Source organism: Ferruginibacter profundus, from assembly GCF_054783275.1.
Genome location: NZ_BAAGQW010000002.1, coordinates 57,672 through 173,014, shown reverse-complemented (window position 1 = coordinate 173,014; position 115,343 = coordinate 57,672). Strand labels below are relative to the sequence as shown.

The 115,343-nt window shown below is 39.4% G+C and carries 98 protein-coding genes (2 of these 98 cut by a window edge); 42 read left to right on the top strand and 56 right to left on the bottom strand.

Translation table 11 applies throughout. The features are described 5' to 3' along the window. The 4 genes in view from ACYVM0_RS10860 to ACYVM0_RS10845 are tightly spaced (at most 6 nt apart) and all read right to left on the bottom strand, a layout consistent with a single transcriptional unit that may run on beyond the window. Positions 1–415 carry the start of a hypothetical protein gene (locus ACYVM0_RS10860; RefSeq protein WP_460556793.1) on the bottom strand. 950 nt of this gene lie to the left of the window's left edge, so only the first 415 of its 1,365 coding nucleotides appear in the window; it begins with the start codon at positions 413–415; its stop codon lies beyond the left edge, outside the window. Positions 416–421: 6 nt separating this feature from the next. Then, the gene (locus ACYVM0_RS10855) at positions 422–895 is read right to left on the bottom strand and encodes a hypothetical protein (protein ID WP_460556790.1); all 474 of its coding nucleotides are present in this window, start codon (positions 893–895) and stop codon (positions 422–424) included. Then, positions 882–1,358 (bottom strand): DUF7665 family protein, encoded by a 477-nt coding sequence (locus tag ACYVM0_RS10850; RefSeq protein ID WP_460556787.1) that lies wholly within the window; start codon positions 1,356–1,358, stop codon positions 882–884. The genes ACYVM0_RS10855 and ACYVM0_RS10850 overlap by 14 nt, the downstream gene beginning before the upstream one ends. Further along, positions 1,355–1,849 carry a hypothetical protein gene (locus ACYVM0_RS10845; RefSeq protein WP_460556784.1) on the bottom strand — a complete coding sequence of 165 codons (495 nt, stop codon included), beginning with the start codon at positions 1,847–1,849 and terminating at the stop codon, positions 1,355–1,357. The genes ACYVM0_RS10850 and ACYVM0_RS10845 overlap by 4 nt, the downstream gene beginning before the upstream one ends. A 105-nt stretch (positions 1,850–1,954) precedes the next feature. On the opposite strand from ACYVM0_RS10845, the gene ACYVM0_RS10840 reads away from it, so the two are divergent. From ACYVM0_RS10840 to ACYVM0_RS10815, 6 genes are read left to right on the top strand one after another with little or no spacing between them, the layout of a single operon-like run. Then, on the top strand, positions 1,955–2,542 hold the full coding sequence (locus tag ACYVM0_RS10840) for a hypothetical protein (RefSeq protein ID WP_460556781.1): 588 nt from the start codon (positions 1,955–1,957) through the stop codon (positions 2,540–2,542). Between the two features lie 9 nt (positions 2,543–2,551). After that, on the top strand, positions 2,552–2,950 hold the full coding sequence (locus ACYVM0_RS10835; RefSeq protein ID WP_460556778.1) for a hypothetical protein: 399 nt from the start codon (positions 2,552–2,554) through the stop codon (positions 2,948–2,950). Beyond that, positions 2,947–3,720, top strand: a complete 774-nt coding sequence (locus ACYVM0_RS10830) for an ImmA/IrrE family metallo-endopeptidase (protein ID WP_460556775.1) — start codon at positions 2,947–2,949, stop codon at positions 3,718–3,720. The genes ACYVM0_RS10835 and ACYVM0_RS10830 overlap by 4 nt, the downstream gene beginning before the upstream one ends. Positions 3,721–3,728: 8 nt before the next feature. Beyond that, positions 3,729–4,403 carry a hypothetical protein gene (locus ACYVM0_RS10825; RefSeq protein ID WP_460556773.1) on the top strand — a complete coding sequence of 225 codons (675 nt, stop codon included), beginning with the start codon at positions 3,729–3,731 and terminating at the stop codon, positions 4,401–4,403. Next, entirely contained in the window at positions 4,404–4,898 is a 495-nt protein-coding gene (locus ACYVM0_RS10820) for a hypothetical protein (protein WP_460556770.1), read from the top strand. Between the two features lie 3 nt (positions 4,899–4,901). Then, on the top strand, positions 4,902–5,444 hold the full coding sequence (locus tag ACYVM0_RS10815; RefSeq protein ID WP_460556767.1) for a hypothetical protein: 543 nt from the start codon (positions 4,902–4,904) through the stop codon (positions 5,442–5,444). Positions 5,445–5,477: 33 nt separating this feature from the next. Here ACYVM0_RS10815 and ACYVM0_RS10810 read toward each other — a convergent pair whose 3' ends face one another. Beyond that, a complete protein-coding gene (locus ACYVM0_RS10810) occupies positions 5,478–6,560 on the bottom strand; it encodes a PDDEXK nuclease domain-containing protein (protein ID WP_460556765.1) in 1,083 nt (360 codons plus the stop codon). Between the two features lie 306 nt (positions 6,561–6,866). Here ACYVM0_RS10810 and ACYVM0_RS10805 point away from each other — a divergent pair, with 306 nt between their 5' ends. Beyond that, on the top strand, positions 6,867–9,035 hold the full coding sequence (locus ACYVM0_RS10805) for a carboxy terminal-processing peptidase (protein ID WP_460556763.1): 2,169 nt from the start codon (positions 6,867–6,869) through the stop codon (positions 9,033–9,035). A gap of 62 nt (positions 9,036–9,097) precedes the next feature. Here the strand turns inward: ACYVM0_RS10805 and ACYVM0_RS10800 are convergent, their stop codons facing one another. The 11 genes from ACYVM0_RS10800 to panC form a co-directional block, all read right to left on the bottom strand. Beyond that, positions 9,098–9,607, bottom strand: a complete 510-nt coding sequence (locus ACYVM0_RS10800) for a DinB family protein (protein WP_460556761.1) — start codon at positions 9,605–9,607, stop codon at positions 9,098–9,100. 171 nt (positions 9,608–9,778) lie between these two features. Next, positions 9,779–11,458, bottom strand: coding sequence for a S8 family peptidase (locus ACYVM0_RS10795; RefSeq protein ID WP_460556759.1), 1,680 nt, complete (start codon positions 11,456–11,458; stop codon positions 9,779–9,781). A gap of 85 nt (positions 11,459–11,543) precedes the next feature. Next, a complete protein-coding gene (locus ACYVM0_RS10790; RefSeq protein WP_460556757.1) occupies positions 11,544–12,899 on the bottom strand; it encodes an OmpA family protein in 1,356 nt (451 codons plus the stop codon). 100 nt (positions 12,900–12,999) lie between these two features. Continuing rightward, entirely contained in the window at positions 13,000–14,523 is a 1,524-nt protein-coding gene (gene amaB, locus ACYVM0_RS10785) for an L-piperidine-6-carboxylate dehydrogenase (RefSeq protein WP_460556754.1), read from the bottom strand. An 86-nt stretch (positions 14,524–14,609) separates the two neighbouring features. Next, positions 14,610–15,428 (bottom strand): 3-methyl-2-oxobutanoate hydroxymethyltransferase, encoded by an 819-nt coding sequence (panB, locus tag ACYVM0_RS10780; protein WP_460556752.1) that lies wholly within the window; start codon positions 15,426–15,428, stop codon positions 14,610–14,612. Between the two features lie 168 nt (positions 15,429–15,596). After that, complete coding sequence (locus ACYVM0_RS10775) at positions 15,597–16,700, bottom strand: hypothetical protein (protein ID WP_460556749.1); 1,104 nt, start codon at positions 16,698–16,700, stop codon at positions 15,597–15,599. Between the two features lie 75 nt (positions 16,701–16,775). Beyond that, positions 16,776–17,654, bottom strand: a complete 879-nt coding sequence (locus tag ACYVM0_RS10770; protein ID WP_460556746.1) for a Ppx/GppA phosphatase family protein — start codon at positions 17,652–17,654, stop codon at positions 16,776–16,778. Positions 17,655–17,760: 106 nt separating this feature from the next. Beyond that, positions 17,761–19,827: a polyphosphate kinase gene (gene ppk1 / locus ACYVM0_RS10765; RefSeq protein WP_460556743.1), complete on the bottom strand. Its 2,067-nt coding sequence runs from the start codon at positions 19,825–19,827 to the stop codon at positions 17,761–17,763. A gap of 96 nt (positions 19,828–19,923) precedes the next feature. Then, entirely contained in the window at positions 19,924–20,415 is a 492-nt protein-coding gene (gene rfaE2, locus ACYVM0_RS10760) for a nucleotidyl transferase family protein (protein ID WP_460556739.1), read from the bottom strand. Next, on the bottom strand, positions 20,387–21,412 hold the full coding sequence (locus tag ACYVM0_RS10755) for a lysylphosphatidylglycerol synthase transmembrane domain-containing protein (RefSeq protein WP_460556736.1): 1,026 nt from the start codon (positions 21,410–21,412) through the stop codon (positions 20,387–20,389). The genes rfaE2 and ACYVM0_RS10755 overlap by 29 nt, the downstream gene beginning before the upstream one ends. Before the next feature lie 65 nt (positions 21,413–21,477). Further along, positions 21,478–22,323, bottom strand: a complete 846-nt coding sequence (panC, locus tag ACYVM0_RS10750; RefSeq protein WP_460556733.1) for a 4-phosphopantoate--beta-alanine ligase — start codon at positions 22,321–22,323, stop codon at positions 21,478–21,480. 108 nt (positions 22,324–22,431) lie between these two features. On the opposite strand from panC, the gene ACYVM0_RS10745 reads away from it, so the two are divergent. The 4 genes from ACYVM0_RS10745 (at position 22,432) to rlmB (ending at position 26,976) form a co-directional block, all read left to right on the top strand. After that, positions 22,432–23,244, top strand: coding sequence for a glycogen/starch synthase (locus ACYVM0_RS10745; RefSeq protein ID WP_460556730.1), 813 nt, complete (start codon positions 22,432–22,434; stop codon positions 23,242–23,244). A gap of 32 nt (positions 23,245–23,276) precedes the next feature. Further along, positions 23,277–24,764, top strand: a complete 1,488-nt coding sequence (locus tag ACYVM0_RS10740) for a DUF4270 family protein (protein WP_460556727.1) — start codon at positions 23,277–23,279, stop codon at positions 24,762–24,764. 101 nt (positions 24,765–24,865) lie between these two features. After that, a complete protein-coding gene (metK, locus tag ACYVM0_RS10735) occupies positions 24,866–26,119 on the top strand; it encodes a methionine adenosyltransferase (RefSeq protein ID WP_460556724.1) in 1,254 nt (417 codons plus the stop codon). Between the two features lie 89 nt (positions 26,120–26,208). Next, positions 26,209–26,976: a TrmH family RNA methyltransferase gene (rlmB, locus tag ACYVM0_RS10730; protein ID WP_460556721.1), complete on the top strand. Its 768-nt coding sequence runs from the start codon at positions 26,209–26,211 to the stop codon at positions 26,974–26,976. Positions 26,977–27,132: 156 nt separating this feature from the next. Here the strand turns inward: rlmB and ACYVM0_RS10725 are convergent, their stop codons facing one another. Further along, a complete protein-coding gene (locus tag ACYVM0_RS10725) occupies positions 27,133–27,975 on the bottom strand; it encodes a hypothetical protein (protein ID WP_460556718.1) in 843 nt (280 codons plus the stop codon). Between the two features lie 222 nt (positions 27,976–28,197). Here ACYVM0_RS10725 and ACYVM0_RS10720 point away from each other — a divergent pair, with 222 nt between their 5' ends. From ACYVM0_RS10720 to ACYVM0_RS10710, 3 genes are all read left to right on the top strand, one after another. Further along, entirely contained in the window at positions 28,198–29,190 is a 993-nt protein-coding gene (locus ACYVM0_RS10720; protein ID WP_460556716.1) for a helix-turn-helix domain-containing protein, read from the top strand. After that, positions 29,178–30,044 (top strand): hydroxymethylglutaryl-CoA lyase, encoded by an 867-nt coding sequence (locus ACYVM0_RS10715; RefSeq protein WP_460556713.1) that lies wholly within the window; start codon positions 29,178–29,180, stop codon positions 30,042–30,044. The genes ACYVM0_RS10720 and ACYVM0_RS10715 overlap by 13 nt, the downstream gene beginning before the upstream one ends. A 66-nt stretch (positions 30,045–30,110) precedes the next feature. Next, on the top strand, positions 30,111–31,112 hold the full coding sequence (locus ACYVM0_RS10710) for a GSCFA domain-containing protein (RefSeq protein WP_460556710.1): 1,002 nt from the start codon (positions 30,111–30,113) through the stop codon (positions 31,110–31,112). A 25-nt stretch (positions 31,113–31,137) separates the two neighbouring features. Here the strand turns inward: ACYVM0_RS10710 and ACYVM0_RS10705 are convergent, their stop codons facing one another. Further along, positions 31,138–31,749 (bottom strand): MiaE family protein, encoded by a 612-nt coding sequence (locus ACYVM0_RS10705; protein ID WP_460556707.1) that lies wholly within the window; start codon positions 31,747–31,749, stop codon positions 31,138–31,140. A 346-nt stretch (positions 31,750–32,095) separates the two neighbouring features. Between ACYVM0_RS10705 and ACYVM0_RS10700 the strand changes: the two genes are divergently transcribed. The 6 genes from ACYVM0_RS10700 (at position 32,096) to ACYVM0_RS10675 (ending at position 40,581) form a co-directional block, all read left to right on the top strand. Next, positions 32,096–34,543 (top strand): penicillin acylase family protein, encoded by a 2,448-nt coding sequence (locus tag ACYVM0_RS10700; RefSeq protein WP_460556703.1) that lies wholly within the window; start codon positions 32,096–32,098, stop codon positions 34,541–34,543. Positions 34,544–34,605: 62 nt separating this feature from the next. Further along, a complete protein-coding gene (locus ACYVM0_RS10695; RefSeq protein WP_460556700.1) occupies positions 34,606–34,950 on the top strand; it encodes a hypothetical protein in 345 nt (114 codons plus the stop codon). Positions 34,951–34,959: 9 nt separating this feature from the next. After that, entirely contained in the window at positions 34,960–35,529 is a 570-nt protein-coding gene (locus ACYVM0_RS10690; RefSeq protein ID WP_460556697.1) for a hypothetical protein, read from the top strand. A 67-nt stretch (positions 35,530–35,596) separates the two neighbouring features. Next, the gene (locus tag ACYVM0_RS10685; RefSeq protein ID WP_460556694.1) at positions 35,597–38,161 is read left to right on the top strand and encodes a DUF5686 and carboxypeptidase regulatory-like domain-containing protein; all 2,565 of its coding nucleotides are present in this window, start codon (positions 35,597–35,599) and stop codon (positions 38,159–38,161) included. Positions 38,162–38,324: 163 nt separating this feature from the next. After that, the gene (trhO, locus tag ACYVM0_RS10680; RefSeq protein WP_460556690.1) at positions 38,325–39,371 is read left to right on the top strand and encodes an oxygen-dependent tRNA uridine(34) hydroxylase TrhO; all 1,047 of its coding nucleotides are present in this window, start codon (positions 38,325–38,327) and stop codon (positions 39,369–39,371) included. Positions 39,372–39,639: 268 nt separating this feature from the next. Beyond that, positions 39,640–40,581 carry a hypothetical protein gene (locus tag ACYVM0_RS10675; protein WP_460556687.1) on the top strand — a complete coding sequence of 314 codons (942 nt, stop codon included), beginning with the start codon at positions 39,640–39,642 and terminating at the stop codon, positions 40,579–40,581. A gap of 74 nt (positions 40,582–40,655) precedes the next feature. On the opposite strand, the gene ACYVM0_RS10670 is transcribed toward ACYVM0_RS10675, so the two are convergent. The 5 genes from ACYVM0_RS10670 to ACYVM0_RS10650 are packed head-to-tail and all read right to left on the bottom strand — an operon-like array spanning position 40,656 to position 44,660. Next, complete coding sequence (locus ACYVM0_RS10670; RefSeq protein ID WP_460556684.1) at positions 40,656–41,132, bottom strand: hypothetical protein; 477 nt, start codon at positions 41,130–41,132, stop codon at positions 40,656–40,658. After that, the gene (locus ACYVM0_RS10665) at positions 41,119–41,274 is read right to left on the bottom strand and encodes a hypothetical protein (RefSeq protein ID WP_460556681.1); all 156 of its coding nucleotides are present in this window, start codon (positions 41,272–41,274) and stop codon (positions 41,119–41,121) included. Before ACYVM0_RS10665 ends, ACYVM0_RS10670 begins: the two co-directional genes overlap by 14 nt. Before the next feature lies 1 nt (position 41,275). After that, entirely contained in the window at positions 41,276–42,394 is a 1,119-nt protein-coding gene (locus ACYVM0_RS10660) for a lactonase family protein (protein ID WP_460556678.1), read from the bottom strand. A gap of 36 nt (positions 42,395–42,430) precedes the next feature. After that, the gene (locus tag ACYVM0_RS10655) at positions 42,431–43,690 is read right to left on the bottom strand and encodes an NRAMP family divalent metal transporter (RefSeq protein WP_460556675.1); all 1,260 of its coding nucleotides are present in this window, start codon (positions 43,688–43,690) and stop codon (positions 42,431–42,433) included. A 43-nt stretch (positions 43,691–43,733) separates the two neighbouring features. Continuing rightward, positions 43,734–44,660: a phosphoribosylaminoimidazolesuccinocarboxamide synthase gene (locus ACYVM0_RS10650; protein ID WP_460556672.1), complete on the bottom strand. Its 927-nt coding sequence runs from the start codon at positions 44,658–44,660 to the stop codon at positions 43,734–43,736. Between the two features lie 137 nt (positions 44,661–44,797). On the opposite strand from ACYVM0_RS10650, the gene ACYVM0_RS10645 reads away from it, so the two are divergent. The 3 genes from ACYVM0_RS10645 (at position 44,798) to ACYVM0_RS10635 (ending at position 49,214) form a co-directional block, all read left to right on the top strand. Next, entirely contained in the window at positions 44,798–47,572 is a 2,775-nt protein-coding gene (locus tag ACYVM0_RS10645) for a TonB-dependent receptor (RefSeq protein WP_460556669.1), read from the top strand. Positions 47,573–47,614: 42 nt separating this feature from the next. Next, on the top strand, positions 47,615–48,892 hold the full coding sequence (locus tag ACYVM0_RS10640) for a hypothetical protein (RefSeq protein ID WP_460556666.1): 1,278 nt from the start codon (positions 47,615–47,617) through the stop codon (positions 48,890–48,892). 166 nt (positions 48,893–49,058) lie between these two features. Then, positions 49,059–49,214, top strand: a complete 156-nt coding sequence (locus ACYVM0_RS10635) for a hypothetical protein (RefSeq protein ID WP_460556663.1) — start codon at positions 49,059–49,061, stop codon at positions 49,212–49,214. A gap of 277 nt (positions 49,215–49,491) precedes the next feature. Here ACYVM0_RS10635 and ychF read toward each other — a convergent pair whose 3' ends face one another. Next, positions 49,492–50,589: a redox-regulated ATPase YchF gene (gene ychF / locus ACYVM0_RS10630; RefSeq protein ID WP_460556660.1), complete on the bottom strand. Its 1,098-nt coding sequence runs from the start codon at positions 50,587–50,589 to the stop codon at positions 49,492–49,494. Positions 50,590–50,830: 241 nt separating this feature from the next. On the opposite strand from ychF, the gene ACYVM0_RS10625 reads away from it, so the two are divergent. After that, complete coding sequence (locus tag ACYVM0_RS10625; protein WP_460556657.1) at positions 50,831–52,231, top strand: nucleoside recognition domain-containing protein; 1,401 nt, start codon at positions 50,831–50,833, stop codon at positions 52,229–52,231. On the opposite strand, the gene ACYVM0_RS10620 is transcribed toward ACYVM0_RS10625, so the two are convergent. From ACYVM0_RS10620 to ACYVM0_RS10585, 8 genes are all read right to left on the bottom strand, one after another. Then, a complete protein-coding gene (locus ACYVM0_RS10620) occupies positions 52,203–52,310 on the bottom strand; it encodes a hypothetical protein (RefSeq protein ID WP_460559873.1) in 108 nt (35 codons plus the stop codon). The two genes, ACYVM0_RS10625 and ACYVM0_RS10620, sit on opposite strands and share 29 nt — an antisense overlap. Before the next feature lie 425 nt (positions 52,311–52,735). Further along, positions 52,736–55,150 carry a hypothetical protein gene (locus tag ACYVM0_RS10615; RefSeq protein ID WP_460556654.1) on the bottom strand — a complete coding sequence of 805 codons (2,415 nt, stop codon included), beginning with the start codon at positions 55,148–55,150 and terminating at the stop codon, positions 52,736–52,738. A gap of 83 nt (positions 55,151–55,233) precedes the next feature. Further along, a complete protein-coding gene (locus ACYVM0_RS10610; RefSeq protein ID WP_460556651.1) occupies positions 55,234–56,181 on the bottom strand; it encodes a fasciclin domain-containing protein in 948 nt (315 codons plus the stop codon). A 10-nt stretch (positions 56,182–56,191) separates the two neighbouring features. Next, complete coding sequence (locus ACYVM0_RS10605; protein WP_460556648.1) at positions 56,192–56,953, bottom strand: DUF4397 domain-containing protein; 762 nt, start codon at positions 56,951–56,953, stop codon at positions 56,192–56,194. A gap of 30 nt (positions 56,954–56,983) precedes the next feature. Then, a complete protein-coding gene (locus ACYVM0_RS10600) occupies positions 56,984–58,633 on the bottom strand; it encodes a SusD/RagB family nutrient-binding outer membrane lipoprotein (RefSeq protein WP_460556645.1) in 1,650 nt (549 codons plus the stop codon). Positions 58,634–58,656: 23 nt separating this feature from the next. Next, positions 58,657–61,794, bottom strand: a complete 3,138-nt coding sequence (locus ACYVM0_RS10595) for a SusC/RagA family TonB-linked outer membrane protein (RefSeq protein ID WP_460556642.1) — start codon at positions 61,792–61,794, stop codon at positions 58,657–58,659. A gap of 106 nt (positions 61,795–61,900) precedes the next feature. Further along, entirely contained in the window at positions 61,901–62,650 is a 750-nt protein-coding gene (locus ACYVM0_RS10590) for a DeoR/GlpR family DNA-binding transcription regulator (RefSeq protein WP_460556639.1), read from the bottom strand. 178 nt (positions 62,651–62,828) lie between these two features. Continuing rightward, positions 62,829–64,193: a serine hydrolase domain-containing protein gene (locus tag ACYVM0_RS10585; protein ID WP_460556636.1), complete on the bottom strand. Its 1,365-nt coding sequence runs from the start codon at positions 64,191–64,193 to the stop codon at positions 62,829–62,831. Positions 64,194–64,247: 54 nt separating this feature from the next. Between ACYVM0_RS10585 and serA the strand changes: the two genes are divergently transcribed. Next, positions 64,248–65,486 carry a phosphoglycerate dehydrogenase gene (gene serA, locus ACYVM0_RS10580; protein WP_460556632.1) on the top strand — a complete coding sequence of 413 codons (1,239 nt, stop codon included), beginning with the start codon at positions 64,248–64,250 and terminating at the stop codon, positions 65,484–65,486. A 139-nt stretch (positions 65,487–65,625) separates the two neighbouring features. Here the strand turns inward: serA and ACYVM0_RS10575 are convergent, their stop codons facing one another. From ACYVM0_RS10575 to ACYVM0_RS10565, 3 genes are all read right to left on the bottom strand, one after another. Beyond that, positions 65,626–68,676, bottom strand: coding sequence for a sensor histidine kinase (locus ACYVM0_RS10575; RefSeq protein ID WP_460556629.1), 3,051 nt, complete (start codon positions 68,674–68,676; stop codon positions 65,626–65,628). Between the two features lie 96 nt (positions 68,677–68,772). Further along, a complete protein-coding gene (locus tag ACYVM0_RS10570; RefSeq protein ID WP_460556626.1) occupies positions 68,773–69,384 on the bottom strand; it encodes a response regulator in 612 nt (203 codons plus the stop codon). A gap of 69 nt (positions 69,385–69,453) precedes the next feature. Further along, positions 69,454–72,468, bottom strand: a complete 3,015-nt coding sequence (locus ACYVM0_RS10565; RefSeq protein ID WP_460556623.1) for a PKD domain-containing protein — start codon at positions 72,466–72,468, stop codon at positions 69,454–69,456. Between the two features lie 164 nt (positions 72,469–72,632). On the opposite strand from ACYVM0_RS10565, the gene ACYVM0_RS10560 reads away from it, so the two are divergent. Both ACYVM0_RS10560 and ACYVM0_RS10555 read left to right on the top strand, forming a co-directional pair. Continuing rightward, positions 72,633–75,899 carry a YCF48-related protein gene (locus ACYVM0_RS10560; RefSeq protein WP_460556620.1) on the top strand — a complete coding sequence of 1,089 codons (3,267 nt, stop codon included), beginning with the start codon at positions 72,633–72,635 and terminating at the stop codon, positions 75,897–75,899. A 19-nt stretch (positions 75,900–75,918) separates the two neighbouring features. Beyond that, positions 75,919–76,815, top strand: a complete 897-nt coding sequence (locus ACYVM0_RS10555) for a PorP/SprF family type IX secretion system membrane protein (RefSeq protein WP_460556617.1) — start codon at positions 75,919–75,921, stop codon at positions 76,813–76,815. A gap of 94 nt (positions 76,816–76,909) precedes the next feature. Here ACYVM0_RS10555 and ACYVM0_RS10550 read toward each other — a convergent pair whose 3' ends face one another. Further along, positions 76,910–78,421, bottom strand: coding sequence for a c-type cytochrome (locus ACYVM0_RS10550; RefSeq protein WP_460556614.1), 1,512 nt, complete (start codon positions 78,419–78,421; stop codon positions 76,910–76,912). Positions 78,422–78,575: 154 nt separating this feature from the next. Between ACYVM0_RS10550 and ACYVM0_RS10545 the strand changes: the two genes are divergently transcribed. Further along, positions 78,576–79,847 (top strand): NAD(P)/FAD-dependent oxidoreductase, encoded by a 1,272-nt coding sequence (locus ACYVM0_RS10545; protein ID WP_460556611.1) that lies wholly within the window; start codon positions 78,576–78,578, stop codon positions 79,845–79,847. A 34-nt stretch (positions 79,848–79,881) separates the two neighbouring features. Continuing rightward, positions 79,882–80,595, top strand: a complete 714-nt coding sequence (locus ACYVM0_RS10540) for a YqjF family protein (protein ID WP_460556608.1) — start codon at positions 79,882–79,884, stop codon at positions 80,593–80,595. 20 nt (positions 80,596–80,615) lie between these two features. Here the strand turns inward: ACYVM0_RS10540 and ACYVM0_RS10535 are convergent, their stop codons facing one another. The 4 genes from ACYVM0_RS10535 to ACYVM0_RS10520 form a co-directional block, all read right to left on the bottom strand. Beyond that, complete coding sequence (locus ACYVM0_RS10535; protein WP_460556605.1) at positions 80,616–83,264, bottom strand: PKD domain-containing protein; 2,649 nt, start codon at positions 83,262–83,264, stop codon at positions 80,616–80,618. 65 nt (positions 83,265–83,329) lie between these two features. Beyond that, positions 83,330–83,860 carry a hypothetical protein gene (locus ACYVM0_RS10530; RefSeq protein WP_460556602.1) on the bottom strand — a complete coding sequence of 177 codons (531 nt, stop codon included), beginning with the start codon at positions 83,858–83,860 and terminating at the stop codon, positions 83,330–83,332. Positions 83,861–83,931: 71 nt separating this feature from the next. Beyond that, positions 83,932–85,020 (bottom strand): DUF2279 domain-containing protein, encoded by a 1,089-nt coding sequence (locus ACYVM0_RS10525; RefSeq protein WP_460556599.1) that lies wholly within the window; start codon positions 85,018–85,020, stop codon positions 83,932–83,934. 82 nt (positions 85,021–85,102) lie between these two features. Then, on the bottom strand, positions 85,103–85,486 hold the full coding sequence (locus ACYVM0_RS10520) for a hypothetical protein (protein WP_460556596.1): 384 nt from the start codon (positions 85,484–85,486) through the stop codon (positions 85,103–85,105). A 71-nt stretch (positions 85,487–85,557) separates the two neighbouring features. Between ACYVM0_RS10520 and ACYVM0_RS10515 the strand changes: the two genes are divergently transcribed. From ACYVM0_RS10515 to ACYVM0_RS10485, 7 genes are all read left to right on the top strand, one after another. Then, positions 85,558–87,282 carry a phospho-sugar mutase gene (locus ACYVM0_RS10515; protein WP_460556594.1) on the top strand — a complete coding sequence of 575 codons (1,725 nt, stop codon included), beginning with the start codon at positions 85,558–85,560 and terminating at the stop codon, positions 87,280–87,282. A 59-nt stretch (positions 87,283–87,341) separates the two neighbouring features. Beyond that, positions 87,342–89,426, top strand: a complete 2,085-nt coding sequence (locus ACYVM0_RS10510) for a carboxy terminal-processing peptidase (RefSeq protein WP_460556590.1) — start codon at positions 87,342–87,344, stop codon at positions 89,424–89,426. Positions 89,427–89,551: 125 nt separating this feature from the next. Further along, positions 89,552–90,580 (top strand): LIC11966 family surface protein, encoded by a 1,029-nt coding sequence (locus tag ACYVM0_RS10505; protein ID WP_460556587.1) that lies wholly within the window; start codon positions 89,552–89,554, stop codon positions 90,578–90,580. Between the two features lie 29 nt (positions 90,581–90,609). Beyond that, a complete protein-coding gene (locus ACYVM0_RS10500) occupies positions 90,610–91,329 on the top strand; it encodes a hypothetical protein (RefSeq protein WP_460556584.1) in 720 nt (239 codons plus the stop codon). Positions 91,330–91,423: 94 nt separating this feature from the next. Further along, the gene (locus tag ACYVM0_RS10495) at positions 91,424–92,080 is read left to right on the top strand and encodes a protein-L-isoaspartate O-methyltransferase family protein (RefSeq protein ID WP_460556581.1); all 657 of its coding nucleotides are present in this window, start codon (positions 91,424–91,426) and stop codon (positions 92,078–92,080) included. A gap of 34 nt (positions 92,081–92,114) precedes the next feature. Then, the gene (locus ACYVM0_RS10490) at positions 92,115–92,417 is read left to right on the top strand and encodes a hypothetical protein (protein ID WP_460556578.1); all 303 of its coding nucleotides are present in this window, start codon (positions 92,115–92,117) and stop codon (positions 92,415–92,417) included. A 3-nt stretch (positions 92,418–92,420) separates the two neighbouring features. Beyond that, a complete protein-coding gene (locus ACYVM0_RS10485; protein ID WP_460556575.1) occupies positions 92,421–93,203 on the top strand; it encodes a VUT family protein in 783 nt (260 codons plus the stop codon). Positions 93,204–93,265: 62 nt separating this feature from the next. On the opposite strand, the gene ACYVM0_RS10480 is transcribed toward ACYVM0_RS10485, so the two are convergent. After that, the gene (locus ACYVM0_RS10480; protein WP_460556572.1) at positions 93,266–93,835 is read right to left on the bottom strand and encodes a DNA alkylation repair protein; all 570 of its coding nucleotides are present in this window, start codon (positions 93,833–93,835) and stop codon (positions 93,266–93,268) included. Positions 93,836–94,039: 204 nt separating this feature from the next. Here ACYVM0_RS10480 and ACYVM0_RS10475 point away from each other — a divergent pair, with 204 nt between their 5' ends. Next, on the top strand, positions 94,040–97,009 hold the full coding sequence (locus ACYVM0_RS10475; protein WP_460556569.1) for a PKD domain-containing protein: 2,970 nt from the start codon (positions 94,040–94,042) through the stop codon (positions 97,007–97,009). A 52-nt stretch (positions 97,010–97,061) separates the two neighbouring features. Here the strand turns inward: ACYVM0_RS10475 and ACYVM0_RS10470 are convergent, their stop codons facing one another. Together ACYVM0_RS10470 and ACYVM0_RS10465 are read right to left on the bottom strand one after the other, a co-directional pair. Continuing rightward, positions 97,062–97,832, bottom strand: a complete 771-nt coding sequence (locus ACYVM0_RS10470) for a sulfite exporter TauE/SafE family protein (RefSeq protein WP_460556566.1) — start codon at positions 97,830–97,832, stop codon at positions 97,062–97,064. Beyond that, entirely contained in the window at positions 97,832–98,521 is a 690-nt protein-coding gene (locus ACYVM0_RS10465; RefSeq protein ID WP_460556564.1) for a YggS family pyridoxal phosphate enzyme, read from the bottom strand. The genes ACYVM0_RS10470 and ACYVM0_RS10465 overlap by 1 nt, the downstream gene beginning before the upstream one ends. A gap of 82 nt (positions 98,522–98,603) precedes the next feature. Between ACYVM0_RS10465 and ACYVM0_RS10460 the strand changes: the two genes are divergently transcribed. Continuing rightward, on the top strand, positions 98,604–99,272 hold the full coding sequence (locus ACYVM0_RS10460) for a hypothetical protein (RefSeq protein ID WP_460556561.1): 669 nt from the start codon (positions 98,604–98,606) through the stop codon (positions 99,270–99,272). A gap of 29 nt (positions 99,273–99,301) precedes the next feature. Here ACYVM0_RS10460 and ACYVM0_RS10455 read toward each other — a convergent pair whose 3' ends face one another. Beyond that, entirely contained in the window at positions 99,302–100,456 is a 1,155-nt protein-coding gene (locus ACYVM0_RS10455; RefSeq protein ID WP_460556558.1) for an acyl-CoA dehydrogenase family protein, read from the bottom strand. Between the two features lie 234 nt (positions 100,457–100,690). Here ACYVM0_RS10455 and ACYVM0_RS10450 point away from each other — a divergent pair, with 234 nt between their 5' ends. Next, positions 100,691–101,686, top strand: a complete 996-nt coding sequence (locus ACYVM0_RS10450; protein WP_460556555.1) for a cation diffusion facilitator family transporter — start codon at positions 100,691–100,693, stop codon at positions 101,684–101,686. Between the two features lie 81 nt (positions 101,687–101,767). Here the strand turns inward: ACYVM0_RS10450 and ACYVM0_RS10445 are convergent, their stop codons facing one another. The 3 genes from ACYVM0_RS10445 to rocD all read right to left on the bottom strand — a co-directional run bounded on the left by ACYVM0_RS10445 (position 101,768) and on the right by rocD (position 106,668). Continuing rightward, entirely contained in the window at positions 101,768–103,933 is a 2,166-nt protein-coding gene (locus tag ACYVM0_RS10445) for a right-handed parallel beta-helix repeat-containing protein (protein ID WP_460556552.1), read from the bottom strand. A gap of 762 nt (positions 103,934–104,695) precedes the next feature. Beyond that, positions 104,696–105,403: a VIT1/CCC1 transporter family protein gene (locus ACYVM0_RS10440; protein WP_460556549.1), complete on the bottom strand. Its 708-nt coding sequence runs from the start codon at positions 105,401–105,403 to the stop codon at positions 104,696–104,698. 29 nt (positions 105,404–105,432) lie between these two features. Continuing rightward, on the bottom strand, positions 105,433–106,668 hold the full coding sequence (rocD, locus tag ACYVM0_RS10435; RefSeq protein ID WP_460556546.1) for an ornithine aminotransferase: 1,236 nt from the start codon (positions 106,666–106,668) through the stop codon (positions 105,433–105,435). 208 nt (positions 106,669–106,876) lie between these two features. Here rocD and ACYVM0_RS10430 point away from each other — a divergent pair, with 208 nt between their 5' ends. Beyond that, complete coding sequence (locus ACYVM0_RS10430) at positions 106,877–107,362, top strand: VOC family protein (protein ID WP_460556543.1); 486 nt, start codon at positions 106,877–106,879, stop codon at positions 107,360–107,362. On the opposite strand, the gene ispE is transcribed toward ACYVM0_RS10430, so the two are convergent. The 7 genes from ispE to ACYVM0_RS10395 all read right to left on the bottom strand — a co-directional run bounded on the left by ispE (position 107,359) and on the right by ACYVM0_RS10395 (position 112,900). Further along, positions 107,359–108,180: a 4-(cytidine 5'-diphospho)-2-C-methyl-D-erythritol kinase gene (gene ispE / locus ACYVM0_RS10425; RefSeq protein WP_460556540.1), complete on the bottom strand. Its 822-nt coding sequence runs from the start codon at positions 108,178–108,180 to the stop codon at positions 107,359–107,361. The genes ACYVM0_RS10430 and ispE overlap by 4 nt on opposite strands. Before the next feature lie 134 nt (positions 108,181–108,314). Further along, positions 108,315–108,899, bottom strand: a complete 585-nt coding sequence (locus ACYVM0_RS10420; protein WP_430990719.1) for a bifunctional nuclease domain-containing protein — start codon at positions 108,897–108,899, stop codon at positions 108,315–108,317. 91 nt (positions 108,900–108,990) lie between these two features. Further along, a complete protein-coding gene (locus tag ACYVM0_RS10415; RefSeq protein ID WP_460556537.1) occupies positions 108,991–109,812 on the bottom strand; it encodes a hypothetical protein in 822 nt (273 codons plus the stop codon). Between the two features lie 36 nt (positions 109,813–109,848). Further along, positions 109,849–110,661 carry a hypothetical protein gene (locus tag ACYVM0_RS10410; RefSeq protein ID WP_460556534.1) on the bottom strand — a complete coding sequence of 271 codons (813 nt, stop codon included), beginning with the start codon at positions 110,659–110,661 and terminating at the stop codon, positions 109,849–109,851. Positions 110,662–110,743: 82 nt separating this feature from the next. After that, positions 110,744–111,703, bottom strand: coding sequence for an electron transfer flavoprotein subunit alpha/FixB family protein (locus ACYVM0_RS10405; RefSeq protein WP_460556531.1), 960 nt, complete (start codon positions 111,701–111,703; stop codon positions 110,744–110,746). A 104-nt stretch (positions 111,704–111,807) separates the two neighbouring features. Further along, entirely contained in the window at positions 111,808–112,026 is a 219-nt protein-coding gene (locus ACYVM0_RS10400) for a four helix bundle protein (protein ID WP_460559871.1), read from the bottom strand. A 130-nt stretch (positions 112,027–112,156) separates the two neighbouring features. Beyond that, a complete protein-coding gene (locus tag ACYVM0_RS10395; protein WP_460556528.1) occupies positions 112,157–112,900 on the bottom strand; it encodes an electron transfer flavoprotein subunit beta/FixA family protein in 744 nt (247 codons plus the stop codon). A 121-nt stretch (positions 112,901–113,021) separates the two neighbouring features. Here ACYVM0_RS10395 and ACYVM0_RS10390 point away from each other — a divergent pair, with 121 nt between their 5' ends. Continuing rightward, positions 113,022–113,333 (top strand): tetratricopeptide repeat protein, encoded by a 312-nt coding sequence (locus ACYVM0_RS10390; RefSeq protein ID WP_430990724.1) that lies wholly within the window; start codon positions 113,022–113,024, stop codon positions 113,331–113,333. Positions 113,334–113,400: 67 nt separating this feature from the next. On the opposite strand, the gene ACYVM0_RS10385 is transcribed toward ACYVM0_RS10390, so the two are convergent. Next, positions 113,401–113,691, bottom strand: a complete 291-nt coding sequence (locus ACYVM0_RS10385; protein WP_460556524.1) for a hypothetical protein — start codon at positions 113,689–113,691, stop codon at positions 113,401–113,403. Positions 113,692–113,705: 14 nt separating this feature from the next. Here ACYVM0_RS10385 and tilS point away from each other — a divergent pair, with 14 nt between their 5' ends. After that, positions 113,706–115,043 (top strand): tRNA lysidine(34) synthetase, encoded by a 1,338-nt coding sequence (gene tilS, locus ACYVM0_RS10380; protein ID WP_460556521.1) that lies wholly within the window; start codon positions 113,706–113,708, stop codon positions 115,041–115,043. On the opposite strand, the gene ACYVM0_RS10375 is transcribed toward tilS, so the two are convergent. Continuing rightward, a protein-coding gene (locus ACYVM0_RS10375) for a rhomboid family intramembrane serine protease (RefSeq protein ID WP_460556518.1) crosses the window boundary here: on the bottom strand, positions 115,024–115,343 show its 3' portion. Its footprint extends 301 nt past the window's final position; only the last 320 of its 621 coding nucleotides appear in the window; the start codon falls outside the window, past its right edge; the stop codon is at positions 115,024–115,026. The genes tilS and ACYVM0_RS10375 overlap by 20 nt on opposite strands.

Genomic DNA, 115,343 nt, shown 5'->3' with positions numbered 1-115,343 from the left:
TATTTTCAGTAAGTACTCCCGCTTGCCAATTATTGCATACTATTTGTAAAGATTTATCATCATTATCTACTGGTAGCCCAAACATTATTTTAAAACAATCTTGGGGAGTTTTCTCCGTTATAATTGCTCCTGCATTTAATAAAATCTCATTAAAAGTTTGGGCTTGCGGCCAGGGTAAAAGACATGGAGTGTCAGAAGGCATTTGAATATACACACCACCGAGAAAGGCTCTTTTACCTGTATTGACGGATGTAATTAATGCTGCCTGTAGTGGTAGCGAAGATTTTATTTTATCACTACAAACAAGATAGATGCTAAGCGATTCTAATTTTTGCATCGCATCTTCTGGCGAACAGTTTTGCTTCTCAATAATGCCAAGCGATAAACGGTTGAATGTATCTTCAGACAATTTCATTTTCTATTATTTATCTGTTATTTTAAATTTTTCGTAGCCGATGCCCCATGTCTTCCATTCTTTATCTCCGAGATATTCGTGGATACCTACATTTCTTAATAGCTGACCTCTTTTGGTTGCTAAATTTGGTACTATCAATGCAAGATGCCCGGCCTGGGCAATCATCGGGTGTTTTTGATCAGCCCCACTTTGGCCTGTCCAATTGCCCGGGTGAGTATGAACATCTGCCAGCACCTGCAATTCCTTTTCCCTGCATATTTTCCATAATGGCAAATAACCGTCTCCTTCAAAAACTATGATTCCTGAATCTAAAGAATGTGGGTCCAGGTCATCATAACATATAAATTCAGTTATCTTTCTTTCTGTAGAATTGCCAAGAAGAAATGCACCGCTTTCACGAATACCTTTTCCTCTCAATTTTAATTCTTTGATTAGCTTTTTCCACAGAGTTTTACTAATAGACAAATCAGTAGTTAACATAGTCGGCTGAATTTAATAAACGGTGTAAAAAATGTAGGTAGACCTGAATCTTAAAAGTAGGCTTCCACCAAAGCTCAGGAAACACAGCTTGCCATCCCTCATGTCCTGCCATAGCAAGCCTGTCGCAAGGCGCATAAAGTGCATTTGGATTCCATGCCGGATTAAAAGTGTTAGAAACAAACTTGGTTCCTTTTGGCCATTTTTCATTTGGTAGCCTTCCCTGTAGTTCAACTTCCCAGGGGCAGGCTGTAGGAGCCTGAGAAGGATAACCTGATAGGTCAAACCTAAAGTGATACTTATCCGGGTGATTATCCTTTGGTGCTGCCTGTACCCAAATAATTACTAAAGGCCAGTTGGGATATTCTGGATCTTCGTCCGCAATACCCCACATATCACTGTCAACGCCAGTTTGAAAGCCGGCCTCTGAAACATGCTGTTTAAACTGAAGCAAATCTGGTTTCATCCCTGCACTTGTTTATTGGCTGTTAGTGATAGGCTGATGCTACAGTGAGGAAATGCTACAAAAGAACCGATGTGGTCGCCTGGTTGTAAAACATTGCCATCACTAAGTTTTAAGAGCAGGTCAGCTGCATCACCTTCGCTGATGTTAAACTTTTTGGCCGCTTGTTTTAGAATCTTTTTGGCAGTGGTAGATGGCGGTACGTTCAGCGTAATAGTTTGGCCGTTGTACTCAACTGCCAAACTCACCTTTTTGCAGCGATGGCAGTGAATGTGAACTTTCCTTTTAATTCCCCCTTTTTCACCAGTTTCCTCCTTGGGTCTTTGTTCATCTTCATCTTCAACAAAGAATTCCACATCCTCTGAGCTACCGGAATTGGGAAATTCCTGCAGATACTTGTTAATTACATCTTTTACTGAGGCTTCATCTGAAACCTCTACCAGTTTGGGGTCACGATTGTTTTCCCCGTGTACGTAAATTTGAATTGTTTTCATAATTAAATTGTTTATACTTGTGTATGCTCCAAAAAGGTTCTTTTTTGCCAATGGCTAAAAAAGATAATTGAGGAGCATAGTATTAGAAACACCATATCAATTTTAATGGCAGTAATTGACCCACAAACTTTTGAGCAGCTAAAACTGATTTCTGATAAGGAATGGGGACATATTTTCAAAGAATTGGTTATTTACTGTGAATTACGTTTAACAAAGATTGGATTTGAGCCAAGAACAGAGAAAGATGTAAAAAATGGCGAGGATTTTGCGAATGACGCAATTGAAAAGCTATTTAATGGCGACAGAGCCTGGGATTTTATTAGATTCCCTAGTATATTAATCCATTTAAAAGGTGTGGCAAAAAGCCTGATTTGGAGTCATATTAAATCATCATCAAGGTCAACCGTCAAAAAAGAATTTACTTCTATAGTCTTAGACGACTCTGAAGACTTTGAATCCTATGGCGATATTGCTGACAAAGAAGACCCTGAAACCATTATTATTTCAGATGAAAATTGGAAAGATATTGAAAATCATTTCGGAGAGGACTCAGACGGCTTCATAATTTTCTGTGATTGGATTGATGAGGTCTCGCCAAGAGAGATAGCTAAAGAATATAATGTTGATGTAACTGCTGTTTATAATACAATTAAGAAAGGTAAAAGGATTATTACAAAAATATTTACCATCTAAAAAACGTTCATGCCGTCCAAAAAAATAAATATTGACCGTCTAATTGATTCTTATCTGGATGGTTCGTCAAATAACCCTGGCTCTTTGGATGATATGCTAAAGGAACATGGTTATGACCCTCAAAGAGTAGAAAAAAACGGTGTTAATAATATTAAGAAACTGATGTTTCAGCAACAAGTAGCTATCAATAGAGAAAAGTTATTGGGCTTATATTCTAAAGCATTGTTAATGGTACAGATTGCAACAACAGATACCAAACAAGCCATTTTTACTTTGCTTAAACAAAAATCGCCCAGTCTTCAGTTTAGGAATCTTGAAAACCTTGATGAAGAAAATCTACGTCAGATTTTAACGGAAACAGAAATTCTTGATTTTATTGAAAAATTGGAAAATGGAGAAGCTAAATGATTTCTAAAGCCGTTTTGAAAGCAAGAGAGGTATTTGGTTACTGCGGTATTGAAGACCCGACAGCTATTTCTTTACCTGATTTAATTATCTATTATAACGGTATCGTAAACGAAACACCATTGAATAATTGTGATGGAAGAATGGTAATGAAAAATGGACGGTCAATAGTTTCTTTGAATTCCAATATTGAATTTCCGCAAAAGAAGCGATTCGTACTGGCGCATGAACTAGGGCATATTTTGCTTCATAGCAATAACGAAGCTACATTTTCAGACGACTATTCGACGCTGGAAGCATATAAACATGGCTCACAAGAAAAAGAAGCAAATGACTTTGCAACCGAGCTTTTAATGCCAGAATTACTTTTTAAAAATGCTTGCTTTAAACAAAAATTTTCTCCCGACTTAATAAGGCAGCTATCGGAAAAATTTAATACAAGTCTTACATCCACTATTTACAGATTTATTGATTTGGGAAACCATCCAATTTGTATTTTTTTTAGTAAAGATGGCAAAATCTTATACCATAAAAAGTCACCACAACTGTACTGTAAAATTCCAGAGAGGAATAAACTTAGTGTACCGTCGGATTCAGTTGCTAATGAATATTATTCCCAAAATAGAATTTATAGAAAAGAGGATTCTGCTCAACAAATTTCTAAATCAACATGGTTTGAACTCGGCGATTATGACAAAGACACTCCTATGTTTGAATTTTGTGTAATAACACCAAGATACAATACAGTTGTAAGTGTTATTTGGGAAAAATAGATTTACCAATGAATGCAAATGATATTCTAATAATACCTTGTTGCTACTGCGGTACCAGAGAGGCTACTACAAGGGACCATGTGCCCCCGAAAGCAATCTTTAACAAACCTCGGCCAGATGATTTAATTACTGTGCCTTGTTGTTTTGAATGTAATAATCAGGCATCATCATTTGATGAAAAGTTTAAAGCTTACCTGGGTATGCACATAGCCAGACAAGGCGGCGAGGCTGAAAGACTTTTCAAGGAAGGAGTTCTGCCAACTGCAAAACATAATCACAAACTCCGCAGGAATATTTTCAACTCAATGTATCCGGTAAACATTGCGACTAAAGCAGGGATTATAACTGGCAAAGGCATAGCAGTTCCCTGGGATAATGAGGCTCATGATATAACAATCGAGAGAATTATTAGAGGTTTGTTTTTCCATCATTATGGTAAAATAATTGGTGATAATGCAAGAGTTAATACTTATTGGTTTAAAGAGCCACAAAGTATTTTGGATGATAAATTATATGAAACTTCAATTGCAAATGGAAACTTCAAATATCAATATAATAAAGTGGACGAAGCTGAATTTGATTCAGTTTGGCTTTTCAACTTTTACAATGGGCATTTTGCCGGAGGGATGGTTTTGACTTCCCAGATAAAGGTTTATCATAATCAATTACCTAATTCTGAATAAATGAATAACCACTGGAACTTACCAGATATTCCTCATAAAGGTTGGCGGCTGCTGGATGTTATTGACATTCGTGAAGATGGTCAATCGGTAGAAGATACAGAATATGAAACCTGCATGATGTGTGGTAATGACAGAATTAGATTTGTACATATTGTTGAGCATGATGAGATGCATGAAGAATTCAAGGTTGGTTGTGATTGTGCTGAGAAAATGACTAATGATTATGTTAATCCTGGAAAGCTTGAAAGGAATTTAAGAAACAGGGCTGTTCGGCGCTCCAAATGGATTTCAAAAGAGTGGCATGTGAATGAAAAAGGAAATCAGTATTTGAAAAAAGACTATCATTTTTTCTTGATTTTTAAAGATAAAAAATCAGGAAAGTTTAAGTGTAAAATTGATGACATCTGGGGCGAAAATTTTTTCAATACTGTAGAAGAAGCGAAAGCTGCAACCTTCAATGGAATTGATTACTTGAAAGAAAAAGAAAAATGGTAAATTATGTTTTCTCAAGACTATTATAAAAACATGTTTATTTCAAAATATGATGAAATAGAAAGGTGTCATAATAACCTTACAAATTTTTCATTGATTAATGTTACACCGGCTCTACGCTTTATGCTTTTTGATTCTCAGCCCTTGCTTGATATTTTAAATAGGGATAAGCACTTGCCAATTATTTTTTATGTAAACAATGCGATTAATTTTGATGAGACAGAGATAGCAACGTCTATGATGTTGTGGAAAGAGGTAAGTTTTAACCCACTAGACGAATATAAATTATTAAAGAAAGATGCATTTTTAAAATGGCCCTGTGTCTATTATATTGGCCAATCAATAACTATATTAGATGTAATCAAGTTCTATGCCTACGTAAGAGGTGGCATACATCTTGACAAAGGCGAAGCAGAATACCAGTTGCTACGTGAAGCTTTTGAAATCATAAAAATTGATCAGTTATCCACACTTGATCATACAATGCGTGGGATACTGCAAGTTATTTATAAAACTCTTTCTGTGAATAAGGAAAAGTTACTCAGCTGATAAACTTGTGATTCGTTGTTTACTGACAAACAATTATTCCAACAACTTCCCCAATTCATCCGCATCAGGCAATATCCCTTTCATTTGAATAGGTGTTTGTTTAGATGTTTTATAAGTAGCAACTCCCATAGCCTTATCAAAACTTTTAATTGCAAACTCAACCACTGTGTTATTTTTCTCTTTGCAAAGAACAATACCGATACTGGAATTTTCCTGTTGCAATTTTACCTTTTCATCTAATATGTTCAGATAAAAATTAAGTTGCCCGGCATCCGCAGGCTTAAATTTACCTTTCTTCAATTCAAAAGCTACCAGGCATTGTAAATGGCGGTTAAAAAATAGCAGGTCAATGAAAAATTCATCGCCATCTACTTCAATTCGATATTGATTACCGATAAAACAAAAGCCTTTGCCCATTTGCAGTATAAAATTTCGAATGTTTAAGACTACCTGTTGTTCAATATGTCGTTCATCTTCCAATTCGTCACCTGCAATAAAATCAAGTAAGTATTCGTCCTTAAATACCTTTAGAACCGAAGGCTTTAAAGATTCTCTTATTGTACTCTTGAAATTATTGGGCAACTTGCCTTGCTTCTGAAACAGGTTGGCATCAATCTGATGCTCCATAACACTAACTGACCAAAACTGCGTTGCCGAGTTTTCAATATAAAAGAGCCTTTCTTCTGTTTTTTTGCACCGGTTTAGTAGCAGGACATGATGAGTAAAACTGATGCTGTAAAATGCTTCTAATTGGATCGTTGGCAACGGCCCAATTGCATTAGCCTTATCATCTAAATTGGGGTCTTCGATTTGGACCGTCGCTGACGGCCCGATTTCCAAATTGGGATAAGCTTCATAAAACTGCCTCATCTTTTTAAGGTTTGTAAAAGAGAAACCTTTTAATCCAGGTAGGTTACTTTGTAAGTCTGTTGCTATCTGCTCCAGTACCTTGGTGCCCCATTTTTGGGCTTTAACCTTTTCTGAAAGCATTCTTCCAGTCTTGAAATATAATAACAATTGCTCTCTATTGGCAAGCCTTGCAGCTTGGTATCGGCTTTTTATGATCTCTTGCTTTAATGAGCTTATAAATGCCAGATAGTTTTTATCAGTAATCATAATTATAGTATTGTAATTGGCTATATATCATTTTGTTAGAAAGGAAATTCTTAGAGGTTAGGCAGTCAAAAGATTGGCCAGACTTTTTAAATCTTTAATAAATTGGTTCGAAAAATGTACGGTAGGTAACCCCAAAAAAAGATTTCTGCAGTAAAACGCAGAAGTCTTTTTTGTTTTTTGGCAAAACCATGACAAAAACCAACCATTCATCCGCATATTTTTCCAAAAAAAGCCTTTAACAAAACATTATTCACGTAAGTTCGTTAACTACAAATAAAAACAATCGTTTTACGTTATTTTTACATCATGCAAAAAATTGCAAGCTTTATGATGAGTAAAAAATTTATTCCGGTTATACTGGTGCTTACCGGGGCAAGCCTTTTTGTGGCCTTTAAATCGCAGGGAAGATCAGGGAATGATGACAATCCCCGGTCTAAATATGCGAAAGTATTGCGCTATGTAGGTATGTACCTGGAAGAAGCTCACTTCAGCCCTAAAAAAATAGACGATAATTTTTCGCAGGTGGTATTCAAAAAATTTACTACCGACCTGGATGACGAAAAAAGCATCTTCCTGAAATCTGATATTGATTCGCTGGCGAAAAAATATGACGGTAAAATTGATGATGAAATTCACGGGAGTGAATTGCAATCTTTCTTTGCTATTAATGAGGTGTATCTGAAAAGACGTGATGAAGGATTTGCATTGGCCAATGAATTTTTAGCAAAGCCGTTTGATTTTACAAAGGACGAATCTGTACAGTTTGACAGGGATAAACTTGATTTTCCTAAAACCGAAGCAGACCGCAGGGAAGTGTGGAGAAAGACCATTAAGTACAGTGTATTAAGCAGGTTTGTGGAATTACAGGAAGACAGGGAAAAAAATAAAGGCAAAAAAGATTTTGTACAGAAGGCAGACAGCACTTTAGAAAGAGAAGCCAGGGAATTTGTGAAGAAAAGAATGGACCGGATGATGGCGACCAAAAAAACACATGAAACGGCCGATGAAAATTTCAGCACGTTTGTAAATGCCATTACTTTAAGTATGGACCCTCATACTGATTATTTCCCTCCTGTAGATAAACGTTCTTTTGATGAGAGCATGAGTGGAAAATTCTATGGTATTGGGGCACAACTGAAAGATGATGATGGTAAAATAAAAATTGCCACGCTTATTTTAGGAATGCCTGCAAAACTCAGCAACAATATTGCAGTAGATGATGAGATTTTGAAGATAGGTGAAGGCAAAGCAGAACCTGTTGATGTTACCGGTTATGCAGTTACTGATGCGGTAAAACTGATCAGGGGCGCAGAAAAAGGGTCGGAAGTAAGATTGACGATCAGGAAAGTGGACGGTACAATTAAAGTGGTTTCTTTATTGAGAGACGAAATAAAACTGGAAGACACATTTGCAAAAAGTGCAGTAATAAACGGGGAGCATAAAGTTGGGTATATCTGGTTGCCTGAATTTTACCAGGATTTCCAGAATCCTAATGGCGCAAGATGTTCTAATGATGTGGCTAAAGAAGTAGAAAAATTAAAAGCAGAAAATGTAGAAGGGATTATTCTTGACCTGAGAGGAAATGGTGGCGGATCATTATCTGAAGTAGTTAAAATGGCTGGTTTGTTTATAGAAGACGGACCAATTGTGCAGGTAAAAGGCAGAGATGAAAAAGCTTCTGTTTTAAGAGATAAAGATAAAAATGTGTTATACACAGGGCCGCTCACTGTAATGGTAGATGAAATGAGTGCATCAGCATCTGAAATTTTTGCCGCAGCTATCCAGGATTATAAAAGAGGTATTATTATCGGCAGCACTTCTACCTATGGTAAAGGTACTGTACAGCGTAATATTGCTTTATCGCCGGAAAGCGAAAATCCTTTACTGGCCAGCAAAAACACCGAAGATCTTGGGGCATTAAAATTAACACTGCAGAAATTCTATCGTATCAATGGTGGAGCTACACAGTTAAAAGGCGTGGTGCCGGATATTGTGTTACCCGACAGGTACGAATATCTGAAATTCCGTGAAAAAGATAATGCCTCTGCATTGCCATGGGATACCATTGCCAGGGCCGATTACCAGCCATGGACCAGCACAGTAAGCAACGACGCAGTAGTTTCTATGTCTTACGACCAGATCAATAAAGGTTCTGTATTCAGTAAAATAAAAACCAATATTGAATGGTTAGGTACTAACAGCGAAAAGGAATATTCTTTGAATATTGTAAAGTATAAAGAAGAACAGGCCGAACTGAAAGCAACCTACAAACAACTGGAGGAATTAAATAAATTACCTAAAGAGCTGGTGGTAAAAAATATTGCTGCCGATACTGTAAACATCAATGCAGCTAAAGATAAAGTAGAAAAAAACAAGCAGTGGCTTAAAAGGATTGGTGGAGATATTTATGTTGATGAATCTATGAAAGTGATCAACAACATGATCATGCAAAAAGCAACAGCAAAGAATAATTAAGCAATTCCCAGATACAAATAAAAAATCCCGTCACTTTATAAGTAGACGGGATTTTTTATAGCCTATAAATATCTTTCTTTTAAAACCGCCATATGATGGTACACATGCCCGATAGCTGTAAAGCCCATACTGAGGGCAGAAGTGGGATTATTGTTGGCGATACCAGTATTGTTTAATGCTTCTTCTGTAAAACTGTGGAATAAAATTTCAGTTGATTTTCTTACTAATAAAAATTCATCAGCCAGGTCTTTCCAATGGCGGCCATTGGCATTGCTGTTGGCTGCATATTCATTTTCATCAAAACCGGGTAAAGAACTCTGGTCTTTACGGGCAAAACATAGTGCCCTGTAGCTGAATATCCTTTCTGTATCTATCATGTGCTGTATCAATTCCTTAATGGTCCATTTGCCCGGAGCATAGGAGTGGTTTGACTTTTCTTCGTTGATACTGTAGAGGAATTTGGTAAGCAGTAATGACTGGTGGCGGAAAGCAGCTGTAAGGTCTTCCTCCGGTACCAGGTCGATATATTTTTGAAAATAGGAGGGGTGAGTAGCGGGCGATGGTTTTGGCATTAGCAATAGATTTAAACGTTAATTTTTTAAGGGATGAAATTACAATAAAAATTACGGATGTGTACACGGATTTTTCTTTGGGTTAATGATGAATAAGGAAAGGCGGTGAAGTGCAGCATAAAAAAGTCCCGGGGCAGCAGCTCCGGGACTCTCTGGTATTATTAAAAGATTTTATCCTTTTTTTGATTTTACCAATTTTGGTTTAGGTAAAACTTCTTTTGTAATTTTTCTTTCTCCCTTTAAAGTAGCGGCCAGTTTTAATGCGGCATAAGCATTAACAATGCCACCACTTTTACTGATATCTGAAAGATTCACCATTTCATCGGTACCGGGTTTGCTTACTTTAAAATCAGGTTTTTGAGTTGAATTCTCAATAACATATTTTAACTGCTTTGCAGAAAGGTTAGGAAAGTATTCCAGCGTTAAGGCTGCAATGCCGGCCACCAGCGGGCAAGCCATACTGGTACCCTGTAAATTACCATACGTGTTGCCTCCTGGCAGCGTAGCGTAAATTTTTACACCGGGAGAAAATACGTCCACTTCCTTTTTACCGTAATTGCTGAAAGAAGCAGTCAACCCGCCATTTTTAGGATCGCCGCTGGCACCAACTGTAATTACATTGCCGGCCCGGCCTTTTCCATTAATGTAAAGCGGGCTGGGAAAATTATCTTCTGTGTCAACATCCTTGGCATCATTACCTGCGGCATGTACCAGCAATACGTTTTTACTCTCTGCATAGCGGAAAGCATCATCCACCCATTGTTTTTGCGGACTAAAATCTTTACCAAAGCTCATGCTGATCACCTGTGCACCATTGTCAACGGCATATCGGATAGCGTTCGCAATATCCTTATCATGTTCGTCTCCATCAGGTACTGCACGTACCATCATGATACGTACATTATCTGCAATACCGTCCATACCCTTGCCATTGTTGCGCACTGCGGCAATAATGCCTGAGCAGTGGGTGCCGTGCATTGGTGTGCTGGCCATAATATCATTGTTACCATAAAAACGGTCGTTGATATTGGTCTCATCATCTTTTACAATTTCGGCCCGGTAAGCTTTGGGGGGAGTATTTTTCGATTCTTCTTTTTTATCTTCTCCTGCCACGTATTCTGCAAAGCCTTCCATAAATTCTTTATTGGTAGCATCCAGCTGGTTATTGGCCTTCATTAAACCCAGTAAAGCATTTTTAGATGTTTTTTGAGCGGGCTCAGTAGGAATAAAAGAATTTAATTCTGTTCCTGTAAACACTTCTTTTGCCATAGCAACTTTTAAAGTACTGTCGCTTTTTTGCATGTTGGACAATAGCCTTTTCAGTATTACAATATCAACACCGGCATCTTCTTTTCCTTCGCCTGTAATATTGGCTTTGGCTTTTTGCCACATGGTAAATTCAGCCAGGTCTTTAGGGGCAATATCTTCTTTTTCCTTGCCTTCGTATTTTGATTTAAGGCCGTGGTATACCCTGGCAGCTTCGTAGCTGTCTTCCTTTACATTGCGGCCATCTTTGCCACCTAAAAAATTCCAGCCATGTACATCGTCGATATATCCATTATGGTCATCATCGATACCGTTGCCGGGTATTTCTTTGGAGTTGGTCCATAAAATGGGTTTCAGGTCTTCGTGCAGTGTATCAATACCGCTATCAATTACAGCAACAATAACCGTTTTGCTTTTAAGATTTTTTGATTTTAAAAAACTGTAAGCTTTGCCGGCACTAACACCATAATAACCGGTACTGTCTTTATCCATCAGGTGCCATCCATTGGGAGTGGTTTCTTTCTGGGCGTGGCTGATTGAAAAACTAAGGGTACTGATCACAAATACAATTAGGAATTTATGCATATATTATATTACTTTTTTTCAAAGTTAATGAAGAAAATTATACGGCATCTAAATACTACGTTAAATGGTAAGTGCGGTAAAAAAGCTATTTGGTTGCTTCAAATACGCAAATTTCAACCCTCCTGTTTTTCCATTGTACCAATGGGTCGTTCAGGTCGGCTGCAGGCATCTTATTACCCAGTGAAAGAATGGTTAAACGATTTCTGTCGATGTAAAAACTGGCCACGTAATCAGCCGAAACACTGGCCCTGAGTAAAGAACGGTTGTAGTTAGCTTCCTGGCTGCCTACATTATCGGTATGGCCCTTGAATACGGCCACCAGTTTTGGATTGGCTTTTAATAATTTTACCACTTTGTCCAATGTTTCAAAAGCCTCTGTTTTTAAGATGCTCTTACCCGGTTCAAAGTAGATAACGAAACAAGAGGTATCGGTGCTTATTTTACTGGTATCAACTTTGGCAGGGCATCCATGATTAGCGGCAACGCCTGCAACACTAATACACTGGTCGTCATCATCATTTACGCCATCACCATCGGTATCAGGAACGGGACAACCGCCATATTTTGCAGTGCCTTTAATACCCGGGCATTTATCGTGTATATCTGCAATACCATCGCCATCCCTGTCTGCAAGGGTATCTATTGGCACAACAGGAATATCGATATTATGGTCTTTTGATTTTTTAGTTTTTTCCGGCCTTTCGGGTCTTTCTCTTTTTTGATGAGTATATAAAGTGTAAGCAGCAGTAATACCAAATGTTCTTATCTTATGTTTTACAGCATCTCTTGCATCCAGGAAATAATCGGTTAAAGGAATATTGGCATTGATGTAAAGCGATAAATTATTCAATTCAAAACCTGCACAAAAACTCCAGCTGAAAAAAGTGGGCTTGTATTGGCCGGGTCCGCTTCCGGTACTGAGTTTGCTATTGGTTTTATCTACTGCTGTTAATGAACTGCCGAAATAATCTACCTGTATTTGCTCTTTGCCTCCGGCTAAAAAACTTACTACCGGGCCTGTGCCTGCAAAAAAGCTACTGGTACTTTCTTCCCCGAACATAAATTTTTTTCGCAGGCTGAGGTTCAGGTCTGCATAGTTTATTTTTTGTGTAAACCCGGAATCTTTGATGGTATTATTAGCGCCGCTTTCTTTCTGCAATAAATATTTATATCCTTTTTGGTTATAGGCCGCAGCAATAAACAGATCCAATTCATTTTTTATCAGCGTTTTATTAATGGTGATACCACCCCAATAGGAAGATGCAGAGGAATAACAATTATAATCGGCCGGTGGTACTGCAAATTTAAAAAGTGAAGATTTGCCTGCCCCTGCAAGTACGCCATACCTGGTTTGCGATACCAGTTTATTGCAACATAATAATATAAGTATTGCCGTAAATGCTGTATTACAAAACAGTTTCAGGTGTGAATTCCGGGGCATACTTGTTATGATACTTGCTGGTTTTGGTTATAGCAGTTAAAACGTCAGAGTTATTATGGTATAAATATAAGTATTAAAAATTATCTGGTTTACGAATTGATCACAAATCGAATTTAATACCCTGAGCCAAAGGCAGTTTGTTGGTATAATTAATGGTGTTGGTTTGCCTTCTCATGTATACTTTCCAGGCATCGCTGCCACTTTCACGTCCGCCACCGGTTTCTTTTTCTCCACCAAAGGCACCACCAATTTCAGCACCGGAGGTACCAATGTTTACATTGGCAATACCACAATCGCTGCCCGCCTGCGAAAGAAAAGCTTCTGCCTCTCTTAAATCAGTGGTCATAATAGCAGAAGATAAACCTTGCGGCACACCGTTCTGCATTGCCACCGCTTCATCCAGTGTTTTGTATTTCATGATATATAAAATGGGCGCAAAGGTTTCGTGCTGCACAATAGCAAAACTGTTTTTGGCTTCGGCAATGCAGGGTTTTACATAACAACCACTTTCAAAACCTTTGCCTTTTACCACACCACCTTCTACAATAAATTTGCCGCCTTCGGCTTTACATTTTTCAATAGCATCCAGGTACATTTTTACAGCATCTTTATCAATCAAGGGTCCCACATGATTTTTTTCATTCAGGGGATTGCCAATTTTTAACTGCCCGTAAGCATGCACTAATTTTTCTTTGAATTTATTGTACACCGATTCATGAATGATCAATCTCCTGGTAGAAGTGCAGCGCTGCCCGGCTGTACCTACAGCGCCAAATGCAGCGCCAATCAATGCCATATCAAGATCAGCATTTTTGGTAATGATGATGGCATTATTACCACCAAGTTCCAGCAAGCTTCTTCCTAATCTTTCTCCTACGGCTTTGCCAACTGCTTTCCCCATTCTTGTACTGCCTGTTGCAGAAACCAATGGAATGCGGCTATCATTACTCATCCATTCGCCAACATTCCTGTTACCCACAATAATATTACTTACACCTTCGGGCACATTATTCTTTTTAAAAACAGATTGAATGATATTCTGGCAGGCGATAGCGCACAATGGTGTTTTTTCGCTGGGCTTCCATACGCATACATCTCCGCAAACCCATGCCAATGCTGCATTCCAACTCCATACGGCCACGGGAAAGTTGAAAGCTGATATTACACCAACAATACCTAAAGGATGGTATTGCTCGTACATGCGGTGGCCCGGCCTTTCGCTGTGCATGGTTAAGCCGTGCAACTGGCGGGAGAGGCCAACTGCAAAATCGCAGATGTCGATCATTTCCTGTACTTCGCCCAAACCTTCCTGCAGGCTTTTACCCATTTCATAACTCACCAGCTCACCAAGTGATTGTTTATTTTTTCTCAGTTCTTCACCCACCTGTCTTACAATTTCGCCACGTTTGGGAGCCGGCCATAAACGCCATGCAGCAAAAGCTTCCTGCGCCTTGGTGATCACCGCATCGTAATTATTTTTATCGGCTGCAGTTACAGTGGCAATAAGATTACCATCAACAGGAGAGAAGGATGCTATTTTTTCTCCTTTGGCTTTTGGCCAAAGCACACCTGTGGAAACACCGTTATTATTTTTCTGAATTTTTAATTGGGCAAGAAATTTCATGAGCAGCATTTATTTAGCTGCAAAGGTAACAATAGTAAATGAATGCTTTCATTCAAGATTGGTTGAAAATAATTGAAGAGGGAATATTAATACTGCTCATTCTCATTCGGGAAATCCCTGCTCTTGATATCTTTTATATATTGCTGCACCGCACCGGTAACCTGTTCACTCAGGTTTAAATACTGGCGTAAAAAACGGGGTTTAAATTCTGTATTGATGCCCAGCATATCATGCATCACCAGTACCTGTCCGTCGCAATCACCGCCGGCACCTATGCCAATGGTGGGAATGTGTAAACTTTCCGACACTTCTTTTGCCAATGCAGCCGGAATTTTTTCCAGTACCACTGCAAAGCATCCGGCTTCCTGTAACAGCAAAGCGTCTTTCTTTAATTTATTGGCTTCCTGCTCTTCGGTAGCCCTTACCACATAAGTACCAAATTTATTGATGGATTGCGGCGTTAAACCTAAATGTCCCATTACCGGTATACCTGCACTCACAATTTTTTTTACAGAATCCAGTACCTCTTCGCCGCCTTCCAGTTTTACCGTGTTGGCACCGCTTTCTTTCATTATTTTAATGGCGGATGCTAAAGCAATATCTGAATTGGATTGGTAATAACCGAAAGGGATATCGCAAACGATCAGGCTTCTTTCTCTTGCCCTTACCACACTTTGCGCATGATAGATCATCTGGTCTAATGTAATAGGCAAGGTGGTTACATGGCCGGCCATAACATTGCTGGCACTGTCGCCCACCAAAATAATATCAATACCAGCTGCATCAAAAATGGAAGCAAAGGAAAAATCGTATGCCGTTATCATAGAGATCTTTTCCCCGGCAGCTTTCATTTTTTGTAATGTATTGGTGGTTACTTTTTTTACTTCTTTAACTACTGCAGACATGATGTGTAATTTTGAATTAATAAATGGCGAAGCGGAGTTGGTTCTGCATTAGAATAAAACAAGTCCTGTCAGTTATCGCTGCTGTAAAAGTAGGAAAGAAATTTAATTGAAAATTATTTTTAAAACAGGGGTTAATGATCCGGTCATCAGGTACGTGCTCGAAAGGTATCAGCTTCGTTTTCCGGGTTTAGGTTTTACTGCTTTTCGTTTCTCTTCCGGAAAAATAATGCCCCAGTGGTTTTGTAAGCCAAGATATACGCCTGTACTGGTCACCACTTTGGACCGGGGAACTACAGCAATAACTTTGGAATACAACTTCTCTTTTTCAAAATCAAAATACAGGTCCTGTACAATGGCAAAATTGTAGATGCTGTCGTAATTTATTTCTGATGTAACTATTTTGGTATTGATGAGTTCTCCATTAACATTGTAAATGGGTACGGCCACTTTATCTACATGGTATGTAGTCGCTTTTTGCCAGGGGATGATATTCTTTGTTTCAGGATAAATATTATCTTCTGCATTGTAAGCTTTTAGCTTGCCTTTTTTAATGTCATTTAAAAACAGGCGGCAAAGGCTCCAGTTGTTGATAGTTAGTATTTTATTTGTTGCAACATGATTTTGATTGGAAGGCAGGAGTGTGTAATTATTACAGGCGCGGGTAATTAAAATTGCTGAAGCAGGAATAGCAAAGGGATCACTGTCCGCATCATCAAACGCAAGGTTGGCTGTTTCAAAAAAACTGGTGTTTTCCCTGTAGCTTGATTTTTCTTTATTGTAAACCACCGGGTTTACCAGGATATTCTGAATTTTAAACTGGTTGTTTTTATAATACAACAGTTGCTTTACTTTAAAAAAGGAGATTGCGTTTTTTGTAATGCAGGTATCGCATGTATTTTCTTCTTCCCTGAAAATGTCTTCGGAGCCATCTGCCCTGGTATCAAAATTAAAACGCCAGTTCATCAGCATAGGGTCATACGGAATTGCTTTCCTGGTTTTAATAAAGGTATTCTGATCAATGCCTGAGGGAGTAACAGCCAGCATTACACTATCTTCAATATAAGCTGAAATGCTGCCACTTTGCAGTTTTTTTGAATAATAATTACTGATGCTGAAATTGGGATTGCTTGCAGAAAGGTTGATATAAGAATTGTAAATAGCCGCCCATTTTACCGCAGTATCCGTCTGAACAAAATTGGCATATTGCAATGGCTGTTGGGCAATGCAACTGCCGGCATAAAAGAACACCAGAACGGGTAATAGTTTTTTCATTTTTTGAGTTGTAACGCAAGGGGATTACAAATAGTATTCGCAAAATGTTAAATCTAAAACCACAAATCCGCAATCCTATTTTACTTCATCCCACAAATGCCGTATCAAACCATCGGCTAAACCAATTTTAGGAACATAAATTTCTTCGGCAGCGGCCCAGCGCATGGCATTGGTATAAATTTGCAGGGCAGGTACAATTACATCGGCACGGTCTTCTCTTAAACCGTATTTATTTATCCTGTCGTCCAGTGACACACTGCCTAATTCTTTATAATAATCTTTTAAAAGTTCTAACGAAAGAGGTTTGCCATCTTTTCGCTTACTCATGCTGAATACTTTGTTGATATTGCCACCGCTTCCAATAGCCACTACTTCTTTTTGACCTTTTGTTACCGCCTTAAGTGCTTCTTTCATTTCTTCCCATTGCCATTCTTTTACCATACCTTTTAATAAACGTATAGTGCCAATGTTGAAAGATTTTTTATAAATGAGAATGCCATTGGTAAAGAAAGAAAGTTCGGTGCTGCCACCACCAACATCAATGTATAAATAGCTATGGTCTTTATCCATATTCTCGGCCACGTGATTTTCATATACCAGGTTAGCTTCTGTATCCCCACTGATCACTTCGATGGAGATACCAGTTTCCAGTTTTATTTTCCGGATAATGTCATTGGCATTCCTGGCATCCCTCATGGCACTTGTGGCGCAGGCTTTTAAATGTTCTACATCATAAGCATTCATCAGGTGTTTGTAAGCCTTCATGGTTTGCATTACCATGCCAATCCTTGGTTTGGATATTTCGCCGGTTTCAAATACATCAAACCCCAGCCTGAGCGGCACCCTGATAAGGTTCAGTTTATTAAAGGAAGTGTTCTTTTTTTCGTCAACAATTACTTCAGCAATTAAAAGCCTTGCTGCGTTACTGCCAATATCAATTGCGGCTAATTTCAATTCGGTTGGTTAACTGGTTGATTATTTAATTTGTACTTCAAATTTACAACTTCGCAGTCAAATGGGTTTACTATTAAACTAATTAACCGGTAAACTAATTAACAAATTAACCGGAAAGAGATTTCTTAAATAAATAATTGTAGGTCTCCAGCTGGCTGCGTACTTTTTTGGTGTTGCGTGGGTTTACGTACTGGTTGCTGAGGGTATTGTCTAAAATTCTGGCTTTGATATTATCGCTCAGCTGTATCTGTATGATATCTTTTAATTCCTGCTGAATGTTTTTATCAAAAACGGGGCAGGCAGCTTCTACACGGTGGTCAATATTTCTTACCATCCAATCGGCGCTGGAAATAAAAACTTTTTCATTGCCGGCATTATGAAAGATCATTACCCTGGCGTGTTCCAGGTATTCATCCACAATACTAATGGCATATACTTCTTTATATTTGACATTTTCGGTAAGCATACAAAAAATACCTCTTACCACCATATTGATTACCACGCCTGCTTTAGCGGCTTCGTATAATTTTTCAATCAATATCTCATCGCTGAGCGAATTGAGTTTTAAAGTAATGGCTGCAGGTTTTTTATGTTTTGCAGCGTTTATTTCTTTTTGTATCAATTGCATTAATTGCCTGCGCATGCCGGCCGGGCTTACAATAATCGTTTTGCAGGCCCTTAAAAAATGAGGCCGCATTTTTGGTTGTTCAAGGTAGTGGAAAATACGGTTTACATCTGCCATAATATTTTTATCAGCAGTTAACAAACAATGATCGCCATATACCCTGGCAGTTCTTTCATTGATATTACCGGTACTTACAAAGCCATACAACAGTGGCTTGTTATTCACCATCTTTTTGATCAAACATATTTTGGCATGTACCTTCATATCGGGTACACCAATCAACACTTTTACGCCGGCTTCTTCCAGTTCTTCTTTCCATTCCAGGTTAGCCTCTTCATCAAACCGGGCCCTTAATTCCAAAACAGCGGTTACCTGTTTGCCATTGCGTACTGCATTGGTAAGCGCATTAATGATCTTAGAACGTGGAGCCAGGCGGTAACAGGTTATTTTGATGCTTACCACTTCGGGGTCAATAGCGGCTTCTCTCAACAAATCAATAACGGTATCAAAGCTGTGGTAAGGGAAATTAAGCAGTATATCTTTTTCAAAAATAACATCCGTTGTGCGGCTTACATTCTTTAATGCCGGATGAAGGAACGGCTTTTTACGGGGATTCTTTTTTGTGAAAACCGATTCGGGAAAATCAATAAAGTCTTTGAAGTTGTGAATGCGTCCGCCGGGAATAAGATTGTCTTTATGCGTTAAGCCTAAACGCTTCACCAGGTAAGCCAGCAGTGAAGCATCAATTTCTTTATCGTAAATAAAACGAACCGTTTTTCCTTTTTTACGGTTCTTTAAACCTTTCTCAATTTTTTGTATGAGAGAAGTGGATAAATCATTATCAATATCTATTTCTGCATCACGGGTAACCTTTATAATGGCAGAAGAAAAAGTGTCGTAACCAAAAAAGGAAAAAATATGCGGTAAACAAAAACGAATGATATCTTCCAGTAAAATAATATGCTTTTCGTTTTGTTTTGAAGGTAGTATTACAAACCTGGGTAAACGTCTTGCCGGTACCGAAACCAGGGCGAATTTTTTGGCAATGCTTTTATCTTTTTTAGAAAGTGTGCAGGCCAGGTAAATAGATTTATCGCTGAGCGTTGGAAATTCCCTGATGCTTTCCATCATCAGTGGCACTACGTTACTGCGTATCTCTTCATTAAAATAGTCCAGTACAAATTTTTGTTGTACACGGTTTAATTTTTCTTCAGTAACTAAAAATATTTTTTCTTTTTTCAGTTCTCTTAAGATCTCATTCCAAACGCGGTCAAATTCTTTTTGCTGTTCCAATACCTTCTCCTGTATTTCTTCAAGAATCAAACGGGGATTAATTTCCAGGTGCATTTTTCCTTTTTCGCCTAAAGCGATCATGCGGTTTAATGTAGCCACCCTTACCCTAAAAAATTCATCCAGGTTATTGGAAAAAATGCCGAGAAAACGGATGCGTTCTCTTAAAGGTACTGTGTCGTCTGCAGCTTCCTGCAATACACGGCCGTTAAATGAAAGCCAGCTGATATCCCTTATGATCGTTTTTTGTTTTGGCACCGGGTGAAAAATTTAGTTGTGCGAAATTAAAGGGGGTAATGTAACTAAATTATAAATGCTGTGTTAAGTTTAAATGATATTTTATAACTGTAAAACCTAGGTTGTTTTCATACGTTCAATAATACCCGTAGTGGAAAAACCTTCAAGTATAGGGGCTATAATTACTTCGCCGCCATTGGCAATTACTTCTTTAGCACCCACTATAGTTTCAATCGTATAGTCGCCACCTTTAACCAGTACATCGGGAAGTATGGCCGTAATTAAATTATAAGGCGTGTCTTCTTCAAAGATCACCACTGCATCTGTCATTACCAGCGATGCTAAAAGCAATGCCCTGGAATTTTCATTATTTACCGGGCGGCTGTCGCCTTTTAATCGTTTTACAGAAGCATCGGCATTTACACCTACAATTAAAACATTGCCATTTGCAGCAGCATCACTTAAAGAAGCTATATGTCCTTCATGCAAAATATCAAATACACCGTTGGTGAATACGATTTTTTTATTCAGTAACCGCCAGCGTTTTAGTTGTTGCAATAAAGCAGGCAGCGTGAAAATTTTACCGGGGATTGACTGTACTGATTTCATTTTTTGTTTTATTTAAATATGGCAGCACGGCTAAACATATAAATCCAACAACCAGTATTATGATAAATTGTGCCGACCATTGCAGCCAGCCATTAGCAAATCCAAACGCTTCGCCCACATTATACAATAGCATGGCTTTCATCAATAGCTCAGGGTAGGAGCCGATACCGCCAGGAGTGATCATGGTGGCTACAGTACCAAATACCAATACAGGAAATGCAGATAAAACGGGCAGGTGGCTGGTTTGCTCAATAGCAAAGAAACCTACGTATGTTCCTCCGAGATAGCAGCACCAGATGAAAATGCTGTGAAAAATAAAGGCCCATTTGTTCTTAAGCCGCTTTACACTTAATAAGCCATCAATTACTCCATGGTAAATATTTTTAAGCTGCTGAACGAATTTGATGTGGAGGTACTTTGTAAAAATAAACCTTGTAATAAAGAATATAGCAACAAGTGATAAGAGTATTACAGACACTTTAATTATAGCAGTACTGGTATCCTGCGATAAAAGATATTTATTGATAAAATCTCTTGCATAGGCGCCCACAACCTTGGCCTGCGTTACAAGCGAAATAATAATTACAATAAAAAAAGAAAGCAGGTCAACAGCCCTTTCCACCAGTATTGTGCCCACTAATTTGTCGGTGGGTACTTTTTCGTATTTAGCCAGTATGGTGCATTTTAATACTTCTCCCAGGCGGGGGAATGCAAAATTAGCCAGGTAACCCACCATTACTGCACAAAAAGTATTGCTTAATCTGGGATTGTAGCCCATCGATTTCATCAATATTTTCCATCTTATTGCCCTGCTGATATGGCTGGCCGATAAAATAAAAAAAACAGGAATCAGCAGGTAATAGTTAGCGGTTTTTAAAGCCGTTATAAAATTCTGATAATCTTCATCACTCATTTTATGAAGACTCCACCACACTAAAAAGATACCTAACCCTAAAAAAAATGCGTATTTAAGTATTAAGACTAACCGTTTTTGCATACCAGCTCAAATTACGAATAGATTATTTAATACAATTGAAATATAAAATGATAATGATTATTTTTTTATTGTAACAGCATATTGTCTATCAATCTTACTTCGTTTAAATATGCTGCGGCCAGTATCACTAATGGTGTGGTCCCATCCCAGTGTTGCACCAGCTCCAGGGTACCGGCAGTTGCAATTTCAACATAATCTACCTTAAAACCTTCTGCTGTTAAATACTGCACCGCCCTGTCTTTTAAATCTTCAACATAACCGGGCTTAATTTCTTTTTTTACAAATTGTAATGTTTCAGAAATTCTAACGGCCTGTTTTCTTTCCTCCGCATTTAAACGCATATTGCGGCTGCTCATGGCAAGGCCGTCGGCTTCTCTTAAAGTGGCACCGATAACTACCGCGGTTTTGATATTTTCCAGCTCGATCAATTTTTTTATTACCATACATTGCTGGTAATCTTTTTGGCCCAGGTATAAATAATCCGGTTGCACAGCATTTAATAAACGGTGCACTACCTGGCAAACACCCTGAAAATGGCCGGGGCGGTATTTACCTTCCAGCACAGTTTCTAAATAGCCCAGCTGGTAATGTGGCAAATGGGCCAGTCCGTCCGGGTAGATCTCCTTAACCGATGGCAGGAACAGTACATCGCAGCCGTTTTTTTCCAACAGGTCAATGTCTTTTTCCAGCGTAACAGGGTATTTCTCAAAATCCCCGGCATCGTTAAACTGGGTGGGGTTTACAAAAATGCTGCTCACCGTAAGCCGTCCCTGCTGCCTTGAATTGTTTATTAATGATATATGGCCGTTGTGCAACGCCCCCATAGTAGGTACAAAGCCAATAATCCGGCCTTTTTTTTTCTGTTCGGCTATAAAAACACCCAGCCCGGTAATTTTCTTAAATAGTATCATTTTAGTGATTATTAGGCTCCAAGGGCTTGTGCAATCTCAATTTCCCAAATAAAATTCGTACTTTTGCACTCCTTTAGAAAATTAAACGAGCAACTAACTTAGCGCAAAATGTCAACAAAGAAAAGAATTTTATTTATTGCCAACGAAATGTCGCCTTATCTGGAGCTTACGGATTTTGCAGAGATTGTGAATAAGCTGGCTGTAAAGTCGAATGACAGTGGAATGGAAGTAAGGTGTATCATGCCTCGTTTTGGTACTATTAATGAAAGAAGGCACAGGTTGCATGAAGTGGTTCGTTTATCGGGTATCAATGTTTCTATAGATAATGATGATTATCCTTTGATGATCAAAGTAGCTTCTTTGCCTAACGCCCGTTTGCAGATTTATTTTTTGGATAATGAAGATTATTTTAAGCGTAAATCGGTATTTACAGATGAAAAAGATAAATGGTTTGAGGATAATGGATTGAGGACCGTACTGTTTTGTAAAGGAGCACTGGAAACGGTGAAAAAATTTGGCTGGCCTCCGGATATCATTCATTGCAGCGGCTGGATGACGGGTTTAATTCCTATGTTCATTAAAAATGCGTACAAAAAAGAACCTGTATTTGGCAATTGCAAAGTAGTGTATACTATAGGAGAAAATACATTTAAAGATAAACTGGGTGCCGACTTTTTAAAGCTGGCTGCCATTAACGATTATGTTACCAAAAAAGAACTGGAACCATTTAAGGATGCTAATAACGCAGCCATGTTTAAAGGTGGTGCAACTTTTGCAGATGCGGTAACTTTTGGCACTGATAAAGCAGATAAAAAACTGGTAGAAGAATTTTCGAAAGTGAAAGGAAAGAAGATTGTGAAGTATAATGCTGAAAGTGATTTAACAGACTATTTGCAATTATATGCCGACCTTGCCAAATAGAAAAACTAACACATTTTATTAAATTTTTTTTTGTGCAAAAACGTATTCTGTCGATAGCAACTACTGCTTGTTTATTTCTTGTATTTATTAACTGGAGCTGCAGTAAGTTGGATACCACTGATATTGGCAGTGACCTTTTACCTGCGGTTGATAATGTTAATACTTTTGATACCCTGCTTACCATTAATACCACACAAGGTATTTTTGACCAGGATTCTACCATAGTTAATTATTCTGATGATCATGTGGTAGGTAAAATTCCTAATGACCCTTTATTTGGGGCCACCACAGCAAATATTTACACTCAGTTTAAACCCGGCTTTTATCCATTTTATTATGGTAATGCCAAGGATACCATAGTAGGGTTTGATTCTGTTGTACTTTGTTTAAGTTATAAAGGTTTCTGGGGCGACAGTACCGTTCCGATTCAGTTGCAGGTAAATGCCATCCAGAATATTTTTCATAATAACGGTTTATGGGATTCCATTAACCAATCAAGAAATATAAATTACGCACCTAATGTAGCAGGCGTGCTTGGGAATGCCACCATTGATGTAAGAACATTGGGCAATTATGTAAAATATGCTAACGGAAAAGATTCGGTAAAAGACCAGATCCGTATCAAATTTACGCCTTCTGTTGCAGCCCAGTTTTTTGCACTCGACACCAACGTATTAACCAACAATTATTTCAGGTCCGATTCTCTTTTCAGGCTTTTTAATAACGGTTTTGCGGTATCGGTAAATGGTAGTGGCAACGGCTTAATTTATACCAATTTTACTGATTCGTCCTCAAAACTGGAAGTGCATTTCCGGAGAAAAAATGGCGGTGCAGTAGATACTACGTACACTGCTTTAAAACTGATCAGCAGCGGCGATACCCGTTCTGTTACTGCCAATAATTTAATTCGTAATCGTTCAGGCCATCCTGTATTAACGCCGGCGCCCAATGAAATTTATTTACAAACAGGTCCGGGTACCTATGCCAATCTCGACATACCTGACCTGGGCACTATTTCCAACAGGATAATACACCGGGCAGAAATTATAGTAGAACAGATTCCTGATCCATCAAGCGCAATTTATACGCCCACTAATTTCCTGTATGTTGACCTGAAAGATACCGGAACCACCAAATGGAAACCGATCTATTTTGATCTTAATCCAAATGTTGGGTACGATCCGGATTTTAAACTTAATACGTTTTTCCCTTCTGCCGGCGTTGACTTTTTATATCATGGTGGTTATGCAAAAAATAAGACCGACCAGTTTGGTAATACCATCAAGGCTTATAATTTTAATATCACAAGGTATGTGCAGCAGATAGTAACAAAGCATACCACTAATTACCAGCTGAGATTATATGCGCCCTATATGGCTGAATACCCTCAATATGCTTCACCTTTTGATGATGCACGGCGAAGCGGAAGTAACCGTTTGGCTTTTGGCAGGGTTAAAGTTGGCGGCGGTAATAATGCCAATTATAAGATGCGCCTGAGATTGGTGTATTCAAAAATTTAAAATAACTTATTAAGATAGGTGTATAAGTCTCCCGAAGCTTCCGGGAGACTTTGTTCTTTAACCACAGCACCCTTATCTTTGCAATCTTAAAAAAAAACAATATGCCGTATTTATTTACATCAGAGTCTGTAAGTGAAGGACATCCTGATAAAGTTGCTGATCAGATCAGTGATGCATTAATTGATAACTTCCTGGCTTTTGATGCCAATAGTAAAGTGGCCTGCGAAACTTTGGTTACTACCGGGCAGGTGGTACTTGCGGGGGAGGTAAAAAGTAAAGCTTATTTAGATGTGCAGGAAATTGCACGTGGTGTAATCCGTAAAATCGGTTATACCAAGAGTGAATATATGTTTGAAGCCAGCAGTTGTGGGGTATTATCTGCCATTCACGAACAGAGTGCTGATATTAACCAGGGTGTTGATAAGAAAAAGAAAGAAGAACAAGGTGCCGGCGACCAGGGTATGATGTTTGGTTATGCAACTAATGAAACAGAACATTATATGCCAATGGCATTGGACCTGGCTCATAATTTATTGATTGAATTAGCTGCTATCCGCAGGGAAAAGAATTCTAAAATGCCTTACCTGCGCCCGGATGCTAAAAGCCAGGTTACATTAGAATATGATGATAATAACCAGCCTGTACGCATTGATGCGATTGTAATTTCAACACAACACGATGATTTTGACAGCGAACCAAAAATGCTGGCAAAAATTAAAGCTGATGTGATCAATATCCTGATACCAAGGATGAAAACCAGGTATAAGAAATATGCTAAATTATTCAACGGCGATATTAAATATCATATCAATCCTACAGGCAAGTTTGTAATTGGTGGCCCACACGGTGATACCGGTTTAACAGGTCGCAAAATTATTGTAGATACCTACGGTGGTAAAGGAGCCCACGGCGGCGGTGCTTTCAGTGGTAAAGATCCTTCCAAAGTAGACCGTTCAGCAGCTTATGCTACAAGGCATATTGCTAAAAACCTTGTTGCCGCAGGTTTGTGCAGCGAAGTACTGGTACAGGTGTCTTACGCTATTGGCGTAGCAAAACCAACCAGTATCAATGTAAATACTTATGGCACTGCAAAAGTTGATATGACCGATGGAGAAATAGGTAAGATCGTTGAAGGGGTTTTTGATATGCGTCCTTACTTCATCGAACAAAGATTGAAACTGCGTAACCCGATCTATAGCGAAACTGCAGCTTATGGCCACATGGGTCGTGTACCGCAGGTAGTAGAAAAAACATTTACTTCTCCCGATGGTAAAAAGGTAACTAAAAAGGTAGAATTGTTTACCTGGGAGAAACTGGATTATGTAACAAAAGTGAAAAAAGCTTTTGGTTTATAATTCCTGGATCTTAATACTGAAATCAGAACCATCCCGTCCATTTTGGCGGGATGGTTTTTTATTGGCTCAATAAAGGTTAATTTTACACCGTGAGAAATTTTAAACATCAGCATCAGCGCCCCAAAAAAAGCAGCCTTATAATTGGCCGTAAAGCCATTATAGAAGCCATGCAAACCGGTAAACAACTGGAACGTATTTACATGCAAACCACGGTGCATGGCGAAGTGATTGATGAAATAAAAAAGCTGGCCGATGAACACCTGGTACCCATCAATAAAGTACCGGTAGAAAAACTGAACAACTTTAATGTGAGCAATCACGAGGGTTGTATAGCACTCATCTCAAAAATACAATACCAGGATCTGCAGTCTGTTATTTCATTTATAGTAGATAAAGGTGAAACACCTTTGTTCTTAATTTTAGATGGCATTACTGATATCAGGAATATTGGCGGTATTGCAAGAAGCGCTTTTTGTTTTGGCGTAAATGCTATCATCATTCCTGATAAAGGAGTAGGGGCTTTAAATGAAGATGCGATCACCACTTCAGCGGGAGCATTAGAACAAATTGCTGTATGCCGTGTAAATAGTTTGATGAAAGCTGTGGATGACCTGCACCTTAATGGTATTAAAGTGTATGCAAGTGAAATGACAGCTGAAAAAAATATCAGTGACCTTGATTTTACCTCGCCGGCTGCAATTGTAATGGGTAGTGAAGACAAAGGTATTTATCCTGCCTTGATGAAAATATGCGATGAACAATTTAAAATACCCATGGCAGGAGATTTTGAAAGTTTAAATGTATCCGTTGCTACTGGCATTATTTTGTATGAGGCCATGAAGCAAAGGGTGGGTTAGTTCAGGTTACAATCAAAGCCAGGAGCTTCTTTTTTGTGTATCTTTTCCGGCGGAGTTATTTATATACATCACCTTCACTTTTTTTACATCAGCAGCAGGCAGATTAAAATAAGCAGGTAGCATCTTCTTTTATTTTTTTCTCTCAGGTACATAATTTTAATTTTCGTTGCTGGATGATTTCTGGTTGGTGGCTATCTCAAGTTTGGCCATATTTTTTTGTTGTTTGCGTTTGGCTTTCTCCAGTTCCAGGTAGTTTCTGCTGCGGATATTGATATTGCCTTTTTTATCCAGTGCAACAGTATTGATGCTTTGCATTGCTGCTGTACTGTTATTATATTTTTTCCAGTTGCCCAGGTAATTCCAAACCGGCATCCACACTGCTTTTTTGTATTTTTTGCCCCAGGGATAACCGGCAAAAGCAAAATTATCGCCGAAGATGCCGGGCTTATTCATTACCCAACTTTCGCTGGCGTAAATGGTACTGTTGGGGAATATTTTTCCAATACCCATCATCAGCGAGTCTCCATTCATTCTTCCTGCAGGCGCATGATCATTACCTGGAAAAGTAAATGTGGCACCACCATAGCAACTGCCGATACCAATATTGGTGTTTTGATCGCAATACACTTTTAATTGTTGTAAGCAGGTGGTGGCAGCACTGTCATTAATATTTTTGTAACTGAATTCGTTGCTGCCAATGTGGAAAGATGAATACCCCTGTTTGTAAAGGCCATGACTATCGAACCATAAAGAACCGATCAAGCCATGGCGCCGGTTTAATATCCTGGTTATTTTTTGTGTAGCTTCTGTATCTGAACTTGCTGTAATAAAATGGAATTTTTTATGGAACACATCATGAAAAAAAGCCTGCGCCTTTACGGTAAGTGAAGAAAAGTGAAACCCTTTGTCTTTTCCTGTAACATAAAAATTATGCCTTTCATTTTGTGCTGCGGCAAACAGGGAGAGGAGAAGTGTAGCGATGAAGAATATTTTTTTCATGATGTAGCTGTTTAATTATATGGTAAAACTAACAGCGGTTGCAGGGGAAGTATAATTGATAAAACAGGCGCAGTAACAGGCAGTATGATTTTCTACTACCCGGCGTGTATAGAATTGCTGTAAAAACGATATTGCAGAAAACGGAGGTTTATTCGGCCTTGCAGCTGCATTTTATCATAAACAAAATTTTATAATTACGGAAAAGCCGTAAATTTAATTTGTATGACAGAGCCTAACCTGCAAAAAGAGTTATTTGCCTACATAAAAGAGGGGCTGCCTGCACATATCTCATTAGTAGATACGCTGGCAGAATTGCTGGATATCAGCTATGACAGTGTTTACCGGCGCCTGCGTGGAGAAAAGCCCATTACATTGGATGAATTAAAACTGCTTTGCGAAAAATTTAATTTATCACTGGACCAGGTATTGCAATTGCGGAGTAATAAAATATTGTTTACCGATCCCGAAGCGGATAATGATGTAAAGGATTTTAAAGAATATCTTGGTGGATTGTTACAGGTTTTTGAACAATTTAAGCAGGCCACACAAAAGGAAATGTTGTACCTGAGTAAGGATGTACCTTTCTTTCATTTTTTTTATTTTAAAGAACTGGCCGCTTTTAAAGCATTCTTTTGGGATAAAAGTATTTTAAATAATCCTGCCTATGATGGCAAGACCTTCAGCATAAAAAATTATGATGTGTCGGAATCATTTGCCATGGGGCAAAAAATTCTGCAGGGCTACAATGAAATACCTTCATCTGAATTGTGGAATTACGAGAGTATTAACAGTACCATTTTGCAAATAGAATATTATCGTGATGCCGGTATTTTTGAAACGAAGGAAGACCTTGCTCTGGTGGTAGACAGTTGTGATGCCATGCTGCAACACCTGCAAAAGCAGGCAGAAAAGGGCGTGAAGTTTTTACCGGGTGCAGGTGAGGCTGGTTATAAAGCCAGTTTAAAATTATACATCAACGAGATTATCTTAGGCAATAATAGTATTATGGTGGAGTTGGATGGACAGCGCATTTCATTTATAAATTATATTGTGCTGAAGTATATCAGTACTACGGATAAAAAATTTACAGAAAAGACATTTGATAATTTTAATAACCTCGTAAGCCGTTCGGTAATGATAAGTGGTACAGGCGAAAAAGAAAGGGTTAAATTTTTTAAAGCATTAAGAGAAAGGGTACAGGCATGCAAAGCGTAAACAACCACATTAAATTAATAGAATGCCCCCGTGATGCAATGCAGGGATGGCGGCATCTTATACCCACTGAAAAAAAGATCGAATATATCAACGCATTATTAAAAGTGGGTTTTGATACGATTGATTTCGGAAGTTTTGTTTCGCCAAAAGCAATTCCGCAGATGGCAGATACCGGTAAGGTAATTGATAACCTGGAATTGGGAGACAGCCAATCGAAACTGCTGGCGATAATAGCTAATGAAAGAGGAGCAACCGATGCGGTGGTGTATGATGCAATAACTTACCTGGGTTTTCCTTTTTCTGTTTCTGAAACATTTCAAAAAAGAAATACCAATTCAACCATTGCTGAATCATTGGCTAGGGTAGAAGAAATACAAAACCTGTGCATTAAAAATAAAAAAGAACTGGTGGTGTATATTTCCATGGGCTTTGGCAATCCGTATGGAGATGAGTATAACGAGGCGATTGTTTTTGATTGGGTGAATAAGCTGGCGGATATGGATATAAAAATAATTTCGCTGGCAGATACAGTAGGATTGGCAACAGCAGGACAGGTAAGCAGTGTAACAAAATATTTAGTGGAATCATTACCCGGTATTGAAATTGGGGTACACCTGCATTCAACAGCAGTAAATTGGAAAGAAAAAGTGGATGCAGCATTGCAAGCCGGCTGCAAACGTTTTGACGGTGCTTTAAAAGGCATTGGCGGTTGCCCTATGGCCGATGATGAACTGGTGGGCAATATGGATACTGAATTAATGATACCATATTTTAACAAAAAAAATCTTTTGCCGCAATTGGATCTAAATGCCTTGCAAAAATGCAGCCAGATGGCGGCTGAAATTTTTATTTAGCCACAAATGGCACTAATAGCTACTAATAAAAAACATTCGTGTAAATTCGTGTAATTAGTGGCAACCATGAATTTTCATTTAGAGTTTTCTCCAAAGCAATTATTGCAAAAAATAAATCACCGGCATAAATTATTGCTGGTGGGCAGTTGCTTTACCGAAAATATCGGCGATAAATTAGTAGCACATAAATTTTCAGTATTACAAAATCCAAATGGTATTTTATTTAACCCCGTAAGTGTAAAAGAAGCCGTAGAAAATTATGTTGCTAACAAAATTGTGGGAGCAGGAGACCTGTTTTATTTAAATGAAGCTTTCCATAACTGGCAGCATCACAGCCGTTTTTCGGGAATTACAAAAGAGGAAGCGGTGAATAAAATAAATGCTTCCACCAGTGCGGCACATAGTTATTTAAAAGAAGCGGATTTTATAGTGATCACTTTAGGTTCTGCATGGGTGTATGAGTTGACAGAAAAAGCGGCTAATGCAAAACCAGGAGCCGTTGCAGCAAATAATCATAAAGCACCGGCAGATTGGTTTAACAGAAGATTACTAAGCAACAACGAAGCAGTGGAGTTGTTGAATGCAATGATGGTGCAATTGCAAAACTTCAATCCTGCAATAAAAATAATTTTTACCATTAGCCCGGTAAGGCATTTGCGTGAAGGGTTTATTGAAAACAACAGAAGTAAAGCAACATTAATAAATGCCGTGCACCTCGCCACTGAAACATTCGAAAATGTATTTTACTTTCCTGCTTACGAATTGGTGATTGATGATTTACGGGATTACCGCTTTTTTGCCGAAGACATGGTACACCCTAATTATGCGGCCACTAATTATGTGTGGGAAAAATTTGTTGCCTGTTGTATTGATGAACCTACGCAGGAATTAATGATCGCTGTCAATGAGATCAATGCAGCCATCAGTCATAAACCATTTAACCCTACATCGGCAGCGCACAAAAAATTTCAACAGGCTAATCTTGCAAAAATAAAAGCCCTGCAAAGTAACTATCCGTATATAAATTTTGCTAAAGAACAAGCGTTCTTCAATCCGGAACAAATCTGAAATCGCAAATCATACATCCGAAATCCTAATGTATTCTATCGCCTCTCACTTCTGCACTTTCCATTAATTCCTTTTCATATTTTAGCCATGCCGCCCAACGCTTACGAACTTTTTCCTTAGGCAAATAGAATTCAGATAAATTGATGAACAAAGTATAATGCCCGGCCTCACTCTCCATAAATTTCCTGTAAAAGTTACGCATGTATTCATCATCTAATCCTTCACTTAATCTTTTAAAACGTTCACAACTCCTGGCTTCAATTAATGCCATGGTTAAAAGCCGGTCTAAAAAACGATCTTCCACACTGCCATCTTTTTTTTGAAATTCCAGTAATTTGTTTACGTAAACATCTTTGCGTTGTTTACCCAACTGTAAATTTCTTTTCTTCAGTTCGGCCAATACCATTCTGAAATGTCCCCATTCTTCGGTAACAATGGGAGAAAGTTCTTCCACCAATTCCACCCTGTCCGGGTAACGCTGAATTAAAGAAATGCAGGTAGTCGCTGCTTTTTGTTCGCAATAAGCATGGTCGGTTAAAATTTCTTCCAGTTCTATTTCTGCCAGGTTTACCCAGCGGGGATCGGTAGGTAATTTTAATCCCAATATATTTTTTACATCGATGGTTTCTTCCTTCATCCTGCAAAAATAAAAAACTGCCCTGGTAAAAGGCAGTTTTTATTTTTTTTGCTATACAAAAGGTGTACGGATAAGAGTCCCCGTTTTAAGATATTATAACCGTCTGCCTGTGTGGTATAGTTGCCACATTCAGGGAACTCTTGCTGAAACTGAAAGGCGCAGACAGTCTATTATGATAGGTTTAGCGATTACTTATTAGCTGGTGTAAAATTGCTCAATCTTTTTAAGCCATACAATACCCTTTTAGTTGTATTTTTTTACAACCAACTAATATGGCACTACCTGTTTGCAGTATTTTTCATGGATAAATTATTTTCGTTAAATTACACTACAATAAAAATACTTTATGAGGATTGCTTTCTCTATTATTACTGCAGCAATTACTGTAGCATTAATAACTATACTGAATACCACATTGCTTTTACAGGCGCCACTAGGCAAATTATTAAGTCCGCAACACGGCATTTGGCAAAACGCCGAAAAAGCAAATGAAGATTTTACTGCTGATCTTAAATTTCCCCGGTTAAATGGTAAAGTAAATGTGTACCTGGATGATCGTTTGGTACCACACATTTTTGCCGAGCAGGAAAACGACGCTTATTTTGTACAAGGTTACCTGCATGCAAAATTCCGCTTATGGCAAATGGAACTGCAGACTTTTGCAGCCGGGGGAAGGGCAAGTGAAATATTAGGTGAGAAGGGCTTGAATCATGATCGTGAATTCAGAAGGCTTGGAATGGTATATGCTGCAGAAATAGCACAAAAAGAAATGGAAAAAGATCCTGTGATAAAAGCTGAATGTGATGCATATACTGCGGGCATTAATGCTTACATCAGTTCATTAACCGAAAGTACATTGCCGATAGAATATAAAATAATTGGTTACCAACCCGAGCCATGGACTAACCTTAAAACATCTTTGTTTTTAAAATACATGTGTTATGAACTGGCGGCACGGGAGGATGATATGGAGTTGACCAATGCAAAAAGTTTTTTTAATCAAACCGATTATGCAAAATTATACCCGGCAATACAGGATTCATTAGATCCGATAATTCCTAAAGGAACAGTATTGCCTGTGCAGAAAATATTTCCCAAAGCACCGGTTGCAGCAGACTCGGCTTATTTAAATACTTCGGTTGCGGTAAACGAAACAGAAAAACCAGATAGGGAAAATGGAAGTAATAACTGGGCGGTGAGCGGCAAAAAAACACAAAGCGGGGCACCGATTTTATGTAACGATCCGCACCTGGGACTAAACCTTCCTTCGCTTTGGTACGAAATACAGATCTCAACACCGGAGTTTAATGCTTATGGTGTTTCTTTCCCCGGTTCACCGGGAGTGATCATTGGTTTTAATGACAGCTGTGCTTTTGGAGTTACCAATGGCGGAAGGGATGTAAGAGATTATTACGAAATACAGTTTAAAGATGATAGCCGCAAAGAATATTTATTCAATGGTATTTATCATGCCACAACATTCAGGGTAGATACGATTAAAATAAAAGGTAAACCGGATTTTATTGATTCGGTAGCGTATGTACAATTGGGTAATGACTGGTGCCCTGTAATGTTTGATAAGTCTTATGGTGGCGTGAGAATTGACAACCATAAATATTATGCCGTGCGTTGGAAAGCACATGATGCCAGCAATGAACTGAAGTATTTTAATTTAATTGACAGGGCAAAAAACTATACCGATTATGAAGCCGCAGTGGTTAATTTTCATGCACCCGGACAAAACTGTGCTTTTGCCTGTAAGAACGGAGATATAGCCATTCGCACACAGGGCGACTGGCCGGCCAAGTGGAAAGGCCAGGGTGATTTTATAATGCCGGGTACCGATAGCAGCTATTTGTGGCAAGGTATGATTCCGCAGGATGAAGTGCCTTATCAATATAACCCGGAAAGAGGATTTATCAGCAGCGCCAATCAAAAACCGGTTGACGATAAAACCTATCCCTATTACCTGGGTAAAAATTACCCGATGTATCGTGGCATTGAAATTAATAAGCGGCTTACTGCCATGAGTAATATCACAGCACAGGATATGATGGCTTTGCAAACAGATAACCACAATACTGTAGCAGTAATGGCAATGCCCTTGTTTTTAAAATCAATAAAAGAAAATGAATTGAACAGCGACGAAAAAAAATATTTTACGCTGCTGCAGAACTGGAATATGAGAAACGATGTGGGGTCAAAAGGGGCAACAGTTTTTGAAGTGCTGTGGAGTAATTTCAGAGATACAGTATATGAAGATGAGTTTGCTAAAGCGCCTAAACAAACACTGCAGCCATTTGAAAGTACTTTACTGGAAGGAATACTGAAAGACTCTGCCTATAAATTTTTAGATAATATTTCCACACCGCAAACAGAAACACTTGCAGATGAACTTACTGCGGCATTTAAAAAAACTGCCACACAGTTAAAACAGGCTGAACTGGAAGGTAAACTGGAATGGGAAAAGTATAAAGGGACGCATATTACGCACATTGCCAGGGTGCTGACACCATTTAACAGGATGAACCTACCAATCGGCGGGGGTACACATTGTATTAATGCAGCAAAGCCCGATCATGGACCCAGCTGGCGCATGGTAATAAGCTTAACACAAAAAACAGAAGCCTACGGTGTTTATCCCGGTGGACAAAGCGGTAACCCTGGTAGCAGGTACTATGATAATTTTGTGGATCAATGGGCCGGAGGAAAATATTATACACTATGGATGATGACAAAAGGAGAAGAGAAAGATAACCGTGTAAAAGCAGTGATGAGTTTTAGTAAAAGCTGAGGTGGCTTAAATGATGAATCCTGATTAACCCATAAACTAATTAACAAATTAACTAACCCGAAATGAAATTTATCACTTCTCTGATACTTACAGTAGCATTAAGTTTTGCTGCATGTCTTTTTTTACCCTGGTGGAGTATTGCCATTGCTGCATTTGTTGTGGCGGCTTTAATTCCGCAGCATCCAGGCAAAGCTTTTCTTACTGCTTTTGCAGCATTATTTTTATTATGGGGCGGGTTAAGCTATTGGATGAGTAGCAATAACAACCACATACTGGCGCATAAAGTTTCGCTGCTGATTTTAAAAATCGATAGCCCTTACCTGCTCATCTTTGCCACTGCAATAGTTGGCGCACTGGTAGCAGGCCTTGGGGCATTGAGTGGTTCTCTGCTTCGTAAATCAAAATAAATGGTAACTATGAAACAATTGTTTACAATAGCGTTGGTTGCATTAACAATTTCGCTTCAGGCACAGGATACTGTAGTAATTCCTAAAGGCGTGGTGTACAAAAAGAAAGAGGCCGGTATTAACAGCAATGCCCGTACATTATTGCAGCTGGAGCTCAACAGCGCAACGGTAACGTATTCGTTATTCGACGGTATTGTTTTTATGGGGCCAAGATTGTGGAAACGGTATAAAGAAAATCCTTCCATAGCAAAGATAAAAGCAGGCAATGTGCAATTTCGTGTACCATTTACTGATACCATTACAAAAAAACAAAGCCTGGAAGTAGTAAACGGTAAACTGATCCAGGATAAGGAAGATTTTAAGACGTTGTGGAAACAAGTTATAACAGATGTTGGTAATACCACTCCACTGATAAGAAAAGTGAAAGAAAAGGAGCTGAGCTATTACTGGGCTATTATTAATTTTGATATTGAGGAACCGGTATTTGTGGTAGAGACGATTAATTTTAATCTGCTGGTACAATTTTCAAATAAAAAGATGGTGGTTTACTGGCTGGAAGAAATGCCAAAGAATGGATAAAAATATTGTTCCTTTCACAGCTTTGTAACAATCCGGGTTTTAATTTCGTCTAATATTAAAATCTTCTATGCGTTTTATTCTATTATCGGGTTTGGTATGCCTTTGTTTTTATTCTTCTGCTCAAAAAATTTCCGGAACTGTATTTAATACAAAGGGAGATTTGCTGCCCTATGCTTCGGTTACCATTAAAGGAACTTCTATTGGTGCCAGTGCCAATAACAGGGCAAAATTTTCATTTAATGTTGCTCCGGGTACTTATACCATCGTTTGTCAGCATATAGGCTATACCAAACAGGAAAAAACGGTAACGGTTAAGCAGGACGATATTGCAGTACCCGACCTGCAGATTGCATTTGTACTTACCGAGCAAAAACTGGACCTTAAGGAAGTTATCGTAAAAAGCGGAGGTGAAGACCCAGCTTATGCGATCATTCGCCAGGCTATAAAAAAAAGAAATTATTATAATAAACAGGTAAACGCTTTTGAGTGCGACCTGTATGCCAAAGACCTTATCAAATTACGCAGTCTGCCCAGGAAAATTATGGGCCAAAAAATTCCTGATGGCGACAGGAATGAAATGGGATTGGATTCCTCAGGGCAGGGGATCATTTATTTATCGGAATCGGTGGCAAAAGTACATACCAAACAGCCCGACAAATTTAAAATGGAAGTGCTCAGCAGCAGGGTAAGTGGCAGCGACGGCTTTGGTTTTACTTTTCCAACATTTATCAGTTTATATACCAACAATGTAAAAGTATTTACAGAAAAATTAAATCCACGTGGATTTGTTTCGCCTATTGCAGACGGTGCCATCGGCTTTTATAAATATAAATTCCTGGGTAGTTTTTTTGAAGACGGTAAAGAGATAAACAGCATCAGGGTAACACCGAGGAGAAATTACGAACCTTTATTTTCCGGGGTGATCTATATCACAGAAGGGGACTGGCGTATACACAGTTGCGATCTGACGCTTACTAAAACTTCACAATTGGAAATACTGGATACATTACAACTCACACAATTTTATGTGCCGGTAGGTAATGATGTGTGGCGGGTGAAAAATCAATTGCTGCATTTTAATTTTAAACTTATTGGTATTGATGCTATCGGAAATTTTGTAAACGTGTACTCTAACTACAGCATCAATCCTTCGTTTAGTAAAAAATATTTTGATAATGTGATTATTAAATATGATACAGCAGTAAATAAAAAGCCGAAGGAATACTGGGATACTATAAGGCCTGTTCCATTGGAGCCTGAGGAGAAGAAAGATTATGAAGTAAAAGATAGTATGTACCTGTTGCAGAAAGATTCTTTATTAAGTAAACGGTCTGTGGATTCGCTGAATAAAAAGCAAGGTAAAATAAAAGTGCTGGATATTTTCTGGAATGGTTTAGACCGGAGGCACTATACAAAAACAGGCTCCACCACATGGGGCGTAGAGTCTTTAATAAAAAACCTGGAATACAATACTGTAGAAGGGGTGGTGTTGAATACTAATATTTATTACAACCGTTACCTTAAAAAATTAAAATCAAATTTTTCGATCAGGCCTCATGTGCGGTATGGTTTCAGTAATACGCATTTAAATGCCTGGGCCGACATTGGATTTAGTACAAGAGACTGGAGCAGCGATAAAAAAATAAAAAGGCAAAGCTGGTCCCTGTCTGGTGGTAAACGTGTGAGCCAGTTTAATAAAGAAAGTACCATCACCCCTTTGAATAATAGCATTACCACTTTATTGTGGGGGGATAATTTTTTGAAAATTTATGAAAACTATTTTGGCAATATAGGTTTTAATAAAAGATACGAAAGTGGTTTAAGATTTTCTGTTAATGCTTTATATGAAGACCGCATACCGGTAGAGAATACCAGTAAGTATACCGTATTTAAAAAAGATTCAGTTAATATTACACCTAACTATCCTTACGAGAGAATTCCGCAGCAATTCAGCCGTCACCAGGCAGTTATCCTGAGCTTTGATATCAGCATAAAACCCGGGCAAAAATATATTGAATTTCCAAGGAACAAAGTAGCTATCGGGTCTAAGTTCCCTACATTCAGTTTAAATTATACCAAAGGGATTGATAATATTTTAGGCAGTGACGTAAATTTTGATAAATGGAAGTTTACGGTAAGCGATAGTAAAAATTTTAAGCTGGCAGGAGAATTAAAATATAAGATCGGGGTAGGTGGTTTTCTGAATAATAAAAAAGTATTTATACAGGACTTCCAGCATTTTAATGGCAACCGCTCTGCTGCGGCAAGTGACTATGTAAACAGTTTTCAGTTAGCTTCTTATTATGCTAATAGTACTGCTGCAGATTTTTATTCAATTGCCCATCTTGAACATCACCTGAATGGTTTGTTAACCAATAAAATTCCGTTGTTTAAAAGACTTAACTGGAACTTAGTAGTTGGCAGCAATGCTTTTTATGTCAACAAAAACAGTAACTATGCCGAAGTATTTGCAGGCCTGGAAAATATCTTCAAAATTTTACGGGTAGATTTTGTGGCTGCCTATGAAAATGGCAGGCGAGGTACAACCGGCATCCGTATTGGCTTTGGCGGTATTATCGGCAGCAGTATAAAGCCCGGTGCCGGTGGCAGGGGTGTTTCATTAGGGTTATAATTTTTTAATTTATCTTTGCCTGAGTAATTTGGTTTGCCCTGCAAGCATCCAATCAAATACATGACCAGGCTATTCCTGGTGATGAAAAGATTTCCTGGATACACTCATGGTCTCACGTCCCCGTATGACCATGTGTGCAAAAACAGGATCAAATTTTAAAACTATGGCAGTATTACACAACCGCATTTCGCAGGCGGAGCTCAAAAAATTATTGTACCAGGAAACGGAGCACCGTACCACCATTTCATTCTACCGGTATTTTCCAGTTCATGATCCGCAACAATTTCGTGACGAATTGTATCAGGCACTGAATGCATTAAAAGTGTTTGGCCGCATTTATGTAGCGCATGAGGGTATCAATGCCCAGGTAAGTGTACCGGAAAGCAATTTTGAAGCCTTAAAAAATTATTTGTATGCTATTGAACCACTCAATGATTTAAGATTGAATATTGCGGTGGATGATGATGGTAAATCTTTCTGGGTATTAAAAATTAAAGTAAGAGAAAAAATTGTTGCAGATGGTATTACTGATCCCGGCTTCAGCATGGAGAAAAAAGGAAAGTATGTTAATGCAGCACAGATGAATGAATTGCTGCAGGATGATAATACCGTGGTAATTGATATGCGTAATCATTACGAGTACGAAGTAGGGCATTTTGAAAAAGCGATGGAAATACCGAGTGATACTTTTCGTGAACAATTGCCCATGGCAGTGGAAATGATGCAGGACAAAAAAGACCAGAATATCATCATGTATTGTACCGGCGGTATCCGTTGCGAAAAGGCCAGTGCCTACATGTTACACAACGGATTTAAAAATGTGTTTCATTTAGAAGGGGGTATCATCAATTATGCACAGCAGGCCAAAGCCCAGGGCTTACAAAGTAAATTCATTGGTAAAAATTTTGTGTTTGACGACAGGCTGGGAGAGCGCATTACAGAGGATGTGATTGCCAAATGCCATCAGTGCGGCCAGCCGGCCGATACCCATACCAATTGCAAAAACGACGGCTGCCACCTTTTATTTATACAATGTGATGCCTGCGCCACACAATATGATGGTTGCTGCAGCGAAGACTGCCAAACTGTTTACAACCTGCCTGCCGAGGAACAAAAAGAACTCCGTAAAGGCATTGATAAAGGCATGATGGTGTTTAACAAAAGTAAAAAAAGATTGCGGCCCAGGCTGGATGAAAGGAATGGAATTTAAGTACCGCTTTAATAATCAGCACTCCTTTTATTAACTACACCATATTTTTTGTTGTACTTGCCGTATTTGTAAGCATTCACGGCATTTCCGGATAATTTTGAAAAGCTGCCCGGCCTGCTATTGGCGGCTGTTTTATGCAATATTTCCCCGTTTAAAACGTTCTGCAACCGTAAAAACAATTTAAAAAATATTTAACCCTTGTTTAAACCCTTTTGCAGGTGCATAGTCTATGAGTGGTATTAATTCACCACAAAAACTTATAAATTTTATGAAAAAAATTATCATCGTATCTATGGGGCTTTTATTAAGCTCATCGGTGTTGTTCACGTCTTGTAAAAAAACTAACAACGACAACAATGGTACATCGGAAAATGTGACCGAATCAAAAATTCAGTCTGACGACCAGGCCAATGTATCCAACCTTATGGATGAGGTTACCACAGATGCCAGCACTTCAGTAGAAAATGTAATGGCAGTATCAGGCGGCAATCTTTTAAATCATTTTTTAAGCCCTTGTAACAGCACAATTACTTACGACACATTAAATGCTGTAAGAACATTAACTATTACCTATAATGGTTTAAACTGTGCCGGCACACGTACCCGTTCAGGTTCAATCACCGTTTCTATTCCTGCAGGTGACAAATGGAAAGACGCAGGAGCTAAATTAACGATTACATACAATGCTGTAAAAATTACCAGGTTAAGCGATAATAAAAGTATTACTATCAATGGCAGCGAAGTAGTTACTAATGTTACCGGTGGCCTGTTATATCAATTACCAACAATCGGTACTGTTACGCATACCTTGTCAAGCCCGGGTATGTCTATCACATTTGATGATGGTACACAACGTAGCTGGCAGGTGGGCAAACAAAGAGTATTTACTTATAGCAATGGTATAGTGATCTCCACAACAGGTACGCATAGCGAAGGAGGAATAACAGGCATTTCTGAATGGGGGACTAACCGTTTAGGTAATGCATTTGTTACTGCCATCATCGACCCGATGGTAATTCGCCAGGATTGTAATTTCCGTTTAACCAGCGGCCGTGTAAAACACAGTAAATTATTACGCCAGGTAGATGTTACTTTTGGTTTGGATGCTACGGGTAATCCAACCGCATGCCCTGGTACAGGTACTTACTATATGAAGATTGTCTGGACCAATGCCGTTGGTGTAAGTGTTACAACTATCTTACCTTACTAAGTAAAATATAAAAATTGTAAAAGAACCGGGTCAGTTATTGATCCGGTTTTTTTACAATTTTTATCAGCTACAAATCAGGCACCCGTTTTTGGAAGCGGTATTACTCTGCAAATAATTTCTTTCTGTTTATAATTATTGAGCATTGTGCAGGTTGAAATGGTAATTTTTCCGGACGTTTCATTCTTAACAAGTATTTTATAATTGCCTAAGGTGTCTAAACGTGTTGCTGTAGCTCCACTAACAGACACAGTTGCCATATCCCAGCCAACTCCAAGATGAGTGATTTTAATTTCGTTAGAAAAACCGGGATATAAAACGGGTGTTTGTGAGGTATCTCTTAAATCCACTACAGCACAATTTTTTCCATTCCGGTCATCGTAATATTTTTGTGTGGTATCAACTGTCTTTCCTGCAACTTCACATTTGTAATAGATCTTGTTGGTTAATATTTCAGCTTCAGGTGTTTTTCCGGGATCTTTTAATTCAACCAGTATTACTCCGTTTATACCTTTTTTGCCAAATATGGTATTACCAGCATTAGGTTGTATCACCGTTATCTTTTTTAAATTCAAATGGCGAATAAAAGATCATGTCATTGGTAATAATCTTCTGGTTGTTTATAGTTTGAATATCCTGTGCATTGCAACTGCAAAAAGAAATCATGCAAACTAAAGTCAGAATTATTACTTTCATTTTATTGTATCCATTTTAAACAAACCGGGCTGCCTACAGTAATTTTCTTCCCCGTGTCAGTCAGCATTCCTGTTTTTTTGTCTACCTTAAAAATAAAAATATCATCGGTATTTTGATTAGCTACCAATAAAAAATTGCCTGAAGGATCGAAATTAAAATTCCTTGGCGTTTTACCCATTGTAGATTGGTCGCCTTTTAAGGTCAGTTTCCCGGTTGTTTTATCAATGGAAAAAATACTGATGGTATTGGCATCGCCACGGTTACTGCAATACAAAAATCTGCCATCAGGAGAAACATGTATGTCGGCACTGCCTATTGCGCCTTTAAAATCAGCAGGCAAGGCACTGATACGTTGCTGTAATTGCAGGCTGCCATTGTTCACTTTGTAACAAACTACCGTACCGCTCATTTCTTCCATCAGGTAAGCAAATTTATTGTCAGCAGAAAAGGACATATGTCTTGGGCCGTTGCCGGGAGTTGAGGGCGCCTGGGTTTTATATTTTAAGATGCCTTTGGTTTTATCAAAAGTATAGATCATCACTTTATCAATACCCAGGTCCGGCACATACAAATATTTATTATCTGCAGAAAGATTGGTGGAGTGTACATGCGGCCCTTTCTGCCTGTCGGTATTAGGCCCCGATCCATTGTGTTGTATGATTTGTTGTAATGTATCTAATGAGCCATCTTTATTGGCATGCAATAAACCAATGCTGCCACTGGTGTAGTTGCCTGCAAAAACCCATTGTCCTGTTTTGTCTATGGCAACATAACAGGGATGCTTACCCCCTGATGGCTGCTTATTGATCTCGGTTAAAGTGCCTTCTTTTTTATTGAATGCAAACGCAGAAATATTGCCTCCCACAGTAAACCTTGTGCTATCTGCATTTTCATTTACGGCATAAACAAATTTCTGGTTGGGAGAAACGGCCAGGAAAGAAGGGTTGGAGCTTTTAACCACACTTACAAAGCTATTATCGCCTGTGGCAGAATTAAATTTGTATACATAGATACCTTCACTTTTGCCCCCGGTATACGTACCGATCAATAAATAGTGTTCCTGTTGTGCAAACGCTGCAATGCTGCAAAGCAATAAAAAAGGCAGGAGGATTTTTTTCATATTTTAAATTACAAGGTTTGAATACAATATTTTGATTTATTTCACTGAAAAATAGATCAGCGCAACTGCCGCTGCTGTCATTAAAATTAAAGAAAGAATACCGGATATATTCTGAAAAGCTTTGTTTGTAAAATGCCCCATGATCTTTTTGTTATTACAAATATGTAAGATCAAAGCAATTAAAACCGGGGCCGTAATGCCATATAATACTGCTGTATATAGTAACGCTTTAATAGGGCTGATGCCTAAAAAGTGCATCAGCAGCCCGAGTATCAGCGAAATGATCATTGTGATATAAAATCCCTTTGCCTCGTGGAATTTTTTACTCAATCCTTCCTGCCAGTCAAAAGTTTCGGCCATCATATAACTTAAAGCGCCTGCTAACACCGGTATTGCCAGCAAGCCGGTACCAATTACACCAATGGCAAACAAGGCATAAGCCATATTGCCTGCCAAAGGTTTTAAAGCCTGTGCAGCTTCTTCTACAGTGTTGATGTTATGAATGCCGGCGTTAAATAAAACAGTACCGGTGGTGAGTATCATAAAAAAGAAAACAAAATTGGAGAACGCAATACCGCCTTTTACGTCAAACTGCATATCTGCAATGATCAGTTTATCTACAATGATTTTTTTCTCCTGCACTTCTTCTACTTCCATAGAGGTTTGCCAGAAAAATAAATAAGGAGAAATGGTGGTGCCCAATATACCAACGAGTGCCATAAAATATTCTGCATTGTTTTCAAACTTGGGTATCAGGGCACTTTTTAAAACAACTATCCAATCGATATGAATTAAAAAAGGGATCAGGATATAGCTGAACAGAACAATGCAAAGCCATTTTAAAATGGTGGCAATTTTACGGTAGCTGAAAAAAATAAAACTCACCATCAGCAATGCGGTAAAAAATATAGAAAAAATAAACGGCGGTATCCCGGGCACCATCAGGTTGCCCACTGCACCCATACCGGCAATATCTGCACCTACATTAAGCGTAATAGAAGGAAAGCTTATCAGGAGGATGAGGTATAAAATGGATTTACTGTAATAACGTTTTATCGTTCCTGTTAATCCCTGCCCGGTAACTAAGCCTATTCTTGCACACATCTCCTGTAAGGAAGCCATTAATGGATATGTGAAAATAGCAGTCCATAAAAGTTTGGTGCCAAATTTTGCACCGGCCTGCGAATAGGTGGCAATACCCGAAGGGTCATCATCACTTGCACCGGTAATTAATCCCGGCCCCAGCAGTTGCCAGTATTTTTTTATTTTTTGTGCAAATGTTTTTTTATTCTGCATAATGCGGTAGCATAAAGGTAGCATTTACAAAATGCAATCAGTTTTATGCTAACCTGTTTATTTCTGCAATAATTATTTTTTCTGTTTCTGCATCAGTTAACGCCTGTGGCACAAATTTTTCGCCAATTACTTTTTCATACAATTCGATATATCTTTTGCTGATCACTTCCACCCATTCGTCGCTCATTGCAGGAACGGTTTGCCCTTCCTTGCCCATAAAATTATTTTCAATCAGCCATTCTCTTACAAATTCCTTACTCAATTGTTTCTGCCGTTCGCCTTTTTGTTGCCTTTCTTCAAAACCATCCGCATAAAAATACCTGCTGCTATCCGGGGTATGAATTTCATCCATCAAAACAATGGCATCACCCAGTTTTCCAAATTCATATTTTGTATCCACCAGTATCAAACCTTGTTTGGCTGCAATAGCTTTGCCTCTTTCAAAAAGCTGCAACGCATAGGCGCTTAATATTTTCCAGTCGGCTTCGGTAGCCAAACCTTGTTTAATAATTTCTTCGGCACTGATATCTTCATCATGTCCTTCGGCAGCTTTGGTGCTGGGCGTAATAATGGGTGAGGGAAAATAATCATTCTCCTTCATGCCACCAGGCATTGTTACGCCGCATAATACTTTGTTGCCGGATGAATACGTTCTCCATGCATGTCCCGTAAGATTACCACGAACCACCATTTCAATCTTAAATGGTTGGCACTTTTTACCGATACTAACATTGGGTGCAGGAGTAGAGAGTAACCAGTTGGGGCATATATCTTTGGTGGCTTGCAGCATATATGCAGCAATTTGTGTTAATACTTGTCCTTTAAATGGAATAGGGCGGGGCAGGATAACATCAAATGCGGAGATGCGATCGCTGGCAATCATTACCAATAAGTTATCTGAAATGTAGTATACATCTCTCACCTTGCCTTTATAAAAAGCGGTTTGACGGGGGAAATTAAATGGGCTCATACCGCTAAAGTAGCATCAACAGTTATAAATGCCTAAATTTGTTACAATTAGTATTCAACAGGCAGTTGGAAAGAAAATTTCAATAAAAAAATAACAATGCTTATTTTGCCTTATATTTTAACCCAAATAAAAGCTATATGAGAAAATTTGCAAGCTATGCGGTTGCTTTTTTACTGGCCAATGTATTAACGATTGCGGCCTTTGCACAAAATGTAACTGTAAGCGGAAATGTACGTAACAGCACTTCCAAAGAAGGTGCTGGTGCGGTATCCGTTACCATTAAAGGAACATCCACCGGAACGTTTACAGATGATAAAGGAAATTTTAAATTATCGGTAAAAAGCTTACCGGTTACTTTATTGATTTCTTCGGTTGGGTACGAATTACAGGAAGTTACGATAAGCAGTACCTCGTTTACGCAGATCGAGTTTAAACCCACTTCTGCATTAGGGCAGGAAGTGGTGGTATCTGCAACCCGTGTACCGCAGAAAATACTGGAATCTCCGGTGTCTATTGAAAGAGTAAGTGCTGCACAAATACGCAGTGCCCCAGCGGCAAACTTTTACGATGTGGTAATGGCGCTTAAAGGTGTGGATGTAACCACCTCTTCATTAACTTTTAAAACACCTACCACCCGTGGTTTTAACAGTAGCGGTAATACCAGGTTTAATCAATTGGTAGATGGAATGGATAACCAGGCTCCCGGGCTTAACTTTTCTGTAGGTGCAATCATTGGTTTAAGTGAGCTGGATGTTGATAATATAGAATTGTTATCAGGTGCATCTTCGGCATTATATGGCCCCGGTGGTATGAACGGTACTTTACTGATGACCAGTAAAAATCCTTTTAAATACCAGGGCTTGTCTTTTTTAGTAAAAGAAGGTATGATGAATACCGATGGCAGGCAAAGGCCATTATCTCCTTACCACAACTGGAATTTACGTTGGGGTAAAAAAGTATCAGAAAAATTTGCCTTTAAGATCAATGCAGAATTGATACAGGCAAAAGACTGGCAGGGAACAGATAGCAGGAACTACAGCAGAACAGGTACTACCGGCGCTGTAATTGCAGGAGACAGAAAAACTGATCCTAATTATGACGGTATTAATGTTTACGGAGATGAAACCACTGTCGATATCCGTGCATTTTACGCCAGCATTGCTGCCAGCTTACCAGGTGCAGCTAATTTTATAGCGGCCAATAATTTGCTGGCTACACCACAAAATGTTTCCCGTACAGGATATTCTGAAAAAGAATTGCTGAATCCTAATACGATCAACTTTAAACTGGCAGGATCTTTACATTATAAATTATCTCAAAACACAGAAGCGGTATTGGCCGGATATTGGGGTACAGGTAATACCGTTTATACCGGTAGCGACAGGTATTCATTGAAAGACTTTAAAATGGGCCAGTATAAATTAGAGTTGAATAATAAAAACTGGTCTTTAAGAGCTTATACCACACAGGAAAATGCAGGGGAATCTTACAATGCTACGGCTACCACAAGGTTGTTTAATGAGTCATGGAAAAAATCAGTGACAACTGATGCAGCCGGTAACCCTACACCGCAACCAACTGACTGGTATATTCAATACGCCTTTTCTTATTTGAGCAACCTGATGAACGGGATGACACCATATGATGCGCAGCAGGCTTCAAGGGCTCTGGCAGATGTAGGAAGACCGGTAGCAGGCTCGCCATCATTTAACGCCGCTTATGATGCTATCCGCAGAAGGCCGATCTCTCAGAACGGTGGTTTATTGTTAGATAAATCTGACCTGTATTCTGTAGAAGGAAATTATAACCTTACTTCAGTTACAAAAGATTTCGCTGATATTTTGGTAGGCGTAAACTATAAAAAATATGTGTTGAATTCGCAGGGCACTTTGTTTGCAGATTCAGCGGGTACCATCGGTATTTCTACCTATGGTGGTTATATACAGGCAACCAGGCAAATTATCGACAGGCTTAAACTGACTGTATCCGGCAGGTACGATAAAATGGAAAACTTTGACGGCCGCTTTACACCAAGAGTAACGGCACTGGTTAAACTGGCAGAGAATAATAATTTACGTTTCTCTTACCAGACAGCTTACCGTTTCCCAAGCAGCCAGCAACAATACATTAACCTGCAGGTGGGTAGTACCCGTTTAATTGGCAGCAACCCGACATTCGCCAATGCTTTTGGTTTCCCGGGTAATCCTTTGTACACTTTCAGCACTACAACAGGATCGTCTACACTAAGTAATTTTAAAGCCTTTAATCCGCCGGCAGTAAAACCAGAATCAGTAAGTTCATTTGAAGCCGGGTATAAAGGCTTAATGATGGATAGTAAATTGCTGATAGATGTTTACGGTTATTATGGACAATACCAGGATTTTACCGGAAGGGTAAATACTATTCAAACTACTTCAGGTAATGCAGCTGATACTGCTAATCCAGCTAAAAGAAGAAATATTTCTGTTGTGGTTAATTCTACCGACAAAGTAAAGACCTATGGTTTTGGCCTTAGTGTAGATTACAGGCTGCCATTGAATTTTACAATAGGTGCTAACGTAGCTTCTGATGTATTAAAAGATGTGCCTGCAAATTTTGTGGCTTATTTTAATGCACCAAAATATAAAGCGAATGCCAGTTTTGGTAATTCAGGATTTGGTCCGGATAAACGCATGGGCTTTAATGTAGCGTACAGGTGGCAGCAGGCGTTTTACTACCAGGGAGATTTTGCCAGTGGTAATTTACCCGATGTGCAAACCTTAGATGCACAGATAAGTGTGAAATTGCCTAAAACAAAATCAATCATAAAATTGGGAGCTAATAACGTGCTGAACCAGTATTATTATAATGCTATCGGTAACTCACAGATCGGTGGTTTATACTACCTGAGTTTTGGATACAATGTGTATTAATACTTAAGCCGTAACCAAATTTTAAATTTTAAACTTACTATAATGAAAATAATAAATAATAAACTGAGGGCTTTTTACTTAGTTGCTATATCAGGTTCATTGCTGTTAACAGCATGTAATAAAGACCTGGAGCAATTGCCACCTATTGCAAAGCCCACTTATCCAAGCGGAGCGTCTATTGCTGCCACCATTGCGGCAAATCCAAATGACAGTCTCTTTAACAGGATGATAATAAGATCAGGTGTTAATTCAACATTATTCAGTGATTCAACCAAGACTTTTACCTTGTTTATTCCTGACAATACCGGGATGAAAATTTTCATCAATGCAGCTTCGGGTGGTTTAGTACCCCTGAATGCACCTGATGCCACGTTCTCTGGTTTTATCTCTACCCAATTAAGGCCCGGGCAATGTGATACTTTGATAAGGTATGTTACGGTGGGCCAGAAATTTCCTGCTTCATCCATCAGTACTGCTTTTCCAAATTTTCCTTTAACCAATGAGATAATTCTTGATCCTACGCAGCCATTTGTACGCATGAATATATTTCCTGTAAGAGGAACGCCATATTCGTACATCAATAATATTCCACTTACTGCAGTTGATCAGGCTGCAACTAATGGAGTAATACATCATACTTATACTTTGGCTACGCCTCCGTCAAGATTGTTAAAAGATACAATGTACAGAGAGGCAACATTAACCTATTTCAAGGCTGCGATAGCCCGTGCAGACAGCGGCTCAGTTGGTTTGAGTAAACTGGATTCTTTATTGGGATACGGGGCTACTAACATGACGGTATTGGCACCTAATGATAATGCTTTCAAAACATTAATCTTTGGTTTGGCTTTTCAAAGTTATTTAGCAACACGCCCATTGCCCTATACAGCTACAGATACGGCAATTGCAACAGCTACCGGTAATGGCGCTGTGGCAGCCGGCCCTGCTTTCTTAAGCACCAATAATGTAACTACTGCACAGGTAAAAGGAATTATGGCGTATCACATCTTTGCTACTTTAACAGCAAGTACAACAACTCCTTATCAGCCTAATATCAGGGTGTTCTCTGTAAACGTTCCCTCAACACCCACGTTTGTAAAAACGCTTGTTAACGGAGGTCTGGCTATACATCCGGGAGTTTTGGCACAAGCCACTTATACAGGTCCTGCTGTAACTGCGTTAAAATTCACCGGTTACGGAACCGGTACATTTCCTGCCGGCGCCCCTTTCAGTGGTGCACCAGCAAACGTTGTTGGTATGGACAGGCAAGGTGTAAATGGTGTCTATCATATTATTGATAGAGTGTTATTACCGCAATAATTTTTCAACTTACAATAAAAGTAAACGGGCTTCAATTCTGAAGCCCGTTTTATCATTTATAGATTACCAGGCTTCACAGGCACCAACTAAAAAATTGTCCTTATAAAACAATTTTACGGGTTTAGTATATGCTGATATCACGTAAATAAATGGCGAAGATTTAATATTGGGCAAAAGGCATATTATTGGCGAAGAAGAAATAAAGCAAATGACTGTAAGTATGCTGGCTGATAGTGGCGCTTATATGATGACCATAAATGAAACGATACAAGAACAATTGCAATTGACAGTAAAAAAAACGCAAAGCTCAGAAGGCGAATGAAAGTATTGAGGAGTATGAAGTTGCAGGCCCGATAGAAGTTAAGTTTAAAAACAGAAGATGCAGCATTGATGCAATGTTTTTACAAGGTGATAATGAACCTTTATTAGGTGCGATACCGATGGATGATATGGATTTTTTAATCCCCCCATTACGACAGGAGTTATTTGTAAATCCTGGGCATCCATATTTTGCGCAAATGAAATAACTGAATTATAAAAGGCTTCACAAAGAAGCCTTTTATTTTATAAACCCAATATACTTTATTTACGTTTCTTCCTTACACATTAAACCTGAAGTGCATCACATCACCATCCTTCACCACATATTCTTTTCCTTCAATTCTTAATTTACCATTTTCACGGCAGGCAGCTTCGCTTTTGTATTGAATAAAATCTTCGTAAGCAATTACTTCTGCTTTAATAAAACCTTTTTCAAAATCGGTATGAATTACACTGGCCGCCTGTGGTGCTTTCCAGCCCTGGTGAATGGTCCATGCACGTACTTCCTGTACACCTGCGGTAAAGTAGGTGGAGAGGTTTAAAAGTTTGTATGTAGAATGGATCAAACGATCTAATGCCGGCTCTGTCATTTTATATTCTTCCATAAACATCGCCTTATCATCTGCATTTTCAAATTCGGCAATCTGTGCTTCAATGGCATTGGTCATAATGATCACTTCATTGCCTTCGTTTTTTACGGCTTCAATTAAAGCGGCAGAAAATTTATTGCCGGTATGCATACTGGCTTCATCAACATTGGCCACATATAAAATGGGTTTATCTGTCAGTAAAAAAAGGTCGGCAATGGCCACTTTATCTTCTTTGCTTAATCCAAGCGATAAAATGTTTTTTCCTTTATCTAAATGTTCTTTGCATTTTGTAAGAATTTCCAGTTCCACTTTCATTTTCGGGTCGGTCTTGGCCATCTTTTCGGTACGCTGCATTTTCTTTTCCACACTTTCCAGGTCTTTCAGCTGCAATTCGGTTTCAATAATTTCTTTATCGCTTACCGGGTTAATGGGCCCTTCATCACGTAAAATATTATCGTCTTCAAAACAACGGATCACATGTATAATAGCATCCACTTCACGGATATTGGCCAGGAATTTATTGCCCAATCCTTCACCCTTACTGGCGCCGCGTACAAGCCCTGCAATGTCCACAATTTCAATCTGGGTAGGCACAGTTCTGTCAGGAATTACCAGTTCTGCCAGTTTATCCAAACGGGGGTCAGGCACATTTACCAAACCGGTATTGGGTTCAATAGTGCAAAAACGGTAGTTGCTTGCCTGTGCTTTGGCGCTGTTACTCACTGCGTTAAATAAAGTTGATTTACCTACATTGGGTAACCCCACGATGCCTGCTTGTAATGCCATGACTGATTTTTGATTTTAGATTGACGATTGCAGATTTTTACAGGATTTGCTCACTCACTAATGATACCACCCTGTTTTAAAATCGGCTGCAAAGGTAAGTGCTGATTTCTGATTTTGGATGTATGATTTTTAATTGCTAATAAAATACTATTTTCATAGCCGATTGGGTGATATGAGTTGTTGAAAATCATACACCTGCCTGTCGGCAGACAGGTCTGAATCATCTATCTAAAATCGAACTATGGCTTTAAGCAGAATATGGAGCGCCTTTATAATAATTGCAATTTTTGCTGCCGGCATTAAATGTGTTACGTCGGCCGATAGCAAAATGATCTTTAATAAAATGGTGGTGGGTAAAAGCGGCGATACCATCAATACCAAGCCTGTAGACAGCGCCAGCCTGCCGCCTGCAATTGCTACCTTACTGCTTACAAATAAAGACGCAAAAATCGGAGAAACAAAATATACAAAGCTTGCTGATGGAAAATTCATTACTTACAATGAACAAAATGCCAATGGGATTTTAGCTACCTGCAACGATGCGGTTACTATTTGTATCGGGCTGATTGGTATTATGGCTTTGTTCATGGGATTTATGAGTATTGCTGAAAAGGCCGGCGGCATTAATTTTTTATCCCGTATCATCGGCCCTTTTTTTACCAGGCTTTTTCCGGAAGTACCCAAAGGCCATCCCGCATTTGGCCACATGATGCTTAATTTTTCGGCCAACTTATTAGGGCTGGATAATGCAGCCACGCCTTTTGGTATAAAAACAATGGAGACCCTGCAAACCCTTAATCCGGATAAAGACCGTGCCAGTAATGCCCAGATCATGTTCTTATGCCTTCATGCATCGGGGCTTACTTTGATACCTGTAAGTGTAATTGCTGTACGTGCAGCCAATAAAGCATCTGTACCTACCGATATTTTTCTTCCCTGCATGATAGCCACTTTTATGGCAACCATGGCGGCCTTATTTATTGTTTCGTTTAAACAAAAAATAAATTTATTACAACCTGTAGTGCTGGCGTGGATCGGTGGTTTATCGGCAATTATAGCAGCATTGGTATGGTACCTTACTACTTTAAACAGGGAAGGGCTGGAACAATTTTCAGGCATCTTCAGTAATGCATTTATCCTGCTGATTTTTTTATTGATCGTAATTGGCGGTTTAATTAAAAAGATTAATGTGTTTGATGCTTTTATTGAAGGGGCAAAAGGCGGTTTTGAAACAGCCATAAAGATTATTCCTTACCTGGTGGGTATGCTGGTAGCCATTTGTATGTTGCGCAATAGTGGTGTATTTGATGTTATTATTGATGGGGTAAAGGCCTTGTTTGGATTAATGGGTTTTGATACCCGCTTTGTAGATGCTTTACCAACTGCTTTAATAAGGCCTTTAAGCGGCGCCGGTGCAAGAGGTATGATGGTGGATACAATGAAAACCTTTGGCCCCAATTCTTTTGCCGGTACTTTAAGTTGTATCATGCAAGGCTCATCCGATACTACTTTTTATGTAGTGGCTGTTTATTTTGGAGCCGTAGGTATAAAAAATACACGCTACGCCATTGGAGCCATGTTATTGGCCGACCTGGTAGGCTTAATAACTGCAATTAGTATTTGCTATTTATTTTTTGGATAAAATATATATCATGATTGCTGCGAAAAAAATACCCCTTCAAACAATTTTGCTTGCAGGCCTGCTGGTGGGCACACTGGATATACTGTCTGCATTTGTTGATGTGTACGTAAATACTGGTAAAAATCCTTTAATTGTTTTAAACTACATTGCCACAGGGGCTTTTGGTAAAACTGATTTTACTGCAAGCAGTGGGGGAGCAGTGGCAGGCTTGCTGTTTCATTACGGTATTGCGTTGGCATTTACTTTCTTCTTCTTTAAGTTGTACTCAAAAATTAATTTATTGTCAAAGAATTGGGTGCTTACAGGTATTGTGTATGGTATATTCATCTGGGCAATAATGAATTTTATTGTAGTGCCGCTGAGTAATGTACGCACACCGCCTTTTACTGCGTTCAGATTAATAAAAGCAGCGCTTATCCTTATAGTTATGATCGGATTACCGCTTTCGTTTATTGCCCATAAATATGCCGGTACACAGAAAAAAATGCCTTTATAGTAAACCGGTTATTGTATGAGTTTTTCTATGTGCAATAATTTTCCGTTGCTGTCAATTCCTTCTGCTACTACTTTAAATTTTTTGCAGCTATCATCATTATAAAAATTAATAACTGCTTTGCCATCTTGTATTTTGATATCGGGATTCCAATACAATGTAGTGCGTACATCCGAAAAACTGCTTTCAGGGTTTAATTTTGAATAGTCCATTTCATAAAATTCCCTGCTCACTGTAAAGCCATTCTTTTTAAAAAAGTCGAATCCTTTTTGCCGCCAATCTCTTGTTGACTTTCCTTTAAGCGTATATAAAGCAATGGCTCCCCTGTCTGCTCCTAAGGCAATGCCGGTAACGCCTTTGTATACTTTTACAATACCTACATCGGATGGATTTAAGGCATCGATGATATCAACAGAAACGGGTACTTCATTTAAATAGAATTGTACTGCATTGCCTCCGGCATCGCCTGAAAAAAAGTTGAGCCCGGAGTACCTGTTGAAACTTACCTGCATTCCGGTATCCGTTTTATTGATGTTGATGCCCGGTACCATTCGCTGTAAAAATTGCCACATATCAAAATAGTGAGCATTTTCATCAAGTACCAATGTCTGATCACTGTCGAAAAAAATATCTGAAGCGTATACCGCATTCAATGAGTCTGTAACGGAACGTTTTTTTCCTTTTACGGTAACAGTCTGCAATGTTTTTCCAAAGCTGGAATCACTTTTAAATTTTGCCTGTATCAGCTGGTTATTAAATGCCAGTATTTTTTCATTTTGATGCTGTATGTCAGTAAGGTAAGGAGCTGCTTTTTTTAGGGTATCAAAATAGGCATCATTTACTTTAACAGTTACAATTGCATTTTCTTTATTGGTATTGGTGCCCTGGTAATAGATAGTAGCCTCTTTTTTGTATTCGATATTATCAACAATAAAATTTGAATTGCTGTCAAGCCTGGCTTCAGATATGATATTGGTTGAGTCTTCTGCTTTTATAATAAGGTTTATTTTACCGGCTTTTAATGCAGATTTTCCATTGCTTTGTAATACTTTGCCGCTTATACTTAAACCGGTCTCAAAACCAAATTGTAATGGAGGAAGATGGTTGCTCAGCAATTCATCAAGCTTAAAACGTCGCCATCCGTTTGTAAGCATCACCAGGTCCAGGTGCTTTAATGTTTCTGTGGTTTTATCTTTAAAGTAATAAGCAGGGTTATTAATATGGCCTTTTATATCCGACGATAACAGCAGGTCAGAAATTATTGATGTTGTATTAACACCCTCATCACCATCTGCATTTGTAACTGATATTGCCCCGTTAAACTTTTCAAAATCATGCGTATCAATTGTAAATGTATTTTGCTTCCTTTTTGCCGTATTAATTAACGTGCCCTGCAACAGGTCATTGTTGATAGTATGATTTGCAACAAATACAATTCTTTCTGCAATAGGAGTACCGTCTTCGGTTAATACGGTTATTGTCATAATACCCGGAGGCAGATTTTTTTTATTGATGGCAACGGCATCCAAACCTTCATCTATATTCAGTTGATTCAGATAGGCAAGCTGATAATTGAGCTGGGCAGTTATAATCAGTTTATTGTATTGGGTTTTATTTTTTTCACTTCTTTCTGCCTTTACAAATATTTTATTAGGGTTATCGTTATCAACGGTAAGTATTACCCCTTCCTGCCGTGCAGCAGGCAGCATCAACGTTTTTTCAATATTGTTGTAGCTTACTATAGTTTTATAACTTTCTCCGCTTGCCGGTAATAATTCAAATATGCCCATACCGTCGTGCTGTGTTGTAAAAGAAGCCACAGTCTCATTTTTTGAATTGATAATTTTTCCGGTTACCGGTACGGGATTATTATACTGATCGGTTGCTTTAAAAGCTACCACGCTTTTTAATCCACTTACAAGGTTGCCGCCCTCGGGGAAAAATTGTACCGCAATATTGGTACTGGTGTTTGCAGTAGGCTGGATATTTTTTTTATCAGTAGTGTAATTAAGAACAGTGATTTTTTTGCTGGTGATAAATTCAGGGAAATTTAACATCCATAGTGTATAACATCTTAAATGATAAGTGCCGTAGGGCATTTCATTTTTAATGATCAGCCCGCCTTTTGCAAGGCCATTGGAAAGTTTAAGCATGTGCTTCTCAACGATCTTGCCGGAAGCATCTGTAATATCCACATAAACAACTTTGCTGAGTATCGTTAATTTTTCGCCAAGTGTCACATAGGCTTTGTACCAGATGGTTTCTCCGGCCAGGTAATTTGATTTATCTGTTTGCAGGTATGCTTTTTCCTGGGGCCTGTTATAAGCAAAAGAATCTAACGCGGTAATAATTTTTTTTTGCGTTGATTGAGCCGTTATAGAAAGGCCTGTATACCATAGAGAAAGTAGCAAAAGCAATTTTTTCATTTGCGAATAGATTATGTTTCTTAAAATTAAAAAGAAAGGCACAATAAAATTGCGCCTTTCTTTTTAACAGAAGTAAGATACTGTTAATATTTTAACAGGCCGTTAATGCTATGCAACACGCCATTGCTGCAGGCAAGGTTACCCGATGTTAACTGGAAAGGTGCCGCATTGGTAGTGCCTTTAATATTAATGGTAGTGCCGCTAAAGCTTACGGCAACAGTAGTTCCCTGCACAGTTTTCAGGTTGCCGGCTTTAAAGTCGGGTGAAAAAATACGCTGTGGTACCACATGATATTTTAAAATATTGCTGAGCAGTACATAGGGCGCACTTGCAGGAACAAGATTAGCAATTGTTGTTGAGTCGTACCCTGCAGCAACCATTACACTATTGGGAACTGCAAAAATGGTAGCTGTTCCGCCGGTAAATGTGCTGGTGATGGCTGTTTTATTAATTGCCTGAACCATTCTTGCATAATCTGGTACTGCCGTCATATTTACAAGGGCATTATAATACGGTGGAATTAATACCCTGTCAATAATATGCATTACACCATTGGTTGCTTTAACATCGGCAGTAATTATTTTAGCACCGTTTACATAGGCACTGCCACCAATATACCTGGATGCATATTGTGTATAACCACCCTGTGTGCTCATTGTAGCATTTGGCCCAAGGGGAATTTCCACATAAGTACGGGCATTGGCTTGTATATGATAGGTTAATATCTGTACCAGCAGGTTAGAATCCAATGCGTTAATTCCGGCTTCGTTGGTAATGCCTATGGCACCAAAAGCAGCATTAGTAGGAGCAAATAAAGTAAATGGTCCTCCACCCTGCGTAAAAGTATTTAAACGGGTCTTTTTTAACGCATACTGAAACAAGGTGAGATCTGTATTGGCCGCTATTTTGGTATCCAGGTTTTCTGTTTCGGTTACAGCGGGTGTATCGTCTTTTTCGCAACCGGTAAAAACAGCTGTAGCAATAAATGCAAACAAACAGACGATTAAAAATTTATGACTTAATATTCTCATTGTTTAAATTTTATTGGTTAACAGATATTGATACATTGGGTTTACGTAATGCATCTGCGGCACCTATGTAACCTCTGCACAGGAATGAATAAATGCGTTGGTTTATGTTTGGTGTAAACCTGTAGTATGCCAAAGCTGATAAAGCGGAGCCCGGTGCAGAACCGGCTGTACGTATTGAAAAAGAATCGGGAGTAACTGCGGGGATATCAAAAAAATCGGTGAAGGATTTATAGGCAATGCCTCCTTTTAAAAGTGTGTTACCCTTATAAAAATCCACACTGCCCGAATTAGGGATCAGGTTTATAAATCTGATCCTTGCAAAACCTGAATCAGGAGCAGTAGCGTTGTCCGGTGTTTTAACAGCTGTTGCAGTTGTACCGGTATCGGCTATATAAATCGTAAACCTGTTATTGGCTTCAACACTCTGCGTAGTTTCAAAAACCCTGGTTATCAGGTTGGCAGTATTGGGGTTAGTAGTAAATAACTCAAAGTGATTTTCGCCGGGATTTACGGCAAAATAATCACCATTACTGTTACCTCCGGTATTATACCCACCTCCCGGGTAAGGGTAGGGGCTTGCAATGGCGCCGCTGATTCTTTCACCGTTATTATAAATAAGCACATTGGTGCTTGCGGCGGTCATACTGAATAAACCAAGTTTTACCAGTGCTTTATTGTCCACGCCTTCCCGGTCAGTAATATTATAAGTATTTTTTTTGCAGGCTGTTATTACAAACAGCAACGCAAATAAATATAAATAGTTTCTTTTCATAAAATTCATTTTATTATTTTTTGATAAACATTAGGGTTGAGAGAACCAGCATTCGTAAGTATGGTAATCGCCGTTAAGAGCGCCTATCCTTAACAACTCATCCCTGTTCCATACATATTCTGAATTGTACCTGGGACGAACACGGTAAACCGGCTTGTTTAAATTTTCCGGTGCCAGTGTTGTTGGCAATGCAAAACCCAGGTATACCTGTGTGCCTGTAGCAGGGTCCAGGTCGATGTAATGAAACCTGCGCATGTCTACAAAAGTTTCAAAGAAGCCCCAACCCCATAGCGCAATATATTTCTGCAACATGATATCACTTAAATTTAATGTTGCAGTACTTCTTCTTACATCATTTCCATTAAGGTATGCATTACGTTCCGATGCACTTATTGGTGATGTATTATAGATTACACCATTACCTCTCGGGAAGGTTGTTCTGTTTATAAAATCAAAATGAAGATTGATGCCCTTGGTATAAGCTGCAAGTGCAGTGGCTTTATCTGTTTTACGGAAAGCAGCTTCGGCTTTCATAAACTGAATTTCTGATGCAGTCATAACCGGGAAAACCACTTTATCTGCAAAAAGATACCTTTTGTACTGAGAAGAAAAAACTGCTGAACTTGGGTTGGCATAAACACTATCAGCCCATGGTGCAGATACCCTTTTGGTGGTAGCTCCCGGATCGCCGGCACCCGGATCAACGCCCCTGAAACCGCCATTGCCATTGGTAGTATCCTGTGAGCACGTAAGCATATGCTTCATCCTGGGGTCCCTGTTATAGGCGGTAGACGATGATGCCGCTACGCCACTTAATATACTGCCATCTAAAAGTTTTACAATGTAATTGCTCTGGCGAAAAACAGTAAGGTTATCACGGTATGTACCATAAAAATTGGTATCATCATTTTTTGAGGCATCAAAGGGTATTACAAAATCATCATCAACAAGCGCCATCGACTTATCACAATAATAAATTACAGAATCGGCATTGTAAGTAGATTTGTTAGTGATGCGATGAAAATTTCTTGCCAATAAACCATAGGTAAATTTCAGCCATTTATCTGTAGAACCGTTATAAATGTAATCTCCTTTTGCCAATCTTGAAGTTGTAGGACTATAAGCTGTATTGCTTAAATAGTTGATGGCAAGTCTGCAAAGAGAATCCACACCCTTGTATACGGTCTGCTGGTCATCAAATTTAAATGACGCCTGGTTTTCTGCAAATGCTTCCGAATAAATAATATCACCATGGTAATCGGTGCAATATTGAAACATCATCGCTTTAAGCGCATAGGCAGCTCCCACATAATCCCATTGCTGTTTTTTCAATCCTTCATCAATTATATAATTTAGGTTTTTACCCATACCAAAATATACCTGGCGCCATATATCTCCATTGGCATCACTGGCAGCAGTATAGCCCATACGGTCGAAATTTACATTGGCGGCACTTGATGTGCTGGAAAAGGATAACCAGTTTTGAATAAATCTTCCGCAATAGCGGGAGTCGTACTGTAAGCCCCTGGGTATACCCGCCAGCTGTGTAGGAAATACGGAGGATACATCAGGGAACTGAGGTGTATCCGGATCACTGTTGATATCAAGGTATTTTTTACAACTGCTCAATGTGGCGATACCCATCATTACCATCATTGCGATTATAAATATTTTTTTCATTTTATAAGTTTTTTTCATGTTGATTAAAATTGAACTTTAATGCCGGCATTTAATCCTCTTGGGGTAGATAGTGAACCATAATCAATACCTGCACCACCAACTCCCCTGTTAGAAGCATTATTTGTATTTACACTTGGGTCAGCACCTGTATAATTGGTAATGATAAACAGGTCGGTGCCGGTTACAAATACTGAAGCACTTCTCACCACTTTTTGTCTTTTTAAAAGCGACTGCGGCAAACGATAGGTCAATGTTGCATCTCTTAATCTCATCCAGTTAACAGATTCTATAAAGTCAGCTTCTGTTGCCACTGAGGTACCATAAAAATCACTACGGTAATAAGGATAAACTGTTATTGTACTTTTTGTAGGATTAGATGTGTTCTGCAATCCGTCATTTAAAACTCCGGTAATGGTTACAGGTCTTTCTCTATCCAAGCTTTTTTTGCTAAGGCCTGTTAGGAAAAGAAAATACTCATTACCATTAAATACATCTCCGCCCTTTCTGAAATCGAGGTTAAAGCTCAGGCTGAAATCTTTGTAGGTAAGGGTATTAATTAAACCTACCCTGAAATCAGGTTGCCTGTCACCCACAGTAGTAAAATCTCCGTTTGATATAGGTAAACCCGATGATGGGTTGATCAGGATATCGCCATTGGCATTCTTGGCCAGAGAAAATCCTGCAAGGTTACCAATAGCAGCACCGGTATAAGCCTGCGACCTCAGGTTACCAAATACCCATGTGTCTGAATCGTAGTAAGTAGGTAAGCCGCTGGGAAGTGCAATTACTTTACCCCTGTTGCGGTCAAAGTTGGCTGTAATATCCCAGGTAAGATTTTTCTTTTTCAGAATACTGTAATTCACAACCGCCTCGATACCTTTATTTTCTACAATACCACCGTTAAGCCATTTCAGCACGAAACCTGTACCATAACTAATTCTTGCAGGAATGATCTGGTCACGGCTTTTTAATTTGTAACTGGTAACATCGATAGACAACCTGTTATGCAGGAACCTTAGTTCACCACCAAATTCAAGATTTTCGGTGTATTCAGGCTTCAGGTCATAGTTATTACCTGTAACGCCATATGCATAGCCGCCACCGGTAGTAATCTGCGAAACAAATGTATTGTCGATTATGTATTGTAACGATGGCCCCTTACCGGTAGTGCCATAAGAAATCCTTGCCTTTCCGTAATTTAACCAATCAAGTTTTTGTACCGCCTTAATATCAGTAAATACAAAACTTAAAGAGGCTGACCCGAAGTTGTAGTAAGGATCTTTATCAATTTTTCTTGATACAAGTTTGGAGGTACCTTCACGGCTTCCGGCAAGCGACAGGTAGGCTAAATTATTATAACCTAATACATAGTTGCCAAAGAACCTCACTTTACGGTCGTTTAAAAAAGTTGTTTTGGCATCCCTGCTTAAAGGGTCTGTATTATTTATCGAAATAAAATCGGCTTCATAAAATCTTTCACCACGCTGCGATTCTATTTTTGTTTTATTATCATCCACTGACAAACCTGCTGTAAAGGTGTTAGAGAATTTGCCGAATGTTTTTTTAACAGTTGCCCTGAATATATTGTTTAGATTTTTAGTGTTTTGCTCGTACTGCGAGTAAAAGCCATTTGTTGCATATCCCAGTCTTGACTGTGGATGTGTTACAAGAAATCCTGTTTGGCCATAAAAATCAAGTCCGACAATTGCCGCAAGGTTCAACCATTTTAATGGATTGAAATTAACGGTAAAGTTTCCGGTTATCCTGTCTAATTTATCCTGCGATGGATTTTTATTTACATCCCAGAACGGATTATCAAATTCTGCAGAAACTGATGTAGAAGAACTTCTGTATAACTTTCTTGTTCCATCCGGGTTAATATAATCCCTTACATCAAGATCGGAAGGATAATTCAGCAGATTCAATAAGTAGCCGCCGGCTCCTTTAGAAGCCTTATCCGTTGTTGAATTGGCATAGGCAAAAGACGTATTGATATTAAGTTTAGGAGAAATTTTTGCAGAACCACCTAACCTGATCGTTAGTCTTTCAAAGCCGGTTTTTGGAACAACACCGCTTTGATCCAGGTAGTTTACAGAAAGCCTGTAGGTAGAAACATCAGAACCACCTTCAACATTTAAATTGTGTTTTTGTGTAAACCCGGTTTGAAAAAAAGATTTTACATTATCATATAACTTGGTGTTGGCGGGATATTTAGGCCCAAAAAATCCATACACGGCACCGGCAGAAAACGGGTTAACTGTTGCGTTGGGGTCAGCAATTCCGTTTGCCCCTCTTCCATATACCTGCTGTATTTCAGGAAAGAGATATACTTTTTCCATGCGGAATGAATTATCGTAGCTTACCGTAGCCTTTCCTATTTTTCCTTTTTTGGTGGTGATCACGATAGCGCCTGAAGCACCATCAGATCCATATAAGGCACTTGCTTCCGGTCCTTTTAAAATGGTAATGGATTCTATATCTTCAGAATTAATATCTGCGGCCCTGTTTCCATAATCACTATTTCTGTTAGCGAAAGAAACGGCTGAAGCATTAGATGCTGAAATAAGATTTTCCTGGTTTAATGTCTGGTTGTCGATGGGCACACCATCTACAATAAATAATGGCTGATTACTGTTGCCTAAGGATACAGCACCGCGTAATACAATTGAGGTAGATGCTCCCGGGGTACCCGAAGTAGGCGTGATATTGGCACCCGCTACACGTCCGGCAAGTGCATTTATCCAGTTGTCTTTTTGTGTTTGTGCTATTTCATCTCCTTTAATATTTTGCGCCTGGTAGGCAAGCTCTCTTTTATTTCTTTGTGCACCATAAGCAGTTACCACCACTTCGCTCAGTTGCTTTTGCGAAAGTACCAACCTTACGTTTATTGTGTTGCTGCTTCCTACTACCTGTTCCTGGCGAACATAATCTACAAAGGTAAAAACCAGGATCTGCCCTTTTTGAGCGGTAATACTGTAATACCCAACCTGGTTGGTTTTGGTTGCAATATTTGTTCCTTTAAGGGTGACCGTTACATCTTTTAAAGGTGCATTATCATCGTCGCCAATTACAACACCGGAAACGGCATTGCCCTGGCTGAATACATTACTGCTTATGAAAAGCAGTAACGGACATAATACTCGTCGTATTAATTTTCTCATATTGTGTAGTTTAGTTGGTTTAAAAAATTAATGATACATAGGTGTACAAACGGGTTGGTTCTTGGCAGGAGATTGGAATTCATAATAGCAAAACAACATTATATACTTATAACACAGTTACCCCTGCATCCTTATAAGGCTGCAGCATAGGATGATCGTGTGGCAATTCTGTTATCAAAATATCTATCTTATCTAAATCGCAAACATGAATAGGTTGTATACTACTGATCTTTTCAGAAATAGTAAGGCATACCGTTTTTTGAGAAGCCTTGATCATCGCTTGTTTCAAATGCACCACATCCCAGTCGTTATCGGTAATGCCGTGCTCGGGATTAATAGAATTGATACCTAAAAAACAAAGGTCGGGCTTAAGGCTTCTGATACGGGTAAGCGCATCTGCACCCAATGTTATTTTAGAATTTTTGGATAGCTTATCACCAATAACAATCACTTCAATATTGGGATGGTGCATATACTCAACAATAGCCGGTATACTGCCCGAAATAAAAGTGGCCGATAAAGAAACCGGTAATGATCTTGCCAATTCTATAATAGTGGTACCACCGCCCGTTAAAACAAACATGCCGTCTTTAATTAACTGCACTGCTTTTTCGGCAATGATTCTTTTATTATCCTGCGAATAAACTTTTTTGGAAGGGTAGGTAATATCATTGAACGCAGGAGAGAGGGCGCCGCCGTGTACTTTTATTAATTTGCCTTCTTCTGCAAGCTCCTGCAGATCTCTGCGGATAGTATCTTCTGATACGTCTATTTCTGTGCTCAGGCTGGCAGACAGCACTTTATTATGCAGGTTTACCTGGTGTACAATATACGCCTGTCTTTCTTTTTTGAGCATTAGCCTGGCAATTAGTCTTCAAATAAAAGAAAATTATTGCAAAAAACCGCAAAAAATACTCACTATTATTGCACATTGGCTGCAATAACCTGCAAAAAATGCAAGTTTAGGTGCATTACAAAATAAATGCAGTTTACAAATGCGGTTACAGCAGCCTCAGAATTATACAGCACAAATCCTAGTGCTTGTTTACTTTGTTCCTGTCTTTAAACAACTTTTGCATTTTAGCATTCTTTTTCGAAAGTTCAGGTGCCGGTGCTTTGGCTGCTGCCGGTTTTGCAGTAGAGGAGTTGTCGGTAATTTTTGCGGCGTCACTTTCTTCATCTTCTTCGCCGGTATAATAATCACCAAACAGGTTGGCTAAAATTTTAGCATGATAAATAGAACGAAAATCTTTATTGCTGATAAGGATAATGGTGGCATCTTCTTTCAGCAACCTTATAAATACCGCACGGCTGCCATGCCACCAGCCATTGTGGTAGATCATTTTTTTGCCATCAGTATACATATTCATGCGCCAGCCCAGCCCGTAATTTCTTACGCCCGGTTTTTCGTTGCTATAAGGGGCATAGGCTTGTGCCAGGGTTTCTTCTGTAAATATTTTTTTGCTGGATAAAGCCCTGTCCCATATCAAAAGGTCTTCTGGCGTGGTGTAAATATTCTTATCGCCATACACCCCATCCGATGAATTAAAAGGAATTAAACCTCCTCTCCAGTCGTAACTGTAATTAACTTTTACAGAATCGGAGGGCAGGTAAACAAAAGTGTTTTTCATTTGCAGTGGCCCAAAAAAATTTTGCTGCAGGTAGGTAGGAAATTTTTGGCCGCTGACATTTTCAATCAGCAAAGCCAGCAAGGCATAATTGGTATTGCAATAAGTGAAGTGTGTATTGGGAGAAGTGATATTTTCAAGTTCCGCCTTTTTGGTAACCATATAATTCAGCACATCTTCGTTACTGGCAATTTTCTTTTTATCCCATCCCAGTTTTTCCATAAAATACAGGTAATTGGGCAGGCCGCTGCGGTGGTTTAATAAAGAACGTATGGTTACACCGGGGTAATTAAAAATTTTGATGTATTTGCTCAGCTCATCGTCAATATTCAGTTTGCCTTCCTGCCACAGTTTTAAAACTGCCATGGCAGTAAAGGTTTTGGAAGTAGAAGCAATTTGTAAAGGTGTAGTGGCGGTGAGCAGATCGTTGCCCGGTAAATGGCCGGTACCGGTATATTTTTCAAAAACGATATTGCCGTTTTTAGCCACCAGCATACTTCCGTTATATCCTTTATAAAGCAATGCAGAGTCAAACCATTGTTCGCAGCCAATGCGTAAACGTTCTGCTTCGGCTTTTGAAAGAGGAACGGGTTTGGGTAATTCAATAATACCGGCGGTATCCTTAACAGCACTGCCGGCCGTTTTTGGTGTGGTTGACTGACAGGAAAATAATGTAGTAATTACAATAAGTACAGCAGGGATATTACGCAAACGTTGCCATTTTGAATTATCAGCCGTTTTATTGAATAAGGTCGAAAAAGTTGGTATCATAAAAATATTAAGACATAGATAGAATATATTTGCACAAAATACGGCGTAAATATCATGGCAGAAAAAAAAATAACCAGTTATCCCAAAGAAAAAATTAATATTCTTTTTTTAGAAAATATAAGTGATGTAGCAGTAAAGTTCTTTAACGCAGCGGGTTATGCTACGGTTAAAAAAATAAACGGCGCCCTGTCCGAAGAAGAATTGATTACAGCGGTAAAAAATGTGCATTTGCTGGGTATCAGAAGTAAGACGCAGATTACAAAAAAAGTGCTGGATGCCGCCGAAAAACTACAGGCCATTGGTTGTTTTTGTATTGGTACTAACCAGGTAGATCTGAAAGAAGCCACCAATAAAGGCGTGGCTGTTTTTAATGCGCCCTACAGCAATACAAGAAGTGTGGCGGAATTAGTGATTGGGGCTTCAATAATGCTGATAAGAAGAATTGTAGATAAGAACAGGGCAGCACATGAAGGCATATGGAATAAAGATGCCAGCGGCAGCTATGAATTGCGTGGCAAAACGCTGGGTATAATTGGTTACGGTAATATCGGCAGCCAGTTAAGTGTACTGGCCGAAGGCCTGGGAATGAAAGTGATTTTTTATGATGTTGAAACCAAGCTGCCATTAGGCAATGCAGAAGATAAAAAAACATTGAAGGAACTGGTAAGTCATGCTGATATTGTAACCCTACACGTGCCCGAATTGGCAAGTACTAAAAACCTGATCAACAAAAGCAACTTAAAGTATTTTAAAAAAGGCGGCATACTCATTAACTATGCAAGGGGCGAAGTGGTTGACCTTGATGCGCTGGCAAAATCTTTAAAAGAGGGCCATTTAGGTGGTGCGGCCATTGATGTGTTTCCATGGGAACCTGAAAAAAACGGCGATAAATTTACTACTCCATTGCAGGGATTAAGCAATGTGATATTAACCCCTCATATTGGTGGCAGCACACAGGAAGCACAACAGAATATTGGCGAAGATGTAAGTAATAAATTGTTTAATTATTTGGAGAAAGGCGTTACTTACGGTTCGCATACTGTGCCTGCCTTAAGCCTGCCCCCGCAGGAAGGTACGCACCGCATATTGCATATTCATAACAATGTGCCCGGTGTATTATCCGAAATAAATACGCAACTGAGCAAACATAAAATAAACATCCTGGGCCAGTACTTAAAAACCAATGAAGCTATCGGTTATGTGGTATTGGATGTAGATAAAGGGCTAAGTAAAAATGCGGTAGAGCTGCTGCGTAAAGTGAAGGGAACAATTAAAGTAAGGGTGCTTTATTAATGTAAAATTTTGGTTTACGGGTTAAAAGAGTTATAGGTTAAAGAAGTTATGGGTTATTTGATGGTTGGTTTGATAAATTGAGTTCAATGGTTCGCAAACAATCAAATAACCCGTAACCCGTAACACTTTTAACCCGTAACTATTTAGTAATACTTATCTCTATCGACACACTGGTGCCAACCCCTTTTTCGCTGCTGATCTCCAGTTTTGCATTCATCGTTTTTATCAGGTCTTTAATAATCAGGTAGCCCAACCCGTTACCCTTCCTGTTATCAATATTGGCAGAAGAAATGATGAACTGATCGGCCATGATGTTTTTTATCTGGTCGGCAGTCATTCCCACACCTTCATCTTTTACTGTAACTATTAATTTATCAGCAACCGGCTGTGCGCTGATGATGATGCTGCCTTTTTCGGAAAAATTGATGGCATTGGTGATTAAATTATAAATAAGGATTTTTAAAGGTTCAAAATACTGGTAGATTTTCAGTTCAGGATCGATCGTATTTTCAAGGGTAAGTTTTTTTTGTTTGGCCAAAGAATTTAAAACGCCCAATACCTGGTTCACCATTTCATGTAAAGCAAAAATTTCCTTTGCCAGTCGCCTGTTTTCATTCTGGTATTTTATCCAGTTTAAAATATTGGTAGAGAGCAATTGCAATTCCTGCGATGTATTGGTGATCTCCCGGATGGTTTCCTGTTGCAATTCTTCCGACATTAAACTTCTTTTCTCAATCAGGTTTTTACCGGCAACAGTTACAAATCTTAATGGTGTAACAATATCATGACTGATGATAGAGATCAGTCTTGTTTTAATGGTGTTGTTTTTTTCGAGTATTTCGTTTTGGGTTTGTAATTCCTTAGTCTTTTCTGCCACCTGCTTTTCCAGTTTATACTGCCTGATTTTGTATTGCCTTGTGCGAAACCGGAAGAATAGTGCAATCACACCCAAAAAAGCCAATACGTAAAGCAGCACAAACCACCAGCGTTTATACCATGGCGTGTTGATAGTAAACTGAATGGTGGCGTACGAAAAATTATGCAGCCCGTAACCGTTCATTTTTCTTATGCGGATAGTATATTTTCCCTGTGATAAATTAATAAGGCGAATAACGCCATTGCTTTCGGGTGTTACCCAGTTCCAGTGAGTGGTATCATTTACCTGGTATTGCAGGTAAATATTTTCGCTGCCGCACCAGGCTGCAAATTGCGGCTTAATAATAATTTCACCGGTGTAGGCATCCAGTTTTATTTTTGAAACCGAATCGGCAGGTATTCTTTTATTGTCTGCAGTTATTTCATCAATATAAATATCTCCGGTGGGCAACACTTCCTGTATCTGGTCGGGTTTTATCCATTGCAGTCCATCCATCGACGGAAAAGAAACTGTTTTATCCTTCATATACAAAGCGCATGGTGTGCAGCCTCCGTTAAGTTCGGTCATTTTCATGCCATCCTTTTTGCCAAAATAATGATAGTACACCGGCTCGGAAACGTCGTTTTCAAAATAATTCACCAGGTCGCTTAACAGGCATTTAAACAGTCCTTTATTGCTGCTTATCCAGCAAAAGCCTTTTTCGTCGGGTACAAAACAATTGGTGAACAATAATGAGTTTTGTTTATCAAGGGGCATTGCTTTTACCTTATTGCCCTTGCACATGTAAAACCCTGCGCCATTGCTGCCACACAAAACATAATCTTTGTATAGCCACACATTGCCAATACAAAACCCCGGCCGTGATAACAGTGTGTCTAACTTTTGCAGGTGCATATTGTAACGCAGCAGGCCACCACAATTGGCAATATAAAAAATACCCTTTTCATTGCTTTCTACAAAATCATAGGATTCCAGGCCGGGTTTTGCCTGCGTTTTAAATTTGTAGATGTAATTCATACTGTCTGCACTCAACAGGCCTATGCCAATATGATTTACAATGTACAATTGGTCGCTGTTGCTTACAACCAGTTCACTATGCGATAGCTTATTGTAAATTATTGTTTGTTTTGAACCGGCATTATATTGATGCAACGTAGCAACAGGCTGGTGGGGCTCCTGCTTGCTGTACCAAAGGCTGCCATCAGGGGTTTTAGTTACGTTGTATAAAAATTTACCGGCAATAGGCAAATCCCCGGGTGGTAAATTTGTTTTACCAATAATATCGCCTTCATTGGTAAGTACATTTCCATTGTTTAATTCTACCTGCGAAAAATAACTGTTACGGTTCTTGGGGTTGCCGTTTTTTCGCTGCAGCGATTCAACTTTATTAAGGCTGGCAACTATCAATCCTGATGATTCTGTACCAATAAACAACAACTGTTTTTTTTTGCTGTACTGTACCGATTTTATATAGGAATCTGTAGGCACACCCACAAATTGTAATTCCGCTTTTAAAAGACCGTTTTCATATTTCAATACCCACACTTTGTCATCTTCTATATAAACAGGCTCAGTCATACCAGGCTGCCAGAACAATAAATTGTTATCGCCGGCAGGTTTTAATAAACCTGCATTTGGGCCGGCAATGGATACAGGGCTGAGTGTGGTATCATTAAAATTGATCTTGTATATTTTTTCATTGGTATCAACTAAAAAATAGTTTTTATCAATTTCAAAAATATAATTTACCTGTTTAAAGGGCAGCAGCACCGGTGATGGCAAACTTTTGGAATGGTAATACAAATTGTTCTTATTCAAAACAACGCTTGACGTGTCGCTCAGGCAAAATAATTTATCAATGCCTTCGGCAAAAGTTTTATTACTCTTCTTTTGAAAAAAAGTATCGGCATCAGCAGCAAAATAGGGAAACTGCCTGCTGGTTTTATTTGCATCAGCAGCAGTACGCCACAATGCCGGTTCGTTTTTTTGTATCACGTACATGTTGCCTAACTGGTCGGCAATATGTATGCTGCCGGTGTTGTCGTGCAGGGCAAACAGCATTCGGTTCATTGCCATTTGCGGAATATTCTCTTTGTTGAATACCTTAAAATCGATGCCATTAAAGCGCACAATACCTATACCTGTGGCCATCCACAAAAAGCCGGTTTGTTCATCCCATTGCAGGCCACTGATCACATTGGAAGGAAGGCCATTCTCGGTAGTAAATTGCTGCACATAACAATTGGGCTCATTTTGTGCAAGCGATATTTTAAAGGCAAATGCAAATAAAAAAAGGAGTATAGTTTTGTGCATAGTCAACTACAAATTACACTAATTTAATTCATAAGTTATGCTGATTTTATTTCCCGGTGCGGTGCATTATTTAAAAGTATCAATAACTGGCTTCAATTAATAACTCACATTATACAACGTGGCCAGTTCCATCAGTTCTTTAATATTCCCGGCATTGGTTTTTTCAAAAATGCGGTTTTTAAGCGTAGAAATGGTATTCATTTTCAGGTTGAGGTTGTCGGCTATTTCCTTAGTGCCAATGCCTTTCAATACATAATGCAGAATTTCCAGTTCCCTGGGAGCTAAAGCTTTAAAAGGGTTATCCTGGTGCTGGATATTGTTTTGACGAACCGGCATTTCATTATGCATGAATTTATACAGTATCTGCACCATTTCTTCTTCGCCTACTGATTTAGACATATAGTAATTGATGCCATACTGTTTTAATGCTTCGCCATAAATTTCTGCCGGCTGCATCGAAAAGATAAGGATATTTAAAGCGGGATATACTCTGCGGATATTTGGAATTACTTCCAGTGTACTGCCATCCGAAAGAATAATGTCCAGCACCAGGTGGGTGTATTTATTTTTTACCAGTTCTTTCATCAGTTCATTGCAGGTAGCCACTTCCTGGATGTCGGTAAAGCCCAAAGTAAGCTGCATGTGCAGCTTCAGGCCTTTCCTGATCATACTGTGGTCATCTGCTATTAAAATTTTGGGCTGCGTCATTCTTTTACTCTTCTGTTTGGTATGCTAATTTCTATATTTTATTTGGGCTTATTCTTTTTATTTTTTTAATTAACGAATAAGAATAAAACTGCCTTTAACTACTTTTAACTCCGTGGAACTACTTTCTTTAAAACTCAGCAAATAAATAAAACCACCACCGGGAGCGTTGGTGCCATTCAGTTTGCCATCCCATCCTTTATTTTTATCGCTGGTTTCAAAAACAATTTGCCCGTAACGGTTGAAGACCTTTAAATTAAATTCAGTCACCAGTTCGGTGCCGAATACTTTAAACAAATCATTTTTACTATCGCCGTTGGGCGTAAATGCATTGGGTATAAATATAGTGCAAAGCCCTTTTGAAACTATTATGTCGTCTGTGTTTGAACCACAGGTGTTAGTGGCTGTTAAAGAATAGGTTCCGGTTTTTGTAATAGTATAAACAGGATTGCTTGTTCCATCCTGCCATTGTAATTGCCATAACGGATCTGTTACCGGGCTTAATGTAATCGTATTGCCGGGGCAGATCAACTGATCGGGCCCTAATGTGAACCTGGGTTTTAAATTATAGTTGATAATTACAGTATCAGATTTTTTACAACCATTCAAATCCAGTTTTACAATATAGGTGCCCTGTTGGCTTACGGGGTAAAGTGCATTGGTATTGCCATCCTGCCAGAGATATGTGGCGCCCGGATAAGTGGCATTCAATGTTACTACAACACCTTCACATACGGTTTTATCGGCGCCAAGGTTTACAACCGGCGAGGGTTTAACAGCAGTAATGATCAAACTATCCCTGTAAGAACAACTGCCCTTACTTACTTCGCACCAGTAAAGCCCGGCCTGGAATGCTTTTATTGTGGCAGCAGTGGCACCGGTATTCCATAAATAACTGCTTGCGTTGGCAACAGTGGCATTAAGTGTAAGCGAATCTCCTGCACAAATAGCGGCATCCGGCCCCAGGGTAAAAACAGGTGCCGCTGTAAACACTACGTTGATGCTGTCTCTTTTTTTACAGCCACTGATGGTATTTACCGCTTCTACCCAATACAAGCCGGAAGTGATGGGGGTATAAACCGGAGTGGTGGCACCATCCTGCCATAAATAAGTAGCATTCGGGTTGGTGGCATTCAATGTTACAGGTATGCCCTGGCAAACAGTAATGTCATTGCCCAGGTTAACAACAGGTGCAGGTTTTACGGCAGTTATAGCTAAGCTGTCCCTGAAAATACAACCCTCTTTATTTACATCACACCAGAAAATACCCACCTGGAATGCTTTTATTGTTGGAGTAGCTGCACCCGTGTTCCATAAATAACTGGTGGCGTTGGCTACAGTTGCATTTAATGTTAAAGAATCACCGGCGCAAATAGCGGCGTCTGCTCCAAGGTTGTATACGGGCATTGGTTTAAACGTAACATTGATGCTATCTCTTTTTATGCAGCCGGCACTGTTACTGGCCTGTACCCAATATAAACCGGAAGCGGTTGCTGTAAATGTTGGATTGGTAGAACCATCCTGCCATAAGAAAGTATTGGTACTTCCAGCACCAGATGAGTTGAGTAATAAACTGGTACTGCCGCAAACTAAAGTATCGTTACCCAAATTAATATTTATAGCATCGGTGCTTACTTGCTTTTGTAAAGTATCGGTTCCGCAGTTAGTGAATTTGATCAGCTTAACGGTGTAATTACCAGGAGCAGAGAATATATGCGTTGTATTATTTTGTGTAGCAGTATTGTTTGCGCCGGATGCAGGATCGCCGAAATCCCATTTTACTGATGTTACGTTTGATGCAGGGGTATAATTAAAAGTACCGGTTAAAGTCTGGCAACTAACGGCATGGGTGAAACTATCTGGAGGATAAAAATAACTTTGAATAAAAGTAGGCAAGCCAAACGTTGACTTTTGGTTTGGTTGCGACCATTGCATTGCATTATTAGTAAAATTACAGCCGCTGCCGTACGTATTAGGGTTGTCTATAGAAGAAATATAAGTAGGTGAAATCAGCGGCGATAAATTTTGTGACATATACATTTTGCCATCGGGCGCAATTTGTAAAGCGGCATAAATTTCACCAGGATTAAATAATCCGGATATGATTTGCCTGGATGCTCTTATTGCAGCCGGCGAGCCAAGGGTAATATCATATTGGTGCAGTTCATTTTTACTAAGCGCATTGGAAGCATCACGCCACACTGTGGTGTATAACAGGCTGCTGTTTGGCGAAAACTCAACGCCATAGGACAGGTAATGGGGATCAGTTGGCTGGAATAAACTTATAGAGTTGGATACGATGCCTGTAGCATTGTCAAAATCGCTTACATCAACGTTTACATTCCAAAAAGCAATAGCTATTTTTTTCCCATTTGGCGAAGCTTTCATATAACCAAGAAAAGAAGAATCAATACGTGTAGTAGGAGTGCGGGGAAGGCCAGGTAATACTGAGCCGGTATGGCTGATTATTGGTGTGGTATTTACCCCTGTGGCATTCACGAGGTAGGCATAATATCCATTTGAAGCAGTATCATGTGCCAGTACCCAGATATCTTTATTGTTACAATGTTTTACAGCGGTGATTTTTTCTAAGCAGTTTTGTGTGAGCGGCACATTTTTTATCTCTACATCTCCCTTGCCATTATCCAATGTCATGTTCACAACTGAATAATTTAATCCCCTGGTGGGAGTAAACGTTCCGGTAGGTGCAACAAACGTTACTGCATCTACTGTAAAAACATAATATCTTGTTGGGTCCCCGATTTTTGGAACAATAACAGCCGACTGCGTGGAAGAAGGGTCACCAAATAAACCAGTTCCATTAGGCATTACCTGGTGTACTTTGTTCCAGATACTGATACCGTCGGTATAAAAAAGTAAACTTCCATTTGCATCGCAGATGGTTGCAACACCCTCGATCGTATGTAATTGTCCGTCATTTAATGGAACGGGAGAGCCACTATTAAAATCCATACCTAAATAATTTCCAAAATACCAGATGTTGGCTTCCTTCTGTAAATTCTGCGCAAACAGTTGCCCGTTTGTAAAAGAAAAAAGAATGATAAGGCTTAAAATATAACGCATCATGGCTGCAGGTATATACTGTTGTTATTAATTGTACCTCAAAAGAACTCCAAATTAAATTCTACATCAGTAGAGTTAATTCTACAACCACCTGCTGAAGCAGTGAATAATATTGCACTTCAATTTTACTCCCGCCCTCATTAACCAAAACATAAAACGCTTTAAAAATGGTAAAACAAAGCTTTAAAACAAAATTCAGTTCATTGGCCGTGATCATTTTTTTGATGGCAGCCCTGGGCAGTAAGGCACAATTAAATCCTGCTATGGGCAACAGTCCATGGAAATATGTAGTTCCCTACCAACATGGGTTTAACCTGAATGACATGTCGTTCATTGACAACAAAACAGGATTGGCTGTTGGGGTAAACGGCGCCATTGCCAGAACAACCGATAGCGGCCGTAACTGGCAGTACATCCCCTTTAAAATTATTAATTCAGCTAATACAGTGGCACTGGCAAATCTGAATGATGTGCAGTTTGTAACGCCCACTATTGCCTATGCAGTAGGAGCCGGCGGTATAATGATAAAAAGTACAGATGGTGGTTTAAACTGGGCACAGGTTACCACACCTCTTACTGCGCTGAGCAGAAATATCAATGCGCTGTATTTTTTAAATAAGGACACCGGTTATATTGGTGGTGCAGCAATTAACACCACTAATACCACCAATATTAATGATGCCCCGAAAGTATATTTTACAAAAAACGGGGGCACTACCTGGGATTCTTTAGTAAGCCCGTTCAGGCCGCAGCAAAATAATATTACCTTAAGTGGGTTTAATTCGGCCGAAATACAACGTATCATGTTTGTGAATGACTCTGTAGGTTATGTGAGTGGTTCCTGCGGGCAGTCTGTACCTAACTACAGCGCCATACTCTGGAAAATTGAAAAAAATGTTGTAAAAGACTATAGTTTACATCGTACAAAATTTGGTGTGTCAATTACCACGGGCACCGGTAGTAACCCTGTGCAGTGTACGCAAACCTATAAAGGGTTGTTGGGTATCAATGATTCGCTGGTGTTGATCTCCAGTAATTCAAACGGTATTGTGGTAAGGGTAAAAACGGGTAAAAACGATAGTACTGCCAATGCAGTGCCATTAATATACGGCGCATATGAAAAAGGTGTATATGAAGTAGTGGCCATTTCAAATACTTTTCCAACCACGCCGGCTAACTCACCTTTAAATACAGGTGCCATGTGGCACATTAAAAAAATGCCCGGTGGAAAAATAATGATGAGCGACGGAAGGAGCATTGCATTTACAACAGATAATGGTACTTCGTGGACCATAAGTAATCCTGTGCCTGCAACAAGTAATATTGCACACTGGGGTTTTACCGCAATTGATGTTACACCTAATGGAAGAATTATTGCTGCCGGTTATAATGGCATGACCTATGATTCAATCGCCGGCTCTTCGTGGAAAACGGTATACAAAAATATCAGGCCTTTATTTTATAGTTACAGCGATATGGACTGGGCAGATTATTGCAATGGTATAGCAGTGGGTGCCAACGGAACTATTTCAAAAACCAGCGATGGCGGAAAGAATTGGGTGGATGCTTCCAATGCAACATTTGATGCCAACCAGATAAGTATTGCTAATGTATTTTATCCGGCGGTAAACAGCATGTTCTTCAGTACCAATAGTTTTGGTTTTGTAGGTATTCACAAATCTGCAGACCAGGGACAGACTTATACGCCAATATTTATCGAGCCCAATCAAAATACCGGTGGTATTACCAATTTTACCATGGTGGGTCAACGTGCATGGGCAGTAGGCTACAGGTTTAGCCCCGAAGTGCAAAGAACAATGATCTTCCGTTGTTTAAATGTTAATGCAGCTACTCCTGTTTGGGATACCACAAAAACATTTCCTATCGGCACATTTGCGCCGCAATTAAAAAATATAAAGTTTGCTAACCAGGATACGGGTTACACGTGTGGTAACAGGGGTAAAGTTTACAGAACAATTGACGGCGGTACCACATGGACTGATGTGAGCCCCGATACAACAGCTGCCGGTAATGGTACTGCAACTTATAATGCGTTGAGTGTAATTAATGGTAAAACACTTTATATAGGTGGTACCAGCAGAAAATTATTCAGGTCAACTGATGCAGGTGCTACATGGACAGATTTAACGCTGGTACAAACCACCAATCCGGCTACCATTGCAGCATCTTCTTCAATCAGTGTTATTATAATGAATGATGTAAATAACGGGTATGCCTATGCTGGCTCGTTTCTTTTAACAACAACAAATGGCTGGGCAACATGGACCTTTGATATATCTCCGCAAGGTGCAGCCAATATGACCATATATCCAAAAACAGTTGCCCCGATACAAAATAAAAAATTGTATTTAATGCCATTGATCGCAGGTTTTGGCGGACCAGGCAGTACACAATCAGCGGCATTAATAGAATACGGTAATGCCAGCTTCGTTAATGTAAACTCTACTGAAGTAGTTACTGATGCAAGTTGTACCAACCCTAACGGCGGCAGCGTTACCATTAACACAACAGGTGGTATTGCGCCGTACACGTATACTTTAAACGGAAGTGCATTACAATCTTCAAATGTATTTACAGGTTTAACACAAGGGGTTAAAACAATTGTGATAAGAGATGCAGCCTGCCAGGTGTTTACTAAAACGGTAACTATTGGCTTTACAGATAATCTGACATTAACCACCAGCAACGATACCGCGGTATGTGCCGGTGCGCCGGTACCGATGATCGCTACCAGTGCGGCCAATGTGTACTCATGGAGCCCTGCAGGCGGATTGTCAAACCCTGCAATCAGCAATCCTGTAGCAACAGTTAACAGTAATACTACTTACACTGTTACGGCTACACTAAATGGTTGTGTAAGAACAAAAGCTATCAATATTTCCACCAAGGCCAATCCTGTAATAAATGCAGGCTCCGATAAAACTATCATCAGTGGTGATGTGGTAACATTGGATGGTTCTTCTCCTAATACAAATGTGATCAGCATCCTGTGGTCGCCGGCAGCAACTATTACAAGTGGTGTAAACAGTTATGTAGCTACTGCAAAACCAACTGCAACAACTACGTATACATTAACGGTAAAAGATAATAACAGTTGTACTTCTACAGATAATACAGTGATCACTGTAGTGCCGTATTGTATTAAGATCATGGATGCCTTTACACCCAATGGGGATGGTATCAACGATAAATGGATCGTTACCAGTGGTGGTGCATGTACCAGCCAGGTAATGGTAAATGTGTTTAACCGCAATGGCGACCTGGTATACAGTAACGAAAATTACCAGAACGACTGGAACGGTACCTACAAAGGGAAAGCTTTGCCGGATGCTACTTACTACTATGTGATCAGGTTTAAACTGATTACCGGTAATGGTTTGCAATTAAAAGGTGATGTAACAATTTTAAGATAATCTATTTATAACACTAATTATGAAACATAAAATATTAACAGCCCTTTTTGTTGCTTTTGTTGCCACAACAAATGCACAGCAATTGCAAACTTCATCTATGTATGATATGCAGGGCGTTTTGCACAACCCTTCCACAGCAGGGGTTTACGAAAATAATTTTGTGGGTGTTAGCTACCGCAGCCAGTGGGCCGGTATCAGCGGCAGCCCTAAAACCGCTACTGTATTCGGTTCTTTCAACCTGCCTAAACAAGCCATTGGTATTGGCGGGTATGTGTACCAGGATAAAACCGGTCCCACATCAAGAACAGGCCTTGATCTTTCATTGGCAAAACATATTGTAATGGGCGATAAGGGCATCTTTTCTTTAGGATTGGAAACCCGGTTGCAGCAATATGCATTAAACACATCCAAGCTGTATGCAACTTTAGGTAACGATCCTGTGTTAGGTGGTGCAGACAGCAGGTTTAAATACGATGCAGGCTTTGGTGTTTCGTACACCAGTAAAAAAATAGAAGTGGGCGCATCAGTATCGCAACTGGTACAATCAAAGCTGGATTTTTACAGTGGTAATTTAACCAGGACGGAAGAGGCCATGTTGTACAGGCATTATTATGCACATGCAGCTTATCATATTGACGTGGACGGGTACACTACCATTACACCCAATGCAATACTGGTGTATTTGCCTAATGCACCGGTGAATTACCAGGTGGGAGCAAGGTTTGAACACAATAAGATTTTCTGGTGGGGATTAGGCTACAGGTCTCACCAGAGTTATATGATCTCTGCCGGTATCAACATCAATAAGAAATTTACCGTGGGTTATGCTTTTGACGATTATATTAACCCGGTAAGTAGTTTTGATAATGGTGCAAATGCACACGAAGTATTGATCAGGTACAATTTTATAAAATAAGTAGTTTGTTTTGGTTAAGTTTACATGGCGGCTGTTTAGAGACAGCCGCTTTTTTTGTATAATATCTTTTTGCTTAATTATACTTTGAAGAAAATTAGTATAGCCGGCTTATAACAGCTTTTGCAGTATCGCCAAACATACTATCGCATGGTTTTTGTCTGATCTCAACATCTTCTTTTTTGTTCAGGTCGATGGTTATGCCATCGATATTGTTTTTCTCAATAAAAGATTTTAATGCAGCTTCTGTGGTTTCTTTTACAGTAACAGGAATTAATTGCGCAGTTTTTATATTGAAGGAAGCGGTGCCGTAAAACATTTTATCTCCCTTACTTCCAAAAGCAAGTATTACGGCTTTATCATTTAATACCAGGGGAATGGTGCCATTCCCGTTTTGAAAACAATAAGTATTGCCGTCAGTGTGAATAGCTTCTGTAAGTAATCTTTTATCGGGGCAAAATAAAAAAACATTCATATCTGATTCCACCGGCAACTGTAATTGTACCTTAAGTTGTACGGCAGTTAATGCAGGATAAGCTTTTAAAAAAGCATCAAGATTGTACCAGCCCAAAGCTTTGATGGAAATATCGTACATGCCGCCTGTGCTGCTTTCATCTGTAAAGTTCAGTGCTGTTACCGGAGGATTGTCACTATTGAATTCGTTAACAATCGTAACTGCTGCGCCGCTATCAAGAAAATCATTTTGTAATGCTACGGTATCTGCAGGTATGATCGTAATTCCGGTATCAGCTTTTTTATAGTAGACCGTATCAAAACCACAAGGGGGTGCAGGTTTTGCAGCACCGGGCAAAGGGGCAGTGTTGCCAGGTAAAGTGATAGATGGCATCAAGGTCGCCTGGTTATCACAGTAATCAAAAATGGCGTGTATAGAATCAACTGATAAATTAAACTGCACCTGCATGCTTTGCCATCTCTTAACAAGGGCTTTTGCATACGGATCAGTTTCACACATACGGTTACAATCTACAACAAAACGATAGGGCCATTCTCTGTTGGGGGCTCTTTCTCTGCAACCCGCCAATTGCGGCCCGGTAAAATCCTTGTTTGGTTTATGACAACCGGAACAATTGGCTTTAAAAAGCCTTTCTCCTAAAAGCAATTTTTTTGCAGTGAGCCCGGTATCCAATGGTTGAGGATCAACCCAGTTGATAGAGCTATCAGTTTCCACTTCACCTTTAAATAATTCCATATTATCATCATAAGCATTGGTGGGTATTGATATTTTTATTGGCTTCAGTAATTCAAGCGCCTTGCCATTTGCTGTGGCGTTAATATAAAACATACCGCCACTTTGTAAAGGATTACCGTCACTTTCGGTTTTTAAACCAGCTGTGATGATATCCTGCAGGGTATAGGCTTCTTTAAGTTCCAGCTGTACTTTACCGGCATTACCTGAAATAAATGCATGAGCAGGAATTTTTATAATGGCTCCTTTGGGGGTTTTTAAAGTATAAGCCGCCATCGCATCCAGAGTAATAAAAGTACTCCTGAGGTTTTTGGCGGTTAAAAGGGTTTGTGTTGATTTTCTGCTGTTTTTACAGGCGGCAAATAATAGCAGCAGGCAAGTAAGTACAAGAATACTTTTCATAAAATAGATAAAAAATTTGGCAAGGTATTAGACCATGATCCTGTAACGGATACCTAAATGTAGTTTTTGTAACGGGTATCCGGCAATAATTTATTTCCTAAATTTTCAAAAATTATTGAAAATAGTGTATCTTTGCAATGTAAATTAAAAGATCATGAAACTCATAATAATAGGAGGCGGTTTTGGCGGGCTCAGGTTAGCCCGTAACCTCAGTAATAAACCCGGATTTGACATTACCCTTATTGATAAATTCAACTTTCACCAGTTTCAGCCCCTGTTTTACCAGGTGGCTACTGCCGGGCTGGATGCCAGTAATATTTCATTTCCCCTGCGTAAGGTTTTCCACAACAGTAAGAATATCCGCTTTAGAATGGCTGAAGTGCAACAGATAATTGGTGCTGAAAATAAAGTGGTGACCAGTATCGGTGTATTTGAGTATGATGCATTGGTAATCGCCACCGGTGCCGATACCAATTTTTTCGGTAACCAAAACCTGATGAACCATGCATTGCCCATGAAAAGTACACTGGAAGCGCTACAGTTGAGGTACAAACTATTACAGAATTTTGAAGCGGCTATCAATACAAAAGATGAAGCCCTTATAAAACAACTGATGAATATAGTTGTGGTAGGTGGCGGCCCAACAGGAGTGGAGCTGAGTGGCGCTATTGCCGATATGAGAAAATATGTGTTACCAAAAGATTATCCTGAGCTGGATTTTTCTCAAATGAAAATTTATTTGCTGGAAGGAACCGGTAAAACGCTGATTAATATGAGCGAAAAAAGCAGCAACGAATCGGGAAAGTATTTGGAGAAATTAGGCGTTACTGTTCTTACCAATACTTTATTAAAAGATTATGACGGCGAGAAAATTACTTTGCAGGATGGGCATACTATCTACACCAGAATTGTAATATGGGCCGCAGGTATTAAAGGCAATGTGCCCGAAGGTGTTGATAAAAATTTAATTGCAAGGGGCAACAGAATTAAAGTTGACAGGCAGTGTAAAGTAATAGGCACTGCAAATATTTTTGCCATAGGTGATGTGGCGTATATGGAAGAGCCTGCATGGCCTAACGGGCACCCGCAGGTAGCACCTGTGGCTACCCAAATGGCAGACATGATTGCAAAGAATTTGCGCAATATAGAAATGAAAAGCAATACAAAAGCTTTGGAAGAATTTGTGTATAACGATAAAGGCAGCATGGCAACAGTGGGCCGTAATTTAGCCGTGGTGGATATGCCCAAACCTAAATTACATTTTAAAGGTTTTTTTGCCTGGATGATTTGGATGGGATTGCACCTGATGCTGATACTGGGCGTAAAAAACCGCTTCTTTGTTTTTTGTAACTGGTTGTATAATTATTTTACTTACGATCAGAACCTGCGTTTGATATTTAAAGAAGTGGATCAAAAGAAGAGTTAGCTAAACCTTTCCTTTGTAAATCTGTTTATAAAATATGTCTGCTACTTTTTTAACTGCCGAATGGAATAATCTTGTCATGGCGAATTATATTGTTGATCCTGCCATTTTACAGAAATATGTACCCAATAAAACAGAACTGGATGTATACCATGGCAACGCGTATGTAAGCCTGATTGGTTTTATGTTTGAGCAGACAAAAATCCTGGGTGTCAAAATTCCTTTTCATATAAATTTTGAAGAAGTGAACCTGCGCTTTTATGTGCGGTATAATGATAACGGCCAATGGAAACGGGGTGCTGTTTTTATTAAGGAGATCGTTCCAAAGCCAGCCATCAGTATTATTGCCAATACCTTGTACCACGAAAAGTACAGCACCATGAGGATGAAACATTTCTTCAATAAAACTGCAGGTGCTATCAATTTAGGTTATCATTGGAAACACAAGGGCAAATGGAATAAGCTGGAAGCAACAACTGCAACAGAAGCCTTACCCATGCGACCGGGTAGTGAGGAAGAATTTATTGCCGAACATTACTGGGGCTATTCACAATATAATGATGCCACCACTTTTGAATATAATGTGCAACACCCTGCATGGAAGGTATACCCGGTAAAGCAATATATTATTGATTGCGATTTTAAAGCTTTGTATGGCGATGCGTTTGCTTTTTTACAACACACAGCACCCAGCTCGGTTTTTATGGCAGAAGGTTCTGCCATTTCTATTTTACAAAAAAAGCGTTTGTAGCTACAACTGTTTTAGTTCGTCTAGTGTATCAAAAGCGAAGTACCTTGTTTATTGATCACCCTGCCATAAATGTCCACAGCTTGTACGATCCATGCAAAAGCGCCTGTCGGCTGCAATACACCACTGATCCTGCCATCCCAGCCTTTGCCTGGTTCTTTGGTGCTGAAAACTTCCTGCCCAAAACGGTTGTACACTTTAAAATAATTGATATGGTCGATACCAATCAGGGATGGCCGTAACACATCATTACTGCCATCACTATTAGGAGTAAACGCATCAGGGACATAAATGTCAAAAACCGGAACCACTTTTACCAGCACATCATCCGTGGCTACACAACCCTCTGCACTGGTGGTAGTTAAAATAAATAGTTCATTACTTTTTAAACGGGCAATGGGGTCAGGTATTGAAGCATCGTTTAAATTAGCGGCAGACCTCCAGCTATAAGTACCACCGCCACTGCCACTCAATTGTACAGGTTTGTCAAATAGTGTTATCGTATCCCGCCCTGCGTTGGCAAAGGGTTTTATTACTGTAATTGTTTTGGTTAAGGTTACGCTGCAACCATTTTGTGTAATCAATGTAAGGCTTACCGCAGGGTTGCCTGCCCTGGTGTATTGATGCACAGGGCTGATAACTGCAGATCCGGTATTATCTCCAAACGACCAGGTATTGCTGATGATGGAACCGGATATGTTAGTTGAAGCGTTGGTAAATATGGTGGCTTTATCCAGGCAGGGATACAGGTAGTCAAAAGCCACATCGGGTTTGCTATCTATCACCACAGGATGAGTAACAATAGCCGGCGATACGCAGCCAAAAGAAGCCACCTGCAACTGCACGGTATAGTTGCCATAATTACGATAGCTGTGCAAAGGGTTTTTTAACGTAGAGGAATCGCCATCTCCAAAAAACCATTTCCAGGAATTTACGGGAGTAGCGCCATCAACAGATTGGTCGGTAAATTGTAAAGGCGTGTTTACGCAACCGTTAGCAGGCGAAAAAACTGTTGCAGGCGGCGTTCCGATGTATACATCTTTTACCATGCTGTCTGTTTTGCAAATGCCGCTGGTAGTTACCAAAAGTTTTACGCTGTACTTTCCGGTGGTAGTATAAGTATGTACAGGGTTGAGCAGGTTTAGTGCGGTAAAGCCATCGCCAAAATCCCAGGTGCTGCTGGTAATGGTGCCGGTGCTCAATACAGTACTGTCAAAAAATTGCGTGGGCTGGTTTACACAATTGCCGCTGTATCCATAATCCACCGCAAAAATATTATTGGTAATGGTTACCTGTTTGGTTACCGAAAAACTATCCGCAATAAGTGGCCCGCAGGTGGTGGAACTGGTGATCACTTTTAAAGTAACATCATAAGTGCCTACTTTTTTAAAAGCATGGTTAATGGTTTGTCCCGATCCGGTACTGCCATCCCCAAAATCCCATTTCCATTCCAGGTTACCTGCCAGGTCGGTAGATCCGGTGAATTGGCTATGGCAATCTATAAAGGAATGCGTAAAATCAACATGGCTGCTGTTATCAAAAAGACTGGCAATAAAAGAGGGCAGCCCGGCCCAGCAAAGCCTGTCGTTAAGGTCAACCGCCGCATAGGCATAATTACAACCCGGGCCATATACATCCGGGTTATTAATAACACTCACATTGGTATTTTGTGCAAAGGCCACAAATATTCTTTTATCGGGAGAAAGTTGCAGCGAATTAGGAAGGAATAACGACGTGCCGATAACGTATTTAGAAGCGTTGATAGTTACCGGGTTTCCGGAAGTAATATCATATTGGTTGATGCTGTTATCAAATACGGTGGAAATGTAAAGGAGTTTACTGTTGGGCGAAAATTCAACACCATAAATATGGCCTACCCCTTGCGTATACCCGCTGAGGTCGATGGAATTAGATACTTTGCCGGTAACCTTATCAAAATCAAATAACTGGGCCTTGGTAACGGGCCACGAAATAGGTAAGCATAATTTTTTACCATCCGGCGAAACCTTCATTTGCCCGGTGCCTACATACTGGCGTGGGTCAAACGTATGCGCAATGCCGGCATTAGATAATACCGGCGTCATGTTTATGCCCTTGCAATCTACTTTGTAAGCTGCAAACTGATTATTATTTAATCCTTTTGTAATTACCCAGTAATCTATACCGTTAGCTGCTTTTACTGCGGCCAGTCTTTCTGTGCAGGGTTTATAGAGGTTTACATTTTTTTGAGTGGTTACATTGCCTAATCCTCCGTCCAGCCTCATATCCACCACGGAAAAATTATAGCCTTTTACAAATGAATTTTCTGAACAATCGGAAGTGAAAATATAATACAGGTTAGAGTCGCCGGGATTGGGAATAATGATTGCTGCCTGGGTGGAAGAATTGTCACCTGCAAGGCCGCTGCCATTAGGCATTATCCCGTGATTCCTGTTATAAACTTTTGTGCCATCGGTATAAAATAATAATTGTCCTTTTTTATTGCAGAAACTGGCGCAACCTTCAAAAGAAATTAATGCGCCGCCTGTTAATGGCTGGGGTGGGGTAACATTAAAATTAAGGCCGGCATTTATTCCGAAATGCCATACGTTGGCTTGCTGCGCAGCAACCGTATTTACCATGGTGAACACTAAGGCCAGCACAAACACTATGGTAGTTTTAAAAGCAGCCATACTGTAATTTACAAAAATTAGTGGTAAACCTATAAGATTATTTTTGCATAAATAGACAGCAGAGCTTACTTCATTTTTTCAGTGGCTTCTAAAAATTTTCTTGCCCTTACTTTAAAAGCGGCCGTTTGCCGGCCTTTCTGTGCACTGATCAGCAATTTTATTTCAGCAATAATTTCTGGATATTGTTTGGCAAGCCGGGTAAGTATGGTAAGTGCGAATGCTTTAACAGCAATGGCTTCGTTGGGGCTCTCCACATATTTAAAACAAAGGTCCATAATGGGGCCCTGGTATTTTACAGGAATGGGTATGTCTGCCAATAACCTCAGGCTGTTTCGTTTTACAGCATTGTGTAAACCGGGTTGTTGTAAATTCTTAACCAGGCTGTTCCAGTGTTTTTTAATAAACTCCGGGTGCGCCATAACGCAGTAACTCACGGGCCAGGCGGCTCTTTGTACCACACGGTATTCGTCGTGTAAAAATAATCGGAAGAGTTCATCAAAACGCTGTTGCGATGCACCCACCCGGTTTACAATACGTGTGCATTGTGCTTTGGAATGTTCTTTTAAAATTTCCTCTCTTAAATTAAAAGTTGCCACAGCTGAAAAGTTTTTTTGCCCGCAGATATCGCAAATTACGCAGAAAAAATCAGTGAACTCAATCGCACAATCTAAAAAGTAAGTGCATTCAATTTAAACCTGCCATTGGAATATTCCAATGATGGCATAGGGAATTTTACAATGTTAAGAATATTGAGTGCTACTTTAATTCCCTTTCTGTTGGTTTTAATTTTAGTAAGGTCAATATCCGGTGCTAAATACCATTGACGGTATCTTTTAATATCGGTACGGTTAAAAGTAATATTGCCACTGGCATCTTTGCCAATATTTTCATTGGCACCAAACATGCCTTCGGCTCCGGTGCCTACTGATAGCTGCAACCAGGCGGGCAATTTACTTTCGGGGAAAAAAGATCTTAAGTTGGCACTCAGCCAATAGGTTTGCCCGTTATAATCTTTTAAAAAACGTTCGGCTGTACTGCTGCCAAAAATTTTATTGCTGCGTTGTACCAGCGTTGGGTCGCTATAGGTTTTATGATGAAATGAAAATTTGAATTGAATACGTTGTTCATCCCAGGCCAGTTCCTGCGATACCAACATACCGCTGCCCACCATATTAGCGGCAAAATCGCCCCAGCTCCAGCCCCATTCACTGCTAAAGCCATCCAGTGTTTCAATCACAGTTTGATAGAACGCACCACTCATACCTCCCAGCCAGATCCTTTTTTTACGGTCAATACCCGTCCATCGCCATAGTTCCATGCTGGCCTTGCTTTCGGCATAGGCGCTGTAAGCGTGGCCGATCTTATCAATGCCTTTCCATTCACTGATATCATTAAAAGCATGAAAATTACTTTGCGGATAATTTTTATACCAGGCAGAGTACAGGCCAACCATAGCCCCGCTATAGCCAATGATGTTGGTGGCAGCAATGATTTTTATTCTTTTATCAACCTGTTTTTTTGAAAGCGGCTTTTCTTTTATTTTATTTGAATCAGAAATACTATTGCCGGTTCTGAAATAATAATTTTGTTGGGGAACTAAGGATGCTTTTACAGCAGAATCCTGCGCTTTAACCGAAGGCGCAACAAACTGAAAGCAAAAACTCAATAAAATGGCCACAGCAGAAAAACTACGGAATAATCGGGATGTTATCAGCAACGCCGGCGAAGTTGATTGATGATCTGGTATTTGGTTCATAAAAAACAAAAATAGCCCTATATGTTGTTAATGAGATACGAAAAATACAGTGCTAAAGATCTGCAGCAAAAAAACGAGAAGTTTAAAATTTAGGAACAACAGCCACTTTTGTTTTCTTTTTCAGAATATTGGTGATGATATCTTTTGCAATAACGGAGGATACCTTATTCTCCTGTACATATTGCCTGTGCCTGCGTTCAAATTCTGTTGGCGTTAAAGGAAAGTTAGGCCAGCTCATCAATTGATTATTGGGCCTGGTATAATTGATATGTGTATAGGGATGTGTTGTTGTTTTAGCATTGGTAAATGAATGGTAAAAAGTTAAAGCGTTGGAGCTGTTGCTGCTGTCTTTTTTTACAATGGTATTTTGTGCCGAACCTGTAATACAAAGCAATAAAAAGATGGCCATACCTGCCAATGGTTTCCATATGCAGCAACGCAAATATTTACGCCGGGTATAAATCATAAAACAAATTTACATAATTTGCTTTATTGAAGCATGAAACATTTATTTTTGGATTACATAAATTATAAAACATGGAAGCAACTACCCTTAAAAGAATTAACGACTGGCTTAGCGGTAATTACGAGCAATCAGTTAAAGATGAAATTACCAAGCTGCAACAAGATAATCCTGCTGAGTTAGAAGACTCTTTTTACAGAAATTTAGAATTTGGTACCGGTGGCCTCAGGGGCATTATGGGTATTGGCACTAACCGGATGAATAAATATACAGTGGGTATGGCCACACAGGGCTTTGCCAACTATTTAAAAAAATCGTTTACAGGAGAAGTGAGCGTGGCTATTGCACATGACTGCCGGAATAACGGCCGTTTTTTTGCCGAAACCACGGCCAATATTTTTGCTGCCAATGGTATAAAAGTGTATTTGTTTGAAGCATTGCGCCCCACACCTGAACTGAGTTTTGCAATACGAAAATTAGGCTGCCAGGCGGGTGTGGTATTAACGGCATCACACAATCCAAAAGAATATAATGGTTATAAAGCCTATTGGGATGATGGCGCACAATTGGTGCCACCCCACGATAAAAACGTAATTGTGGAAGTGGAAAAAATTGCCAGTGTGGATGAAGTAAAATGGGCCGGCGGCGAAGCTAACATAGTAGCATTAGGCAAGGACCTTGATAACGCTTACCTGGATATGGTGAAAACATTATCGGTATATCCCGATGTATGTGCAGCACAACACGATCTTAAAATTGTGTACACACCTATACATGGCACAGGAATAACATTAGTGCCGGCAGTATTGGAGCGTTTTGGTTTTACCAACGTTACCATTGTTACAGAGCAGGCAACGCCTGACGGGAATTTTCCGACTGTAGTATATCCCAATCCCGAAGAAAAAGAAACAATGGGTATAGGGTTGAAAAAAGCAAAGGAACTGGATGCTGATATTTTATTAGGTACCGATCCGGATAGCGACCGTGTGGCCATTGGAGTAAAAAACAGTAAAGGAGAATGGATACTGATGAATGGTAACCAGACTGCGGTACTGGCTTTTAATTATATGATTGAAGCAAGAAAAGTAAAAGGTATTGCGCAGGCCAACGACATGGTGGTAAAAACAATTGTAACTACAGATATGATTGACACCATTGCTAAAGCCAACGGCATCAGTTGCTATAATGTGCTTACCGGTTTTAAATGGATCGCTGCCATGATAAAAGAAAAAGAAGGCAAAGAGAATTATGTAATTGGCGGCGAAGAAAGTTTTGGATTAATGATAGGAGACAAGGTACGGGATAAAGATGCGATAAGTGCCGTAGCGCTGCTTTGCGAAATGGCCGCTTACGAAAAAAATAAAGGCCGCAGTTTATACGATAAGATGATTGACATGTACCTGCAGTATGGTTTGTATAAAGAAGACCTGGTGAGCATTACTAAAAAAGGCATGAATGGTGCGGCAGAAATTGCTGATATGATGAAAGGCTACAGGGATAATCCTCCTGCAATGCTGGATGGCGTTGCTGTAAATGAATTGCTGGATTATGAAATGCAAACCGGTAAAAATCTAACTACCGGCAAAAGCTGGGCCATTGACCTGCCGAAAAGTAATGTACTGCAATTTGTATTGGCAGATGGCAGTAAAATTTCTGCAAGGCCAAGTGGCACCGAACCTAAGATAAAATTTTATTTTAGTGTAAAGGGCGAATTGAAAAGCATTGCTGAATTTGAAGCTGCTCAAAAATCATTGGATGATAAAATTGCAAGGATCGTGAGTGAAATGAAATTGAAATAAATTTTTTAGGTGTCATACGGCTTCGGGCCGTTATGACACCTTTACTAAATCAACTGCACATGAAGAAAATCTGTACGCTCTTACTACTCTTACTGCCCGCAATCATCTTTGCACAAACAGATTTTCGTGCCAAAACACTAACACTCCGCCGTTTTTTAGAACAGCAACACTATAAACCATTGCAATGGAATGATACTTCTTCTGCCATGCTGTATAATAAATGGATGAAGGAATTAGACGAAGAAAAATTATTCTTTACTCAAAAAGAAATAACGGTTTTAGAAACTTATAAAACAAACCTGGATGAAGAACTGCTGGGCAAAACTGCTGTAGTAAAGGGAAAAGATTTTTTTAGTCAGTCAACCGGCTTATACAAAATGCGTTTGCAAAAAGCAGACAGTATTATTAAAGTACTTACTGCAAAACCATTTGATTTTACTAAGCCGGATAATATTGTGTGGCCTTTTACTACCTATGCAAATAGCGAACAGGATATTGCCCAACGCTGGTTACATTATTTAAAATGGCGGGTGCTGAACCAGGTGGCAGAAAAAGTTTCCGACTCTACGGGAACAGATACCAAACTACCGGCAAACTTTGCAAAACTGGAAATTGATGCCAGGGAAAAAATAAAGCAGCGTGAACTGGCATTTGTCAATAATCTTTTATCAACACCGGTAGATTTTACGCACGACCTGGAGGATGAATATTTAAACAGCATTGCCTGGTGTTACGATCCGCATACGAGTTACATGAACCTAAAAGAAAAAAAAGAATTTGATACGGAATTAAGTGGAACAGAATATAGCGCCGGTCTCGACCTTGAAGAAGATGAAAAAGGTGATAAGTCCATCAGTTATTTACAACCCGGCGGCAGTGCCTGGCGCAGCGGTCAATTGCATAAAGGCGATATTGTTATTGCCATAAAAGCCAATGGCAAAGAAAAAAATGTAGCAGATATTTCAGAAGAAGAATTAAGCAGTTACTTAAATGGCAACAGCGAAAGTGATGTGCAGATAACCGTAAAAACATCTGCCGGCGAAACTAAAACGGCCATATTGCATAAAGAAAAAGTAGATGCCGATGAAGGCATTGTAAAAAGTTATGTACTGCATGGCAAACAAAACATCGGTTACATAAACCTGCCGGGTTTTTACAGCAGGGAAGATGAAGCCATCAAAGATGAAAACGATATTAAGTACGATGGTTGCGCCAATGATGTAAGTAAAGAAATTGTAAAGCTGAAAAAAGATACCATCGGCGGACTGATACTCGACCTGCGTTTTAATGGCGGTGGCAGTATGTGGGAAGCCATGCAGCTGGCAGGTATTTTTATTGATATCGGTCCTGTTGCTTCAGTAAAAGACAGAACGGCCAAAGTCCGATTCTTAAAAGACCCCAACAGGGGTACTATTTATGACGGGCCGTTAGTTGTATTGGTTAACGGTGCCAGCGCCAGTGCCAGCGAATTTGTAAGTGCGGTATTACAGGATTATAACAGGGCATTGATTGTAGGTGGTACTACCTATGGCAAAGGAACGGCACAACAGGTATTGCCGCTGGATACTATTACACCCGACGAAAGAAAAAAATACGAAGACTATGTAAAAGTTACGCTGGAAAAATTTTACCGGGTTAATGGCAGTACCACACAATGGAAAGGCGTAGTGCCGGACATAGCATTGCCTGATATGTATTCGGATGATGAGTACAAAGAAAAAAGTAATGCCAGTGCATTGCAACCGGATAACAGTAAAGCGGGGATGTACCAGGTGTTACCGGCTTTACCGGTTACAGCATTAGCTGCTAAAAGCAAACAGCGTATTGATGCCAGTAATTATTTTAAAAAGATCAGCAGTTTTACCAGCTGGATGGAGCAATATAAAAAAGAAAGGAACATCAGCCTGCAATGGAGTGCGTATGCAGCGCAATACAGCACGGCTATTAAAATGTACGGGCAGTTCAGCAGCGAGGAAAAAAATAATACCGGTATAGTAGTAACCAATAATGGTTTCGACTGGCAACGCATTGCAGCTTCTTCAACAAGGAGTAAAGAAATAAATGCAACCTACCTGGAGCATTTGCAAACTGATGAAACACTGGCAGAGGCGTACAGGATATTAATGGACTGGAACGGGAAGTAGTGAATGGTGAATGGTGAATAAAATTGGGGCTGTAAAACTACTTTCTTTTAAGAAAACATCAGTCGTTTGCAACTATAATCAAATAACTTTTATCTTCATAATTATAACAAATAAAATCACCCGGTATGAAACGATTATTTACCCTTATTATTTTATCAGCACTTAGTACTGTTGCCTTTGCACAAAATTTTGATAATGCAGGTGACTACATGAGTTACATTGGTAAACAGCAGGAAAATATTTCAAAAAAATATTTAAGCTATACCAGTGCCTCTGCACATGGTAAAAAAGAAAAGAAAGTAGAAGCATTGCGTAATAAGCTTATTAACGAAGTAGATGAATCGAGGATGAATATTTCCGGTATGCCTTCTTTTAAAAACGATAAGGCGTACAGGGATACAGCGGTTAATTTTATGAAACTGTATTATAGTGTATTAAATGACGATTACAGTAAGATCATCAACATGGAAGAAATAGCAGAACAAAGTTATGATGCCATGGAAGCGTATTTGCTGATGCAGGAAAAGGTAAATGAAAAATTAGAGCAGGGGAATGAGAAAATGCGCCTGGCCGAAGCTGCATTTGCTGCAAAAAATAATATTAACCTCATCAGCCAAAAGGATGGCCTGGGAGAAATGATGGAACAGGTACACCAGATGAACGTGTATTACCACCAGGTATATTTGTTATTCTTCCGTCCGTATAAGCAGGAAGCGTATTTACTGGAAGCTATTCAAAAAGGCAATATCACCGGTATTGAACAAAATAAAAATGCCTTGTTGAAATATGCGCAGGAAGGGTTGGAGAAATTAAATGCCATAAAGCCATTCCAGGGCGATAATAGTATTGCTGCCGCCTGCAAAACCATGCTTACTTTTTATGTAAAAGAAGTGAATGATAAGATGGGCACTATCAGCGATTTCTTTTTAACCAGGGAACGTTTTGAGAAAATGAAAAAAGATTTTGAAAAGAAAAGTGATCCTTCCAAAGATGATGTGGCTGCCTATAATAAAGGTGTTGCCGATATCAACAAAGCATCTGATGCGTATAATAAGAACAATCAGGCACTAAACCAGCAACGCCAGGAAGCATTAAATAACTGGAATACCACAGAAAAGGCTTTTTTTGATGAGCATACTCCACATTATAAATAAGCCGGTAAACGGTTTTACACCATTGCACTATGAGTGATGCAACATTTCTCACTTTTCAGAAATTTAATGACGAAGGGGTTGCCCGTGAACTGGTAGCCAGGCTTTCAGAAAACGGCATTGCTGTTGTAACCGAAGACAGTAATGGTTTCTTTGATCCGACGTTTGCATCAAATCCGTTAACAAGAGAAATAAGGGTAAAATTGAAGCAGAAGGATTTTGAAGTGGCGCAAAAAATATTAGCTGCATATTACAAATCACAACTGGAAGACACTGATAGGGATTATTATCTTTTCAGTTTTTCTGATGATGAATTAAGAGAGATTATCATTAAGCCGGATGAATGGGGCGATTTTGATTATGAGCTGGCACTTAAAATATTACAACAAAGAGGCAAAGAGATAAAGCCCGAAGAAGCTGAACGATTACGGAAACAACGAAATGATTTCCTGGCAAGGCCCGAAACAGCTGAAGGCGATATTGTTTTTGCAGGGTATGCAGTAGCGATTACTGTAGGGCTGCTGGCTACCGCTGTTGACTTCTTTTCATCATATAGTTACAGGCCCGCACTTGCAGGGTGGCTGATCCCTGTTTTTATTGGCTGGCATTTAGCTTATAGTAAAAAGACGTTGCCAGATGGGAGAAACCCTTATCGTTATTCAGAAAAAGAAAGGAATCATGGTGTAAGGATTTTATTATTGGGCACGTTGTGCCTGGCAGGTTCTCTTTTAATCAGGTGGTTCAATAAATAATATCATTTCAGATTTATTTTATTACCTGTTTTAAAATAACTTGCAGCTACTTAGGTCTCTTGTGGCTTAAAGCTATTGTGATACCTTAACACTTATGAGAAAATACGAAGACACTTACCGGCACAAAGGCCTTAGAAAAAAACTGATTGATATTCTTAAAGAAAAAGGCATTACAGATAACAATGTGCTGGAAGCTATCAATACTATTCCACGCCATTATTTTTTAGATAGTGCTTTTGATGAAATCGCTTATGAAGACAGGGCTTTCCCCATCAGCGACGGACAAACCATTTCGCAACCTTATACTGTTGCTTACCAGACACAATTGCTGCAGGTAAAACCGGGAGAAAAAATTTTGGAGATAGGAACCGGAAGTATTTACCAGGCATCGGTGCTGTCAGAAATGGGCGCCAAAGTATTTACCATTGAGCGACAGAAAAACCTGTTTGAAAAAACAAAAAGCTTTGTATTAAAATCCAGATACCCCAATCTTAAATTTTTTTATGGTGATGGTTTTGAAGGATTGCCTACCTATGCACCTTTTGATAAAGTGATCATTACTGCGGCTGCGCCCTTTGTGCCACCCAAATTAATTGCCCAGTTAAAAACCGGCGGTAAAATGGTGATACCTGTTGATGAAGGGCCACACCAACGCATGCTGCGCCTTACTAAAAATGCCGACGGCAGTTACGAAGAAGAAGCTTTTGAAAATTTCTCTTTTGTACCGATGCTTACCGGCAAGAATGGATAACCAGGTAAACTATTTATATTTATAAAAAATCCGGATGAAATTTTTTTCAAAATTTGTTTTACTCTGTAACCTTTGTTTTATTGTAACTGTGGTAATGCATTTTGTGGAACTGCACGATAAAGTAAAAGGTAAATCAGACGTAGCTGTTCCGTTACAATTTGTAGAAGGTACAATGGCCGTGCTGGGCCTGATATCGATAATGGTAAATGCTGTTTTTTGTTTGATTGTGCTGGGATTGATGGCCGCAAAAAAAATACAACAAATTCCACTTTGGATTGTTGTGTTTAACTTTATAGCATTACTTGCCGAGATCTATTGGTACTTTATCAGTAAATAACACATGATACAAAACATACTTAAAGACAAGCCGACAAAGATATTTGTCACCTTCACTGCATTTTTTGTAGCCAATGCCTTGATAGCAGAATGCATCGGCACAAAAATATTTTCGCTGGAAAAATTATTCGGCATGCAGCCTTCAGATTTTAGTTTGTTTGGAGAAAAACATTTATCCATTAGTCTTACCTGCGGTGTGTTGTTATGGCCATTGGAATTTATAATGACAGATATTGTGAATGAATATTACGGCCCTAAGGCAGTGCGCCGTATTTCCTATACCGCTATTGCTTTAATCGCTTACGCTTTTTTAATGTTTTACCTGGCCATGGGGGTGCCCCCGGCAGCATTCTGGTATGGTACGGGTGTGCAGGATGGCATTCCTGATATGTCAAAAGCATTCAACGGTATTTTTGGCCAGGGCATGTGGATCATCTTTGGTAGCCTTACCGCATTTTTAGTAAGCCAGATAGTAGATGTTACCGTGTTTCATAAAATAAAAAAAGTAACCGGCGAAAAAAAAGTGTGGCTAAGGGCAACAGGATCTACGCTGGTATCGCAACTGGTAGATAGTTTTATTGTATTGTTCATTGCATTTAAAATAGGCAAGGGCTGGAGCTGGCAATTGGTATTTGCCATCTGCCTGGTTAACTATGCCTACAAAGCTACCATGGCAATTATTTTAACACCCGTTATTTATTTTGTAGAAGCAAGAATTGAAAAATACCTTGGCCACGAAACAGCCGCAAAAATGAAATTGGCTGCAATGGGTAAAGAAACCGCTTAAATGAGTCAGGGGTTGAAAACTCACTTATTTAATTAAGCCGGTTCACAAATCCTAAACCAGTTTTATTTGCCCTTGGTAAAATTCTTATTGATCCACACCACGGCTTTTTTCACATAGTATTCAGTATCGTTTTCTACAGTAGCGATTAATTTTTTTATTGCTTCATGGTATGTTTTGTCCCTGGTATACCATTCCACTAGTACCAGGCTTAGCCTTCGCTCCCAAAGATTAGCAGAGGAGTTGTATTTGTCAGCCAATGCAAAAATTGCTGTAGCATGGGTTTTCCTGATGGTTTGCAAAGCCTGCATACCCACGGCATCACATACTGCCCAGTTATCAATGCCGGGTGCAAAGTATTGTACCAGCTGTAACGATCTTTCAGCATCCTGTTTGGCAATTTGCTGTAATATTTTTACCGCCAGTAATTTTTCTTCCAGTGCTCCCGCATCCCATAAAGTTTTTATCAACGCAAATCCACCAGCCTTATACTGTTTGCTCAATTCATTAAGTACCGGTGTACGAACACCATAAATTTTCATGCTGCCGGGCACAAATTTTTTAAATGCGGCCAGGGCTTCGGGAGCGCTTTTATCCTGCAGAATTTTTTGTATGGTTTGCAATTCGGTACTCATTTTTGGATATAGTTGGCTGATCAGCAGGTCATATACTGATTTTCAGAAATAAATAAATTTTTCAGGCTCCGGGCAGCATATTCATAATTGTTGTAATCATAAACCTTTGAAGCCCAGTAAACATAGGGTTGTGGTTCGGGCGGGCTTTTGTTTTCAGGTTTTTTACCTTATCTTCATACTCAATTCTACCAACCATAACTACGCATGCAACAAATTTACAGAAACTACCCTTTACAGGGCCTTAAACCTGTTTTTAGTACTCTCATCATCGCTTTATTATTGTCATTTCAAAATTTTAATGCTGCGGCACAATGCCCGGTTAATATAGGTTTTGAAGATGGTACTTTTAATGGATGGCAATGTCTTACCGGTACCTTTAATGCGGGAAACATCACTGTTAATCCCACAGCCCCTATACCCGGAAGACATGATATAATTTCAGCAGCTACTTTTCCGGCAGTTGACCCATACGGAGGGTTTCCGGTGTTATGTCCTAACGGTAGTAACTATTCCATCAGAATTGGTGTGCAAAATACCGGTACCAATGCCGATGGAGTTTCCTACACATTAACCATACCTCCGGGGCAGGATAAATTCAGGTTGATCTATAATTATGCTCTTGTGATCAACAATGGTGGCGGGCATGGAGCAGTTGACCAGCCAAGGTTAAGGGTAGTGGTTAAAAACCTCACCGATAATACAGTTAATTACGGATGTGATTCGATGGATATTGCTTATTCAAATGCAAACCCATTACCTGGTTTTCAACCGGAGCCCAATATTCCGTCGCAATTCAGGTGGAAACCATGGGCCGCTAGATCAATCAACCTGGATAATAATGCCGGCAAGACGATACAACTTACTTTTATCGCCACTGGTTGCGGCCTTACAGGTGGTACGCATTTCGGCTATGCATATCTCGATTTAAACTCTACCTGCAGTGGCTCGTTCGACGGGGCTATATTTTGTCCTGATGATGCTTCTGTTACGGTGAATGCACCTCCGGGCTATCAATCGTATAACTGGTATAATGGCTTGATGACTCAGTTATTAGGTACAGGCCAATCTATTACTTTAACGCCGCCACCATTGTCCGGCGACTCGTTAAAAATTGAATTGATCCCTTATCCCACTTATGGATGTACCGATACACTTACTGCTTATTTGTGGGATACTTTAACGGTGCATTCCTATGCCGGCCCCAACAGGCAAACCTGCGATAATAATCCTGTTCAGCTGGGCTATCCTCCTGAACCTAATCGTTTATATAAATGGACACCGGTCACGGGACTGAGTGATCCGAATATTTCCAACCCCATAGCAACACCGTCAGTATCTACAACCTATACACTAACGGTAACCACTGGGGGCGGAGGCTGTGCCACACAGGATGAGGTAGACGTAAAAGTGGATATTCTCAGTGATTCGATACAACAAATAGGCCCTTCTTCTCATTGTGCCATAACCGGTGAAACGGTGGAATTAAAAGTGCTGCCACATGATAATATACAATGGTACAACGCCAGCGGGCCAATACCGGGTGCTACATCAACATCGTTGTTTGTAACGCAAACAGGGGCTTACTATGCCATTGTTTCCAGCAATACCGGTTGCAGCCGTACAACAAAAACAAAACAGATAGATGTATGGGCATCGCCTGTTGCAGGCTTTACCAGCAATGCCACAACGCAATGCGATAAAGGGCACCAGTTTGTGTTTACCAATACCAGTACCTTGGCAACAGGCAATTTGCAATATTTGTGGGATATGGGAGATGGTACTACCTACACTTCTGCCGATGCTACCCATAGCTATGCCAGCCCGGGGGCTTACCATGTGAAGTTACTGGTTACCGCACCGGGCGGATGTACTGACACCCGTGATATTGATGTAGTGGTAAATCCAAGTCCTGTTTCGGCATTTGTGGTAGACGAACCTATACAATGTTTTAAAGACAACTGGTTTATTTTTAATAATAAAAGTACTGTATCAGCCGGTGTACTAACCTATACCTGGGATTTTGGCGATGGCAATTTTGATTACTCCAATGATATTGCACATCACTATGCTGCTGCAGGAACGTACGATGTAAAATTAAGTGCCAAAGAAACCAGTGGCGGTTGTACTACCGACAGTATTTTTAAAGTACTGGTACAGCAAAGCCCGGTTACTAATTTTACTATCGACAATAATGTGCAATGTTTCCCCGGCCATGTGTTTACGTTAACTAACGGCACCACCATCACTTCTGATCCGCTGGCGTACACCTGGGATATGGGAGATGGTGTAATTAAAACAGGTACCGATATTACTTACAGTTATGCAAAAGCCGGCAACTATACTATAAAACTATTAGCGGCTACGCCAGGGGGTTGTAGTGATAGTATCAGTTATAATGTAATTGTGCATCCGGTGCCTTCAGCAGATTTTACCATTCGTCCGGTATGTGAAAACCTTCGGGTGCCTATTATCAACAGAACATTTAATAATACTACTTCCACTGTTAATTACCTGTGGGATTTTGGAAACGGGCATACCGATAATGTAAAAACACCGGTATACAGTTATCCTGCAGCAGGAACGTATATCGTTAAATTATCAGTGAGTACCGCAGAATGCCCGGTATCTTTTGATGTAAAAACAGCAAGTGTTACCATTGACCCCACCACACCGGGAGTTGTTTATCCAGATAAAGATGCGGCCTATAATTTCCCGGAACAATTACAGGCTAGGTCAATTGGTACTACCGTTACGTGGTCGCCACCTGTAAGCTTAAGTAACCGCTACAGCTTTAGCCCGGTATTTAAAGGCATTGCACCTCAATTGTACACCATCGAATTAAAAACTGCCAATGGTTGTATTACAGTAGATACGCAGTTGGTGAAAACACACAAAAAGATCGAGATCTATGTACCTACAGGTTTTACGCCAAACGGTGATGGTACAAATGACAGGTTGAGGCCAATCCTCATCGGCTTTACCAAAGTAAATTACTTTAGGGTGTACAATCGCTGGGGTGGTTTATTATTCAGCATGAATAGTGATTTACCAGGCTGGGATGGCAAAATAAATAATAAGCCTGCAGAAACACAAACCGTGGTATGGATGATTGAAGCGGTAGATGTGGATGGCGTGGTACATAACAAACAGGGAACAACAGTATTGTACCATTAAAATAATTAATGCTCAATGTATATTGGAATGCGCCTTCTGGCGCATTCTTTTTTTATGATTTTTTGAAAAAGATATCATACCCGAAGCGGATGATGGTTCCTGCCACAACAATTAAAAAAAAGATACGGATAAATTTATTGCCTTTTAAAATAGCCAGTCTTGAACCAAGTAATGATCCGCTGAAATTAAAAATAGCCATGGGTATAGCGTAATGATATAAAATATGCCCGCTGCCACTAAAGAAAATAATGGAACCAAGGTTAGTAGATACATTCAGTAGTTTGGAATGGGCGCTCGCTTTTAAAAAATCGAAACCCATAACACTGATAAAAAAAAGAACCATAAAACTTCCGGCGCCGGGGCCAATGAAACCATCATAAAAGCCAATAAGCAATGCAAACAGAAGTGCATAGAGCATTTCTTTTTTGCGGCTGAGAGAGGTAGTAACAGCAAGGCCAAAATCTTTTTTAGTATAGGTATAAATGGCAACGGCTATCAATACACAAAAGATGACCGGCTTCATAAAACTATTGCTTACCAAAGCTACCGTTCGTGAGCCTGCATAAGCTGCAGTTAATGCAATGCTGCACATAAGGGCCAGCAAGCGCCAGTTCAATTTAACTTTTACGCTGTATTGAACTGCTGCAATGCCTGCACCAAAAATAGAGGGGATCTTTGTAGTGCCTAAAAGTGTTGCTAAAGGATGTTGCCGTAAGGTTACTAAAACCACCGGTGTTTGTACCAGGCCGCCACCGCCAACAATGGAATCGATAAAACCTGCTGCAAATGCGGCAGCACAAAGAATGATTATTTCCTGGCTCATCAATGCGTATAATTTCTTTCGCCAAATAATAAACTGCCAATACGAACCATATTGCTGCCTTCTTCTATTGCAATGGTATAATCTCCGCTCATGCCCATGCTTAAAGTGGATAGTTGAAAATTAATAGTTGATAGAGCCACATTAGAATCAAATATCTTTTTTAAATTTCTAAACTCACTTCTTATTAAATCTTTATTCTCAGAGAATGAAGCCATACCCATAAGTCCAATTACTCTGACATTTTTCATTGTATTTAATTGCTGATATTTTGGAACGGTTTTAAGAATATTTACCAATTCTTCTTCATTGAATCCAAATTTTGTAGTTTCTATTGCAATATGCATTTGAAGCAGGCAATCAATGATACGATTGCATTTTAATGCCTGGCTATTGATTTCTTCAAGTAATTTATAGCTGTCAACACCATGAATTAGATGCACAAAAGGGGCAATGTATTTTACTTTGTTTCTTTGCAGGTGGCCGATAAAATGCCATCGGATATCTTTTGGTAAAGCCGCTTCTTTTTCTACCAGTTCCTGTACATAGTTTTCTCCAAAGTCACGCTGGCCCAGGTCGTACAAGGCTTGTATGTCTTCTACAGGCTTTGTTTTGGAAACAGCCACCAGGCAAACGTTTTTTTCTTTTAACTGGTTATTTAGTACTAAATACGACTCTTTATTAACAGGCATTGTTGAGATTTGAAATGCAAAAATACCCACAAAATGGTATAGGGGAGGAGATATAAAAAACTATTTTACAGAAAATATATGTATGCGTTGTTACTTACTATTTTTTATTTGCCTGGCTTTTATTAAAACAAATGCACAAAGCCTATACAATGGCAAACTGGTATTGCTATATACCGATACGGTTGAAGGTTCGTTCAGGATGGATCTGCATGGCTCCAATAATGCGATGGTGGAAATGAACTCTGTTGAGCGCAGGACAAATAAAGATAAAAAAAACAGGCAAAAAATTATTACAGACACAATAAGAGAAAAATATAACCCCGGCATCATTACCAATATTTTAATTGGCAAAACCTGGTATAAACTCCGCGACCTGAAGAATGATTATGGTGATAGTATGACCAAAAGAAACTGCTGTGTAAAAAGAATTGCCGGTACTGATACCCTGGGCCTGTTTGAGTTTGTAAATGCAGCAGCGCAATCTTCTTTTTATATACAGACACAAAAGGATGGGGCGCAAATTTATAATATCAGCCATCCTTACCTGGCCGGAGATTTTACATCTTTTAGTTTACTGCGTTTTTATAATTGTACTTTTTTAAGAGAAAAGATCAGTAGTAAAACCCCGGGCTACTTTTATGATGAAAGCGGAAATGATATGCCGGAGAGAGTTGCGGTTTGGAGAAATATCATAAACGGGTATTACGATAATTGTAATGTGAATAAGGTTAATAAAAAAAGCGGACAATGATAATTGTCCGCCTGAGCTTTTAATTATTTTTATTTCAATATACTCCTGCTGATCACAATACGTTGCACTTCGCTGGTGCCTTCGTATATCTGTGTGATCTTTGCATCCCTCATCATGCGTTCTACATGGTATTCTTTTACAAAACCATACCCACCGTGAATCTGCACGGCTTCAGTGGCCGTCCACATGGCTGTTTCGCTGGCAAAAACTTTTGCCATGCTGCCGCTTAAGGTATAATCGATCTTGTTATCTTTTTCCCATGCCGCTTTTAAACAAAGCAACCTTGCGCATTCAATTTTTGTTGCCATATCGGCCAACTTAAATTGTATTGCCTGGTGGTGCATGATCTCTTTACCAAAAGCCTTGCGTTGTTTACTGTAAGCCAATGCCCTTTCGTAAGCGCCGCTGGCAATACCCAATGCCTGTGACGCAATACCAATTCTTCCGCCGGCAAGTGTTTTCATTGCAAACTTAAAACCAAAGCCATCTTCGCCGATCCTGTTTTCTCTAGGCACTTTTACATCGTTGAATAAAATGCTGTGCGTATCACTTCCACGGATACCCAGTTTATTTTCTTTGGCCCCAACGGTTACGCCTGCCCATTTTTTTTCAACAATAAAAGCATTGATGCCCCGGCTGCCTTTGCTTACATCTGTTTGTGCAATAACTAAATATACCGATGCGCTGTTGCCATTGGTGATCCAGTTTTTTGTGCCATTCAGCAAATAATAATCGCCTTTATCTTCTGCCGTGGTTTGTTGAGATGTGGCGTCGCTTCCGGCTTCCGGTTCGCTCAGTAAAAATGCACCGATATGTAATTCGCCATCTTTTTTACCTTGTGCCAGCGGGGTTAAATATTTTACTTTCTGCTCTTCACTGCCGTATTCCTGCAGGCCATAGCAAACCAGGCTATTGTTTACGCTCATACAAACACTTACACTGGCATCTACTTTACTTATTTCTTCCATGGCTAAAACATAACTCACTGTATCCATGCCGCTGCCACCATATTCCGGTTTTACCATCATGCCCATAAAACCAAGGTCGGCGAGTTTTTCTATCTGGTCTTTGGGAAATTTTTGCAGTTCGTCCCGTTCTATAACACCGGGAAGGCATTCATTAACTGCAAAATCTCTTGCAGCCTGCCTGATCATTAGTTGTTCTTCTGAAAATTGAAAATCCATATGCAGTCGTTTTAGTTTATCAACAAAAATACGGGTTGGGGGTTGTGTTTGGAAAGATTGTGGAGGATATTTTTGAACATGACCTGGCACGGTTGGCAGATCATACGGAACAAGATCAGATGATGATGCTAAACATGGTCAGACGAGGACGTCAGACCATGCGGAACACGGTCAGACGAGGGCGTCGGACCTTGTGTTACAGCTTTTGTATATTTGCACCCTAAATTTCTTCTTTTGCAAACAACACAACAGAACCTGCGCCTGCAGAAAATCATTACTTCCATCAGTATCGTTTTATTTGTGTTGAAGCTTATAGCGTGGTACCTCACCGGTTCAGTGGCCATTCTTACCGATGCGTTGGAAAGCACGGTCAACGTAATTGCCGGGTTAATTGGCGTATATAGCCTTTATGTTTCAGCAAAACCTAAGGATCATGATCATCCTTACGGCCACGGTAAGGCAGAGTTTCTTTCTGCAGCTGTTGAGGGTACCCTGATTACGGTTGCAGGTTTTGTGATCATTTACGAAGCGATCAATAACCTGCAGCATCCGCATACTATCAAAAAGCTGGATTCTGGTTTAATACTGGTGGCAGTTACAGGGCTCATCAATTATATTGCCGGTGCCGTTTGTATTAAAACAGGAAAAAGAAATAATTCATTACCATTAATTGCAAGTGGTAAGCACCTGCAATCAGATACCTGGAGTACAGCAGGTATTGTTATTGGTCTTTTATTAATGCTGTTGTTCCCAAAAATATCCTGGATAGATAGTGCTGTGGCCATTTTATTTTCGATGATCATTATTTATACCGGGTATAAGATCATACGGAGTTCTATTGCAGGCATTATGGATGAAGCAGATGAAGCTCTTTTAAAAAAAATGGTAGAAATGCTGAATGCCAACCGCAAGGAAAACTGGATAGACCTGCATAACCTGAGGATAATAAAATACGGGGCCACCATACATCTTGATTGTCATCTCACCGTGCCCTGGTATTTAAATGTACATGAGGCGCATGCCGAAATTGATTCACTTTCTGCATTGGTAAAAAATGAATATGGCGAATCAGTAGAACTTTTTGTACACTCCGATGGTTGTCTTGACTTCAGTTGCAATATCTGTTTAAAAGACAATTGTAATGTGCGTAAACATCCGTTTGAGAAAAAAATAGAATGGACAATGAAAAATATTTCCAGCAATCATAAACATACAGAAGCTACAGCCTGATAGTGATACAGAAAGTACATGAAGCTAAAAAAAATCCCCCTGGTTTACAGGGGGATTTTTTTTACAACCGATAAACGAAATTTAATCGTTGGTAAGAATATTTTTTACCGTCATTTCTTCTGCAGTAAATAATTTAAAGTAATAGATACCTCTTGATACTGAACTTATATTTTTATTGATGGAGTTCATCCCTTTTTGTAACAGTACAGGCTCATTTAAAAACAAACGGCCATTGGCATCATATAATGCTATAGTGGCTTTTTGATTTTGAGCACTTACTATAGAAACAACCATTTCTTTTCTTCCCGCCGAAACCTGTGCTGCAGTAATAGTCAGCGACTGGTCTTTTTTATTCATCACTGCAACGGTATTGCTGTAATCTTTACTGGCATCTTTATCCAGCATTACCAGGCGGTAATAATTTACACCGGCAATTGGGCTGGCATCAGTAAAATTATAACTGAGTTCTGATGAACTGAAGCCTGCTGCGCTTACCCTGCCGATGGCGGTAAAGTGCTGGCCATCGCTGCTTCTTTCAATACTGAAATAATCGCTGTTGCTTTCGGTGGCTGTTTTCCATTGCAATATATTTTTACCAGCTTTTTCTGCGGCCGTAAAGTCGAGTAATTTAACCGGGAGAATAATGCTGCCAAATTCTGCAAAGCCTTTATCAGGTGCTGCACCTGCATAAGGTATACCTACATACACGCCATTATCTATCATGGGCGAAGCCACCTGCAAATGAAAATCGGTAGCAGACACAAACAGCGGCACCACATGCTGATTATTGGTGTTGGTATAATTGGTTGGTACCACACCATTAAAGGTGGGGTTGTTGCTGTTGCCGTTATTGTAGGTATTGTTGTTCTGGATATATACCGAATCCATACCTATAGCACCGCCCTGCACCATAAAGCCGCTGAGTATGTTCATGATGATGTTGTTCTTGATGCTGATGTTCCTGGCAGTGCCTGCATTTAAGGCACCAAAATTTATACCCCACCACGGAGCAGAGCCTGCTGTGGCCACCATAGTATTGTTAAGTACATTAAAGTTATTGATGCTGAAGTCGCCTGCATTGCTGAAAACACCGATGAGGCCGCCGGTGTTCTGCGCCATGGTAATATTGGTAAGCAGGTTCTTGCGGATGGTAACATCTTTAACCATATCACCCGAACGGGGATTAAATTCAATACCGTGTGCTTTTTTATCAATGGTATTGTTTTCAATGATAGCGCCATCGGTACCGTATTCCAGTACAATGCCACTTTCTATCCAGGTGTTTAAAGTGGTTTGCTTAATTATATTATCGTGTATCCATACACTATAGGCATAACCATTTTTAGTTTGAAAGTTAAGATCGATAGAACCACCGGTAATGGTATTGCCATAGATCTCTAATCCTGATTCATTGAACAATTCAATGGCAAAATTCCAGCCGGTATTGCCCGATGAGTTGCCCATAGGTATTTTATTGAGGGTATTGTTATAGATCTTACAGCCTTTGAGGTAACCTTCGTTCCAGCCTTTAATGGGCCAGCCATTATAGCCTTCGGGCCTGCTGGTTTGCGAGATGGTATTGTTGTAGATCAACATACCATCCTGCCCGCCGATATTTAAGCAACCACGGCCATAGGCACCGGTTGATAAATTATAGGCTGCACAATTGGTAATGGTATTGTTATAAAAGCTGTTCCCTGTTGCATAAATGGTGGGAGGCGCACCATTGCCATCATTGCGGCCGCCGAATAAAATACCACGGTCTTTAAAATCCACCATGGTAATATCATGTATGCTCACATTACTACGGCCACCAACATAAATACCCCAGAAGGTGGAGAGATTTTGTCCGTCGAATTTTACAAAGGAAATGTGCTGGTTGCCATTGGTACCTTCTGCTGAGCGCAGGGATAACATTTCTGTCCAGTCGGCAGTTAAACTGCTTTTAAGTATTGAGGTAGCGCCATCGCCTTCAATGCTTACGCCTGGTTTTAAAGCGCATTGCAATGTTTCAATGTAGGTACCTGCATTGACATGAATGATGTCGCCCACACCAGCAACAGTGTTAGTGGCTTTGTACAACGTCTTCCATGGATTAGCGCTGGTGCCGGTACCAGTAGCATCATTACCCGAAGGGCTGATGTAGTAAGTAGTGGCAGAAGCTGTAAGGGCAAAACAAAAAATCAAGGTGAAGAGTGCGGCAAAAGAGCGCATAACTCTCCTGGTAGAAAAGTCAACAGTTTTCATTGGGTTGAATTTAGTTTTTAACAGATATTGGTTTTATTTTCCGTTTGATTACTCAAACAAAAAACTTAATTGTAAAGCTACACAAGAGTGAAAATGCAAACTGTAGTAGTAGATACTATTTGCCAGTAGAAATAATTTTAAACTTCATGTATAAAGCTACTATAGTAGTTGCTTTACAGTCAATAAAAATTACTTACACCATTTCAAAATTGTGTCTGCTTTGCTGGTAATGAGGGGGATAAAAGGGTAATTAAAAACTATCAGGTTGTTGATATTGAATAAATATTATTCAATCAGTTTTTTTTTGCTTTCGGATGTAGTACGGATTTTTTTGGTGAAACGAAACAAAAGAACCTGGCGTGTTTGCTGCTTTTTTGTAAAGATTGGTTTTCATTGGATTTTTCATTTTGGTTTTAAAGCGGAACTCCCGAATTAGTTTCAAAAATTATACCAATTTGTTAAATAAATGTTGAAACATCAGATATAATTAATGGTCATATTAAAATGGGTTTTTTACCTTTTCCAGTACGTATAAATAAAAGTTGTTGATTGATTTTTTAAACAACTATAACTTGCCTGTAATCAGTAACGTTAGGTAGTAAATAATGTTTACTAACAGTGCTGTTACTTACGTAATATACGAAGGGGATTTATGTTTGTAGTACAAAAAATTTTTTCGTGTAGTACAAATACTACTTAGTGTTATTACTACACAATGTAATATTTACGATAAGGAAAAGTGTAAATGATGGATTAATCCGATTAGTGCTCAAAAAGTTTGGCCACACCAAAGGCTGCTGCAGCTGCCATAGCACCGATCAAGGTAACTCTTAATGCACCCCACCATGGATTAATACCGGTGATCTTACTTTTAAAAAAACCAAATATAAAAAGACAAACCAATGTTGCAACAACGGATATTTTTAAAGCTTCAGCAGAGTCACTGATAAAGAAGTAGGGGCTTAGCGGAATGATACCACCAGCAATATAAGAGAGGCCAATATTGAGTGCACTTTTGGTGGCTCTTTTAGGATCGGGTTTTTCCAAACCTAATTCATACTTCATCATAAAATCTACCCAGCGGTCTTTGTCCTGAGCAATTTCTTCTGTGGCCTTATCCTGCAATGCGGGGCTTAATCCTATGTTGGCAAAAAACTCTTTTGTTTCCTCGATCTCTTTGTGGCGCAGGTTTTCTACTTCATCATATTCTCTGCGTTGTTCACTTTTATAATGATCCTGCTCCGTCTTGCCGGCAAGGTAGCCACCCAGGCCCATGGCAATACTGCCGGCACAAATTTCTGCAATGCCGGCAATTACAATAATACTGCTGCTGCTTACAGCACCACTTAAACCTGCGGCCAATGCAAAAGGAACAGTGAGTCCGTCACTCATGCCAATTACAATATCCGTTAAAGCTTCTGAACTTTTTAAATGCGATTCTGTGTGGCCGTGATGCAGGTGGGTATCCATAAAATTAATTGTGCAACAAATATAAACGATTATGCAAGTTGCTGTAAACTCTTTTCAATAATTGTTACGCAGTCTTCAACTTGTGCAGCAGTAATTACCAGGGGAGGCGCAAAGCGTATCTTATCGCCATGTGTTGGTTTCGCCAGTAAACCGTTTTCTTTTAATGCCAGGCAAAGTTCCCAGGCAGCTTCAGGGTTATTGTGTTTTATTACAATTGCATTCAATAAACCTTTACCTCTTACTGTTTCAATAAACGGAGAATTTAACCGGCGTAAAGATGTTCTCAATAATTCACCCATCTGTGCTGCATTTTCTGTAAGCTTTTCATTTTTTAATACCTCCAGTGCAGTGATTGCTACTTTGCAGGCTAAAGGGTTGCCACCGTAAGTGCTGCCGTGCTCACCGGGTTTAATGGTCATCATAATTTCATCATCACACAGTACTGCACTAACAGGAAGTACGCCGCCGCTTAATGCCTTTCCTAAAATTAAAATATCTGCACGAACGGCTTCATGATCGCAGGCCAGCATTTTTCCTGTTCTTGCCAAACCGGTTTGTATTTCATCTGCTACCATCAATACATTGTATTCTGAGCATAATGTTCTTATCTTTTTATAATAACCTTCATCAGGTACCACAACGCCGGCCTCACCTTGTATGGGTTCAAATAAAAAGGCGGCTACATTTTTATCCTGGAAAGCTTTTTCCAAAGCTGCGGTATCATTAAAAGGAATAGCCTGGTAGCCGGACATATAGGGGCCAAAGTTTTTTGTAGCCGAAGTATCATTACTAAAAGAAATAACACCGGTAGTACGGCCATGAAAATTTCCCTCGCAAACAATAATTTTTGCCTGGTTCTCTGCAATGCCTTTTACCTGGTAAGCCCATTTGCGGCTCAGTTTTATTGCTGTTTCAACAGCTTCCACACCGGTATTCATGGGCAATACTTTATCATAACCAAAATATGATGTGATATACTCTTCATATTCTCCCAGTAAATTACTGTGAAAAGCCCTTGATGTAAGGGTAAGTTTTTGTGCCTGCTCAATTAATGCGGCAACGATTTGGGGATGGCAATGGCCCTGGTTAACGGCAGAATAACCACTAAGGAAATCATAATACCGTTTGCCGTCCACATCATATAAAAAAACACCTTCGCCACGATGGAGCACTACAGGCAACGGATGATAATTGTGGGCACCGAATTTTTCTTCTAAATCAAGATAGTGTTGCGATGTTGCTGATAAAGCAATAGTAGTATGCATATGAAAAGTATAAAAATTAAATAAAGTATAAAAAGTAAATAGAGAAAATAAAGTAAAACGTAAACAGGGAAAAACACTCCGCCGGTTGTGCAGAGTTTACAGACTATATACTTCGATGATTGAGCAGATCGAGGTTGCTGCGTAGAAAAGATACTATATTGTATAAATTACTGATAGTTGTAAATTTGGTGCAAGATAAAAAAAAATTATGAGTTATGCAATTCCGGCGCAAACCCATATCGGGCATGTGCATTTAAAAGTAACAGATCTTGATAAAGCGTTGACTTTTTATAAAGACCTGCTGGGCTTTGAAATTACGCAACGTTATGGTGATAGTGCTGTTTTTATTTCTGCCGGAGGTTACCATCATCATATTGGATTAAATACCTGGCATAGTAAAAATGCAGGGCCGGCACCGGTAAGGGCGGCAGGCTTATACCATGTAGCTATTGTGTATCCAACAAGAAAAGACCTTGCAGCGATATTTAAAAGGTTGACGGAGGCTGCATATCCATTGACCGGTGCATCCGACCATGGTGTATCAGAAGCTATTTATTTAAATGACCCTGATGGCAATGGGGTGGAATTATATTGGGACAGGCCGAAAGAACATTGGCCCGTTAATGCCGAAGGGAAATTGTGGATGGGCACTTCGGCTTTAGATATTGATTCTTTATTGTTTGAGCTGGCTTAAGCCATTGTTTTTACAAAATAACCAGCACCATCAAATTGCGGAACAGCCATTTCTTTTTCAAAGATGCCAAACACCGTACTTCCACTACCACTCATAGCAGCATATACAGCGCCACTTGCGTATAGGGTTTCTTTGATATTTTGTATAACAGGATATTTTTCAAACACCGGTTTTTCAAAATCATTTTTTAATTCCTGTCGCCATGTTTTTATGGGCTGTGCAATAATCTCCTTGATTGATTGTTGCGGAAGGGCAGGAGTAAGTTGAGCAAATGCCCAGCCGGTATTTACATGAATACCAGGATTTATCAAAGCAATTTTATACTCCGACAGGTTGATATTTATATCTTCCAGTATTTCTCCACGGCCGGTTGCATAGCAAGGCTTGTTGATGATAAAGAAAGGGCAATCGCTGCCAAGCAGGGAAGCGTAGTGCAGAAGTTGGGAAGCGGAGAGGCCGAGGTTGAATTTTTTGTTGAGTAGCTGTAACACAAAAGCACCATCTGCAGAGCCGCCACCTAAACCTGCGCCCATTGGAATGGCTTTATGCAAATGCATTTTTATGGCAGGTAATCCGGGAAAATCGTTTTTTAAAAGATGGTATGCTTTACTGCAAATATTATCCTCGTTATTTCCATCTACAATTAAACCGGATGAAGTGAATGTTATTGGTGCAGCAGTATCATGAGCAGGGATAATTTCAACAGCATCTTTTAAAGCAACGGGATAAAATACTGTTTCCAGGTTGTGAAATCCATCTTCCCTTTTATTAAGAATATGTAAGCCGAGGTTTATTTTACAGTTAGGGAAAGAAAGCATGCTTAATGGATAATGAAATAATTTATAATGGATAATGTTTTAGAAGGAAACAGTACATTGAAAATAAATAGTCTGGAAAATCAGCAGAAACCACAATGGAAAACATTTTCAACTATCCATTAAATAATTATCCTTTATTTGCCCTTCCTGCTTTTTATCTCATCTCTTATGGCAATGGCACGTATATAATCTTCGCTGTCCAATACTTCGTTAAGCAAGGTATTCAGCTCTTCAATGCTCATGGTTTTTAAGTCATCACTGCCGCCTGTTTCGGTGGTTACGGCCTGTACTTTTTTCTTTTTGCCATCATCTTCCATTAAAATGCCGGCCTGGTCTAAAATTGAATCGTAGGTATACACAGGGCAGCCAAAACGTACAGCCAATGCCAGTGCATCTGAGGTACGGGAATCTATCTCTACTGTATCGTTGGCTGAACTGCAGACTAATTTGCTGTAAAAGATACCTTCCTGCAGATCATTGATCACCACTTCATGCAGTTCAACATTAAAGGCCAGCATAAAATTCTTCATCAGGTCGTGTGTAAGCGGACGGCTGGGGCTCATACGTTCCAGCGCTACTGCAATGGCCTGTGCTTCAAAACCACCAATTACAATAGGTAAACGGCGCAGGCCATTCACTTCTCCCAATACCACGGCATACGAATGCGTTTGGGTAATGCTGTGCGATAATGCAACTATTTCCAGTTCTATTTTCTTCATATCCTATCTCCGCTGATTGCGAAGTACTGATTATAGATGAATAATAAAAGCAAATATAAAAACAAAAGCCCTTAAAATACTAAAAGAATAGTTACTCTTTTCTTTTGTTTGCGGGGCTTTTTACGGCAGACTTGTTTGGGGTAGATTTTGCAGGTGTCTTTTTCTTTGAAACCCCAGGTGATTTAATGCTTTTTATAGCAGAATCCTCCGTTGCGATTTGTACCATTACAGTAGAATCAACCGGGGTTTCCTGGATGTATTGATTGCCGGTTACTTCCAAAATATAATCCGCCGGTATTTCAAATATTGAATCGGCAAGATGCATCGGAGTTACAAGAACCGGGGTTAACTCAGCTGTTTTTTTAACATTATGGTCATCTATAATTATTTTGATGCCCATGCAAATTGTTTTGCCATTGGTAAACACTGCCATGTCATCAGAAATCAGGTATTTGTCATCTACAGAAAAGTGCAGGGAATCGGCGTACCAAAAAAGAAAATTCATTTTATCTGTAAAAACATTTTTTTTAGAACTGTCTAACGAAAATGCACTGCACGAACGGTTCAGGATAAGTTTATTCTTTTCAGGAATTGGTACAAACGAGGGGAAGGAGTGGGACATTTTATTTTTGATACTATCTATCCTGTAAGTCCTGTTAAGGTGATTAATATTATACACAACTCCCTTTGAAAAATTGATAATTAACTCATCATCGTCTGCTTCCTTTTTCTCTTCGCCGGTTATTTTTTTTATTCCCTTTATTTTTTTGTTGCCGTAATATATTTCTATGGTACCTGTCCGCTTGTCCTGCTCAGCAGTAAATGCATGAACAACCTTTCCTTCAAACTGCGTTTGTGCAAAAAGAGTCAGCGTGAAAATTTTCAGTAAAAAAGAAAGTGCAATTTTTTTCATTTGTAGTATTTGATACAATTTCAATAGCGCCAATAACTATTCTTTTTTTGCTGCAACTTTTGGTTTAATGGTAGCTTTGGTTTTACTCTTGCCTTTACTTGCAGGGATTTTCTTTTTGGTTGTTCTTATCCGTTTTACCGCGCTGTCCACCACTGCAACCGTAGTGTCAACAATTACAGGAGGCTGAAATGAAATGTTTTTTTGGTTGGTATAATCAGCCGGAATAATAAATTCGTTTTCATCTATTGGCATTGATGTAACAGAAATGGCTTCTGCTGTAATTACCTGGTTACTTGTAGTGCCGGAATCAAATTCTTCTTCCGAAGGCGGACGGGGCATTTGCAACTCGGCACCTAAAACTATCCGGCCCCGTTGAATAATAATAAACTCCATATTCCCTTTGTACTTTTCGGGTATAAAATAAGTAAGAGAATCTGCCAGGTAAAAAGTAGCATCAGAAGAACCGAAAAGCCTCGAATACAAACCACTCAAACCATTTTTTTCAGGTTGAAACGGAGTGGTGGTGTAACCGCCGATAGTTTTCTTTTGCGGAGCCGGTAAAGGGTAGTTGGCCACCAGCATTTTTTTCTTAAATGTTTTATCAGCAGCACTAAGTGTAAAAGTTGCCCCGGAATCTAAAAGGACTACAAGAGCATCTTTCTCATAGTCGTCTTTTTCTTTAAAAAGCAATTTTAATTTGCGCTCGCCAAACAAAACTTTTAATTCAGCATCCGGTTTTTCTTCGCCACTGGCATGTAGCTGATAAATTATTTCTCCCCGAAAATCTTTCTGCGCATTTACAAAAGAAGCAATGCAAAGGGTGGTAAGGATTAAAAAAACTGTTTTCATTTTTTTAGTTTAATAAACAAATGTAAAAAATAAAGCCTTTCAATACTCATTGAAAGGCTTTATATAATTATTGTGTTTTAGTTTATGCTCCTTTTAACTTTCTTACAGCGTCAATGATCCTAGGCATTACATCAAAAGCATCGCCAACAATACCATAATCTGCCGCTTTAAAGAACGGCGCTTCCGGATCTTTATTGATCACTACAATTACCTTGCTCCTGTTTACACCGGCCAGGTGTTGAATAGAACCACTGATGCCAATAGCAAAATATAGATTGGGCGCAATGGCCAAACCGGTTTGTCCTACGTGCTCGTGATGTGGCCTCCAGCCGATATCTGCAACCGGGCGGCTACAGGCAGTAGCGGCGCCTAATAATTTTGCCAGGTCGGTAACCAGTCCCCAGTTTTCGGGGCCTTTTAAACCACGTCCACCACTGATCACTAATTCCGCTTCGCTTAATGGTACTTCGCCAACAATTTTATTTACAGCGGTTACAGTAACTTTTGGTGTATCTACAGTAGCGGCAAATGACACCACTTCTGCTGTACCATCGGTAGTGGTAATATTAAATGAGTTAGGGCTTAAGGCAATAATTTTTACCGGGGTATTTAAAGCAATATTGGCAAAGGCCTTACCACTGAAAACATTTTTCTTTACTACAAAACCGTTGCTGGTATCGGGCAATGCAATAGCACCGCTAACCAAACCGGCTTTCAACTTAACACTTAAACGAGGGGCAATAGATTTTCCGTTAAGATTATTGGAAAATACAACCACAGTGGCTCCTGTGGCAGCAACTGCCTGTGCCATTACACTGGTAAATACCTGGGCATCTAAATGATCGAGTGTATCATTTTTTACGGTATGTATTTTTTTCAATCCGTATTTGCCTAATACAGCCAAATCTTCGGAAACATTACCTAACACAATTCCTTCTGCAGAAACGCCCAATTGTTCAGCAATTTTAGCGCCGTAACCAGCAGCTTCTAAAGATGATTTTTTTATGTGGCCCTCTGATTGGTCAAGAAAAACTAAAACCATAATGGATAATTTTAATAATGGATAATTAATAATTTATTTAATTTTTCGCTTACTGGTTTTTACGCTTGCAGTAAGCAATTTTAATAGTCCTTCACAGTCTGTGTTTAAAGAGTCGAACATTGTTTTGAAATAAACCCTGTTGCCAAAAGCAAGTCCAGCCAGTCTTTAGATTCATTCGCTTCTTCTAATCCTATACTCAGTTTGTGTATAAAATCTTTCGTGCTTTCTGCATGTTCCGCTTCCCTGGGTATTGCTCCAATTGAAGTTCCACTCCTTATTAATTGTTGTGATATTATATATTCGCTATGCTGTTTCTTTAAAATTTGTATAGATTAACAATTCTTACAGCAAATAAAAAACTTTTGTTCTTTACAATGTTTTCTTTAATGAGTAGATAATTAAGAAATGAATAATGACTTGAATTTGCAACATTATCCATTAACCCATTATCAATTAAAAAGCTTTAGCTTCTTCATGTAAAAGACGAACCAGTTCTTCAGGTGTATCAGGAGATACTAACTTAACACCGGCTTTTGCAGGTGGCAGATCAAATGATATAACAGAAGTTAAAGCATCAGCAGCAACGGGTTCCTGTACTTTCAGTGGTTTGCTCCTGGCACCCATGATACCTTTCATGTTGGGAATGCGTTGTTCGGCCATTCCTTTCTGGCAACTAACGGCAAGGGGTAGCCCGACTTTGTTGGTTTCTTCGCCGCCATCAATTTCACGTACAATTACCGCAGCGCCATCTGCCAGGTCAAATTTAATGGCATGGGAAACATAAGGCAGCTCCAGTAATTCAGCTACCATACCACCAATGGAAGAACCATTGTAATCGATGGTTTCTTTACCGGTAAAAATCAGGTCGTAACCGCCGGTTTTTGCCACTTCGGCAATTTGCGAAGCGATATAAAAACTATCCTGGCTGTCGGCATTAATGCGGATGGCTTCATCGCCACCCAATGCCAGTGCTTTGCGGATGATGGGTTCTGTATCGGCACCGCCAACTGTTACCAGGTGAATAACTGTGGAAGGATCAGCTTCTTTTAACTCGATAGCCCTTACCAAAGCGTACCATTCGTCGTAGGGATTGATGATCCATTGTACACCATCAGCAGCAAATTTCGTATTGTTATCGCTGAAGGCTATTTTTGCCGTTGTGTCCGGCGTTTTTGAAATGCAAACAAGTATCTTCATATTGACAATCTTTTAGCCCCTTTCAACCAGGGGGTGTTAATTAGTTGTTTATGCAACTATTTACAAAGATAAGAGCAAAAGACATTATACAAAGCAAAAACCAAAAAATATTTTTAATACCATGAGCAGGATAGAAAAATTGCTGGAATACATGAAAACCTCCGATAAGGATAGTTTTTTGCAACATGCGCTGGCGCTGGAATACATTAAGGTAGATAAGGACGAGGAAGCCCGTAAGCTGTTTAATGAAATTTTACTGCGTGAGCCTACCTATATCGGGTCGTACTATCATTTAGGGAAGTTGCTGGAACGTGCCGGTGAATTTGAAAAGGCCATTAAAGTATATGAGAGAGGCATGTGGGAGGCTAAAAGATCGGGGGACAATCATTCCTATAACGAGTTGCAGGGCGCAAAGGAAGACCTGGAAGAGTAGGGAGTTCTTCTGTTACCAACAAGTTGGGGAGAACCTGATAATAGGGAAGATTGAAGCGTACCTGATTCTATATTTGAATAAGGTTTAATAAATAGTAATAGGCAAGAATAGAAAAGGTGCTGATAATAATAGTAGCCATTCTTTTTTGGAAAAAATAAAATAACAAAGCCATCAAAAAGAGAATGCCTGTGATAAGGCTGTTAAACATTTGTTGCTTTACAATTAAATGAATTGTTGCTGAAGGAATGATCGGGGAAACTAATTGAGCGTGTGCCTGTAAAAAACTAATGTAACCTGATAAGGCAATGATACAATTCAACACCAATAAAATTCTGCAGGGCCATTCCAGTTTGTGCATAGATTAAAGATAGTATGATTTTACAAAAACAGTTTACGGCGTATATAAAAAAAGAAAATCTCTTTCACCCGAAAGATAAACTATTGCTTGCGGTAAGCGGTGGTGTTGATTCTGTTGTGCTATGCGAATTATGCAAACAGGTAGGATATACTTTTGCAATGGCACATTGCAATTTTAATCTGAGGGCAGGGGATAGCAGGAGAGATGAAGCATTTGTGCAATCATTGGCACAGCAATACGGTGTGGCTTTTCATGGTATTTCATTTGATACAAACGCTGTTGCCAGGCAGGAAAAAAAATCGGTAGAAGAAACGGCAAGGGATCTGCGGTATGGCTGGTTTGAAGAGCTGCGTATTGATAACGGCTATAATTATATTGTAACCGCACATCATGCTGATGATAATGTGGAAACAGTGCTGATGAATTTTTTCAGAGGTACAGGCATTAAAGGCTTACACGGAATTTTACCCAAACAAAATAAAATTGTACGGCCCTTACTCTTTACAACCAAAAAGGAATTGCAGGCATTTGCTACGACAAATAAATTAGCGTTTGTAACAGATTTTACCAATGAACAAAACGATTTTACACGTAATTATTTTCGTAACGAATTAATACCTGCTGTTCAAAAAGTATTTCCTGCAGTCAATGAAAATATTTTAAAAAACATCAGCCGTTTTGGTGAAGCCGAACAACTGTATACACAGGCTATTGAAATGCATAAAAAGAACTTACTGGAAATAAAAGGGAATGAAATGCATATCCCTGTACTGAAGCTGCAAAAGCTAAGGCCTTTGCCGAGTATTGTTTACGAGATCATTAAAGACTATAATTTTACGGCACCGCAAACAGAAGAAGTAATTGGTTTATTACAAAGCGAATCGGGTAAGTATGTTCGGTCTTCTTCTCACAGAATTATCAGGAACCGCAAATGGCTGATCATTTCTCCCAATAAAACTGATGACGCACAAAATATTTTAATTGAAGAAAATGATACGTCTATAAATTTTGAAGGCGGTGTAGTAGAAATTGAAAAGTATTTGCAATTATCAACTATCAGCCATCAGCCATCAACTGCACAGCTTGATGCTGCTGAAATTAAATTTCCCCTGCTGCTGCGCAAATGGAAACAAGGCGATTATTTTTACCCCCTGGGTATGCAGAAGAAAAAGAAGCTCAGCCGGTTTTTTATCGATCAGAAATTATCGCTTACACAAAAAGAATCTGTCTGGGTAATAGAAAGCAATAAAAAAATAGTCTGGGTAATTGGCCTGCGAATCGACAATCGTTTTAAGATCACCGATGGAACAAAACAAATACTGCAGCTCGTATTTAAAAAGACGGGTGAATAAGCTTCTCTATAAAACCTTTAAATAATTCAGGCCTTAATATGGCTGCAAATACGAAGCCATAGATACTGCCCGAAAAATGCGCATTGTGCCCGATATTATCTCCGCCTCGTCTGCTGCTATATATACAATACCATAAATACAGCACCGCAAACACAATATTAGGAAGTGAGATTAGGTCAAATAAGGCCACGTTTTTTGCCCAGGGATCGAAAATGATGGAGGAGAATAACACTGCCGAAACTGCACCTGAAGCACCTAATGCAGCATAACTGGGATTGTTACGGTTTTTTATAAAATCAT

Excerpts from the sequence above, each read along its gene's own strand:
- ACYVM0_RS10495 (WP_460556581.1), top strand. The coding sequence starts at position 91,424 with ATGAGAAAATACGAAGACACTTACCGGCACAAAGGCCTTAGAAAAAAA.
- ACYVM0_RS10830 (WP_460556775.1), top strand. The coding sequence starts at position 2,947 with ATGATTTCTAAAGCCGTTTTGAAAGCAAGAGAGGTATTTGGTTACTGC.
- ACYVM0_RS10520 (WP_460556596.1), bottom strand. The coding sequence starts at position 85,486 with ATGATTTATACCCGGCGTAAATATTTGCGTTGCTGCATATGGAAACCA.
- ACYVM0_RS10695 (WP_460556700.1), top strand. The coding sequence starts at position 34,606 with ATGAAATTTATCACTTCTCTGATACTTACAGTAGCATTAAGTTTTGCT.
- ACYVM0_RS10810 (WP_460556765.1), bottom strand. The coding sequence starts at position 6,560 with ATGATTACTGATAAAAACTATCTGGCATTTATAAGCTCATTAAAGCAA.
- metK (WP_460556724.1), top strand. The coding sequence starts at position 24,866 with ATGCCGTATTTATTTACATCAGAGTCTGTAAGTGAAGGACATCCTGAT.
- ACYVM0_RS10805 (WP_460556763.1), top strand. The coding sequence starts at position 6,867 with ATGCAAAAAATTGCAAGCTTTATGATGAGTAAAAAATTTATTCCGGTT.
- ACYVM0_RS10685 (WP_460556694.1), top strand. The coding sequence starts at position 35,597 with ATGCGTTTTATTCTATTATCGGGTTTGGTATGCCTTTGTTTTTATTCT.
- ACYVM0_RS10565 (WP_460556623.1), bottom strand. The coding sequence starts at position 72,468 with ATGATGCGTTATATTTTAAGCCTTATCATTCTTTTTTCTTTTACAAAC.
- ACYVM0_RS10470 (WP_460556566.1), bottom strand. The coding sequence starts at position 97,832 with ATGAGCCAGGAAATAATCATTCTTTGTGCTGCCGCATTTGCAGCAGGT.
- ACYVM0_RS10775 (WP_460556749.1), bottom strand. The coding sequence starts at position 16,700 with ATGAAAAAACTATTACCCGTTCTGGTGTTCTTTTATGCCGGCAGTTGC.
- ACYVM0_RS10500 (WP_460556584.1), top strand. The coding sequence starts at position 90,610 with ATGAGTGATGCAACATTTCTCACTTTTCAGAAATTTAATGACGAAGGG.
- ACYVM0_RS10795 (WP_460556759.1), bottom strand. The coding sequence starts at position 11,458 with ATGCATAAATTCCTAATTGTATTTGTGATCAGTACCCTTAGTTTTTCA.
- ACYVM0_RS10555 (WP_460556617.1), top strand. The coding sequence starts at position 75,919 with ATGAAACATAAAATATTAACAGCCCTTTTTGTTGCTTTTGTTGCCACA.
- panC (WP_460556733.1), bottom strand. The coding sequence starts at position 22,323 with ATGATACTATTTAAGAAAATTACCGGGCTGGGTGTTTTTATAGCCGAA.
- ispE (WP_460556540.1), bottom strand. The coding sequence starts at position 108,180 with ATGCTTTCTTTCCCTAACTGTAAAATAAACCTCGGCTTACATATTCTT.
- ACYVM0_RS10560 (WP_460556620.1), top strand. The coding sequence starts at position 72,633 with ATGGTAAAACAAAGCTTTAAAACAAAATTCAGTTCATTGGCCGTGATC.
- panB (WP_460556752.1), bottom strand. The coding sequence starts at position 15,428 with ATGTCTGCAGTAGTTAAAGAAGTAAAAAAAGTAACCACCAATACATTA.
- ACYVM0_RS10595 (WP_460556642.1), bottom strand. The coding sequence starts at position 61,794 with ATGAGAAAATTAATACGACGAGTATTATGTCCGTTACTGCTTTTCATA.
- ACYVM0_RS10535 (WP_460556605.1), bottom strand. The coding sequence starts at position 83,264 with ATGGCTGCTTTTAAAACTACCATAGTGTTTGTGCTGGCCTTAGTGTTC.
- ACYVM0_RS10745 (WP_460556730.1), top strand. The coding sequence starts at position 22,432 with ATGTCAACAAAGAAAAGAATTTTATTTATTGCCAACGAAATGTCGCCT.
- ACYVM0_RS10655 (WP_460556675.1), bottom strand. The coding sequence starts at position 43,690 with ATGCAGAATAAAAAAACATTTGCACAAAAAATAAAAAAATACTGGCAA.
- ACYVM0_RS10705 (WP_460556707.1), bottom strand. The coding sequence starts at position 31,749 with ATGAAGGAAGAAACCATCGATGTAAAAAATATATTGGGATTAAAATTA.
- ACYVM0_RS10390 (WP_430990724.1), top strand. The coding sequence starts at position 113,022 with ATGAGCAGGATAGAAAAATTGCTGGAATACATGAAAACCTCCGATAAG.
- ACYVM0_RS10825 (WP_460556773.1), top strand. The coding sequence starts at position 3,729 with ATGAATGCAAATGATATTCTAATAATACCTTGTTGCTACTGCGGTACC.
- ACYVM0_RS10625 (WP_460556657.1), top strand. The coding sequence starts at position 50,831 with ATGGCTTTAAGCAGAATATGGAGCGCCTTTATAATAATTGCAATTTTT.
- ACYVM0_RS10800 (WP_460556761.1), bottom strand. The coding sequence starts at position 9,607 with ATGCCAAAACCATCGCCCGCTACTCACCCCTCCTATTTTCAAAAATAT.
- ACYVM0_RS10575 (WP_460556629.1), bottom strand. The coding sequence starts at position 68,676 with ATGCACAAAACTATACTCCTTTTTTTATTTGCATTTGCCTTTAAAATA.
- ACYVM0_RS10455 (WP_460556558.1), bottom strand. The coding sequence starts at position 100,456 with ATGGATTTTCAATTTTCAGAAGAACAACTAATGATCAGGCAGGCTGCA.
- ACYVM0_RS10385 (WP_460556524.1), bottom strand. The coding sequence starts at position 113,691 with ATGCACAAACTGGAATGGCCCTGCAGAATTTTATTGGTGTTGAATTGT.
- ACYVM0_RS10665 (WP_460556681.1), bottom strand. The coding sequence starts at position 41,274 with ATGAAAGTAATAATTCTGACTTTAGTTTGCATGATTTCTTTTTGCAGT.
- ACYVM0_RS10855 (WP_460556790.1), bottom strand. The coding sequence starts at position 895 with ATGTTAACTACTGATTTGTCTATTAGTAAAACTCTGTGGAAAAAGCTA.
- ACYVM0_RS10465 (WP_460556564.1), bottom strand. The coding sequence starts at position 98,521 with ATGCCTGTTAATAAAGAGTCGTATTTAGTACTAAATAACCAGTTAAAA.
- ACYVM0_RS10395 (WP_460556528.1), bottom strand. The coding sequence starts at position 112,900 with ATGAAGATACTTGTTTGCATTTCAAAAACGCCGGACACAACGGCAAAA.
- ACYVM0_RS10815 (WP_460556767.1), top strand. The coding sequence starts at position 4,902 with ATGTTTTCTCAAGACTATTATAAAAACATGTTTATTTCAAAATATGAT.
- ACYVM0_RS10605 (WP_460556648.1), bottom strand. The coding sequence starts at position 56,953 with ATGAAAAGAAACTATTTATATTTATTTGCGTTGCTGTTTGTAATAACA.
- ACYVM0_RS10700 (WP_460556703.1), top strand. The coding sequence starts at position 32,096 with ATGAGGATTGCTTTCTCTATTATTACTGCAGCAATTACTGTAGCATTA.
- trhO (WP_460556690.1), top strand. The coding sequence starts at position 38,325 with ATGGCAGTATTACACAACCGCATTTCGCAGGCGGAGCTCAAAAAATTA.
- ACYVM0_RS10440 (WP_460556549.1), bottom strand. The coding sequence starts at position 105,403 with ATGGATACCCACCTGCATCACGGCCACACAGAATCGCATTTAAAAAGT.
- rocD (WP_460556546.1), bottom strand. The coding sequence starts at position 106,668 with ATGCATACTACTATTGCTTTATCAGCAACATCGCAACACTATCTTGAT.
- ychF (WP_460556660.1), bottom strand. The coding sequence starts at position 50,589 with ATGGCATTACAAGCAGGCATCGTGGGGTTACCCAATGTAGGTAAATCA.
- ACYVM0_RS10645 (WP_460556669.1), top strand. The coding sequence starts at position 44,798 with ATGAGAAAATTTGCAAGCTATGCGGTTGCTTTTTTACTGGCCAATGTA.
- serA (WP_460556632.1), top strand. The coding sequence starts at position 64,248 with ATGGCAGAAAAAAAAATAACCAGTTATCCCAAAGAAAAAATTAATATT.
- ACYVM0_RS10445 (WP_460556552.1), bottom strand. The coding sequence starts at position 103,933 with ATGAAAACTGTTGACTTTTCTACCAGGAGAGTTATGCGCTCTTTTGCC.
- ACYVM0_RS10405 (WP_460556531.1), bottom strand. The coding sequence starts at position 111,703 with ATGGTTTTAGTTTTTCTTGACCAATCAGAGGGCCACATAAAAAAATCA.
- ACYVM0_RS10755 (WP_460556736.1), bottom strand. The coding sequence starts at position 21,412 with ATGCAAAAACGGTTAGTCTTAATACTTAAATACGCATTTTTTTTAGGG.
- ACYVM0_RS10790 (WP_460556757.1), bottom strand. The coding sequence starts at position 12,899 with ATGCCCCGGAATTCACACCTGAAACTGTTTTGTAATACAGCATTTACG.
- ACYVM0_RS10540 (WP_460556608.1), top strand. The coding sequence starts at position 79,882 with ATGTCTGCTACTTTTTTAACTGCCGAATGGAATAATCTTGTCATGGCG.
- ACYVM0_RS10710 (WP_460556710.1), top strand. The coding sequence starts at position 30,111 with ATGAATTTTCATTTAGAGTTTTCTCCAAAGCAATTATTGCAAAAAATA.
- ACYVM0_RS10475 (WP_460556569.1), top strand. The coding sequence starts at position 94,040 with ATGCAACAAATTTACAGAAACTACCCTTTACAGGGCCTTAAACCTGTT.
- ACYVM0_RS10415 (WP_460556537.1), bottom strand. The coding sequence starts at position 109,812 with ATGAAAAAAATTGCACTTTCTTTTTTACTGAAAATTTTCACGCTGACT.
- ACYVM0_RS10720 (WP_460556716.1), top strand. The coding sequence starts at position 28,198 with ATGACAGAGCCTAACCTGCAAAAAGAGTTATTTGCCTACATAAAAGAG.
- ACYVM0_RS10690 (WP_460556697.1), top strand. The coding sequence starts at position 34,960 with ATGAAACAATTGTTTACAATAGCGTTGGTTGCATTAACAATTTCGCTT.
- ACYVM0_RS10850 (WP_460556787.1), bottom strand. The coding sequence starts at position 1,358 with ATGAAACCAGATTTGCTTCAGTTTAAACAGCATGTTTCAGAGGCCGGC.
- ACYVM0_RS10600 (WP_460556645.1), bottom strand. The coding sequence starts at position 58,633 with ATGAAAAAAATATTTATAATCGCAATGATGGTAATGATGGGTATCGCC.
- ACYVM0_RS10840 (WP_460556781.1), top strand. The coding sequence starts at position 1,955 with ATGGCAGTAATTGACCCACAAACTTTTGAGCAGCTAAAACTGATTTCT.
- ACYVM0_RS10615 (WP_460556654.1), bottom strand. The coding sequence starts at position 55,150 with ATGAAAAAATTGCTTTTGCTACTTTCTCTATGGTATACAGGCCTTTCT.
- ACYVM0_RS10410 (WP_460556534.1), bottom strand. The coding sequence starts at position 110,661 with ATGAAAACAGTTTTTTTAATCCTTACCACCCTTTGCATTGCTTCTTTT.
- ACYVM0_RS10515 (WP_460556594.1), top strand. The coding sequence starts at position 85,558 with ATGGAAGCAACTACCCTTAAAAGAATTAACGACTGGCTTAGCGGTAAT.
- ACYVM0_RS10590 (WP_460556639.1), bottom strand. The coding sequence starts at position 62,650 with ATGCTCAAAAAAGAAAGACAGGCGTATATTGTACACCAGGTAAACCTG.
- ACYVM0_RS10845 (WP_460556784.1), bottom strand. The coding sequence starts at position 1,849 with ATGAAAACAATTCAAATTTACGTACACGGGGAAAACAATCGTGACCCC.
- ACYVM0_RS10430 (WP_460556543.1), top strand. The coding sequence starts at position 106,877 with ATGAGTTATGCAATTCCGGCGCAAACCCATATCGGGCATGTGCATTTA.
- ACYVM0_RS10835 (WP_460556778.1), top strand. The coding sequence starts at position 2,552 with ATGCCGTCCAAAAAAATAAATATTGACCGTCTAATTGATTCTTATCTG.
- ACYVM0_RS10490 (WP_460556578.1), top strand. The coding sequence starts at position 92,115 with ATGAAATTTTTTTCAAAATTTGTTTTACTCTGTAACCTTTGTTTTATT.
- ACYVM0_RS10675 (WP_460556687.1), top strand. The coding sequence starts at position 39,640 with ATGAAAAAAATTATCATCGTATCTATGGGGCTTTTATTAAGCTCATCG.
- ACYVM0_RS10610 (WP_460556651.1), bottom strand. The coding sequence starts at position 56,181 with ATGAGAATATTAAGTCATAAATTTTTAATCGTCTGTTTGTTTGCATTT.
- ACYVM0_RS10460 (WP_460556561.1), top strand. The coding sequence starts at position 98,604 with ATGCGTTGTTACTTACTATTTTTTATTTGCCTGGCTTTTATTAAAACA.
- ACYVM0_RS10480 (WP_460556572.1), bottom strand. The coding sequence starts at position 93,835 with ATGAGTACCGAATTGCAAACCATACAAAAAATTCTGCAGGATAAAAGC.
- ACYVM0_RS10485 (WP_460556575.1), top strand. The coding sequence starts at position 92,421 with ATGATACAAAACATACTTAAAGACAAGCCGACAAAGATATTTGTCACC.
- ACYVM0_RS10420 (WP_430990719.1), bottom strand. The coding sequence starts at position 108,899 with ATGAAGAAAATAGAACTGGAAATAGTTGCATTATCGCACAGCATTACC.
- ACYVM0_RS10650 (WP_460556672.1), bottom strand. The coding sequence starts at position 44,660 with ATGAGCCCATTTAATTTCCCCCGTCAAACCGCTTTTTATAAAGGCAAG.
- ACYVM0_RS10550 (WP_460556614.1), bottom strand. The coding sequence starts at position 78,421 with ATGAAAAGTATTCTTGTACTTACTTGCCTGCTGCTATTATTTGCCGCC.
- tilS (WP_460556521.1), top strand. The coding sequence starts at position 113,706 with ATGATTTTACAAAAACAGTTTACGGCGTATATAAAAAAAGAAAATCTC.
- ACYVM0_RS10820 (WP_460556770.1), top strand. The coding sequence starts at position 4,404 with ATGAATAACCACTGGAACTTACCAGATATTCCTCATAAAGGTTGGCGG.
- ACYVM0_RS10570 (WP_460556626.1), bottom strand. The coding sequence starts at position 69,384 with ATGACGCAGCCCAAAATTTTAATAGCAGATGACCACAGTATGATCAGG.
- ACYVM0_RS10585 (WP_460556636.1), bottom strand. The coding sequence starts at position 64,193 with ATGATACCAACTTTTTCGACCTTATTCAATAAAACGGCTGATAATTCA.
- ACYVM0_RS10715 (WP_460556713.1), top strand. The coding sequence starts at position 29,178 with ATGCAAAGCGTAAACAACCACATTAAATTAATAGAATGCCCCCGTGAT.
- amaB (WP_460556754.1), bottom strand. The coding sequence starts at position 14,523 with ATGAAATTTCTTGCCCAATTAAAAATTCAGAAAAATAATAACGGTGTT.
- ACYVM0_RS10640 (WP_460556666.1), top strand. The coding sequence starts at position 47,615 with ATGAAAATAATAAATAATAAACTGAGGGCTTTTTACTTAGTTGCTATA.
- ACYVM0_RS10660 (WP_460556678.1), bottom strand. The coding sequence starts at position 42,394 with ATGAAAAAAATCCTCCTGCCTTTTTTATTGCTTTGCAGCATTGCAGCG.
- ACYVM0_RS10505 (WP_460556587.1), top strand. The coding sequence starts at position 89,552 with ATGAAACGATTATTTACCCTTATTATTTTATCAGCACTTAGTACTGTT.
- ACYVM0_RS10725 (WP_460556718.1), bottom strand. The coding sequence starts at position 27,975 with ATGAAAAAAATATTCTTCATCGCTACACTTCTCCTCTCCCTGTTTGCC.
- ACYVM0_RS10525 (WP_460556599.1), bottom strand. The coding sequence starts at position 85,020 with ATGAACCAAATACCAGATCATCAATCAACTTCGCCGGCGTTGCTGATA.
- ACYVM0_RS10510 (WP_460556590.1), top strand. The coding sequence starts at position 87,342 with ATGAAGAAAATCTGTACGCTCTTACTACTCTTACTGCCCGCAATCATC.
- ACYVM0_RS10545 (WP_460556611.1), top strand. The coding sequence starts at position 78,576 with ATGAAACTCATAATAATAGGAGGCGGTTTTGGCGGGCTCAGGTTAGCC.
- rfaE2 (WP_460556739.1), bottom strand. The coding sequence starts at position 20,415 with ATGAAATCAGTACAGTCAATCCCCGGTAAAATTTTCACGCTGCCTGCT.